This window comes from Microcoleus sp. SVA1B4 (assembly GCF_036700545.1).
Lineage (GTDB): Bacteria > Cyanobacteriota > Cyanobacteriia > Cyanobacteriales > Microcoleaceae > Microcoleus.
The window spans coordinates 115,343-230,685 of the sequence record NZ_JAUBPB010000001.1 but is presented as its reverse complement, the minus strand read 5'-3'; the positions used below and the strand labels follow the sequence as shown (position 1 = coordinate 230,685).

The following is a 115,343-nucleotide window of genomic DNA, read 5'->3' as shown; positions in this document are numbered from 1 at the left end:
CAGTATAAAATACAGTATTCTTAAAAATTTTCGTAAATTCCCTCAAAACAGGCTGCCAGTAAGCTCCCAGTTCCACTTCCGGGACAAGCCAAGCAATGCGGAGTTCATTTCTATCAACCATCCTATTCACCTTGAGTTTTGTTTTTAGTCAATCCCAGTTTACTCAACACTGAAAGCCAAACTAACCTGCGATAAGGTAGCAGCCAATAAATTGGCCACAACCAGCCACCATGCCGCTGAGTAAATACTTTCCACTCTTGAGCCGGTTGCAGGGTAGTATCTTTGAATGATAAACCTTTCGGTTTGCTCATTTTATCCAATCCTTCACTTAAATTATCAGCAGCCGTTTTGATCACTTGGGGGTTGAGAGAACAAGTGCCTAAATAGCCAGGAGAAATCCAAACTGTACATCCTTTCTGTCTGGCTCGTAAACCATAATCCCAATCGCCAATATAATGGACAAAAGCCGGATCGAGGTTGCCGACCTTTTGCACAACACTGCGGGGAATTAATACGCAGTTGCCGTGCATAGTATCGCACATCTGAGGCTCTTTTGTTGGTTCGAGGATACCATATCGGAAGGGGTGCAAAGGGTTATTTCGCACCACACCTCCGTATGTTGTTTGACCCGTTTCGGGGTCGCAGGTAGAACCGCCAATGATGGCTTTTGTTTCTCCTTTTTCTGATAATTTTTGAGTTGTTTCTAGCAATACACTTACGGTGTCTCGATAAATAAGAGTGTCATCATTTAACCATAGGTAGTAGTCGGGATCATCTTTCATTGCTTCGGTAAAAGCCCCACGCATTCCCCCGTTCCAAAATAAGTTACCATCGCCGGAAAAAATATTGACTTGAGGATAGATTTGACGAACTGCCTCGCTGGTGCCATCGGTACTGGCGTCATCGACTAGATAGGCTAAAATATCAACATCGGCTGGAAGTGCCTGCTTAAAAAGAGCATCTAAGCAAGCTAATGTTTTCTCTTTGCGGTTGAAGCAAGTTAAAAGGGCGGCGATTTTAGTACGGTTCATTATTCCCAATTTTGCTGCTTTTAACGATAGGTAAGGCTAAAAGTAACAGTGTTTTATTTTACCACTCGCTCGGCGGTTGCAACCGTCGCTACAAAAATGAAAGTATGGCTTACGCAGTCGCTCCCCCCCCCTTTTCACAATGGGGCTTTAAGAGTTCCCCACTTGGGCAACGGGGTGGGGGTATCAAGGTTTTAGAGTTTAAGAGCGTCAGTCCTAGAAGTCTGTCTGGGTAAACTATTGCTGTATTATAGTTGACCCGCGAACTTTTTGGTGATAAATTGGAATTTAGAACTTAAGTTAACAAGCGAAGCCTGCAAACTTCCTAGCACATTCATAATATTGATGAGTTGTACTAAGCAAAAATATTTATACTCGTAGGAGTTGAACAGTTTAAATGCCACATTATCATACAAAAAGTCCCATTGTTTTTGTGGTTTTCAATCGAGTGGATACTACTGAAAAAGTCTTCGAGGCTATTCGACAAGTTAAACCCCCTAAGCTGTTAGTAATTGCTGACGGCCCTCGTGCCAACAAACCTGGAGAAGATGAAAAGTGCGCCGCTGTACGTGCAATTATCGATCGGGTCGATTGGGACTGTGAAGTTCTGAAAAATTATTCAGAGATTAATTTAGGTTGCAGGGATCGCATTTCTAGCGGTTTCGACTGGGTATTTAATACCGTAGAAGAAGCAATTATACTCGAAGATGACTGTTTGCCACACCCGAACTTCTTCCCTTTTTGTGAACAGTTATTAGAGCATTATCGAGATGACAAACGGATTATGTCAATCGCTGGCGTAAATTTACAATTTGGTAGAAAAAGAACAGAAGACAGTTACTATTTTTCCCGTTTTAGTAACTGTTGGGGATGGGCGACTTGGCGCAGAGCATGGCAATACTATGATGTTGACATGAAGTTATGGCCTCAACTTCGGGAAGCAGGTTTTCTCGAAAATTTATTAGCTAATCCTCAATCTGTAAAAGTTTGGGATAGTGCTTTTCAGGTTTCCTATGATGGAACTGTCAACAATTGGTTTTTTAGATGGCTTTTTACTTGTTGGGTTCAAAATGGACTTGCTATTATTCCAGAAAACAATTTAATTTCTAATATTGGATTTGGCAGTCAAGCCACCCATACTTCAGGAGAAGATAGTATATACAGTAATATGCCAACGGAAGCAATGACCTTTCCTTTAAAGCATCCCAACCACGCGATCCGAAATTTTGTAGCGGATCAATTCACTCAAGATACATTTTATGATTATCATCCCCCATTAATCAGGCGCATCAAGAAAAAATTAAATAAGCTATGTGGGAACACAATATTTAACCTTCACTAAGTAATTAGTAACCATGTCTAAAATCTCAACATTTCTCAGTTCTATACTCAAAAATCCAATCACTGAATATCTGCGATTTTTAGTCAATTGGTGGAAAAACAAGTTTAAATATAATAATTTTTATCAAGACTATATGGCTTTGGTTACAAATTCAACTATCAGTCACAATGTTAGTGTGTCTAGTCGTGTAGCCATAGAAGGTTCTGTCATTGGTTCTTACACTTATGTGCGCGATAATACGCGAATTTTCAATGGTGTTGTCGGCAATTTTTGTTCGATAGGGCCAAACTGCATCATTCGCTTAGGCGTACATCCTGTGGGAAATTTTGTTTCAAGCCATCCGATATTTTATTCGCCAAAGATGCTAGTAGGGACAACCTTTGTAGACCAAAAATATTTTGAGGAAGAGGAAAAAACTGTCCATATCGGCAATGATGTTTGGATTGGCTCAAATGTTATTGTTGTAGATGGTGTAACTATTGGTGATGGAGCCATTATCGCAGCCGGAGCCGTTGTCACAAAAGATGTGCCACCTTATGCTATATATGGAGGAATTCCGGCCAAACTTATTCGCTATAGGTTTGATGAACAAAAGATTGATTTTCTGCTGAAGTTTAAGTGGTGGGACAATGATGAAAAATGGTTGAGAAAAAATGTCAAAGATTTTCACAACATTGACAAATTTATCCATATTTATAACACGGAAAATAGTTGAAGGCTAGCGGATTCGGTAGTAGGTCTAATTAGCCCGATGTTATATAACATCAGCAGTCATCTGGGATTTAAACTTAGACCAATTCAGAACCATCACAGCCGCTATGAATGCCAGTGTATCATTGCTAGTCTGATACGGTAAAAATCTATAGCGAAAACTAGCCATTCTCGGGTCACGTTCTTGGTATAAAATATCTTGGGCAAAGTTCCCCCAACGCTCATCTATCAAATCAATTGTCATACCAGCATGAGCCGAAGGTAGCAACATATTAGAGCCGTGAAGACCAATTACTAAGCGGCTTTGTGAATAAATACCGCATATTTCCTTTTCAACTTTTTCATTAAAACTATCCACTCTGTAATCTTCAATCCATTCTGGAAACTTAGTTTTTGTCCCCAAACCAGCTACTGCAAATTTTGCTTCTGGTACTTGCAACCTGATCTTCTCAAATAACTGCTGAATTTTTAAATTTTGCAATGGCAGTGACATTGCTTTTTGATCTATTTTTCTAAGCACTCGAAACAGCAAACGGTTAACTAATAAACGATCTTCGCGCCAAATAAAAGTAATTTTTATTTCTTTGTTCTCAAAGTTATGTTTTGGAACTCTAGTAAAGCGCGTGATGTCGAACTGACTGGGATGAGAATGAGCTTCGCTGACATAAATTTCATCAAAGCGTTTAGTTTCTTCTTCAACAAACTCGGCGAAGCTGGGATAGTAATTCTGACCATTTTTTAAAGAAATAGGTACGGTCCAGACTTCTGCAACTTCATCAGGAACCATCCACCTTAAAAACTTAGGAACTATCACAACTAACCCGTAGTCCGAGTTGCATTCTAAGTGCCTTTGTGCATTGAGCAACTTGAGCAGGGAATGACCATAAAGATGATCGATACAGTTTAAGATAATTACCCGATTGCAGGGTTTAAAAATTTCTTTTACAATCTCAAGTTTTTCCGGTTGAGGATTTTGGAGTGAATTAAGTAATGGTTGGCCTAACCATTCCTTCTTGTAAGCCTCGGCTGCAAAAATTTCTCCTTTTATTAAATTAACTTGGATGTAGTTTTTCACTCCATGACCTACTCTCAAATCGTCGATTATCTCGCTGCCGCATCCCTCGCACTTAGAGTCTAGAACAATGTGGATACCGTGCCACAGAACATTTTTGGGATTAAGTTCTGTTCCACAATAGGGGCAATTCGATCGCTGTTCGATTTTAGGTTTAATTTGAATCACTTTACTAATCCTCGGATTCTACAAGCTGCCTTGTATAAGTTAAGCGAACGCCAGATAAAATTTGCGAAGGGGCGCAATTCCTTAATCAAGAAATTGACTAATATAATCACGTAAAAATAAGTTATCAGAGTAGCTGCCGTTGCTCCAAAAGCTCCATACTTAGGAATCAGCAAAAAGTTCAACCCTACATTTAAAATAGATCCGACTACAGTCAAGTAAAGACCGTAGCGCAACTGACCTTCTATGTTCAAATATGTACTCCGTGCTACTCCAAAGTTACTGCCAAATTGCGCCCAAACATAGATTGACAGTACCGCTGCTGACTTCGCATAGTTTTCACCGTAAAGCAGATGCACTATCCAGGGAGAAAGTAATGATATCGGTATCGCCACTCCCAACCATAAAAATATCATAATATCCGAGTAAATTTGAAATTTATTTAGATATTCTTCATAATTTGTCTTTCTCAAATTCGCTAATTTGGGAAAAATAGAGCTGGATATGATCATCGGCAAGAAATCGCAGATTTCCGAAATTTTAACAGCGGCAGCATAATAGCCCAGTTGAGCATTTTGATTCATCGCACCGAGCATTATCTGATCGGTTTTCGAGTAAAGATAAATTGCCAATCCCGACAAAATTATAGGCCAACTCTCCGATAGCAGTTCCTTACACTTTTCCCAACTGAAGTGCCAATCCTTAATTTTATTCCCCGTAAGCTGATAAAAATATACATAAGCGATTCCTACCAATGCGACCTCTGTCAATCTAACCCAGGCGAAGGCAAGCAGGGGGGCTTTAATTGTTACTAACCCAATTCTGACAGCAGCAACTAAAAAACATACTGAATTTTTAGCCAACACTGTATATTTTGACTGGATTTGGGACTGAAACCAAAAATTGATAGCCTCAAAAGCATTAAAGATAGTTCCGGCTGCGATGATACCTACCAGCCACCGAGTCAGAGTGTCGTTGGGTTTGAGTAGCGCAATCACGGTGACAGTTAACAACAAAGTGATGCAGCCACCAGTAAATTGCAGTCCGAAGGCAGTTCCCAGGGTCTCATTTTTGCATTCTGGGTCGCGAGCGATATTCCTCACTACCAGAGTACCCAACCCCATCGTTGCCACCGAACTAAACAGCGACACAAAGGCGATCGCGTAGTTGAGCAATCCAAATTGTGTCGGACCAAGATAGCGAGCCACCCAAAGACCGACAAACAGACCTAGACCCATCTGCAAGATTTGGTCAGTGAACAGCCAAGCTATGTTGCTGAGTACCTGGCGCAGATTAGGGCCGAGCCTTTTACTGACCGCAGTTAACTTATCTAGCATCAGAATATTTTAAATCTTTACAAAACACAAACGCAGTTCTGGCAGGGTCGGCAATCTCGCAAAATTAGACTGGTTGGTCCTATAACAACATATCACAACTTGAGGGAGCATCTCAATGAAAGCAGCCCACCTAGAAATTGGAGTTTGGAGGCAGGAGGCACGAGGCAGGAGGCAGGAGGAAAGAGGAAGAAGGAAGGAGCCAGAAGAAGTGTTTTTACAAATATGAGATGCTCCCCAAATTGACCCACGATCCGCCCAATGCTTACTTCAATGGACAGTGCGAGCTAAAGAACGCCTTTGAGGGCTACTGGTGCTACTGTTAGAACTATTGTTAGCATTATCTATCGCCAGTCGAACCGTCAACATTGCGTAACTCAGCCAAGGATTTGCTATCTCTATAATATAACTTTCTGTGATGTTGCTTATAATAATAGACACTAGAAAACAAATCGGTATTCCCGCTTCTTCCAGGGTGCTACGACTCAAATACCGAACTGCGTAAGCTAAATTGAGCAGCAAGGAAGTCATCATTAAGATTAATCCGGGCCAACCGAAGGCTAACAAGATACCGATCGCGCCATTGTGAGGATTTTTCGGTTGAAATCCATTAGGAGTATAAATAAAATAAGCCGGAGTACCCGATCCTAACTTATCTTGTTGAAAAAATCCATCGTATCCGTAGCCAAACCAGGGGCGCTGATTTACCGCAGCAATTAACTGCGGCCAGAATTCTGTCCGCCCAGTTAGAGTCAAGTCTTTGCCTAAGCCACCTACAATAATATCCTCTAGGTTGTCTACTACAAAAACAGTCATAATTATGCTGACGACCAGGAAACATATAATCGCAGTAAAGGCCCACTGAAAACTTAATTTTTGTAGAAAGTTTAGTGACGAGACTGCAATTATTAATAGGATTGTAATCACTAGAGCCGCGCTCGATTTATTAGCCCTTACTAGGTAAAATGAAAAGAACATCATTCCCAAAGCAATCCAGCGATCTTTCTGAGTTTTAGCTCCTTGAAAATAATGCAAATACCAAAATGCCGTACAGAGAGCTAAGACTCCCCCCAAAGAATTTTTAGATTGGGTCAAGCCAACAAAATCGCCTGCTCCAGGGGGTTTAATTACAAAACTTGCCAAACCGATTGCCGTGTATCCCCACCGCCAGAAACGAGATAAATCCTCCCATTTATATTGGGCTGCAATGTAAAACCCGAAAGCAGTAAATCCTGAGAAAGCTAGGCTTGCTCTTAGCGTTTCTTCAGGAACTAGAGACCATAATGTAGACAGTAAGGGAAGTAATATATAAAGTAAAAAGAAAGGATTCATTATCAATATTTTGGCAATAATATCTATGAAATTGCTCATAAAAATTTTAATTCTTGAAATCAAAATTAATACTACCCAGGGGTAAAAAAAATAAGGTATTAGTTTTAATATCCCCCCTTCTGGATCTTTCAAGTTAACAAAATGCAAGTAATTAAAAGGAGGTTGTATCAAAAAGGGAGAGATAAAAATATAAAGACCAGCAAAGCTTTTTTCTAAAGCCAAACCGATTTTTTTATAGCTGGCAAATTGAAATAATAGTATAGTTGCCATCCCGACTATAGCAAGTAGCATCAAAGTCAATGAAGAACTACCTAAAATCAGCTCTCTCAGCATATTGGGTAGAGACACTGGTTGATTCATAATTGCTTTCCTTTATCACCAACAATATCAAATTATATAGATATAAAATATAGCCGTCAACCCGCAACCACGCTAACACAGAAATTAGGCATAAAGCAAAAATACAGCATCGTTTTTTCGGTGATCGCTTAAAATAATGAGCTTTTTGCCCAGCACTAAAAAGGCTACACTTATATAAATCATAGTCAATAAAATTAGGTGGTGTATGGTTAACACCCATTTTCCAAGACAGATAGCCCCGTCGGTTGTGGGTGTTGTCTTGTTTGCTTCCAGTGTCCTCGCTGATGCCAGGATCACCCCGGCACAACTTCCCATCCCGCTAGGCGCAGACCAAGCCCAGAATGTTGCGCCCGTTAGGCGATCGCCCGAAAGCTACAAACTCGGCGGTGGCGATCGCATCCAAGTAGAAATACTCGAAGTACCCGAACTTAGCCGTGGCTACGAAGTCCTTTCCGACGGTTCAGTCAACCTGCCCCTGATCGGCTTGGTCTCCATCCGCGGTCGCACCTTAGTAGAAGCCACCAACATCATCCGCAACGCCTACCGCCGCGTCCTCAAAGACCCCATAGTCACAGTCAGCCTCGTCGCCGCCCGCCCCCTCAACGTCGGCGTCATCGGAGAAGTCACCAGGCCCGGAAACTTCACCATTACCCTAACTCCTGGCCCGGGAGCCGCGCCGAGTGTCCAGTACCCCACTGTCACCCAAGCGATCAGACTCGCAGAAGGCGTCACGGGTGTGGCCGACATCCGCAACATCCGCGTCCGCCGTCCCCAACGAGACGGCCCCGATCAAGTGCTCAATGTCAACCTGTGGAAATTCTTGGAGGAAGGAGACATCTCTCAAGACATCATTTTGCAAGACAGAGACACAATCGTGATTCCCACAGTCGCCAACTTCAACCAAGCAGAAGCTCGTCAATTTGCGACGGCAAACTTTTCGCCACCCCCAGAAAAACCTCGATCGATCTCCATCGTTGGTCAAGTCACCCGCCCCGGGGCTTACGTCGTGATCGGTGGCAATACCACCAACGACCTCAGCCGCGAAGGTTTCCCCACCGTCATCCGGGCCATTCAGCTAGCTGGTGGCATCACATCGGATGCCGACATCCGGCAAATCCAAGTGCGGCGCGTCACCAGAAGAGGTGAACAAATTATCCCAGTCAACCTGTGGCAGTTCCTAGAGTCCGGGGACGGCGCCCAAGATACCATCCTCCAGGAGGGAGACACGATCATTGTGCCCAAAGCCACGATCGTTAACCCAGCAGAAGCTGGCGTACTCGCTAGCACTAACTTTGCCCCCGTCGGCATTAACGTTTTTGTAGTAGGAGAACTCAGAACATCCCTCGATCCCTTGAGGCTCCCAGCTAATGCCACACTGAATCAAGCTTTAGTTTCCAGAGGATTTTTTGGCTACGAGAATACCAGAGCTAGAAGGGATAAAGTTGAGCTAGTCCGCCTCAATAACGACGGTACAGCTACTAAACGGACGATCGAAGTCAATTTAACTCAAGGAATTAACGAAGAAACCAATCCTCAACTTCGCAACAACGACATGATTATCGTATCTCGCAGGGGTCTCGTCAATTTTGTCGATCGCATGAACGCTGTAATCGGACCTGTCGGGCCTGCGACGGGAGTGTTAAATTTTATAAACGTTATCCGATTTTTATTCAGGTAAGAAGGCGGCGGGTGAGGTGGATAATTCCTGGCAAAGGCTAGAATAAACTAAACAATAAGATTACCCAGCCGCGACCTGGCCGCTTCAAAAATATCAACCTCAAAAATATCAACCTCAAAAATACCCAGGCTGAATATGGATAGCAGACAAGATTACCAACCCTTCACACCCAAATCGAATGGCAAACTGCCGGAGTTATCTGCTCAGAACTACAGAGATCACTTTGTTGAGGAGAGAGAAGAAGAAAAGCTAGACTTGTCCTGGCTCTTAGGCGTCGTGCGCCGTCGCTTCCCGGTCATGGCAGCCGCCACCATTGCTTTGAGCGCCCTGGCAGGAACAGCGATCGTCGCCACTTCTAAAAGCATAACGATCGAGTATGAAGGCTCCTTTTCCCTGTTAGTAGAACCCGCCACTGCTGAAGGTTTGCTGTCCAAACAATTAAACAACACCCAAGCTGCCGACTTAGCAAGAATTAATATAGAAGGAATTAGCTTAGTAGACTACGAAACCCAAATTAGGATTTTGCGTAGCCCCAAATTGATGCAGCCCGTGCTTGAGGAATTGCGAGCGTGGTATCCCAAAATGACCTATACGGAACTGATCTCAAAAATGTCCATCAACCGCATCAGCTACACGAAAGATGGCAAACAGCAAGGCACAAAAATTTTACAAGTTCGCTACAAAGATGCAGACAGAAAAAAAATTAACAACGTATTGGACAAAATTTCTAAAGCTTATCTAGACTACAGCTTGCAGCAACGGCTGATGGGCATTAATCAAGGTATTAAATTTATAGATACGGAGCTTCCCAAGCTCCGAGAAAGAGTAGAAGTTCTGCAATTGCAAGTCCAAAGACTGCGGCAGCAGAGCAACTTATTTGAACCTCAGATAGAGGGAAAATCTTTGTCTGAACAAGTTCAAAGCATTCGCGGCAAGCAAGTAGAAATCAGAGTTCAGCTAAAAGGGATGCGAAACCTCTACCAAAGCTATGAAAAACTACTCAAGGAAAATAATCCCCAGGGGCTGCTGATTACCCAAGGACAAGCTTACGGCGGACTCTTAGGTCAAATTCAGAGAATAGACTCGGAATTGTCAATGAAATTAGCTCAGTACAGAGAAGACAGTTTGCCAGTTTTAGCGCTGCGAAAAAGTCGGGAAGAACTTATTTTAACCGCCACTCAACAAGCAAAAGAAGTGGTGATGGGAAATTTAGAGACCCAAATCAAAGAAATTGAAGCGCGCGATCGTGAAATGACCGCTGTGCAAAATGCTCTCAACCAAAAAATTAGAAACTTTTCAGTTACAACCCGACAATACGACAATTTACAGCGAGAACTGCAAGTAGTTACTAAGAGTTTGTCGGACTTCTTGGCAAAACGAGAAGCCTTGCGAATTGATGCGGCTCAGGAGCAAATACCCTGGGTGCTGATAAATCCTCCGGAAATTCCGCGAGACAAATTCGGCAACCCTATAACAGCTACCGTCAAACAAACCAGAAAACAGTTAGCGCTGGCAGTAATTTTAAGCAGTCTGCTGGGCATAGCCGTCGGCTTGCTCGTAGAGGTACTAAATACTGTGTTCCACACTCCAGAATCACTCAGAATGGCCACAAGATTGCCAATACTCGGGGTGATTCCGTTTACCAAGAAAGTCAAGCGCAGACCGCCAGCCAGACAGAGAAAACTAACATCGGCTCGATCGAACTCGAAAGTGGAAGTAGTCGAACAGGTCGAAGCTAGACCTACTGGTTCGATGAGCGGGGCACCAAGTATTTTGAGCGACTTGGACTATCAATTTTTAGAAGCATTTCGATCCCTATACACGAACATTCACTTGCTGAGTGCAGGCACGGCAATTCGATCGCTCTTAGTCGGCTCAGCCGTAACCGGAGACGGGAAATCTACAGTAGCTTTGCACCTAGCAGCCACAGCAGCAGCCGTAGGACAGCGAGTATTGTTAGTAGATGCAGATTTGCGTTGCCCCCAACTGCACACTAAGTTAGGACTGTCGAACGTGCGTGGCCTGGGCGATGCCATCTCCACAGATATCAGCCTCAACGACGCGATTCAACGAGCCCCGAACCAAGAAAATTTGTTTGTACTCACCGCAGGCCAAATTCCCCCCGATCCGATCAAGCTTCTTTCTTCCAAAAAAATGCAGTATCTGATGGAGCAATTTCAAGCATTTTTTGACTTAGTAATTTATGACACCCCGCCACTAGCAGGCTTGGCAGACACCCACTTGATCGCAGCTCACACAGACGCTACGATTATGGTCGTCCAAATTGGGCAAACGGACCGAGCGCAAGTTCGCAAAGTTTTAGAAGAATTAAAAATTTCTGGAGCTTCCGTCTTGGGAATCGTTGCTAATGGCTGCAAAAACACCGGTCACAGCTACCGCCAACGCCCGGTCGTTTTAGACACGCTCTACGACCAAAAACTATCGGCTTTAGGTACGAAAAATCCTAATTAGACAAATGTTGATGCAGGGAGCATCTCATATTTGGAAAAAAACTTCTTCTAGCTCCTTCCTTCTTCTTCTTTCCTTCTTCCTCTTTCCTTCTTCCTCTTTCCTCCTGCCTTCTGCCTCAAAACTCCAATTTCTAGCGGAGGGCTGCTTTCATTGAGATGCTCCCGTTGATGCACGCGGCCGAGCGCCGCCGTCCTCAACGGGAAACGCACAACCAAGCTATACCCTGATTTTTTGATAATAGTACCATTTGAGAAAGAAAATGATAGACTAACGGACATAGCCTCGTGTGTCAACCGAGATTGCGCGGATCTTTAAATTTTGCCGTAATTACTCAGAAAATGATTGAGAAATCAGCAAAAGTGGGTAAACTACATTTAGCAGATCGCAATCTCAATCAGGAAAAGACACCTTTGAAGGTGAACGTTAGTGTAAACGTTAATGAGAACGTTTCAACCCAGAAACTTGGTAGGGATTATTCTATGAGTACAGTTATGGTTGTTGATGATAGCGTCACTCTGCGGGAGATGATCGCCGACTTGCTCAAAGGTAGAGGACTCAACGTCACGGTAGCGAGTGATGGCGTAGAAGCTCTAGAGCAAATCAAGGCTAACCGCCCAGATTTAGTCGTTCTGGATATCGTGATGCCCCGGATGAACGGCTACGAAGTCTGTCGCAGGCTCAAAAGCGACCCTAAAACCCAAAATTTGCCTGTCGTAATGTGTTCGAGCAAAAGCGAAGAGTTCGATCGCTATTGGGGAATGAAACAAGGAGCCGACGCTTACATCGCCAAGCCATTTCACCCTCAAGAATTGGTCGGGACTATTAAGCAACTGCTGCGAGGTTGAGGTGGAGGAGTAGGGACAGGAAAAAAATTGTCTTGAGCGCTGATTATTTCTGCTCCCGCAGCCTCTCTAAACTACTCGATTGACAATAGTCCAAACATCCCCGTCCGATCGCACGTAGGGAACAGAAATACTCTTAAAACCAGTAATAAAAGGCTTGTAATAAACTTGCCAGTAGCTGGGACTAATTTGGTCGGCGATGGCTTTGAGTCCCTTCACTTCCGCCGCCAGTTCCGCCGCCAGTTCATTAATCCGTTCCGCGTGTCCCTGAGCTAGTAATCTTCCTTCTTCAACTTGCTCCTCCATCGGAGTGATTCTTTGCAACTTTACCGACTGCTGTTGTTTCTGACTCAGTTGAGCAGACAGAGCCGCGATCGCGTCATCTATACCCTTGACTTCTGCCGACACTTGTGCTGTTTCCCTGGCGTGACGCCGATAAGCATCGGCGATCGCTTGGGGCGAATTACCCGTTGGGACAACATCGGCAATACTAAGCTGCTGGCGTTCCAGGCGCAATTCCTCAATTTTAGAGTAAATTGCTTCTATATCTGTCTGAAGTTTGTCCACCTAATTATTACCGCGTGGTTGTTTGATATTTTAGCATATTAACACAAACCAATGACCTAATCGCCCTATAAATAGCATACAGCACTTCTGGATGTTATGAGGTACAGTAGCAGCAATTAGTAAACCAGTTTTTAAGATGTTTCGGATTAATTAAGTCAAGAGCCACAGAAATTATGGTGTCAACCATTTTAGTGGTGGTTGGTGACAAATGGATCGAGAAAGATTTGAGTTGCGACCACCATAATTCAATTGGATTAAAATCAGGAGAGTATGGGGAAAAACACAAGATAGAAGCACCCACCGCTTCAATCATAGGCTTAATTGAATCTACTTTATGCGCGGGTAAATTATCAATTCACGTCTACTGCTCCCGACCACAATTGTGGCACTAAACATTGCTCAATAAATACCTCAAATGCTTTGCCATCCATTGAGTTATCCATTGTCATGAGTGCCACTACTCGCTTCAAACTAATTGCACCAATTACTGTGACTTTTTTCCCTCGGTAAAAAGGTTTAACCGCATAGACTCTCGTTCCTCGTTGTGAACGTGCATGACTTCTGGTTAAACAAGCGTAATACTCCAGTCTCATCTAAAAAGACTAGATTTTTTGGGTCGATATGCTTGAGTTTTTACCAATAATCTAACCTTAACTTCATGACTCTTTCAGTGCCGGCTTGGCTACCGATCACTGTTTTTTTTTACGATTCTTCTGGGCAAATAACTCACACAATTCTAGTAAGGTTGCATCGGGATGTGCTGCCACTATTTCTCTCAAAGAAGCTGTGGAATTATTCAAATGACTATATCTCGGTTTCCCACTCTCGTTTCGGCTGTAAATTCCCCTCGATTTTTTGTTGCTTGACCAGTTTTTGAACTAAGCTTTTACTGACGGAAAATATCGCTGCTGTTTTTCTGATCGACAGCTTCTGATCTTGATGGGCTGCTACTATTTTTGGAAAGCAAATTTACTAAATATGCTTTCATTGGTGTATTTTTTAATCTATTCTTATTGTACCTCATAACACCCGGAAGTGCTGTAAGAGTGACCGCCCTTGGCGCCGAGGGGATCGAGCTTAACTGAACCGTATGGCGCTATATAGCAATCCTAAATGATTCGTGTAATTCTTGTAGGGGCAAACCCCCTGTGGTTGCCCCGATGCAGGCTGGGGTAGGCACGGGGAGTAGGGGTAGCACTACCCCTACATATTTTTACAAATGATGCGAGGATTGCTATATTCGAGAAATTATTTATGGAAAAAAGAGAGCATTGCGTTACTGGGAAATCACAACAGATATAGATACCATTTCCGAAAACTCAACCTGGTATATGATGACACAAATTCCGGGAGTCTTAGCTAAAGAAGTTGGGAATTTGTATGGAAATACGACTTGGATTGAATATGGTTTTCGACAAAGTAAGAGTGAATTAGGGTGGGCGGATTTCCGAGTCACCCAATATTCACAGATTGAAAAATGGTGGGAAATCGTTTGTAGTGCTTACGTGATGATCGGCCTCTATACTAGGTCTAATAGAGCCGTTAACTCCCAGACTCCATCACCCAGCTCTTTATCCGCAAAAAACTTCTCACTTCTCCACCGCTTTGAGCAACATCAAGACGCTTGATGAAAAAAAAAGTTGGAAGAGGCATCTAAACAATTTGAGATTAATATTACAAGCTTTAATTAGCTTTAACTTGATACAACAGTGGCTAAAAATTTTTCCGATTCCACAATTATCTACAGGCTGGGCTCGATTAAGAGCGTTAATGAATTTTTACCCAAATCCCTTCTCTTACTTAATAAATGAGAGTGAATTCTTATTTTCTTCTGCCGCTTAGTGACAGAAGAGAGGTATCTTGCCTACGGCATCTAGTTTAACGTTGTAAGCCCGGTTAAGCATGGCGATCGAGCCGTCGTGGCCGAGCACGGTATAAGAGGAGAAGTGAACATTGTTGCCGATGCGGACGTAGGCGGGATCTCCAAAGACCGTATTGAGCCAGATGCTGCAATTTTCGCCTAGCGCTTACAAGTTGCCATGGCGGGGGAGAAATTCTGTGTATTCTTGGGCACAGGCGTTACAGAATTGGATGTAAAGGCCACGGAACTTGCCGTAACGCATCGCAAGATGGCGGATAATTTTTTGCAATATAGATCTAAGCATTTTCCTGGTTTTTGGTAGATTGAAGAATCTTGGCAGGAATACCTACTGCTGTTTTGCCTGCGGGAATATCTGATAAAACTACAGCATTAGCACCGATATTTACGTCGTCTCCCAAGTTTACTTTTCCGAGGATTTTTGCACCAGCGCCGACGTTAACCCGATCGCCCAATTGAGGGGATTCCAGCGGCTTGTCCAAATAGCGGTTTCCCAACGTTACACCTTGGCGGATAATGCAGTCGTCGCCGATCGTACAATATCCGTGAATAATAATAGCGTTTTGATGTTCAATCACCACGCGACGACCGAGCTTCACAGTGTAAGGCAAGTCTATCCCGTAACTATTGCGGACTTTTCGGTAGAGTGCTCGATAAATAATGCTCAAAGGAGCTCGCAGTAATTTCGGTTCTACCTGCATTCTCCAGACGCCAAAACGCTGCACTGCTACGGCGCGAAATCCCGGTTTTGTCCAATCTCGACCATGAGCAATCCAGTCTTCTTTAATTTGCTGCCACAGTCCCAGGCCGGGGTCTTCTACTTGATTTTCAGTGGTGATTAAGTTTTGCTCAGTTACCATAAGCTCTAATTCACATTATTTATTGTTTACTCTATTGCTAGATGCCGACGATATTAATGGGTCTATCAGGTTTGTGAGGAAGGAGCAATCCGGTTTTATTGATCGAGAATACTAATTCCTCAGCTGCATCATAAAATATTTTGCTTGCCTAGGCTAACCTGGTTTAGTTGGCTTTGACCCATTTACCAACTCCCTTTAAAAGTTTTTGGATTTTTCAATCTTACCCCCCTTAAAAAATACACTATTTAATACAAAATCTCTCAGCAATTGTGGTGGATCGCCATCGGGTTTGCCTTGAAGTACGCGACGCACCCTCCAGGCTGCAAAACCCGAAGCCCAGGATACATCAGTTAATGCTGTGTAAACCAAGCCGTAGTTTTTGATAAAGTACCTACGCCGGGAATCAAACCAATAGGTAGGCAGCCGCTTGGCGGGCTTTTTGGTGTCAGTGACGCCTGAGCTTTGGCCGACTAAGTGCACAACGCGACTTTCAGGTACGTACCAGCAACTCCAGCCAGCTTTGTTCGCTTGCAGACAAAAGTCCATTTCTTCGCAGTACATGAAATAAGCTTCATCCATCAAGCCAATCTTTTCAAATACTTCGCGACGGACGATCATGCTGGCTCCAGCTACCCAATCAGTTTGACAGGTTTCTTGGGAAATCGGAGGCGCTGCGGCCCAGTTGGCTAATAACTTGGATATAAAGCCTGTCCGCCAACCAAAATCGAGTTCTGTCAAGATGTTGTGAAACCGAAAAGCTGACTCCTGGGGCGTGCCGTCGGGGTCTTCCAAGCGGCTGCCGGCGATGCCGGCTTCGGGATGAGTGTCCATGAAATCGACGAGGGCTTTTAAGGCACCTGGGCGAACTATGGTGTCTGGGTTAAGCAGCAGGAAGTAAGGGGGGGGATTGGTGGATTGGAGGGCGGGACGGATCAGGGCGTTGTTGCCGAAAGCAAATCCGCCGTTGCGCTCTAGGGGAACGAAGGATGCCCATTCATTCCAGCCTTCTGAGGCGATCGCACTACTAATTTCTTCGACAGAGCGATCGCCTGAAGCATTGTCGCCAACTACAACTCGCATACCGGGCAGCGATTGAACTTCGCTAACTAGAGAGCGCAAGCAGTCAATTGTCAAACTAGAGGTTCGGTAGTTAACAATGACAACCAGCAGTGGATAGGGGTGATTGGACTCGCTGGCCTTCGACATAAGTACCGTTGTTTGTTTAACAACTTTTTAGCTCAAGTTGTACCCATCTGGCAAGCTGGAGCGATCGCCCGGAGTACAGGTATCGCTTAAGTAGATGAGTCGGAAAATACACAAGTAGTCAAAAGCGAGGGTAACTCCGTGAAACGAAGCAATCCCAAAGCTTCTGACAGCTTTACATTCCTTTACACAGCCAGGTTTATTTGCGCCTACCTACTTACTTTTTTCATTGCTCCAACATACTTAACAAAAGCTGCCACCGCTGCCGGTGCATTTCTTCGTGAGTCAGGCTGCGAGCCTGTTTCAGACCTGCCATGCCCATATTTTGAAGTAGGTTCAAGTTTTCTCCCGACTGTTTGAGCAAGTTTGCTAAATCAACTGGGTCATTGCAATTACCGATCAAGCCTGTGATGCCGTTTTCGATGCAGTCGCGGAGTCCGGCAGTGTTGTTTGCCAGTACCGATACAGCCTGGGAATAAGCATCGTATACTATTCTGGGCTGTTCGTCTGAGGTGCTGGGAACCACAACAGCATGATATTGTTGCAGCCGGCTGAAGAATTCTCTCCCGTAAGGAATAGTTCCCAAAAGTTCGATCTGTACGGATTTTTGCATTGCCTTGCTGGCTGCTTGGCAGTTGCTTAACAGTTCGCCTTCACCTAGTATGTCCAGCTTGACGGCAATGTTTTCCTCGTCCAAGATTTTCATTGCTTCTAGGAGAACTAACAGACCTTTCTGTGGATGCAATCTGCCCGCAAATAGAATTTTTAGTTGTTTGGGCGAGGCTGACAGTTTTTCCTGCCATATTTTAGTCGCCTCTGCTTCCGAAATAATATTTTCTTCATCTATCCACGAAGCGTGAATTATGTGACTTTTTTTGTGTGGTTTTTTTAATAAACTTTGCTGATATTCTCCCTGTGTAAAGATTGTCAAGTCGGCGCTGTTGATGCACCAGCGATTCAATGTTTCGTATATGTAAGCTTGAATTTTGGCTTTAATGCTGGCAGGGGTTCCCGGCTGCAGCCGCCACGGTGCGGACTCGACTATGAGCAGGTATGGTTTCCGCTGTATCAGGACTATGGGCGTCACTAACCATGCCATCGGAATCGGCCAGCCTGCTACGCCGCTATGTACGATATCTGAAGATGCGATCGCGCCCCAAAGCTGGGCAACCGTTGCCGGCAGCAGAAATATTCCTTTGGCCAAGCTATTTGGGGAGGGAAGGTCAATAAATTTAGCATCAGCAAATGATGTTTCCGAATCCACCTCTATGGTATTTTCGGGGAGGGTTTCTCGCACGCACGGAGATGCTAGCGTGAAGTTTTTCAAATACTTAAAGTGTTGAGTTAGGTCTTTAGCCCACATTAAATCGAGATACCTGCAGCCTTTGGAGTCGCGGAAGGATGGGATGTTGAGGACTAGCAGGTAGTGCTTGTCTATGGGCATCAAAGTCGGTTCTTTGGCCCCATCTTCTGTGATATTTAACGAGTTGGAGTCCATAAAATACACTAGGATTGAATGCGATATATCTATTTTAATGCCACTTTAGCCTGTTTTTAGTATTAATTGACACCCTAAACACGCAATCATATCGCCAAAGAATACTGAAGTCCATATTAAATCTCCCCAATCTGGGTCAATATTCCGCACAGTTTTTGGAACTATACTACAAGCCTTACAGGGCAAGCAGCATAAAAAAGTCGAATTAAATGCCGCGTCAGGGGTAAAGATGACTTTGATTTCATTATTTACGCTAGCCTCAAAGTCAAGTAAGAATAAGCCATTGGGCAATAGAAAAAGTGTCCGGACTCTTGCTGGATCAAAGTCGATACTGCCTGTAGGCTTGACTGGCAGCTCGGTGCAGCAGCGAATGTCGGTAAACTAACCCCTTAGCGTCATCGGAATAGCCCCCGCCAATCACGCAGGCAACGGGATAGCCGCCGGCCAAACACGCCATCAAAACTTGCATTTCCCGGCGAAATAAGCCCGTATCAGTTAAAGCTAATTTTCCCAGTTTGTCACCGTGATGAGGGTCTACTCCAGCATCGTATAAAACTAAGTCGGGCTTGACATTTGAAAGCAAATCTGGTAAGAATTTATCCAAGGTTTGTAAATATTCGTCGTCCTCCATACCCACAGGCAAAGGTACATCTAAATCGCCCTTTTGTTTAGTGCCGGGAAAATTGACTTCGCAGTGCATCGAGAAAGTAAAAACACTGCTGTCATCTTGAAATATTACGGCGGTTCCGTCTCCTTGGTGGACATCTAAATCGACAATTAAAACTTTGCGAACTAAACCATTTTTTTGCAAGACGCGAGAGGCGATCGCCAAATCATTAAAAATACAAAAACCAGACCCAAAAGCAGGGAAGGCGTGATGAGTTCCGCCCGCAGTATTGCAAGCCAAACCGTAGTCTAAAGCGAGCTTTGCAGTTAGTACAGTTCCTGCAACCGCAGTGCAAGTGCGATTAGCAAGGGCGCGACTCCAAGGCAGACCAATTCGCCGAGTCGCTTTGTTATCCAGCGTCCCGTTGCAGTAAGCTTGAACATAGGAGTGGTCGTGGACTAATTCAATCCATTCTTGAGGGGGAAGTTCGGGAGCGTGAAATTGCGATTTATCTGCTACCCCGTCCGCGAGCAGCATCTGGTAAAGCATCCGAAACTTTGCCATCGGGAAGCGGTGATCCGGTGGCAGGGGTGCAACGTAATCTTCGTGGTAAATAATTGGTAAGTCCATTAAAATTATTGTATAACGAATGAATCTCCAATTGAGCGCCTGCAATCTCAAATTTAAATTCGCTGGAGAACTTGTATATGCAACAACTAAAAACAGTCTGGCAGTCCGGCAGCACCGACCCCGAAAATGCTGACAATCTCGATAATATCAGTCAGTGGTGGGGAAACCTGAACGGGAAAGAAATTAGCTGGGTAGAGCGACTGATTCCGCAAATCGGCGGTTTGAGCGAAATTCACTGGCACCCCCAGCGTTTTGACGAAACATTTGTGATAGTCAATCCCGAAATTCGGGAGGAAACTCTCTATTGGTACAAACCAGATTCTCCTGTCCAACGTAACAACACTGTTGACAAATTAGAACTTGACAACTTGCAACAGCAATTGTACATCTATCCTCAGTTGGAAGCGGAACTGGTAATTCGCGTAGGAATTCCCGAAGTTAAATATCAAACACTTGAATTAAACAATCCCGAAATAGCCTTAGCCGAAGATAATCTGCTGCTGCTGTGGGAATCCGATCAAGAACTAGAAATTAAAATTTACTTGAGCAATGAAAATATTGCTAAACTTAAGGAATTGCTAGCCTAGAAAAGACCGAGAAAATATTTTATAGGGTAAGCTTTGGGTGCGGGGTGGATTGCTATTATATACTCTTAGTTACCTATAAATATCTTAAGACTCAGGAGTCGGTGGGTCAAAACCGAGGTTTTTCACAGCCATACTTTGTTGCAGCGACAAGAGTCAAAAACGGTTTCTTCACCTCGTGGTATGTCCATGTGTGTATCTGTGCTAAAACCCTTTGAACGTGCGAGCAAAATGTCCAGAAAGTTGTGTTATCCTCCGGGCAATTTTAATGCTAAACTCCAGCAAGAAACTGTCCTGGGCGAATCAACCGGGTTGTACGAAAATACTTTGTCGCAGCCATTGAACAAAGTTAAGAAACCCGGTTGCTTTGGTCTGGAGTGCCTAAGCGATGATTGTTTTTCAGCCAAGTTAATTTGTACAGCAAATCAGGCGATTTCTTTTGACAACAAAATGTAGTTAAGTACGGTTATTTTGAGTGAAGAATTAAGAGAAGCAACCAAGAAATTGAAAAAACATAAGGTGCGTTAGTTGATGGCTAATATCTAAAGTTAATCCTCTATTTGCTGAGTGTAAAAATGTTTAATAAATAATGATGAGCGGAAGAAATCGCTAAATATATTAAATCATCAATCTGCTGCTAGAAATAAAAAAATCACAATGACCAGACAAAAAATGATATTTGACAAAGAAAGTATTCACATTTTAATTATTGACGATCAGCCCCACAACCTGCGGTTTATATCAAATATATTGACGAAAGAAGGGTATAAAGTTCAGCGGGCGATTTCGGGAGAAATGGCGGTCAATGCTAATTTAGCAGTTCTCCCAGACTTGATTTTGCTAGATATTGCTATGCCCAAAATGAACGGATATGAAGTCTGTGCTAGACTGAAATCCAACGAAAAAACTAAGGAAATTCCGGTTATTTTTTTGAGTGTTTTTGAGGAGACTTTTCACAAAGTCAAAGCTTTTGAAGTCGGCGGTGTTGACTACATTACTAAGCCTTTTCAAGTGGAAGAAGTTTTAGTGAGGATCGAAAGTCAATTGACTATACAACAGCTATCAAAACAATTAAAACAGCAGAATGCCCAACTGCAACAAGAGGTAGAATTTCGCAAGCGAACAGAACAATCACTCCGGGAAAGCAAAGCGCGGTTGCAAAAATTGGCGGTCAATATACCGGGAGTTCTTTATCAATTTATCAAGAAACCAGAGGGAAATTTTAAGTTTGAATATATTAGTTATGCTTGTCGGGAGATTTACGAATTAGAGAGTGAGGAAATATTAAAATGTCCCGACTTTTGCTTCGATCAAAATCATCCAGATGACCACGAATATCTGGTAAAACAAATTGCTACTAGCGCCCAAACTTTAGAACCTTTTGCCTGTGAATGGCGGATTGTTACGCCGTCGGGTAAACTCAAATGGCTCCAATCTAATTCTCGACCAGAAATGCGCGATAATGGCGATATTGTTTGGTATGGCGTACTTTTTGATATCAGCGAGCGCAAGCACGCAGAAATAGAAATGGCTGGAGCTAAAGCTGCTTTAGAACGGCAAGTTCAGCGAGAATTGCTGATTGCAAAAATAACTCAAGAAATTCGCTCAAGCTTGCAGCCAGAACAAATATTTCAAATAGCTGCCACTCAAGTCGGTCTGGCATTCTGCGTCAATCGCTGTTTGATTCATACTTACGTTACTACCCCCCAAGTCGATATTCCTCTGGCTGCAGAGTATCTCGAACCCGATTGCGAATCTATTCGGAACGTACCTGTTCCAATTTGGGGCAATCCTCACGTCATACAAATGATGATACAAGATCTGGCGATCGCCTCCAACAATGTTTATTCAGACCCTCTTTTGCAAGCTGTTCAACCGATTTGCCAGAAGGTTGGGTTAAAATCGATGCTGGCAATTCGCACTTCCTACCAAGGCCGGGCAAACGGTGCTATCTGTTTGCACCAGTGCGATCGCTACCGGGAATGGACTTCAGAGGAAATCGACTTATTAGAAGCTGTGGCTGCTCAAGTAGGGCTCGCTATCGCTCAAGCTAAACTGATCGAACGAGAAAAAAACCGAATTCAGCAGCTCGATCGACAAAATAAAGTGCTGCAAGCAGAAATTCGCACCCGTGTCCGCGCCGAGCAAGCTCTGCAAGAATCTGAAGCAGAATTGCGGGCGATTTTTGCCGCCATGACTGACACAGTTTTAGTGAGAAATGCAGAAGGGCGCTGTATCAAAATCGCCCCGACAGCATCAACGAATTTGGTGAAACCTCCCAGCGAAATGATTGACAAAACCGCCCACGAAGTCTTGCCGAAACCTATAGCAGATTTAGTATTAGATGCCATCCAACAAGCTCTAAAAACGAAGCAAACTATCAATGTTGAATATAGCTTTAAAGTCGGAGAGCGCGACGTTTGCCTCGATGCTAAAGTTTCTCCGCTGACTCCAGATTCAGTGATTATTGTGGCGCGAGATATTAGCGTTCGTAAACAAACAGAATCCGCACTCAGAGAAAGCCAGCACTTCATTCAAGCAATCGCCGATTCCAATCCCAACCTGTTGTACGTTTACGATGTAATTGAACAGCGGAATGTTTATGCCAATCGACAAATTTCGACGATGCTCGGATATACCGCCCAAGAAATACAAGATATGGGTACAGCAATGATGCCAATTCTGCTCAACTCCGACGATTTGCCAAATTTTTTTGATAGCGTACAAAAAGTTGATCAAGCCAAAGACGGTGATGTCGTTGAATGTCAATACCGAATGAAACACAAAAACGGTGAATGGCGGTGGATGCACAGTTGGGATACAGTATTTCTCAGAACAGCCGATGGTAAACCCAAACAAATTCTCGGCACTGCTAATGACATCACAGACCGCAAATTAGCCGAAGAAAAACTGCTAGCATCCCAACAAAGAATCTCATTTTTATTGCAGCAAACGCCGATCGCCATTATCGAGTTAAACCTCAATTTTGAAATTATTACTTGGAATCCCGCAGCCGTTGCTATTTTTGGCTACAGTGAGCAAGAAGCGATTGGTCGAGTTGCCTCCGATTTGATCGTACCTGAAAGCTATCAACCGCAATTATCTGAGATTTCCAATCACGACTTGAACGCCAAATCCAGCGGGACTACTGAAAATCTGACTAAAGACGGCAGAATTATCATCTGCGAGTGGTATAATACTCAGCTAATTGACGATAACGGTACAGCGATCGGCATTGCTTTAATGGCTGTAGATATTACCGAACGCAAGCAAGCAGAAACCGAACTGCAAGAAAGTGCTTTACGACAAAGAGCGATCGCCCGCATCATTGAAAGAATGCGGCAGACTTTAGATATCCGAGAAATTTTTCACGCCACAACCCGAGAATTGCGCCAAACCATGAAGTGCGATCGAGTCGCTATTTACCGTTTCAATCCAGACTGGAGTGGCGAATTTGTAGCCGAATCCCTTGATCGCAAGTGGGTTTCTTTCATCCAAGCACAGGATACAGATTCTAACCTTACTGAAGGCGCTTTAGACAGCGAACTTTGCCTAGTCCAAAAATTAGATAGTATCTCACCAGAAGTCCACGATACCTATTTGCAACAAACCAAAGGCGGAGCATACAGCCGAGGTAAAACTTACCTTTGTGTCCCAGATATTTACAAGCAAGGTTTCGATAATTGTTACATCCAGTTGCTAGAAAAATTTCAAGCTAAATCATACATTATTGTACCAATTTTTTCTGGAAAAAAGCTCTGGGGATTACTAGCATCCTATCAAAATTCTGCCCCCCGCCAGTGGAGTGAAGCTGAAATCAACGTTGCAGTTGATGTAGGTACTCAGCTAGGAGTAGCATTACAGCAAGCGGAACTGCTTGCCCGCACTCAAAGGCAGTCCATGGAGCTGATTAAATCCAAAGAAAACGCCGAAGTTGCCAACCGCGCCAAAAGCCAATTTCTAGCTTCCATGAGCCACGAACTTCGCACGCCTCTCAACGCCATTCTCGGTTTTTCCCAAGTCATGGCCCGCAACAGTTCTATCACGGAAGAACAAAAAGAATACATAGAAATTATTAACCGCAGCGGCGAACATTTGCTAGAACTCATCAATGATGTTTTGTCAATGTCCAAAATAGAAGCAGGTCAAATTACTATCAATCCTAGCCGCTTTAATCTCTACGACTTTCTCAACAGTCTCAAAGAAATGCTGCAACTAAAAGCCAACTCAAAAGGCTTGTATCTAATTTTTGAAAATTCCCATAATTTGCCGCAGTACATTCAAACAGACGAAGCTAAATTGCGGCAAGTTTTAATTAACCTACTCGGCAATGCAATTAAATTTACTCAACACGGAACCGTTACTTTGCGCGTCAGTAGCCACGCTGAAAAAGACGTCATAGAAGAAAACAAATCCCAATTGTATTTTGAAATTGCCGACACGGGACCCGGCATTTCTCCCTCGGAACTTTCCACATTATTCAAGCCCTTTGTACAAACCGAAACTGGTCGGAAATCCATGCAGGGAACTGGTCTGGGATTGCCGATTAGCCAACAATTTGTCCGCATTATGGGAGGTGATATTGCTGTTGAAAGTCAACTCGGCCAAGGCACAATTTTTAGCTTTAATATCTGGGTTAACTTAGTGACAGAAAGTGATGAGCAAGAAAAACCACCGATTAAACAAGTTATTGGTTTAGAAGCAGGACAAGACATTTATCGGATATTAATAGTTGAAGATGTAACGGAAAATCGCCAACTGCTGCTTAAGCTGCTGGTTCCCCTGGGATTTGAAGTCCGGGAAGCAACTAACGGTCAAGAAGCAATTGCTTTGCATTCAACTTGGAAGCCGCACTTGATATTAATGGATATGCTGATGCCCGTGATAGATGGGTATGAAGCGACAAGAGAGATTAAGAAAACTCTCGAAGGTAAAGAAACAATAATTATTGCCTTGACAGCCAGTGCTTTTGATGAGCAGCGACAAATAATTTTGTCTGCTGGTTGTAACGATTTGATATGTAAACCGTTTCGGGAAGAGGTACTCTTTGAAAAGATAGCGCATCATCTCAACCTGCGTTATATTTATGAAAAAGAGAACTTATCTACTTCTTTTTCTACACCGACGCTGCTTAAAAGTTTGACCACCGAGGATTTGAGTGTAATGCCCACAGACTGGGTGGTCGAGTTGCACCGAGCAGCACTTTGTGTTGACGACAACCGCATCCTCGATCTGATCAAGGAAATTCCCGAAACTGAGGCAAATCTCGCTAACGCTTTAACAGATTTAGTCGATAATTTTCGGATAGATATCATTATCGATTTAACTCAATTATATTATGATGAACGACCATCCATTATCAGCGACTCGTAAAGACATTCTGATCGTTGACGATATGCCGGATAATTTGCGACTTTTATCCACTATGCTGACATCTTACGGGTATCATGTCAGGAAGGCTATTAACGGACACTTGGCTTTGCAAGGGGCACAAATATCTCCTCCCGATCTAATTTTACTAGATATTAATATGCCACAAATGAACGGGTATGAAGTTTGTGAGCAGTTAAAGTTAAGCGAAAAAACTCAAGATATTCCGGTAATTTTTATTAGTGCGCTAGATGACGTGCTGGAAAAAGTTAAAGCTTTTCAAGTAGGAGGAGTGGATTATATTACTAAACCGTTTCAAGTAGAAGAAGTCTTAGCCCGCGTCCAAAACCAACTTTCTCTTCGTTCGCTGCAATGCAAACTGCAACTGCAAGCTAGGGAACTGCACGATCGCAATTCTAGATTGCAGGAAGAAATCGCAGAACGGCAGCGGGCTGAAGAATCAATCCGGTTTTTGCTGGAAACGACGCGGGCGATCGGCGAAGCTGTAGACTTTCACTCAGCTTTAGAAGTAATTTTGCACCAAGTGGGCGAAACAATCGGATGGGATGTAGGAGAAGCTTGGATTCCCAATGCAGAAGCAACTGTGCTGCAATCTGCCAGGGGCTGGTATGCCAGCAACGCGAGGATGGATGCGTTCCGCAAGCAAAGCGAACAACTGACATTTGCCATGAATATAGGCCTGCCGGGACGAGTTTGGGCATCCAAGCAACCGGAATGGGTAGAAGATATTTCCAGGGGCTACCCGCATTTTTTCCGAAGTCAAATAGCACTAGAACTCGGATTCAAAGCGGGTTTTGGTGTGCCGATTTTGGTAGGCGATGAAGTATTGGCAGTGCTAGTTTTCTTTAAAATTTCGTCGGAAGGGAAAGACGCACAATTTATAGACGTTTTCAATGCGGTAGGCACTCAATTAGGTTCTTTGATTCAGCGGAAACAAGCAGAAGAATTGCTACGTATTGCCCAAGAAAAATATCACAGCATTGTAGAAAATGCGATGGAAGGCATTTTTCAAAGCACGCCTTCAGGAGGCTATCTCAGCGCTAATCCAGCTTTGGCAAAATTGTACGGTTACGACTCGCCAGAAGAACTGATGTCCGAGATTAACAATATTGCTCAGCAACTGTATGTTGACCCAGAACGCCGCCGCGAATTTGTGGCTGCTATGGATGCTGAAAATGCCGTTTCGGGGTTTGAATCTATGGTATGTCGCAAAGACGGGCGCCGGATTTGGGTGTCAGAAAATGTTCGGGCTGTTCGAGATGCAAAAGGTGAGCTGATCTACTATGAGGGTACTGTTTCTGACGTTACAGAGCGCAAGTTAGCCCAAGAAGAGCTCAAAATTCAACAAGAACAAAGCGAGAAGTTGCTGTTAAATATTTTACCCAAACCAATCGCAGAACGCTTGAAGGCAGAGCAAAGTACGATCGCCGACAGTTTTGCCCAAGTAAGTGTTTTATTTGCTGATATTGTTGGCTTTACTGAGTTGTCTGCTAGAATGTCTCCCACCGAGTTGGTAAAGCGCTTGAACGTAATTTTTTCGCACTTCGACCAGTTAGCTGAAAAGTACGGTGTGGAGAAAATTAAGACTATTGGCGATGCTTACATGGTAGTCGGGGGATTGCCTACGCCGAGACAGGATCATGCCGAGGCGATCGCCCAAATGGCCCTGGGAATGCAGGAAAAAATAGCAAAGTTGTGCGCCGAGACAGGGGAAAAACTGGCAATTCGCGTTGGCATCAATTCCGGGCCGGTGGTTGCGGGAGTGATTGGTGTGAGCAAGTTTACTTATGATTTGTGGGGAGATACGGTGAATGTAGCGGCGAGGATGGAAGCTACGGGTTTTGCCGGCAGAATTCAAGTTACTGATGTTACTTATGAGCTTTTGAAAGATAAGTATTTGTTTGAGAGGCGAGGCGTAATTCCGGTAAAAGGTAAGGGGAATATGATGACTTATTGGTTGCTACAAAAAAAGTAAAAATTGGGAATTGGGAATGGGGCATGGGGCATGGGCCAAACAGAGCATTGGGCATGGGGCATTGGCCAAACAGGGCATTGGGCATTACAACAAATAAGCAATAACCAATAACCAATAACCAATAACCAATAATTCATGACTACTGACTACTGACTACTGACTACTGACTACTGACTACTGCTATGATGAAAGTAGTTAACGAAACTTTACATAATAGCCGTGACTGCACAACAATTAGTATCTGCAACAAGTTTTGAAAAGCTAATTTGGACTTGGAAAGGTCACAAAATCCAATATACCGTCCAAGGAACTGGCCGCCCTCTGATCTTGATTCACGGATTTGGGGCTTCGATCGGACATTGGCGGCAAAATATCCCCGTACTCGCAGCCGGCGGCTATCGCGTATTTGCTTTGGACTTGCTGGGATTCGGTGCTTCCGCCAAACCAGCCCTAGATTACACTCTGGAATTGTGGGAAGAATTGCTGACTGATTTCTGGGCGGATATGGTACTAGAACCGGCGGTATTTGTCGGGAATTCGATCGGCGCTTTGCTGAGTTTGATGGTAGTCGCCAACCATCCAGAAATATCAGCCGGCGGTGTCTTAATCAACTGTGCCGGCGGGCTCAACCACCGACCGGACGAACTGAATTTCCCGCTGCGAGTAGTGATGGGGACTTTTACTAAATTAGTTCGATCGCCCCTGATCGGCCCCTTTGTCTTCAACAACATCCGCCAAAAACACCGCATCCGCAACACCCTGCGCCAAGTCTACGGGAACCGCGAAGCCATCACTGACGAACTCGTAGAACTCCTGCACGCCCCCTCCTGCGATCCCGGAGCTCAACAAGTGTTTGCATCGATTCTCACAGCCCCTCCAGGCCCTCAACCGTCAGAATTGCTGCCCAAAGTCGATCGTCCGTTATTGGTACTTTGGGGCGCAGACGACCCCTGGACGCCAATCGCCGGCAGCCAAATTTATCAACAATTGGCCGCCAACGATAAACCAGTGAAATTTGTTTCCATTCCCAACACAGGTCACTGTCCCCACGACGAGCGGCCGAGTGAAGTCAACGCTCTGATTTTGGACTGGCTGCTGGAATTGAAGTAAAATTTTTCTGCTCAAGGTAATGCTTGGGCGATCGAGTCAAACCCTTGCATTGCAAGAGTTTTGCCTCACTCCACCGCACCGACACCCCCGCAGCAGCCGACTCAAAAAACAATTTTTGGAAAAAGTATTGACACAATTTACTGAGTCAGCTATATTGATGGACGTGTGAGGAGCGAACCAGAAGAAGCACCGAGACGAAACACGGCCAGTCGTCGGTGCTTTTTCTGTTGCAAGGCATTTTTAAGAGTTTTAAATTATCTATAATTCACATCCAGAAGATCGGTAAGCCCGCCCCGCTTTCTTCAATTCTTCTTTCGCGTTCTTAGCGTCTTCGCGGTTCGTTAAATAAATATTCGATGTTGCAAAAAAAGTAATTGACTCCACTTGATCGGGAAAAATCCGAAAAAGTGGATCTTTTTAGATCATCAAAATTTGATTGCATAGAACTCAAAACTAGACAGTTATATAATAAAAAATTGTCGCTGGGTCGGGGCGGGTTGATCTAGATTTTTTCCAGATGTCGCTAAACCCACCCCTGCGGTATTGGTGCTGCAAATATCAACGATCGCCCAAAACAAATTGTTCGATCGCAGCCACCACCCCATCTTCCTCCACATCCGGCGCCACCCAATCAGCAGCAGCCTTCACGCCATCAGGAGCATTGCCCATCGCCACGCCCACACCCGCGTAGGCAATCATTTCCACATCATTAAAATTGTCGCCGATCGCCATCACGTTCGCCGCCTGTAAACCCAAAAGTTCCTCCGCTAAATACTGCACCGCATCTCCCTTATTCGCCGAAGGATGCGTAGCTTCAAAAAAAGTAGCAACCGATTGAGTCAAATAAAGCTCCGCAGGCGTGTAGCGCTGCCGCATACTGCTGAGCAAGCCGTCGAGTACCCCCGGATTCTCGCACAATGCCAAAACTTTCGTCGGTTCCCCGGGAATATCTCGCCGCAAATCTTTAATCACCATTGGTTCAATGCCTGATCGTTCGGCATAAATTCGGGTAGCTGCGGTAATTTCCGGCACGTAAAGTTGGTCGTCAATGTAGAAATGGATCGAAAGCAGCGGTCGCAAATGCGGTTCTTCAAAATAATCTAACAGTTGCAGAGCAGTTTGTTTCGACAGCGGCAAGTGCCGCAGCCGTTTTTGAGTAGCGTGATCTTGAATCCATGCGCCCTGGTAGCAAATCAGTGGCAATGTTGAGCCGATGTCGCGGTGAAAACGCAAAGCTGATCGGTACATCCTGCCCGTAGCGACGGCTACTTTCACTCCCCGCGACTCGGCCGCCAAAATTGCCTGCTTGACTGGTTCTCGGATGGTATTTGACATACCTGCGATCGTGCCGTCTATATCCACTACCAGCAATTGAATGTCTGCGGTGCCAAAAGCGCGATCGGTCGCATTAGCTGGATTTGAGGCAGTTATATTCTGCATGATTTTTTTAGATTTTAGCTGTTGATTTGCACGCACCCGTTTATTTTGGCACTGGTGGGATAGCAAAGTGCAATTTCGGATTTTTTGAAGACTAAAATATAGATAACTAAATAAGCGACCAAAAAAGTATCTAGGAGGACTCTTTAGGGATGGATTTAGCTAAGCTATATCATAGTAGCCAGTTTACTGCCGTAAAAACCGCACTCGACCGACGCTGTGTATTTTCACTTACTTAATAATACTTGTGACCAAAAAGAATGCAACTCTAAGCCCGCGAGCCAAACTATTATATTATCAATCATTCCCAATCTAAAATCTAAAATCTAAAATCTAAAATTGTCTAACCGCATCTTTGAAATTACCCCTAACTATCATGATTTCTATTCCGGGATACCGCATTGACGGAGAACTTTATACAAACTCTCACACAGTTATTTATCGAGGGATGCAGCTTGAGGAACAAAAACCCGTTATCCTCAAAACTCTCACGCCGCTATACCCTACCCCAGCCCAAATATCCCAACTGCTGCACGAATCCGAAATTCTTAAAAATTTGAGTTTGCCCGGAATAGTCAAGCTTTACAAAATAGAAACATACAATCACTTTCCGGTTTTAGTTTTAGAAGATTTTGGTGGGATTTCCCTAAAAGAGTTTCTCAGCAACAACCAGCTAGAGTTACCACAATTTCTGCATATTGGCATCAAATTAGCAGAAACTCTTGGGCAACTCCACGAACACCACATCATCCATAAGGATATTAAACCCAGCAATATTATTGTCAATATCGAGACAGGAGATGTAAAGATTGCTGATTTTGCGATCGCCTCCATGCTACCGGGCGAAAACCCCGCCCCCAGCCATCCCCATTTACTCGAAGGCACTCTCGCCTATATGTCTCCTGAACAAACGGGGCGCATGAATCGGGCGATCGACTACCGCACCGATTTTTATTCTTTAGGCGTCACCTTTTATGAAATGCTTTGTGGTGAATTGCCTTTTCAGGCGATCGATCCCATGGAATTAGTACACTGCCATATTGCTAAAACGCCAGTTTCTCCTTGGGAAAACAGAAATAAAAAAGTAGAAAGCAAAAGCATCGAAGGCAGAATCAATCAAGTAGGAACCAAGGAGATTCCTCAAGTCGTTTCCGATATCGTCATAAAACTCTTAGCAAAAACAGCCGAAGACAGGTATCAAAGTGCTTTCGGACTTTTGTACGACTTGGAAAATTGTCTCGATCAACTGCAAACTATAGGCGAAATTTCCCACATAACCCTCGGCGAGCAAGATCAGTCAAGTCACCTGCAAATTTCCCAAAAATTTTACGGGCGAGAAGCAGAAGTTAATCTGCTTCTCAGTATCTTCCAGCGTATGAGGCGGGGCAATACAGAAATCGTGCTAATTTCCGGTTCTGCAGGTGTGGGCAAATCCTCGTTAGTATATGAAGTTTACAAGCCGAGTCGGCGGGAAAATGGGTATTTTATTGACAGCAAATTTGAGCAATTTAAACGAGATATTCCTTACGCTTTTTTGCTCCAAGCTTTTCAAGATTTGTTGCGCCAAATATTCACACAAAATGCTGCAGAAATCCATGTTTGGAAAGAAAAAATTTTAAAAGCACTGGGTGGCAACTGCCAAGTAATTATTGAAGCTATTCCTGAAGTAGAACTGATTGTCGGGCCGCAGCCCTCCGTCCCCGATTTAGGAGCCAATGAATCTCAAAATCGCTTTAATTTAGTATTTCAAAACTTCATCCGCGTCTTTGCTCAAAAAGAACACCCCCTAGTAATTTTCCTGGACGATTTGCAGTGGATCGATTCAGCATCTCTCAAGTTAATAGAACTGCTAGCAACTGACATGGGGACTCAATATTTATTAATAATTGGAGCTTATAGAGAGCAGGAAGTAGATGCAAATCATCCCCTAATCATTACCGCCGAAGCAATTAAAAAAGCAGGCGGCACTGTGAGTGCGATCGCCCTTTCGCCTTTAGATATAAGCAGCGTCAACCAATTTGTTGCCCATACTTTGAACTGCGCCCCAGAAAAATCCCTAAGTTTAGCACAATTGCTTTGGCGAAAAACCGCTGGCAATCCCTTCTTTTTAACTCAATTAATAAAATTTATTTACTCAAAAAGCTTGATTCAATTTCAAATTTTACCCTCGAATAATGTGGTCGAGCTAGCTGAACCTAACCTATCGGGCTTAGCGCAACCAATCTCAGAGCAAATTGTGAAAAAATGCCATGTCACAGGCGAGTGGCAGTGGGATATCGAACAAATACAAGAAATGGGAATAACTGACAATGTTGTAGAATTAATGATAGATAACATTCAGAAACTTTCAGAGAATACCCAGGAACTGCTTAAATTAGCCGCTTGTATCGGGAACAAATTTGATTTGAAAACTCTCTCGACAATCGCCGAACAACCTCTGGCTTCCGCAGCAACAGACCTCGGTGAGGCACTTCAGTCCGGTCTGATTTTGCTCGTGAATAACGCCTACAAAATTCCGATCGCACTAGCAGCAAGCACAGAAGTAACAGACACAATATCTAGAGACTTTACCGATAAATTTTCCCTGCCAGTAGCTGATGTTTCGAGCGCCACGTACAAATTTTTGCATGAGAGAGTGCAGCAAGCAGCTTATGCTTTAATATCCGATTATCAAAAACAAGAAATTCATCTCAAGATAGGCAACTTTTTACTTCAAAATGCACCGCCAGAGCAATTAGAAGAGCATATTTTTGATACCGTAAACCAACTAAATTCTGCCAAAGGAATCATCAGCAGTCAATTAGAACAATTTCAATTATGCCAATTAAATTTAATTGCAGGCCGCAAAGCAAAAGCAAGTGCCGCTTACCAACTTGCCCTCAAATATTTAACCGCAGGTATTGAACTGCTGCCCCCCGAAAGTTGGCAAACTGACTACGACTTAACTCTGGCACTCTACGAGTCAGCAGCAGAAGCTGCTTACCTGAATACCGACTTTGAACCCATGGAAAAATGGGCGATAATTGTCCTGCAACACGCAACAAATGAACTAGACAAAATCAAAGTGTTTGAAATCAGAATCATAGCTTGTGCGATGCAAACAAAACTCCAAGAATCGGTAAAAATTGGTCGGGAAGCACTAAAAATGTTAGGAATTAACTTTCCTGAATCGCCGATTCCCCTCCACATTCAGCAAGCACTTGCTAAAACAGCAGCTTATTTAAAATACAAAAAAATAGAAGATTTAATAGACTTACCGATTATGACAAATCCGCACAAATTAGCCACTATGCGTGTGCTTTCCAGTATGTTTTCAGCTACATTTATAGTTGAACCTGTCCTGCTGCCGCTCATTGTGTGCGAGCAAGTTAATTTATCTATTAATTACGGAAACTCTACTTTTTCTGCCTTTGGTTATGCTAATTACGGAGCAATTTTAAAAGGAATAGTTAGAGATATTGAATCGGGCGATCGCTTTGGTCAATTAGCTTTAAATTTGAGCGATAGATTAAATGTGTTAGAATTCAAAAGCAAAACGCTTAATTTAGTAGCATTCATTTTGATGAACGGCAAGCATCACGTTAAAGACTCTTTGCCGCTATTAGAAGACGCCTATCAAAGCGCGTTAGAAAATGGGGATTTAGAATGTGTCGGATATTCAGCCGTAAATATTTGTCAGTCTTTGTATTTCCTCGGTCAAGAATTGCCACAACTGGAACGAAGAATAGTAAGTTACAACCATTTGCTGTTTCAACTCAAGCAAGAAACTGTATTAACTTGGAATCAAATATATCTGCAAACTATTTTGCAATTGATGGGAAAATCGGAAAGTACACACCTGGTATTAGGTGAAGCATACAGCGAAGAAAAGTTGTTGTCGCTACTGTTAAAAGCTAACGATCGCGTGGGATTACAGCACTTTTATTTGCAGAAATTAATAATATCCTATTTATTTGGAGATACCGCTACAGCCCTAGAAAATTCAGCGCTAGCCGAAGTATATTTAGACGGAGTTGCAGGCTTTATTAATGTTTCTGAATATCAGTTTTACGATTCTCTAGCCCGCCTAGCCGCCTATCCATCTGCAACAGAGGGGGAACAAGAAGAGCATATTTTTTACGCTGTCAGTAACCGAAAAAAACTGCAACAGAAAGCGCTTTATGCACCCATGAATCTTCAGCACAAATGCGACTTACTTACGGCAGAAAAAGCGCGTGTTTTGGGCAATATTGTGAGAGCAATGGAATATTACGATCGCGCAATTGAAGGAGCCCAAGAAAACGGATACATACAAGTACAAGCACTAGCAGCAGAATTGGCAGGAGCATTTTATCTATCCATAGGAAGAGAAAAAAATTCTAAAACTTACTTAACAGAAGCGCGTTATTGCTATCAACGCTGGGGAGCAACAGCCAAAGCAGCGCATTTAGAATCCAAATACTCGCACTTGCTAACTTCAAGCTCGATTTCAACTAATATTGAAACTCACAAATCTACCAGTAGCGCTTCCACTACGAACGACGCTGCAGGCGTGCTAGACTTGACCACAGCAGTTAAAGCATCGCAAACCTTAGCGGGCGAAATAGTTCTAGACAAACTGCTGGCAAAAATGATGAAAATTGTTATTGAAAATGCCGGAGGGCAAAGAGGCTTTTTAATACTAGAAAAAGAGGGTCAATGGGTGATTGAAGCATCAGGATCTGTAGATGTCGATCGCGTTGCTGTCATGCAATCAATTCCGATAGATTTTGTAGCCGACGATCGAGAAGTAACTTTGCTGGCAGTTGCAGTTGTCAATTACGTTGCCCGCACCCAGGAAAGTATAGTTTTAAACGATGCCAGCCGCGAAGGACAATTTACTCGCACACCCTATATAATGGCAGTTCAACCTAAATCAATTCTTTGCACTCCGTTAATTAATCAAGGCCAACTCACTGGCATTCTATATTTAGAAAACAATCTGACTACAGGCGCTTTTACACAAGACAGGTTAGAAATATTAAAACTGCTGTCTTCTCAAATTTCTATCTCCATCGAAAATGCCCAACTTTACGCCAACTTGCACCAATTCAATCAAAATCTCGAAAATTTAGTACAGCAGCGTACCTCCGAACTCTCCCAAACTTTAGAAGACTTAAAATCGGCTCAAAATAAACTGGTAGAATCGGAAAAAATGGCTGCCCTCGGAGGGTTGGTTGCAGGTGTTGCCCACGAAATCAATACTCCCATCGGCATCGGCATCACCGCCGCCTCCCTGCTTGCTGAAAAAGCCACAAAGTTTTTTGAGGTTTACAGTAACGGCCAAATAAAACGTTCCGAGTTAGAAAAGTTTCTGGATACCGCCGTGCAAAGCAGTAATATGATCTTATCTAACCTCACGCGGGCAGCCGACTTGATTCACAGTTTTAAAGAAGTAGCTGTGGATCAGTCGAGCGAGTTAAAACGCACGTTTAATGTTAAAAACTATCTAGAGGAAATTTTGACATCCTTAAGTGCCAAACTCAAAAGAACTAAGCACAAAATAGAGATTAAGTGTGATGAAAATATTGTTGTGGACAGTTACCCCGGCGTAGTGTGTCAAATTGTGACAAATCTGGTGTTGAATTCGCTAATTCACGCCTACGATGGAGAAGACGCAGGAATTCTGGCTTTTGATTTCAAACTAGAGGGCGATCGGCTAATATTTGAATATGCCGATAACGGCAAAGGAATTGACCCAGAAAATCTCAGTAAAATTTTTGAACCGTTTTTTACCACCAAAAGAGGTCAGGGAGGCACGGGATTGGGACTGCACATTATTTATAACCTTGTTACTCAAAAACTAAAAGGCACAATTAGCTGTAGAAGTCAAGTAAATAAAGGCACAAGATTTATCATTGAATTTCCCGCTAAAATGAGCAGTTAGTTATTATACGGCCCACATGGATATAAGTTTTATATAGGAGAACGATATATGTCAGAAGCTAGTAAAAACCTGTTGGCTGCAGGCGATGACGAATTAATCGCGGCGAGCGACGATGAATTAATATTTGCCGAGGAAGACGAGGCGGAAGAAAAACCGCTAGAAGAAAGTTGGAAAATCTTAATTGTAGATGATGAAATAGAAATTCATAATATTACTAAACTAGCCTTAAACGATTTTAAATTTGAAGGTAAAAGTATAACATTTATCAGCGCTTACTCAGGAAAAGAAGCTAAAGAAATAATTCAAAATAACTATGACATAGCATTGATTTTACTCGATGTAGTTATGGAAACAGAAGAAGCAGGCTTGGAAGTAGTTAAATACATCCGCGATATTTTAAATAATCAAATTGTGCGGATTATTTTACGCACTGGACAGCCCGGACAAGTGCCAGAAGATGTAGTAATTGTCAGCTACGATATCAATGATTATAAAACCAAAACAGAACTTACTAACAAAAAATTATTTACCACAGTAGTCACCGCACTGAGAGCATTTAGATCGCTCAATCAAATCGAATCCAGCAAAAGCGAACTCGAAAAAATAGCCGCCGCCTCAGCCCGTTTTGTACCCCGTGAATTTTTGAAGTTTCTCAAAAGAGAAAGCATCGTTGATGCCAGACTAGGAGACTCTGTACAAGCAGAAATGACGATTATGTTTGCCGACATTCGATCATTTACAAGTCTGTCAGAAAGTATGTCTCCGCGAGAAAACTTTGAATTTCTTAACTCTTACTTAAGCCGAGTTGGCCCAGTTATCCGCGAGTACAACGGTTTTATAGATAAATATATTGGTGACGGGATTATGGCTTTGTTTCCTAACAGGGCTGAAGATGCTGTGCAAGCAGCAATTGAGATGCAGCATCAAGTAAAAATTTATAATAGACACAGGCAAAACAGTGGCTATCAACCTATTTCGATAGGGATTGGTTTGCATACGGGGACTTTAATGTTAGGTACGATTGGCGAAGCGGAACGAATGGAAAGTACGGTGATTTCTGATGCAGTTAATTTAGCTTCCCGCGTGGAAGGATTGACAAAGCTTTATGGAGTTGCTATTGTAGCTAGCGTCCAAACCCTTTGCCGGATAGACGATCCTCAACATTACAAGTGCCGGTTTCTCGATCGCGTTCAAGTAAAAGGAAAACAAACACCTGTTGCGGTATTTGAAATTTACGATGGCGACTCGCCGACAATGATCGAACTAAAAGCACAAACTCAAACTTATTTTGAACAGGGAATTTTTTTTCACTACCAGCAGCAATTCGCGCAAGCAAGGCAAATGTTTCTGCGCGTTTTGCAAATCAACAAGTATGATAAGGCAGCATCTTTTTACGCTGAACGCTGCGATATGTTGATGAAGAATGCAGTCATAATGACTCTGGAAGGAATAGAGATATAGGTAGTGGGGAATTGGGCATGGGGCATGGGGCATGGGGCATGGGGCATAGGGCATTGGCCAAACAGGGCATTGGGAATTGGGCCGAAAAGAATTAGGAAATGGGCATCAGCTAAGATACTTAACAGTGAACAGTGAACAGTGAACGGTGAACAGTGAACAAATAACTTAATTTATGCGCTTCAAATCCCTTGATGTTTTTCGCGGAATTGCGATCGCCTCGATGATTCTAGTCAACCACCCCGGTAGTTGGAAACAGGTGTATCCACCGCTAGAGCACGCAGAATGGCACGGCTGCACCCCGACAGATTTAGTATTTCCGTTTTTCTTGTTCATCGTTGGCTGCGCGATGTCTTTCTCGCTGTCTAAATATCTTCAAAATTATCCAAAAACCGGAATAGAAACCTCAAAAATTACACAAACAAAGGAAAAATCCGAATCCGCCAAAAACCCTCTTCCTTCTTCCTTCTTCCTTCTTCCTTCTTCAAATATTTACTGGCGAATTGCGCGTCGCGTCGCGATTCTATTTATATTAGGATTGCTGCTAAATACATCTTCGATCGCCCTTGACGTACTTCTCAACAGCGCCCCAGTGGAAAACTTCGGTAAAATCCGCATCATGGGAGTATTGCAGCGCATCGGCTTAGCTTATTTCATCAGTGCGATCGCCATTCTCAACCTTTCCCCCCGCAATCAAAAACTGCTCGCGGTTGCCGTGCTTTTGGGCTATTGGGCTGCATTAACCGTATTTGCTGTAGGGGGGTACACTGCCGGCGAACTCACGCCAGAAGGAAATTTAGGAGGATATGTCGATCGGCTAATTCTCGGTAGCCAACACCTCTACAAAGGCGGCCCCTTCGATCCCGAAGGATTGTTGAGTACCTTACCAGCAAGCGTTACAGTCCTGATCGGCTACTTTACCGGAGAATGGCTGCGCGTACAGCCCATCAAAACGCGCACCAGTATCAACTTAGCAATCTGCGGCTTCTGTTGCGTGGTAATCGGCCACTTGTGGGGATTTTCCTTACCCATCAACAAACAACTTTGGACAAGTTCTTATGTAGTTTTTACCACAGGTTGGGCGTTGCTATTGCTAGCTGCTTGCTACGAAACAATAGAAGTGCGGGATTGGAAATGGGGGAGGTTATTTGAAATCATGGGATTGAATGCTATTTTCCTATTTGTCGCCTCCGGTATTGTCGCCCGAATTCTGTTAAAAACTCATATCGGTACTGGTGAAAATGCTCCAACAACTTACAGTTGGATTTATGAAAACTGGTTTGTGCCGTGGGCGGGGCCACTGAATGGTTCCCTAGCATTTGCCGTGACTGCGGTATTATTTTGGTGGTTGATTTTGTATGGAATGTATCGCCGAGGTTGGGCGATTAAAATTTGAATTGTGGGTTGTTAAACAAGCGCGTTTGCTGGTAAGTTGTGAGCAAGGGGCTTGACAATCAAAAGCTGTTTTTAGTATAATGTATATATATTTTTTTACGGTGTTTGACGTGGATATTCTAATTGAGTCAACAAGGGAATTTGAGAAAGATATTGCGCTGCTAAATGAAGATGAGAAAGCCGCAGTAATTCAAAAAATTAATTATTGTGCCAGCCTTTTTCCTACTCAAAAATCAAATGTGTATCGCAAGCTGCGTCGTCTCCCGCTATCGTCAGACCTGAATGGTTACGAGTCTTCGCTTTATACGCTACGAATTTCTCAAAAACTAAGAGTGGTTTTGGCGGTTGACGAAGACCCAATTTTTGGGCAAGCTATTTTTACTCTTTTTCGAGCAATTCAACACGACGAACTCGATCGAGCGTATAAGGGTGTAGCAGAGTCTTTGTATCAAGACCTACTTCAGCGCGATCGAGAAACTGCCTAGATATAATCAGCTTAAGTTATGGCGCAAAACCTTATTCTCTGTGATGAATATGGCATTATTTACGAAGCTATGAAAATTTTGCCAGATGACGAGCTAAAGATTAGTTTTCTGGAAGCTTTAGCAGAACTTGAAGACCAGGAATGTCACAGGACGAGACAATTTCCCAAAACGAGACTGCATAAAGTTAAGGGTGTGAAGCAGGCAGTTTATCGTGCTGATATTGATAAAGTCTCAGGCTGGCGCATCCACGTTCAGTACGTCAACGGACAGATTCATCTCAAGGATATTATTGAAGGGCAAAGACACGACAATGTAATTGAGGTGATTAAATCAAAGAAATCCCGCTACCAGTAATCCTAGCAAAGATATAATCTATAAAAATCCAGTGGGGATTTAGCGATGGAAACTAACAGGCTATTCGAGCCAAGTGATACCTGGAGTGAAGAAGATTGTCTTGATGTCACAACCTTTTCTTTGCAATTGGCAGCTACTATCGTTCATAGCGACCCCGAAATTTTAGGGGGAACTCCTGTCTGTATCGCTACTCGCGTCCCGGTGAAAATTCTCCTTGATTGTCTCGAAGAAAGTGATTCGCCCTGCGGAGTTCCTCGACCATTTCCCTAGTGTCAGCCGCGATCGAGCGATGGAAGTTCTGGCAATGATACGATCGCCACATAACAACGTTAATTGATGTCCGCTTCCTCAACCTCGATCGCCCTTGGATCGGATTTCCGATCGCACCCCCCGCCACAACTTCCACAAATTACCGCCCCAACCCCGCCCAGCTAAAGGATTTTGCCGATTTCTCGATCCCCCGCCACCGATCGCTAACTATAACTGAGCCCTAGTCGCTAAAATTAAAAAAAGATACGTAATAGGCAGGCAGGCGTCAATGATCCCAACAGTTATAGAACAATCCGGTCGCGGCGAACGCGCCTTTGACATTTACTCGCGACTCCTGCGCGATCGCATCGTCTTCTTGGGCCAACAGGTTGACTCAGACTTGGCTAACCTGATCGTTGCCCAATTGCTATTTTTAGACGCCGAAGACCCGGAGAAAGATATTTACCTCTATATCAACTCCCCAGGGGGTTCGGTAACAGCAGGTATGGGCATTTTTGACACGATGAACCACATCCGGCCCGACATTTGCACTATTTGTCTCGGTTTGGCCGCCAGCATGGGCGCTTTTCTGTTGAGTGCCGGCGCTAAAGGCAAGCGGATGAGTTTGCCTCACTCCCGGATTATGATCCACCAACCTCTAGGCGGAGCTCAAGGACAAGCAACCGATATTGAAATTCAGGCAAAAGAAATTTTGTACCACAAACGCCGCCTGAACGAACATCTTGCCAACCATACCGGTCAGCCGCTTTCCCGCATTGAAGAAGATACCGAACGGGATTTCTTCATGTCGGCTGAAGAAGCAAAGGACTACGGATTAGTCGATCAAGTGATCGATCGCCGTCCTTCCGCCAGCCGCCCGATCGCCGCTGTCGTCTAAATGAAAAGTTAAAAATCAAAAATGAGGAAATATTCTTCATTTTTGATTTTTAATTTTTAACAGTCATATAGCAATCCTTGCAGGAGTCGCAAATTTTTTACCCCACCCCAACCCTCCCCTTACCAAGGGGAGGGAGTAAGAAATTCACAAATGATGCGAGGATTGCTCTATAGCAGTTTTCTGTTAATTGAAGTACAGATGCTGGGGCGGAGGACACGGCACAGTGTCCCGTGTTCCTACTGTATTTCATACAATTGAAAACTGCTATATGTAGCTTTTTCTAAAAAAACATCACACCTAGAAACCCTACATAATTACTAGGGCAAAGATTCGAGATATTGCAGGAAGTCGAGCAATTCTACTTGATTTAAGAAATGGCGCGCTTCTTTGCCATAACCTTGTTTGAGATAATCTTTTCCTTGGTTGGCAGTCCAGCCCAGCCGCTGGATTTCCTCAGTGGTTCTGCTATAGATTTCTAGATATTCTAGGAAATCTACTAACTCTTCGCTAGAAAGCTCTCTCTGCGACGACTTGCCGTAATTGTGTTCCAGACACTGGGTTTCCTGTGGTTTTTTCCATCGCAGGCGTTTGAGGATGGCGTCTATTTGGGCGATCGTATCAGAATTATCCTCGATCGCATCGCTGGGAATTCCCACCGCGATCGGTTGCAATTCCCTGACTTCGGCCGCACCCTGTAGCAGTTCACTTTGGCTAGAAGTAGGCACATCCAGTTCCTGAAGTGGTTCGCCGTAGCTAGAAGAAAGCCAAGCGTCCGAGTCTAACTGCTTTGGTACAAATCCAGTAGCCTCGACGCGATCGACCGTTGGCGGCAGCGGTGCCGGTACAGGTGCGATCGGCTCTTCATTTAATTTCGCTTCAGTCTTGACAAAATTGCTTTGATGTGATTCAGGCAATTTGTCAGCAACAGGCATTTCTAGAACCGGAAGAGGAACACTTGTGGGCCCAACAGGAACCGGAACAGCAGGAGGAGGAGGAGGGGGAACAGCAGCAACCGGGGGAACAGCAGGAGGAGGGGGAGGGGGAACAGCAGCAACCGAAGCAACCGGAGCAACCGGAGCAACCGGAGGCGGCTCAACACTCGCGATCGCACGATCGGGCGCAGCAGATCCAAGAACAGCGATCGCTCGCAACCGGGCGCGGTCTTCAGCATCCTCAACAGACTCAGCAGCCGACATAGCCGTAGCCAGAGTTTTGCCGTCAACCTGAACCAGACAGCGAACAACAAACTTACCGTGATGAACAGTCAGCAACTCACAAATTAACTGTCCAGCGGGATAAAGGGCGCGAAATTCAGCAAACATAATTTTTTGACCCCGAAACCAGAGGGGGCTTATGACTTAAGTGTAGTACAGCCCTGAGAAAACAATTTTCTGAAAGCACCTATTCAACATACAATAAATTAAAGGTGAGTCATCCGCGCAACCTTACACGCCACTAAACCCCATCCCACATCCGGCAGTTTAAGCTAACAAGCACCGGGCGTCATTTCTACCTATAGGAGATGACACAGCAACTAAGCAAAAGTAGTAAAAGTCTCCGGTTTGCGTACCTGCACTTTCTACAGCACAGATTGCTCCCGACCCGCTCGTTGCACCTCCGTCCGCAAGGACTGATCGCGTGCAAAAAAACAGGGGCATCGCAGCAGCGAGCTACTAGCAATTTTGCCTTAAAGATCCGGTAAATTCTTTGCTAAAGCAAGAAGCAAGAGGCACTTCAAAAGGAAGAAGGAACAAGGCAGAAGGAACAAGGCAGAAGGAAGAAATGCAAATTTTATCCCTCTCCATCCCTCCATCTGCTCATCCTCGACTCAAGCCGTCGCTTTCAGTATCGAGCCATCTTTTAAGAACCGACAGGGGCTTTCTAATTTGCGAAGTGCTCGGCGCTGCTGACCTAAAAGCAAACAAACCAACGCTAAAAAATTGTATTGGGGAATAGCGTGCGGGACAGTTGTCTGCACCGTCAGCAGTCAGTTCAAGACAGACAGCAGACAATTAGCACGAAGCCGGTGTCGGGAGAGAATCTCAAAAAAAACTCGCGCTGAAACAAGGTGGCTGTGCTCGCGTCTCCACCTATCAACCCGCGCATTTGTTGGGAAGCAGGCACTGCGAGGGCCCGAGGGGGTGCGGCTGATTTCGCCAAAATTAGACTAATTGCTGGAAACAAGAGGATCGATCGCTACATGGAATTTTCTATCGCTGCACTGCTGGCAAATTTTACAGAAGACAAATTAGTGGCCCCTAAAGCATTGGAGAAAAAACTCGACTGCAACGACGCCACCAGTCAACTCAAACTTCAAATCGCATTAGAAGCTCTAGAGAAAATTGGCATATTAGTCAAAGACAAAGGCCGCTATCGCCGAGTAGCTGAAGACGACGTAGTAGAAGCAAAACTGCGCTGTTCGAGCAAAGGATTTTGCTTTGCAATTCAAGACGCCGAAGGCTCAGAAGACGTTTATGTGCGGGAAAGTCACCTCTCGACAGCTTGGAATGGCGATCGAGTCTTAGTCAAAATCATCAAAGAAGGTAGCCGCCGCCGATCGCCCGAAGGCGAAGTCATGCTCATCCTCGAACGCGCCAACCCCTCGGTACTGGCGCGAGTCAAGCAAACCGCCACCCCCACCGGCCGCGTCAGCTACAGAGCAATCCCCCTGGACGATCGCCTGTTGTTTGAACTAGACTTGCTCGCAAATGGCACAAATCTCCAAGAGGCGATCGACCACCTAGTACACGTCGAAGTCAAACGCTACCCCCTCGGCACCCATCGCCCCGTCGGCAAAGTAGTACAGGTACTAGGTTCCGACGCCGAAGCCGCTGACGACCTCGACATCGTATGCTGCAAACACGACTTGCCGCGATCGTTCCCCGCCGCCGTCATCAAAGCAGCGGAAAATTTGCCCAGCAAAGTCAAAAAAACCGACATCAAAAAACGCCTAGATTTGCGTAACATTCTGACTGTTAGCTTCAGCAAAAACGAACCGGGAACAACCAACAGCGAAAACGATGCCCCCCACGTTGAGGAGGAAAATCTCTCCGAGGGAGGAGGCGAAAACGAGTTTGATCCGACAGCATTCCTCTCCGATCCGCCAGTGGAACGCGCTTTGTCGATCGAAACCCTGAAGCCCGGCCGCTGGCAAATAGGAATCCACATCAGCGACGCCGCCGAGTACGTGCAGCCAGAAACCCCGATCGACCGCGAAGCCCGCAAGCGAGGCACCGCAGCCCATTTGGGAGAAAAAATCATCGCCGTACTGCCAGAAATCCTCAACGAGCGCTGCTCTCTGCAGCCCGACACCGAACGGCTGGCCTTCAGCATACTGCTGACCCTAGACGAATCAGGAGAACTCCTAGAATACGAAATTCAAGCCAGCGTCATTCAAATTGACTACCACCTCACCTACGAGCAAGCTCAAGCAATTCTCGAACCAAGCAATGCCGAAGAGCACCCTTTATCCTCCGCCCTCCGTCCTTTCCTAGATCAAATCGGGGCCGCCTCACAGGCAGCCAGACAGACAAGGCTCAAGCGAGGAGCTTTTGAACTAAATTTGCCCGATGCTAACTCTCACTTCGACGACGAAGGCGAATTAGGAGCTTTTGCAGTGGCTCCCCCCGTCCAGTCGGCTGTCTCCGAGTTGGTGGTACTCGCCAACCAAGCTGTCGCCACCCACCTGCAAGCCTTGGGAGTCCCAGCAATTTACCGCGTCCAGCCGATGCCAGACCCGGCAGACATTCAAGAGTTCATCAAACTCTCGAACAACCTCGGAGGCGAACTGTATCTCGAAACCGAAGAAGAAGTTTTGCCCTTGGACTTTCAGCGATTTACCCAGCAGTTTGCCGGCCTGAAGTCCGAAAGAGTTCTCACCTACCTGCTAGAAGACACCATGAAACCCGCTGTTTACAGCACAACTCCCAAGCCACACTTCGGTTTGGGGCTGTCAGAGGGTTACACGCGCTGCACTTCGCCGCTTTCCCGCTACGCCGATTTGCTGGTGCTGCGGGTGTTGCAAGCGGTGTTCGAGCAAGGCCGCAGCAGCCGCACAACACGGGCTAAGGAAAAAGTAGACTTGCACCATTCCTCCTGTCACGGTCAAATTACTTGGAATGTTCTCCCGCCAGATTTGCACCACGAATTTGAGACGGAGTTTGCATCGGTAGTAGTACACCTAACGGAACGCGAAAGGGTTGCTGAAGACGCTGAAAGCGATTTGCAGGGATTGAAGAAAACTGGATTGATGAAAGAGCGCACCGGTCAAACTTTCCAGGGTTTGATTACAGGCGTGCAGTCTTACGGTTTCTTTGTGGAAATTGAGGTGCGGCCACCGGAGAGCGACATTTTGCGTGTTGAGGGATTGGTGCACGTTTCTTCGCTGAAGGATGACTGGTACGAATATCGATCGCGCCAGCAAACTCTGGTGGGTCGCAAAAACCGCAATCAGTATCGTTTGGGCGATCGGGTAGAAGTTCAAGTCAAGAGCGTTGACTACTACCGCCAGCAAATTGATTTAGTTGCAGTTGGTGGCGGCAGTCAAGCTTTTGATGATGATGAATAATCAGTTGACAGTTGACAGTTGACACTTGACGGTTGACAGTTTTTATTTTGTAGGTTGGGTTGAGCGATAGCGAAACCCAACTATACTTAGACAATCTGCGTAAGATCGATCGGCTCTCAAATTTGGATAGATGGATTGTTGTATTGACAGAGTGTGGTATGCTTAAACGTTAGTTATAAAAACTTCATCAACAGCAAAACGTGTCCCCAATATACATACTTGGGGCTGGGCCTGCCGGTCTAGCTGCCGCTTATACGCTAACACAGCAAGGTCTAACAGTTGTTGTAGTTGAGCGAGAATCGCAAGTTGGCGGACTCGCTAAAAGCATCGAGTACCAAGGATTTATTCTCGACCTCGGCCCCCACCGTTTTTACACTAAAATTCCCCCCGTCCTCAAACTCTGGAATGAAGTTTTGGGCACCGAACAAGTCACAGTCAGTCGCCTCACCCGCATTTACTATAACGGCAAATACTTTAGCTATCCCCTCAAAGCCTTAGAAGTTTTATTTGCTCTCGGTATAGTTGAAAATATACGCATCTTTTTTTCTTATTTAGTAGCAAAACTGTTACCCAACCGCCACCCTAAAAATTTTGCAGAATGGGTTGAAGCTAAATTTGGCAAGCGTTTATCTGAGATATTTTTTGAAGGTTATACAGAAAAACTTTGGGGGATTCCCTGCACTGAAATTAGTGCTGAATGGGCCGCCCAGCGGATTAAAGGACTTTCCCTGCTCAAAGCACTTCGCACCGCTTTTTTTGGTAGTGATGGCAAAGTTAAAAGCCTAATCGATCAATTTCAATTTCCCCGTTTAGGCTCCGGGCAATTATACGACAAAATCAGCGACTATCTACTGGAAAAAAATCAGGCAATTCTCCTGAATACAGAAGTAGTGCGGGTGCACGAGAACAACAGCCGCGTCACTCAACTCACTCTGAGAAATCGCCACACCGGAGTAGAGTCAACGGTTGGCTGTAGTGCAGTGATTTCCTCAGTGCCGCTGAATACATTAGTAGAACAAATAATCTCCCCCCCCCGCGTAAGCAAATCTTATCATTGGCGCGATCGCTCAAGTTTCGCAACACAATTCTCGTTTATCTAATAGTTGAAGGCAGCCAGTTATTCCCTGACAACTGGCTTTATATCAATGAACCGAGTGTCAGCGTCGGGAGGGTGACTAATTTTGCTAATTGGTCGCCGAATATGCTGCCGAACCAGCACCAAACGCCTTTATGCTGCGAATATTGGTGCAACTTCGACGAACCGATGTGGCAGCAGCCGGAAGCAGAGCTTTTGAGTTTGGCCGAACAAGAATTGAGAAAAATTAAGCTGCTTCGCGATGAGAAGATTGCGGGAGGTTTTGTAGTTCGCTTGCCGCGTACTTACCCAATTTATGCAGGGGATTACAAGTACATTTTATCAGAAATTCAAACTTATATCAAGCAATTTGAGAATTTGCAAGTTGTGGGTCGTTACGGTGCTTTTAAGTATAACAACCAAGACCACAGTTTGTTGATGGGGATTTTAGCTGCCCAGAATGTGTTGAACCGAGGGAAACATGATCTTTGGGAGGTAAATTCTGACAGTGAGTATGTGGAGGAAGCGAGTGTTGATGCTGCGACTACTGCCGCTAGGCGAGCTGGTGTTGGGAGGCGAAAAAAACTCATACATTTTTTGCACCAACGGATATCAAAGAAGACATTTTAGCGGGTAAGTTTAATATCAAATATGCAGTATTAACCCAGTTATTTTTGCTTAAAATGAGGATTAAATAGATGAAAAACACAAAAATATCTGGCTTTGATTTTACAATCAGGGGAGTGCTAACCATAGCTTTTTTGCTAAGGTGCTTATTGACTATTGTGATTCTTGCTATTAACAATATCTCAGCAGCTTACACTCCAGACACGGATTCATACCTGGTAACAGCCAGAAAGTTAATAGAGTCAGGTCAATTTGTATATAGCGTACAGCCGGAAATCTTCCGCACTCCTGGCTATCCACTATTATTGATACCAGGAATTTTATTAGATCAGCAAGAAATTGTGGCAATCTTCATTCAAATAATGCTGAGCTGCTTCACGATATTTCTAATATATAAAATTGCATTGGCTATTTGGGGTGAAAGCAAAATTGCAACTTTTTGTGCCTTGCTGTATGCAGTTGAACCAGTATCTATCCTATGGCTGACGCTGCTGATGCCTGAAACTCTGTTTACGGCATTAATCACCTTGTTCATTTATCTACTGATAAAATACTTTACTGAAAAGTCGTGGAAACAGTTACTCTATGCAGCAATTACTCTGGCGGCCTCTATATATGTCAGACCTATAGGGTATTATTGACCTTTTCTTATCGCTGCTATATTATTGATAGGTAGCTTGACAAAGATTCAAAAAAATAAAATTGTGATAATTCATGCTTGCGTTTTTTTTCTAGTTGCGATGGGTAGCGTTTGTATTTGGCAAGTCAGGAACTATGTAAAAACTGGATATTCGGGATTTGCGGCTGTTTCTGATTACAATCTATATTGCTATAACGGGGCATCTGTAATTGCCAAACAAAAAAATATAGCATTTGAAGAGATGTATGAACAGCTTGGATGTAATAATCCCGCAAAGTATTTAAATTTTCATCCCGAACAGCAAGAATGGAGTCAGAGCCAAATTTACCGTTACATGGGGAAAGAAGGAAAGAAAATGATTATGAGTCACACTTGGGATGCCTCAATTGTTCATTTAGAAGGAACTATTAGAACCTTGATTGAAACACCCGCAAAGCTGTACCTAAAACGATTCACTAGGCAACGTAATCCGGCTCTAAGCCTTTCCTCTCAAATTCCTAAGTTTTTAACGGGTCAAGCAAGCTGGAAAGCAATATTTAGTAATTTTCACCTGTCGCCTCTACTCTTTTTTACTGACTTAAGCTTGTTATTAATATCAGGAGCCTATCTGCTAGGTGTTACCGCAGCATTACTATCCAGTAATTGCCTCAAAAATAGAGCAATGATAACGCTTGTTAGCATAGCCGCATACTTCCTTGCCGTATCCGGGGGCGTTGCAGGTGGCTATAGGTTTCGCCTTCCCATTATGCCAATAATCTGTCTGCTGGCAGGATATGGCTTGTGGCTGATTGTAGATAAAATAAAGCCAAAAAATATTCAGGAGTAAGGCGACATTGGTAATTTTACTGCTTTCGGGCCCGAAGAATTAGTATTATTGAACCGCGAAGACGCGAAGGACGCGAAGGAAGAAAAGAGAAGGAAGAAGGAAGAAGGAAGAGGTAGATAAGTAATATCGAGTCGGCAATGTTGGGGTAATTCGATCGCGGTATAATTAGTGAGCTTATTGCTGGATAATTGCCCATGACTAATTCTGTTTCAGTCCCCGCCCAACCTCTAATTGTAGGAGTTACAGGAGCATCGGGACTGATTTATGCGGTGCGAACTTTGAAATATTTGTTGGAAGCCGATCGCGCGATCGAACTGGTCGCTTCCAAGTCTACTTACATGGTTTGGCAAAGCGAACAGAACACCCGAATGCCCGCAGAACCGACGCTACAAGAGGAATTCTGGCGGGAACAAGCAGGAGTACCCACAATGGGTAAACTTCGGTGTCATCCCTGGCAAGATGTCGGTGCTAATATTGCTAGTGGCTCCTTTCGCACCCAAGGGATGATGATTATTCCCTGTAGCATGAGTACGCTAGGCAAGTTGGCGGCTGGCTTGAGCTCGGATTTGCTCGAAAGAGCGGCAGACGTTCAGCTCAAGGAAGGGCGAAAATTGGTACTCGTGCCTCGCGAAACGCCTTTTAGCTTGATTCACCTGCGGAATTTGACTACCTTGGCGGAAGCTGGAGCTAGAATTGTACCAGCGATTCCTGCTTGGTATCACAATCCGCAAACTATTGAAGATTTGGTAGACTTTGTGGTGGCTCGCGCTTTAGACCAGTTGGGAATTGATTGCGTTCCTCTCAAACGCTGGAAGGAAGAGGAGTAATAATTAGTCATTAGTCATTAGTCATTAGTTATTAGTTATTAATGATTTACAAATTACAAATTAAATTTTGATATGCGACCTGTATTTTTGCTAGTAATTGTGGTAGGGCTGACTATTTTTGCCCTGCAAAATGTGGAGCCGGCATTATCGCTGGTATTTTTGGGAGTTCGATCGCCTGCTGTGCCCTTATCTATCTGGATTTTGCTGAGCATGGCGGTGGGAGCTCTCACATCTTTATTGATTTCTGGTTTGCTCGCTTTTTCAAATTATCTATCTCTAACGGCAGACCGCGCCGGCAGATCCAGTCGCAGCCGTCCCGATACTTTCCCAGAGGACATGAGAACGCCTTACACGCCACCTCCCCCTCCTAGAAAACAGGGAATTGACCCGGATCTGAATAGGGAAAATAGCCAAACTCAAGCTCCTGGTTCCTACCGAACTGAGTACGGCACCCCGGCTGGTTACAGAGCCGGGACTTTCCTGCAAGAAACTCCGAACCCGGATGGGGCGAAGGATTATGCTCAACCGGGGAGTTATGCAGCGGAAGACGATGAGGATGATTGGGTCTCAGATGGCTCAAAATCGCGTTCTCAAGGGGGCGATGATGATTGGGGGGACGATCGCGATTTTCCCGATCGACCGCAGGTAAATGATGTTCCAGCGGCAAATCCGAGGGCTTACGAAGCTCAGCAGGAACCGAAAAGCAAGTCTTGGGCTGGCTCAGTATACTCTTACGGCTATCGAGATCCAAACCAGTCTGGGGTGGGGCAAACAGAGTCTGTATACGATGCAGAGTATCGGGTGATCGTTCCCCCCCAAGAGGCGATACCTAAACCCGCTGATGAAACACCAATAAATCCTATGGCAGAAGCAGATGAGGATTGGGGATTGGATGAGGGTGATGAGTTTGATGACGATGATGGCCTCAGTGGCAGATCGATTAACCTGAAAAAATAGAAAAATATCGGAGGATTTGGCAGTGGATGGGTTGAGGGGAGTAAATATTTATCTTGTCGGGATGATGGGTGCGGGAAAAACAACGGTGGGGCGGATTTTGGCAAAAAAATTAAAATACCGTTTTTTTGATACTGATGAACTAATTGTTCGAGTTGCTAATCAGTCAATTGCTGAGATTTTCGATCGAGAAGGGGAAGAGGCTTTTCGGGAACTAGAAAGTAAAGTGCTTGGGGAGTTGTCTGCGTATCAAAATTCGGTCGTGGCTACGGGCGGCGGCATTGTGACGCGATCGATGAATTGGGGTTACTTGCACTACGGTATAGTGGTTTGGCTGGATGTGCCTGTAGATCAATTGTACGATCGACTGCGTTCGGACACCGCTCGACCCCTACTGCAGGAGGGCGAGATCAAATCTAAGCTGCAAAGCCTTTTGAAAGAGCGAGAGCGTTTCTACACTCAAGCAGATGTCCGAGTCTGTGCTGGTGTGGGCGAAAGGCCTGAAGCAGTGGCGACTAGGGCGATCGAGGAAATCCAAAAAGTTATCAAACCAGAAACCGGGCCTGATCTCAATTGATACATTCAGAAACCGAGTTTCTAAGAAAATAACAGGTTTCTGAGGACTTTTGGTATTAGTTCCCAAAAATAATGCAACCCTACGCAAGCTCCAAACCACCACATTTATCAGTCATTCCCCAAATCTAAAATCTAAAATCTAAAATCTAAAATGGTATGAGGATGTGGCGATGCGGAGATTTTATACAAGAATTAATGGCAGACTCATCTGATTCGTTAAAACCGGCTATTGAGTTTTCCCTAAAAATAAAAGGGCCCCACCGCTGAAGGGCTGTAGGGCGCAAGGACAGTTAAACGCTAACTTGATTGTCGGGAAATTTAGCATCAATGCTACCCTGCTATGTGACGATTTTACGATCGTCCATTCACTCATCAACTCTCCCGTATCAAAAAATGTAACCCAGCACCGATCGAATTGAACCTGTCCTATTCTAAAAACAATACCTCATGCATTCTGACTAGCAGCTCCCAAAAGCTGCTTTTTTATTGGGATAAGTTTTTGGCTGCGGGACTTGCGGGTTCTTGGCAATAACATTTTGAGCAACAGTCGCTACAGTTCAATACTGCCCTAGGGGTTTTCATTTCGACTCCAGCTTGGTCGGTAATTGGTAGTTGGGAATTGGGTATTAGTAACGGGCAACGGGGAATCGGCAATTGAGAAGCTTTACCTCACGAGGCTGGAAAACTGCTATGATTACGGCGCGGAACGAAGAATTAATCCAGGGGTGGGGGATTGAAAAAAAATAAGCTGTATTTATTGATGGGCGATCTGATAGTTTTCGGCTAAATATCCGTTGCGAGTTATAGAATTTGGTTGGATGAATTTCCCGTTCCTCATTAAGAGAATACGAGCCTGCCTGTTTTTAACCAAAACTCGATCGCTCCGCCCAACCCCACACCAGTTAAAGAAATGGTAGCTAATACGGCAAAAGCCCGCCAATTTTTCCAACCCGATATTTGAATATCGAGTCTTGCCAAAGCTCCGGCTGAAATCAAGACTAAACAAGTAGCAAAAAGGTGTAACCAAGCAATAACTACGACGGCCACAAAAGCTCCTAAAGTTATAGAAATAAAAGCACCCAAATCACTCGAAAACAACCCCATAATTAAGGCTTTTGTGTTTCTGAGCGGGAACGACAATGCGGCAGCAAACACTAGAATTGAAGCTATGGCTAGAAACCAAGTCAGGTGCGGGGGAACATCAAACTCAGATAATTTCCAGCCAAAAGTGAAATAAGTAACAAAAAGTAGAGTTAGGGAAACCCAAGAGTTTTTTTTCATCCAATGGCACAATTAGGAGAACCAGGCAAAAAAAAAGATGATGCTCCCGATGAGTTTGTACAGGGCCTAGAGGTTAGTAGAAATAGCTTGCACCGGACAGGTAGGGATGCACTGCTCGCAAACGATACACCGCGATCGAGCAAAATTTAGTTTAAAGCTTTCTGGGTCAAGGGTCAAGGCTTCTGTCGGGCAAACCCCCGTACACAAACCGCAGTCAACGCAGATATCTTCGTCTATAAGTATTTCCCGACTGGCTAGGGAAACGCCGATGTTTTGCGATCGCATCCAGTCGATCGCCGCTTCTAGTTGGTCGATGTCCCCTGATAACTCTAGCACCAGTTTGCCCACTTGATTCGGAGCCACCTGAGCGCGGATAATGTTGGCTGCCACATTAAAATCCTTTGCCAGTCGATAGGTGACAGGCATTTGGATCGATCGTTGGGGAAACGTCAGTGTTACCCGTTTTTTCACCCTGCAAGTCCTCGGTAATTTACAAACAATCTTTGTTATCTTCTGTTTTAGCGCACTTAATCTAATTACTGCCCTTAGCACAAATTTTTATGAAATGGGTCTGATTATCTCAAAATGTGGTATAATCTGAATCTATTATTTAAAATAAAAACATAGAAATCCAAGCGCAATTTATTTTATGACCCAGAATTCGCCCAAGTCAACGGTCGCCCCCGTCGCCAAAAATCCCGAAACAAAAGTCGCCACGCGCCTCAGAAACTTATTGATCGTGTTAACAGCGATCGCCCTTTCAATATCCATCTTCTTCGGGCTGCAAACCCAAACGCCGTCAAGCAGTCTCACCGACATGGCAAAAGCTTCAACGCCATTAGAAACAGCTTTGGTAAATGGCAAACCGACACTCATGGAATTTTATGCTAATTGGTGCGGTAGCTGTCAGGCAATGGCTAAAGATCTGAGCGAAATCAAACAGAAATACGCCGAACCGATGAATTTTGTGATGCTGAATGTAGACAATGACAAATGGCTGCCAGAAATCACAAAATATCGAGTAGATGGCATTCCGCACTTTGTCTATTTGAACGATAAAGGCAGCGCCGTTGCTGAAACGATGGGCGAAATGCCGCGCAGTATTATGGAAGCTAACTTAGAAGCTTTAATTGCAGGAAAACCTCTGCCACACGCCCAAGCAGGCGGTCAAGTTTCTAATTTTACTCCCCCCACAGGGCCTGTGAAAACAAGTAGCTCCGACCCCCGCGCCCACGGCTCTCAAGTACAGTAAATGAAGGAAGAGAGAAAAGGGAAGAAGACTTTAGGAACAGGCAAGATGCCGATTCCACAACAAATAAACTTTCTTGTGGAACAGGCATCTTGCCTGTTCCTGATTACGGATGTAACGGATGTCAGGAAGAAGGAAGAAGGAAGAAGGAAGAAAGAAGAGGGAGAAGGGAAGAAGACTTTAGGAACAGGCAAGATGCCTATTCCACAACAAATAAACTTTCTTGTGGAACAGGCATCTTGCCTGTTCCTGATTGCGATAACTTACAGAGATTCAAAAGCCCCTTGCAATTTCTGGCAATCTGCATTGTGGGCGATCGACTACCTCTAAAGAAATATTCACAAAAACTTTTGGGAATATTTATTAAGATTTATTATACTCCTCGTAAGGTGCGTCAGTAGATATTCTCTCACCGCCTAGAAAAATTCAAGACTGACGCACCCTACTAGAATTAGTCTGAATGACGGGGCCGACTCTTCAATCTAAAATCTAAAATCTAAAATCTAAAATCGAATGACTCCTGACAAAACCGGATTCAGTATTAGCGCGACCGCGATTCGTCGCCACATCGGCACCCTCATGCTGACACTTGCTATCATAATCGTGGGCCTTTTCTACATCACCCAACTGCCCGTTGACTTGCTACCATCCATCACCTATCCCCGCATCGGCGTGCGCTTGAACGCCCCAGGCGTATCCCCAGAAGTAGCAATAGACGAAGTTACCCGCCCCCTCGAACAAGGACTTTCCGCCACTGAAGGCGTCATGCAAGTTTTCTCCCGCACTCGCGAAGGACAAGTCAGCGTCGATTTATTCTTCAGACCGGGGGGAAACATCGACCAGGCCCTCAACGACGCCACCGCCGCTGTCAACCGCATCCGCAACCGACTTCCCGACACAGTTGAATCGCCCACTCTATTCAAAGTTGACCCTTCCCAGCAGCCGATTTACGAATTTGCCCTCACTTCCGACTCCCTGCAAGGAGTAGATTTGCGCGTATTTGCTGACGAAGAATTATCCAGAGAACTAAACGTAATTCCTGGAATCGCAGCAATTGACGTGGCCGGCGGCGTGCAAGAAGAAATTCAAGTAAATATTGACTTAAATCGCTTGCAATCTTTAGGTGTCAGTATTTCTGACGTTTTATCAGCGCTCGAATCCCGGAACCTGGACACTTCTGGCGGGCGGCTGCGGCAAGAAGCTGCAGAACCTTTAACCCGCACCGTCGGGCGATTTCAGAACGCGAAAGAAATTCAGGCAATTTCTTTTCAAGCATCGGGTTCCAATCCGCCAAAACGAGTTTTTTTGCGCGATTTTGCTCAGGTAATTGACGGTACAGAAGAAGAGCGAGTTAAAGTATTTCTCAATCAGAAATCAGCCGTAAAAATTAGCATTCAAAAGCAGCCAGACGCGAATACAATTTCAGTTGTAGATGGAATCAAAAAGCGGCTAGAAGAATTAAAAACATCCGGGGCAATTCCCGAAGGTACGACTATCGTTACTACTTTTGATGAGTCTAAATTCATCCGCGATTCAATTAGTAACGTCGTATTTTCTGGTTTAACCGGGGCTGTTTTAGCGGGGGCATCTGTATTGTTGTTCCTCGCTTCACTTCGCCAAACTTTGATTATTGTCCTGGCAATTCCCCTCGCAACTTTAATGGCGATTATCCTGATGGGAGTTTTTGGCCTATCTCTGAACGTTTTCAGTTTGGGTGGTTTGGCGCTGGGTGTGGGAATTGTGGTCGATAACTCGATCGTCATGCTGGAGAATATTGTCGAAGGAACCAGCAATAAAAACAGTGCAAACGGTCAGCGCTTAAGTAACAAGCAGTTGATTCAGCAAGCAGAAAAAAGCAGCCAAGAATTAGAATCAGCTTTATTTGCTTCCACCATCACTAACTTAGTTGCCGTACTGCCATTTTTGCTCATCGGCGGCTTAGTTTCCTTACTTTTCAACGAATTAATTCTCACCATCACCTTTTCTGTCGCCGCCTCTCTGATTGTCGGATTGACAGTTGTACCGATGATGGCTTCTCGACTGCTAGCGCTGCGGGTATCCAGCGGTTTGAGCAACTTTTGGCCGCTGCGCGCATTCGATCGAGCTTTTACCAATGCTACCGCCGGCTACGGGAAATTTTTATCGGGAGTAGTGCGGTGGCGGTTGATTATCCTCGCAGTAGCGATTATTGGATTGGGTGGCGGCAGTTGGCTGATGGCTGGTCAAATTCCCCAGGAAATATTGCCCAGAATTAATACCGGTCAAGCGAGATTGTTTGCTTTGTTTCCTGCAGGCACAAATTTGGCAACCAACCAAAAAATCATGGCAGAAGCTGATAAAATTATCCTCAGCCAACCAGAAACTCAATACACTTTGACGACGGTGGGCGGGCTGTTATTCGGCAACAATACGGTTGAGAATTTGCTGCGCGGCGGCTGCAACATTACGCTGAAACCGGGCACCAATACATTGGATTTTGTGCAGCGAGTTACGCAAGAATTGAATAAAATTGATTTGCCAAAAAACACTCGTTTGCGCCTGATTCCAGAAAATGTGCGGGGTTTGGTTTTAACTAATTCGCCAGTGCGGGGCGCTGAAGTTGATGTCCTGCTTCAGGGCGAAAACGAACAAATATTGCAGCAAACTGGCCGCGAGATATTGGCAACTTTGGATCAAAAGGTAAAATTAGCTCGTTTTCGCCCGGATGGAGACCCGCAGCAAACGGAAGTGCAGATTCGCCCCAACTGGGAACAAGCGGAAATCTACGGCTTGAATGCGAGACAAATTGGAGAGGCGATTCAGACAGCAATTCAAGGTTCTGTTCCCACGCAATTGCAGCGGGGAAACCGTTTGGTTGATGTGCGGGTACAGTTCGATCGCGATTCTGTCCAATCGATTTCGGAACTAAAATTTATTCCTTTAACTGCTAGGGATAACAGCATTATCCGCTTGAGCGATGTGGCGAATATTGAACTGGGAAAAGCGCCGGGGGAAATTCAAAGGCTTAACCAGCGCCAAGTTTTCTTGATTGCGGGGAATATTAATAAGGGCGCGAGTTTGGGCGATGCTTTGAAACAAGTGGATGCAGTTTTGTCAGAAATAAAATTGCCGCAAGGAGTGCGAGTCATACCGAGTTCGGCGGCGGAAACCAACCGGGAATTGCAAAGTTCGCTGATTGTTTTGGGTTCTTTGGCGGCGTTTTTGGTATTTGTGGTAATGGCGGTGCAGTACAATTCGCTTGTCGATCCGCTGGTGATTATGTTAACGGTGCCCCTGGCTTTGGCTGGGGGGATTTTCGGGTTGTATGCGACTAAAACTCCGATCGGCGCAACGGTGATTGTGGGGGCGATTTTGCTGGTGGGAATTGTGGTAAATAATGCGATTATTATGGTGGAGTTGGCGAACCAAATTGGGGAAGACGAAAAGGTCGATCGCGCCACAGCAATTCTCAGGGCCGCACCTCAGCGCTTGCGGCCGATTTTGATGACAACTATTACGACAGTTTTGGGTTTATTTCCCCTAGCCTTGGGCATTGGAGACGGTTCGGAATTCTTGCAACCGCTGGGTGTGGTGGTGTTTTCCGGTTTGTCGCTGGCGACTTTGCTGACCCTGTTTATTATTCCGTGTTTTTACATTTTGCTGCACGACTTATTTGGGATTTTTGCAGCGAAAAAGAAACCGCAGGCGGTTGCTATTCCTGTGCAGAAGGCGGGGAGTAAGACTCCGAATTTGTAAAATCTAGTGTCAGCTTTTTACGCACTTCGACGCAATCCGGCAGGGGTTTAAACCCCTGCCTCATAGCGAAAGTCGGTTCAAAACCGACTGTAGATTTTGAGGGAACATACGATCGATTTTAGTCCTCTTTCAGAGGACTTTTGCTATGAGACAGGGAATTCATTCCCTGTCGGACTGTCGGATTTACCAACAATACTGGTACTGCATTTGATGTTAAGTTGACGCGCCGATAATTAGTCGGTAAGGTGCGTCAGTAAACAGTCTCTGACTCCCCAAAGCAATTCCAGACTGACGCACCCTACGATAAATGCTGCAAGATTTCAGTTAAAATAGAGCTTATTTACGCTGAAATATCTTTATGCTAATTTTACCAAAACATGAAAAACAAATTGACTGGTCGTTCTCATATATAAATCAACACACTGATTCCGAGTGGACGATTGCGACAAGTTGCGATCGCAAAAAAGTCACTTTAGTCGATCGTAACTTCTCCCCACAATACGAATACCAGCTTCCCGACGACGCAATTAGGTGTTTAGCCATCAGTCCCAAAGGCGATCTACTGGCAGCAATTATGGCCAATGGCAATCATTTAGCAATTATGACAGCAGAAAACCAGCTAGTTTTTGAACAACAGCTACCTAACCCTCCTGTTAAGTATTATAACGAGAATGGATTTCAGGATTGCTGGTTTGATGCAGACGGCTTGCGTTTTTGGTGCATGAAATTAATTGAAGCTCAAGAAGTCGAAATTCAAATTCGCGATACCAATTCATGGCAAATCCAGCGAAAACTTTTGCTCAAAGACCCTTTTGGATGGAGTTCCTTCTCGTTTCACCCGCACCCGGAAAATCAAATTTTAGCTCTTTGGGCTGCTGCCGGTCAGGACGGACAGCAAGTCTACTGGCTTTATGATGATGGTATCAAAATTCATGCCGTAGAGGTTGCGTGTTTGGCGGACACAAGTCCTCCAGTATTTCACCCCGCAGGTAGCGAATTTTTGGTACTAGATGATTCTGAGAGAGAACTCAGTCGGTTCAGTTTTCCTGACTGCAATCTCCTCGGTCAATGCAAATGGCCTTGGCCTGATTCGGATGATGGTTTTGGGTATTGTATATGTTACCTATCAGACAATCGCATTCTGATTAATACTAATGAAGGGATAATGTATCAAATCGATCTTGAAAAAATGGAGATATCAGATGAACTGATTTTAAGCGGTCATGAACCCCGTCCTTCTGAAGAACTTTACCCTAATCTCAAGGATGTTGAAGAAGGGCTTTGCAGCGACTTGGACTGTTTTTATCGATTTGATTCAGATAGGATTCTTTCCGTTCACTCACAACTGCCGAGTCAAGAACTTAACTCTAAACAGAAGACATTAGTTATATTCGGGGGAAAAGAGCTGTTTGGTTCGCTGGCGAAGGTACAAGAATCGGCACCCTACAGTAAATTATTCATTCAATCTTTAGGCATTTCTTAAGGATTTTCAATTTTTAAGAACAGGCAAGATGCCTGTTCCACAAAGAAAGAATCAGTTTTATTGTAGGGTGGGCATCCTGCCCGCCCCTAACGCGACTGATATCAAATCCGGTGGCATCGGAATTAACATTACCCACAATCAGGACACGGCAGTGCCGTTTCTCTACAATTAATCGGGCGATAGTTAAATCTCTGAGGTCGTGCTGATGATTATTTTGGAGTAGGGAAACGGCATTGCCGTGTCCTCCGTTGCCTATCATCTCGCTCATGAAAGCGGAATTGATATGACGCACCCTACGAGAATTAGTCTGTCAGGTGTATTTGACATCATAAATTGTTTATGTTACAATATGTACTACACGAAAATTAGCAAAACAAACTTAAACAAAAATGCCCTACGAAAAATTAGACATATCAGCCCCAAAACCAGTATTATCTTGGGCAAATCACGCCCTAGGCGAAAAAGAAACCAAGATGACCGCAAACGTAGCATCTTTGCCCTTTGTATTCAAACACGTCGCACTAATGCCCGACGTACATTTAGGAAAAGGTGCTTTAGTCGGTTCCGTAATTGCCACAAAAGAAGCGATTATTCCGGCTGCTGTGGGCGTGGATATTGGCTGCGGGATGGCTGCCATTAAAATGCCATTCAAAGCCAACAAACTAGAAGGCAAACTCAAACAAATTCGCCTCGATATCGAAGCGGCGATTCCTGTGGGATTTTCAGAAAATAAAGAAGTAGAAACAACTGTCACCAACTGGCAAGGATGGGGGGAGTTTAAGGAACTTCATCAAGGTGTGCAGCACCAAGACAATAAAGCCTTAAAACAAATGGGTTCCCTCGGCGGCGGTAATCATTTTATTGAGGTTTGCGTTGATACTGAAAACTTTGTTTGGCTGATGCTGCATTCCGGTTCTCGCGGCATTGGGAATTTGCTAGCACAGCAGCATATCGAGACGGCTAAAGATTTAGCTAAACTGGCAGAAATTAATCTGGCTGACAAAGATTTGGCTTATTTTGTAGCGGGTACGCGGGAGTTTGCCGCTTACTGGCACGATTTGCAGTGGGCGCAAGATTATGCTCGTTTTAATCGCGATGTAATGATGAATCGGTTTAAGCGAATTGTGGAAAAGCACGTGGCGGGCGGCAAATCTGTTAAGCCGTTATTAGAGGTGAATTGCCACCACAATTACGCGGAAAAAGAGGTGCATTTTGGCGAAGATGTGTATGTTACTCGCAAGGGTGCTGTACGCGCGGATGTAGAGGATTACGGGATTATTCCGGGTTCGATGGGGGCGAAATCTTTCATTGTTAAAGGGAAGGGTAATGCGGAAAGTTACTGTAGTTGCAGTCACGGTGCGGGGCGGTTGATGTCTCGAACTCAAGCTAAAAATGTATTCACTCTCGATGATTTGGTGCGGCAGACTGAGGGGGTTGAGTGCCGGAAAGATGAGCAATTTTTAGATGAAATTCCGGGGGCTTACAAGTCCATTGATGAGGTGATGAGTCAGCAGTCGGATTTGGTGGAAGTTGTGGCGACTTTGAAGCAGGTTGTTTGTGTCAAGGGGTGACAGAAACTGGTTTATTCTTTTATATGTTGTACCATTCTCAATTAGCCTTTTATGAACAGGCAAGATGCCTGTTCCACAAAGAGTAGATTTTCTTGTGGGGAGTAGGGGTTGGGCTTCTAGCCCGCCCAAAAAAGGATTATTGAGAATGGTGCAATATCTCATATCATGTCCGATCGATTAACCCTAATATCCCGGTCGGGCGGGTTTTTGAGATTGTCAATTATTGGCAGGTATTGTTGGTGAACCCGCCCCTACAAAAATCGCGGTCGATCGACCGGAAATGATATCAGTTTATTTGTACTTCACTTAGCTAAAAATTGCTTTATGGGAAGAGGGGGGAAATTGAGCTTAACTCGATTTCCCCCCTCTTTACAAACGCTTTGTTTTCTGAAGCTTTTTCTCTAACACACCATCTGTCTCGACTCAATTTCTAGCAAGCGCAGCAGTGTTTCATCGCCCTTGGCTTTGGCTGCTTGCTTTCTACGATCGAGAATATTGCAAAGATTCGCCTGGTGGACTTGCGCCACTTCCACAACTGTTGGGTAATAATCCACCCTCGCTGAGGCGCTAGCTGCTGCGACATTCCGATCGCCAGCTTGAGCATCTCGCTTTTTGGTATGGTTTGTGCCGCCGTATTTTCTGGGGTTGGGAATGTGTCTCGGATACCGATAGTTCCAGTTTTGACCCCGGTATTTGCCCGCGACTTCCCCTTCGATCATATCGACTGTCGGAATGTCGTACTCGTAGTTTGAACCGCGATAAGTGAGTTTCATATTTTTTGATCCTTATATTTATCGAGATAAAAAGGGCAATCAGGTCAGCGTTGGTTTTCTTCGCTAAAACATTTTTAGTTTCTGTATTCAATTATACTGTTTTTTTAGATAAATCGCTTTTTTTTACAAAAATTAATATTTTGAGGGGGAGACGGCAAGAAAAAACCCGCCGCAGCGGGTTTAATCGAGTTTTTGACTGCTTCGAGCAGCACCCGGAGCGAAACTACTTCGGTTCCGAATAACTAGCCGACTGTCACCTGATCGGTTTGCACGTTTGTGGCACCTTCTTCAGCAGAGGCGATCGCCACCAACTTGTCGAGAATTTCCTGACTGGGAACTTGACCTTTGAGAACAACCGTGCCGCTGAGCTGAGCCACATAAACAGTCTCGATATCAGCAACTTCTGAATCGCTGTCAAAAGCTAAAGCCACCCGCTTAGCGAGGCCGCTTTCGTCAAAATTTCCGTCTGGGCCGACTTTAGCAGGAGCGATGGATTGCGCTTGTGCTGCTTGCTGTACTACTTGTGCCATCGGTTCAGCCTGGGGTGCAGGCTTTTCGAGTCCGAACAGTCTTTTAAACCAACCCATAGTATTTGAGTCTCCTGAAAATACACTTTTTACACAATAGCTCTAGAAGTCCAAAAGACTCGTAATTGTTGCAAAACTCAGCGAAATTTATCAAAATGTTTTCCGGCAGACTTTCACGATCTCAAATCTCCTCTGATATCCAGATGTTTATTTGGCTATTTTATGTATGGGAGGCTACGCCTTGGATTGCAGGCCAGTAGTCGAAATAGTTCCCACTTTTACCTTGAAAAAACTGCACAGCGTGCCGGAATACATTCCCGGTTTGTTTAATTACTGGGGACATCTCGTGCGAGTCATCGAACTGTGATCACTGATACAGGGGACGCTAAACCCGCGCTTAATTGGGGGTAGCCCTGCATATACGCTGTCAATCTAATTCTTAACTTTTTAGATAATATTGTTCTGCTTCCGACCAATTGAGTTTAAGCAACGAATCATCTCCCCAGGTTAGTTTGAGACTCGGCTTAATTGCTGTCACGCCCAAAGCGCTAATAATCTGCGCTGCTACAGCTTTCGCCAATAGCGGTGGTACAGAATTTCCGACTTGGCGAAAACCGTGCCATTTTGTGACATGAAATCTAAACCAGTCAGGATAGGAATGCAGTCGCGCAGCTTCTCTGACTGTAATGCACCGAGGCGTGATCGGGTGAATCGGTCTCGGCGAAGTATAAGCCCCCCTCGCCCTGTCGGTTCCCGCCCTGAGAGTGTTGCAAACTCCGTCGGGGTGAAGCTTGTAAAAACGGCTGATCGGCTCTTTTTCGCCGTGTTTGGCGGCATGAAACCTTTCCATACATTCCTGAGAATGTTTAGTTCGCAAACTGCAAGAGAGGATTTGTCGATCGTACTCGCGATCGTAGGAATAATCATCATCCAAAGCATCAATTCCGCGCATTATAGTCGCATAACTGCTGCACTTTCCGTACTCCGCCCTGACCCAATCTCGGTGTAGCAACTCGCTGTACTGTTCCACTTCCGGCAAATCTCCAATCGCATCCCAAACTGTCGGGACAGCAGGCAAATTAATTTTTTTATAGCGTTTAGGAATTTTAATTTTCGGCAGTATCGTAGTTTGCTGAGGGTATTTTGGCAGCTCATAATCTTTTTTACACCCAATCAGAAATAATCGTTTGCGAGCTTGCGGCACTCCATAGTTAACAGCATTGAGAACTTGATAATTTTCTTCAACTTTATAGCCACATTTCATAAAAGAGCTAATTAAAACATTCAGGAGTTCTTTATGTTCTCCTGATGCAATTCCCGGCACATTTTCCATTACGAAAAACTTGGGTTTTAGCTCCAAAACTAAGCGCTGAAAGTGAAAAATGAGAGAATTTCGTGGGTCGTCCACCTCGCGCTTGCCCATCATGGAGAATCCTTGACAGGGCGAACCGCTGATTACTACGTCTATCTCGCGCCGCCCGATCGCCGATTTTTTCCGAATTTCTGAACCCGTAAGCTGTGTGACATCTTTGCACAGAATAGAACACAGCGGGAAATTAAACTCGTGTGTGGCGCAGTGAATAGGGTCAATTTCGACTGATGCAAGTACATCAAAACCTGCTTGTTCAAAGCCCAGAGTCATGCCGCCCGCGCCTGCAAATAAATCAACAGCGATCGGTCGCTTTTTCCGATTGCTTGGCATAACATTTCAATAACAAAGTTGCTTTAATAGAAATTAAGGAAATCAACCGCGTTTCTGGTAATAAATCGTAGGTTTGTCCACGAGCCAGCCACAAAATAACCGGGTTTATACATAACTTTTAAATACAAAAAATGCTTTAATAAGCTGTATTTAATTTAACATTTTTCATTATTTCCGCAGCCGCCCGATCGCACACACCCACATCTCCGAGACTTTCCCGCATTTCCCGATAACCTGCCAAAGTTTGCTGGCGTCGATCGGCATTTTGCAGCAATTCCAATGCGTGATGCACTATATTTTCCGCAGTCGCCTCGTCTTGCAGCAACTCCGGGACGATCGGCTTCATTTGCACCAAATTGGGCGGAGACATAAAAGGAATCGAAAATTTCAGCACGTGGCGAGCAATAACCGCCGTAATCGGACTGACGCGGTAGGCGACAACTTGCGGAACGTCGAGCAAAGCTAGCTCCAGATTAACAGTACCAGATTTAGCGATCGCCAGATCGGCAGCAGCCAAGATTTCCAGAGTTTGATTTTCTAACAGAGTAGCCCGCAAACCGTAATTCTCGATCGCCTGTTCGATTTTGCTGCGGAAAGCTTGGTTAGCCAGCGGAATCCAAAAATGAACTTCCGGCAATTTAGCTTGAATAATTTGAGCTGCCTCAAATATAACCGGCATCAGGTACTTCAGTTCTTGGTGTCTGGAAGCGGGAATTAGGGCGATCGACACCTGTTCCGGCCCAATTCCCAAAGTTTTGCGGGCAACTTCCCGGCTGGGCGCAGATTGCATTCTATCCACCAAAGGATGACCAACCCAACTCACTTCGGCTCCTTTTTCTCGATAATAACAAGCTTCCTCTGGGAAAATTGCCAAAAGTTGGTCGCAAATACTGACAATCAGATCAGTATTGCGAGGAGAAATCGACCAAACCCATTCTTGAGGTGCGATGTACCAAACCACGGGCAAATCAGGCAAACAGCGGCGGATATAGCTGCCAATACCGAGATTAGGAGTCAAATAATCAATCAATACAACAGCATCCGGGCGGAAGTTTTTGAGATATTGTTTAGCTTTTTGCTGAACTTTGATTGTGGGCCAAATGTACGGCACTGATTCTATAAGGCCCATAGAACCAATGCCCAAAGTATCGCCTAAAATAGTAGCACCCGCTTCCGCCATCCGAGGGCCGCCCAATCCGGTTATTTCTAACTCCAAACCAGCGGCGACAGCGTAACGTTTTAAGGCTGCAACTAACAAAGATCCTTGCAAATCGCCCGAAACCTCACCAGTGCTGATAAAAATTTTCATATTTTGAATTTATACAGGTGAGATGTTTGCTAATAACTCGGTAACAGCATCATATTGATCGGGCATATTAGCACAGCGTAGCAGTAATTCTAAGTCCAGATCGGGAAGGAATGTACTCCGGGAAATCTGCTCATAATTTTCACCTGTTAAGTAATAGAGAGATAACTGACTATTTTGCCAAAACCAGACTTCCCGAACACCCAATCTTTTGTAGAATTCTAGAGTATTTATCCCGCCACTGGTAATTACCACTTCAATAGCAATATCTGGGACTATTTTTTGGGTTCCTATATCATAGGAATCATCCGGCTCTTTTCTACCGCCTAATTCTCTGTTACCCAGAGTCGGGCCGCCCTTGCCGTAAAATCTAATCCCATTTGCTCTCATATATGCCTCTAGCAGCATACAGAGAGTTTTCTTGATTATTTCGTGTTCGGGCGAGACAGTCATAATTTGCAGTATTTTATCGAGATAGAAAAATTTCACACCTCTGACATCTTTAAAAGCTGCTTCTATCGCTTCAAATTGCTCCCAACTAACATCTGAGAACCTGATGCAGCCATCTTGTTCTGTTTCAGGGGATGTAGATTTGACTGAAGTATATACATTCATAGGGCAACAGTCGCTTAGTTCATAGGTTTATTCTACCTCATTCACTTTTTGCCAGGAATCAAACCGCGCCGCCCTTTGGTTATAGACTGCTGCACAAATCTCTGCAGGTGCTGCAAGTGGGGGTTTTCTGGCAACAAATCCAACTGTTCCAAAGCTCGATCGAGAGTGTAGCCAGAACGGTATAGAATACGAAAAGTTTTCTTCAAAAGTAGCAAATCTTCTTGGGTAAAACCGGCGCGTTCGAGGCCTATTTTGTTGATTGCTCGCACTCTCGAAGGATTTCCCTCGACTAGCATATAAGGAGGCACATCTCGATCGATCCTGCTCAAGCCGCCCACCATAGACAAACGGCCGATTTGGACAAACTGATGAACCCCCAAAACACCGCTCAAGCGGGCTTGAGACTCGATTTTAACGTGTCCGGCTAAGGCTACAGCATTGGCGATAATTACTCGATCGGCGATCGCGCAATTGTGTCCCACATGAACATAAGCCATCAATAGATTATGATTGCCAATTGTCGTGCTTTCCCCCGCTCCAGTAGCGCGGTTAATTGTCACGTATTCCCGAATGAGATTGTTGTCGCCAATTTTCACCCTAGTTAGAGAACCCTCATATTTCAAATCTTGAGGTTCCAAACCAATCGCCGCACCGGGGAAAATTTGATTGCGAGCGCCTATTTCTGTTAGCCCGTCGATAATTGCATGAGCGCCAATCTTAGTCTCCGGCCCGATTTTCACTCTTTCCCCAATTACAGCATAAGCTCCCACTTCTACAGTCGGGTGAAGTTCAGCGCGGGGATGAATCACAGCAGTTGGGTGAATCAAAGTAAGCATTTTTTATTAGTCAGTTTTCAGTTTTCAGTTTTCAGTTTTCATACAAAATCAAGCTTAAATACCCCGTTTATTTCTTAGTCCGCGGCGGACTTCGTTTGTGTAGTAGCGATTGCAATCGCCGAATCATCAAGGAGTAACAAACCAGGATTTAGTATCAGTAGTCAATTGTCAATTGTCAATTGTCAGTGGTTATCAGGAATATAGAGAAATCCCCAAATAACACATAACCAATCACCAATCACCAATCACCAATCACCAATCACCAACTTAATCTACCATCGAAAACGTCAATTCTCCTTCACAAACTTTTTGTCCGTCTACTTCAGCCAGAGCCTGCATTTTTGCGAAGCGGCGGCGTTTTACCCACAGCAATTCTACAGTCATCAGCAACTGATCGCCCGGTACAACCTGACGACGGAACTTGACTTGATCAATTCCGGTAAACATCCACAATCCTTGCTTGATGTCGGGCAACTGAGCCAGAACAATACCGCCAACTTGAGCCATCGCTTCGACAATTAATACTCCAGGCATAATCGGCCGTCCGGGGAAATGCCCTTGAAAATGCGGTTCGTTAAAAGTCACATTTTTAATTCCTACAGCCTTCTCGGACGGCACGTAATCAACAATTTTGTCAACCAGCGCAAAAGGATAGCGATGAGGCAATAATTTCTGAACTTCTTCGAGAGTAAAAGTAGATTTAACCGCTGGAGAATCTTCACCGTTTTTGGTGGGGACGGATTCAGAATTAGCAGTATTGAGGGTGTTAACTTCAGTCAGCGTAGACATTTCTTGAAGACTTTTGAGTGTGGTATTGCAGAAGGCAGAAGGCAAAAGGAAGATGTAATCTTAACAGAAGATCACCTGTTTTTTCCTAACTTTTATCTAGGGTAGCTAGAGCTTGGGAGTTCAGGGCTTGGGCGAGTTGGACGTGCAAGTTGTGACTGGCTTTGTAAGCCAAGTAGTGAGCTTTTGGCCAAGTTCCGAGCAGACTGAGGTCGCCTACTAAGTCTAGGATTTTATGGCGCACTGGTTCGTTGGCAAATCTCAAGGGCGGGTTGAGCCAGCCGGATCGATCGCAAACTAGGGCGTTTTCTAGGGTACCACCTTTGATCAAACCAGCTTGTCGCAATTGGTCAACTTGGCGAGCAAGTCCAAAAGTGCGGGCTGGGGCGATCGCCGTCGCAAAACTTTCTGCCTCTGGCGACCAACTGTACCATTGATTGCCGATCGCCTGTTCCTCAAAATCAATTCCGTAACTAAATCGAGTTTCGGCTGAGGGTAAAGCTGCTGCAAAAGCATCCCCGTGACGCACCCAAATTGGCTCACTAACGACAAAGGAGGAAGTGGGGTATTGCTTAGATTCTTGAGGAACTAAGCCGGTATGGGCGATCGCCTCTACCCAAACCTGAGCCGAACCGTCCAGCAGCGGCACTTCCGGCCCATCAACCTCAATTCGAGCATTATCCGCTCCCATCCCCGCCAAAGCGGCTAATAGATGCTCTACAGTGCGAATTTGAGCATCCATACCTGCCAGTTCCGTTGAAAGTGCAGTCTGGCAAACCGCCTCAATTTTTGCAGGAATTATCGGAGCACCAGGCAAGTCAATTCTGACAAAATAGCGACCTTCCCCAACCTCCGCAGGCAAAACTCGGACGCGAGTTTGTTCGCCGCTGTGCAAACCGATTCCCGACAGTTCAAATTCAGATTTTAAGGTACGTTCAATAGTCATTAGTTAGTAGTCAGTAGTCATTAGTTAGTAGTCAGTAGTTAGTAGTCAACTGTCAACTGTCAACTGCCAACTGCCAACTGTCAACAGCCAACTGCCAACTGCCAACTGCCAACTGTCAACTTAGAATCGCTCACCAATTCCAAAGTGAATTTGATTGTCGCCAGTGTCGTTGATACCGTAATCGATCCGGATCGGCCCTAAAGGAGATTGAACCCGCACGCCGATGCCGTAACCGTAACCGCTACCGGGCTTTTCGCGGATACCTGCCGGGTCGCCTGGGACATCTTTGCCCGTGCCCAAGTCAGTGCCAGCATCCAAGAATAGTGCTCCGCCGATAAACGAAATAATCGGGAAACGGTACTCAACGCTGGCCTCTAGGAAGCTGCGGCCGGCTCCCATGTCGCCTTCGTCGTATCCGCGCACCGAGTTGGCGCCGCCCAAGGCAAAGGCTTCGTAGGGAGGCAAATCTCCGAATACGGTGCCGCCCCTAAAACTAAATGCCAGCGTTTGAGGGCCGGGGGTAAAGTTAGTGTACTTGACTGGTAGGTACAAGCTGTAGCTGGCCCGCAGGCGGTTTAAGAGGATGCTGCCGGAACCTACAGGAATCGATTGTTCCATGCCAAATCTGAGCAGGGAACCGCTAGTGGGGCGGAGGGGGTCGTTGCGCCGATCGCGCACAGCACCTGCTTGCAAAGTTGTCAAGTCATCCGAACCCGAATCGCTAAAACTCAACAGGTTGCCGAGTTCGTCCTCGGACTCGCGCCGGCCTTTGCGATCGGTAATTGAGACTCGCTGGTACTGCAAGCCGACTGAAGCTGTCCACTCAGAATCGGCAAAAGGATTCCGATCCAGGGGACGGGTGAAATTGATGCCGGCACCGGTGCGGACGACGCGGGGTCGATCGTCGTTGGGCAATCTGACTTCCCGTTCGCCACCGTCAAAAATCACGCTGATCGATCGTCTTCTAAACGCATTAATCGTATAAGAAGTCCGGTAAGGATCGCCTGCAATCCAGGGGTCGGTAAAACTCAGGTCAAACAGCGTTTGGCGTTCCCCGATTTGTATTTCAGCCCCCAATTTCTGGTTCCTACCTCTCAAGTTTTGCTGCTGGTAACTCAGCGTACCGAACAAACCCGTCGCGGAACTCAAACCCGCACCAGCCGCCAGAGAACCGGTATTTTTCTCAATGACGTTGACAATTACTCTTGCCTTGCGGGGGTCAGTCGTTCCCGGTTCCAAAGCAAGTCGCACGTCTTCAAAAATTCCCAAACCAAACACCCGTCTCAAATCCCTTTCCGCCTTGGTGCGGTTAAAGATGTCTCCGGGCTTGAGTTCTACTTCGCGGGTGATGACAAACTGACGGGTGTTGCCTCCGATCAGCTGACCCGTGGCATCTGTTGCCTCTCCCTCCTTGTTCAGGAAGCGGACATCAACGGATTCGATCTGGCCTTCTGCCACTACCAGGGTGACAGTGCCGTCGTCTGCTACTTGCGGGGCATCAGTGATTTGGCCTAAAACATAGCCGTTCTCTTGATACCACGCATTAATTTTTTTCACTCCCTCTTCAAAGCGGCGGAGGTTGAGAATTTTGCCGTATTGATCGCGGAAGCTTTCGTCAATTACGCTTTGGGGCAGCACTTGCTGACCGGTGATTGTCACTCCCTGCAGCACCGGATTTGGCTGCACAATAAAAGTCACCCGGACGCCCAACGGGGTGTCTTCCGGTACTGCCCGCACGTTTCTAAAAAAGCCCGTGGCAAAAATGGCGTTGATGTCTTGTTGCAGTTGGCTGCGGTTGGTTGTGCGTCCCGGTTGGGTGCTGATGACTCGGTAAATTTCGGTTTCCAAGTCTTCCGTCGCGCCGGTGACTGTAACTTCTGCTACTAGCACTTGCGGTTCTGCCGCCCCGGCGGGTGCAGGGGTTTGTCTCGGCTGCGGTGCCCGGCCAGGGGGCAATGGAGGAACGGTGTTAGCCGGCGGTCTCGTCGGGGCCGGTATTGTCGGAACTTGGGCGTTTTGAGCGATCGCCCCTGATTCCTCTGGTTTCCCTAGCTCTGCTGCGATCCAGGCGGGCGTTACCGCCGCTTCCGATGGGGGGAGCGAGCTTTCCTGTTGCGCCTCTGGCAGGGCGTTTTGGCTGCTAGAGGCGGGGGAAGGGTTGGATGCTAGCTCGGGTTTGAGTTCAAGGATCGGAGGTGAAACCGGGGAGGGCGGGTCTGTGACTTGGTTTGGGGGTTCGCGGTCGTTCCCTCCTCTGGCAGGGGCCTCCGCTATTTTTAGGGCTTCCCCTTTGCTGGTTTTAGCAGCTTTGCGGTTTTGAGGAGGGTTTGGGGTTAATTCTGGAAGGGGGCGATCGGGTAATTCGATCGACGGGGCGGGCCCGGCGGCAGCCAAAGCTTCCTCTGCTGATTCAGAGTAGGATGTTTGGCCACTTGCCGAATTTGATAACCCGAATGTTGCTGAGGCAGTAAAAACTGCCACCAATACAGCAGATAAACGCATTTTTGTTCACTTTTTTGGGCAATCCACACACCACATTAGTCATTAGTCATTAGTCATTAGTCATTAGTTATTTAAGTCGGTGGAATTTCGCGCTGACCGCTAATTGATGACTGTTGACCGCTGATTGCTGACATCGAAAGCAGAAGGGTAACAAACTGTGCAATTCTAGCGCATTACCAAGGCCTCTAGACTTTCTGAGCGAGAACGCGTTGGAGAACTTGCTGGTAAGCGGTTTCTACCGATCCTAAGTCGCGGCGGAATCGGTCTTTGTCCATAACACGGGCGTCGGGGTCTGCTTCTGCGTTGTCCCAGAGGCGGCAGGTGTCGGGACTGATTTCGTCGGCGAGGATCAGATTTTGATGTTGGTCGATACCGAATTCTAGTTTGAAGTCTACCAGGGTGATGCCGCACTGGCTGAAAAATTCTTTGAGTATTTCGTTAATTTCGCGGGCGGCGATTTCTAGTTGGTCTACTTGTTCGGGGGTGGCTAGCTGCATTAGCAGCAGCCTGTCGCGGGTCAGCAGCGGGTCTCCCAAATCGTCGTTTTTGTAATAAAACTCGACCAGCGGCGGATTGACAATTGTGCCGAGGGCGAGTCCGGTTTGCTTGCAAAGACTGCCGGCGGCAATGTTTCTGACTACGACTTCCAAGGGCAAAATTTGGACGCGACAGACTCGCATTTCGTTGGGGGCCGGCGTGTCGATGAAGTGGGTGGGAATGCCTTTGGCTTCTAGCATCCGAAACAGGTGGGCGGATACGGCGCAGTTGATTTCGCCTTTGCCGGCAATGCTGCCGCGTTTCTGGGCGTTAAAGGCTGTGGCGTCGTCTTTGAAGTGGGTCAGCAAAATTTCGCTGTCTTCGGTGGAGTAGAGGATTTTGGCTTTGCCTTCGTAGAGTTTGCGATCGGCTGACATGGCGATTAATAATAATGTAGATGAGTTTTAGATTTTACCGTAGCTCGATCGGGTGTTATTGGCGAGTTTTTGGATCTCCGCTGCACCGCTCATCCTCTGACAAGCGAATTTCAAAGGTGGTACCCGCCACGTGATTTATCCGTGGAATCCATCCCAAATCTCAAATCTAAAATCCTCAAGCCCCCGCATTTATCCGTCGGGTCAATCCAAAATCTCAAATCTCAAATCCAAAATCGAATGACGGGCAAGTACGCCTGCAGGTAGATACTGTCATCGACCCCGGCATAAATGATTCTTGACAAAGGACAATAGATATTAAACCTGCTGGGTTCGCGATCCGTGCTGACAAAACCTCGCCAACGAGACGGGCGCTTAAAAAACATCTAGAAAATGGCTGATTTATGCAAGACAAAAAAATTCATATTCTCTTGGTAGAAGATGATGAGGTTGATGTGATGAACGTCCGGCGAGCTTTCAAAAAAAATAACATCGTCAACCCCCTCTACATTGCTGCCAATGGATTAGAAGCTCTAGCTATATTGCGTGGAGAAGGAAAAATAGATCCTCCCATGCCTCAAGCGCGCCGGTTGATTTTGCTGGACTTGAATATGCCGAGAATGAGCGGGATCGAGTTTTTGCAAGAATTGCGACTGGATGAATGTTTGAGGTCGATTCCGGTAATCGTCCTCACAACTTCTAATGAAGATAGAGATAAAGTAAAAGCTTATAATTTGAATGTAGCGGGCTATATTCTTAAACCTGTTACTTTTTCTAACTTTGTGGAAGTGATGGCTACCCTAAACAAATACTGGATGCTGAGTGAAATTCCCTAAAATAGGGAAATTTGAATAGAAAAATTTTCAAGGGGGCTTTATGATTTTTCAGCGATGCAGTTGTTTTAAGTCCTTTTTCTTGACAGCAGCTTTTTCGGACTAATCCACAATTCGGTTTTTATGGACAAAATTCTCACAATTCTGATAGTTGATGACGATGCAGTCGATCGAATGGCAATCAAACGATCGCTCAAGTCTGCTGGTGTTTCTGCAGAAGTTACTGAAGCAGAAGACTGCGCGGATGCGCTGGCACAACTCTCGGTTAGCAAAAATTCTATGCAGGCTACCGCAAAACTCTCCCAACAAAATAAATCTCAACCTTTAAGCGAGGTTGAGGAGACAGAAAAGGGGCTGCTATTAAATCAAATATTTGAGTGCAAATTTGACTGCGTATTCCTCGACTACGGATTGCCGGACGGAGACGGACTGAGTTTGGTAAAACATCTACGAGAAGCTGGACTGAAAGTTCCCTTAATTGTGCTCACAGGTCAAGGCGACGAACAAATTGCTGTGGAATTGATGAAGGCAGGAGCTTCTGATTATATTGCTAAAAATAAGCTTTCTCCCGATAGTTTGTCTCGCAGTTTGTCCAATGCGATGCGCGTTTACCGCGCCGAATTTCAGGCGTTTCATACCAGTCAAAAGCTTAAGGAAAGTGAGGAACGGTACAGGTTAGTTTTAGAGGGAGTGAACGACGGAATTTGGGATTGGGATTTAAGTAAAAATGAGGTTTATTGGAACGATCGCCTTTTGGAAATTATCGGTTTGTCGCGCAAGCAATTTGGCAGGACTATGGAAGCTCTATACAACCGCCTGCACCCCGATGACAAGGAGGGAATTGTCGCGGCGATCGCCGCTCACTTGGAACAAGAAATAGATTATAATGTAGAATTCCGGCTGCTACACTCGAACGGTGTTTACCGCTACTGCACTTCTCAGGGAAAAGCTCAGCGAAATTCCAAAGGAAAAGCGCTGCGAATGGCCGGCATGATTAGCGACATTACTGAGCGGAAACAGGCGGAATATGCTCTGGAAAGGGAACGGCAGCAACTGAGACAAATTATTAATTGCGTGCCAGTAGCAATGGCGATGTTCGATACGGAAATGCGCTATTTAGCTAACTCGCACAAATGGCTGACTCAATTTAATTTTGAGTGGCAGTCGCTGACTAATCTCAGTCATTACGAATTGTTTCCAGATACCCCGAATCGCTGGAAAGTAATGTATCAAGAAGTGCTCAGAGGTGAGGTCGTTTCTGTGAGCGAAGATGCTTGGGAACGAGCAGACGGCTCTGTTATCTACCTGCGCTGGGCCGCTCACCCTTGGTACAATCCAGACGGTAAAGTAGGGGGAATTGTGATGGTTGCCGACAAGATTAATGAGTTGGTGGAAGCGCGGGAAACTGCCTTAGAAGCTAGCCGGGTGAAGTCGCAATTCTTGGCGAACATGAGTCACGAAATTCGCACTCCGATGAATGGGGTTTTGGCAATGGCTCAATTGCTGCTGCGCGCTCCTCTGGAACAGAAACAGCGGGACTGTGCTCAGACGATTTACCGCAGTGCTGAACATTTGCTGAATGTTATTAACGATATCCTCGATTTCTCTAAGATTGAAGCGGGAGAAATGCGGCTGGAAAAGGCTAATTTTGATTTGAATAGTTGCGTTGAGTCGGTGATTGAAATTCTAGCGCATTTGGCAGAAGAAAAAGGTATTGAATTGAATATTTTAGTTGACAGCTCAGTGCCTAGAAAATTGGTGGGCGACGCGGGCAGATTGAAGCAAGTTTTGCTGAATTTGACGGGTAATGCCATAAAATTTACGGATAGCGGTCAAGTTCTAGTTCACGTAACTGTGAAACAGGGCAACCGACTGGCAGAGGGTAGACAAGAAGCAAGGTTGCTATTTTCGGTGCGGGATACTGGCATTGGAATTTCGGCCCAAGGGCAAACAAAGTTGTTCCAATCTTTTTCTCAGGTAGATGATTCTCCTACTAGGCCTTACGGCGGGACGGGTTTAGGTTTGGCTATTTGTAAGCAGTTAGTGGAGATGATGGGAGGGGACATTGGAGTTCGCAGTTTGCTAGGCAGTGGTGCTACTTTTTGGTTTACTGTACCTTTGGAAAAACAGTTGCCAGTTGAGCCTCACGATCCCGAACTTGCGGGCAAGAAGTTATTAGTAATCTCTGGAAGTGCTTTGAGGAGGGCAGCAGTGCGATCGCTCGCTCAAAGTTGGGGTGCGCGCTGCGACGAGGCAGAAAGTGCTGCTGAGGCTTGGAGTTGGTTGAAAAATACCCAGGGCGGGATTTCTCAGAATTCGGGAGAGGGGGGAAAAAGCTGGGATGTGGTGCTGGTGGACTTGCAAATGCCGGAGTTGGATGCGGAGGAATTTGCTAGGAAAGTGCGATCGACCTCGACAGTTTGCTCGTTAATCGCCATGACTGCTTTGCGAGAACAGCCGAAGGCTGAATCGCTTTGCAGTCGAGGTTTTAACGGATATTTGATCGAGCCGGTGCGGCCAAGTCGCCTGCTTGAGGCAATGCTTGCGCCGGTGAAGGGAAGGGGAGATTTTGGAAGAGTGGAGGCTGCTAATACTGGCAAGTTGCCACCAGTTAATACTCATCAATATGTTACTCCCAATTCGCTGTCATCGCTGAGAATTTTGGTGGCGGAAGATCACCCGATCAATCAACAAGTTCTTGTCGAACAGTTGGCAGTTTTAGGCTATCAGGCTGACTGCGTGGTCAACGGTCAAGAAGCGCTGGATTTGCTGGCTAAAAAAAGCTATGATTTAGTGCTGATGGACTGTCAAATGCCGGTACTTGACGGTTACAAAGCGGCGCAAAAGTTGAGGGAAATCGAAGGAAGCGATCGGCATACTTTTGTGATGGCTTTAACTGCTCATGCTATGCCGGGGGAACGAGAAAAGTGTCTGGCGGCGGGGATGGACGATTATCTCAGCAAACCTGTAGATTTAGATGCTTTGGCGGCGGCCCTGAAAAAGTATGAAGCCCTCAATGTTCAGGGTGACAATAAGTATGGAGTTAAAAGTATAAATTCGGAAAATAAATCTCAATTAGCAACAAATTATACAGAAGTTGTGGAAAAAGCGCAGGTTGTGGCTGGGCCGACACCAAGGGCGATCGCACTTCAAACTTGGGAACATAGAGACTACGACGGACTGTTCGACAAGAGCAGATTGGAGCAACTCGGACGAGTTAATATTAAATTGCCAGAGCGACTCTTGCAAGCTTTTGTGGCAGGCGCCCAAGCTGATGTAGCTGCTGCCAAAAGAGCCGTAGAAGCTAAAGATTGGCAAGCTGTGGAATATCAAGCCCACCGTCTCAAGGGAACTTCGGCTAATGTGGGAGTTGCTCAGATGTCGGATTTGGCCGCACAATTGGAGCATCAAGCGCGAAGCTTTCAATCTGAACCAAAAGGGGTGGAATTGTCAAATAGTGAGAGGATTGAGAACCTATTAGTAAGTTTGTCCAGTCATTTAGCCCGGGTGCAAGAATTTGTGGAAAATCGAATGTTTAGTTAGTCGGTTAGTCGCTATTGATCGATATTAGTCGGCGCTTGAAATCGCGCCTAAACAAACGAAGTCCGCCTACGCGGACTAAGAAATAAATTCTTTGTTTCTTTGTTTCTTTGTTTCTTTCTTCACTCTGTGTTCTCTGCGTTCTCTGCGGTTAATTTAAAAAAAATAATTAATTTAGCTATGAATTACGATACCAGTACAAACACTATTTCAAATAGCAATTCCTTAGAAAACGAGGAAAAACTGCTAACGCCTTTGATGGTTTTTGCTCGCGAAGTTTTATTGTATGAAAAAGAGGGTATTTCTGAGCAATATTCTGTAAATGCTGTGCCTTACCCGCTCGATGAAATCAATAATTTTTCTGTGGACAATCTAGTAGCAAAAGTGGCTCGCTGCTGTCGGGAAAGCAAGGTGGGAAAAAAATTACCTACGGCTTTTTACGTTCACGTTTCAGCTTTGCAGAGACTCAACCCTGTCCTCGGAATCTACGAAAATTGTGCCAGACGCACTCTCGAAAATATTGATGAAGCAACTTTAGTTAAATTTTTGCTTCATCAACCTAAAATATCTTATCTTTTTTACCCTGATTTCGATACAAATGCTCATCCTGATTTGCAAACCAGCATCCAGATTAATCTAGCAACAGGGGAAGTTAAATATTTTGACTACAGTAACTGCGAAAATCCCCCGGTTTTGCACCGCAAGGAAACTTTTGTAGCTGGGGATTATCCCAATTACGAAAAGTTTGCGAGGCTGACTCGCTGCGAGGAAAAGTGGGGGCTGCTGGACAATACTAGCGTTATCGGCACTCGCGAGGGTTGGCTCAAATATTTGGGATATTGCGGTGTAGAAATCCAAGATCATACTGTTGTCGAGCGTTTGAAAGAGGAGAATAGTGAGCTATCAATTCCTAAAATCGAGCGACATAAAGCTGCAATGGTACGCAATTCGCTTTCTAAACCCCTGCGTCTGGTTTTAGAAGCTGATTTAGTGAGGGACGGGGCGACTTTTTTTGATTACGGTTGCGGTTACGGCGGGGATGTTAAATATATTGCACAAGAGGGTTATGCTATTTCTGGTTGGGACCCATACTATCAGCCGGATACTCCGCGAATTTGTGCTGATATTGTGAATATTGGTTATGTGATTAATGTGATTGAATCTTTGGCGGAACGCCGAGAAGCTTTGCTGAATGCTTGGGAATTAACTAAGAGTTTATTAGTTGTAGCGGCTCAAGTTTTGATTGATGATAGCGATCGAGGCCAAATTGCTTACGGGGATGGGGTGATTACTTCTCGGAATACCTTTCAGAAGTATTACGAACAAGAAGAGTTAAAGGTTTATATTGACCAAGTTTTGAATGTTGATGCAATTCCTGTGGCTTTGGGAATCTATTTTGTGTTTCGGGATGCAGCGGAGGGTGAAAGTTTTCGTGCTTCTCGGTTTCGATCGCACTTATCGACTCCCAGAGTGCGATCGCAAGTTAAGCGGTTTGAGGATTATGCGGAAATGTTGGCTCCTTTGATGGCTTTTGTGAGCGATCGGGGCCGGCTTCCGGTTAAAGGCGAACTAGCGGAAGAATCGGCGATTAAGGAGGAATTTCACAGTTTTAATCGCGCTTGGAGGGTGATTTTGCAAGCAACGGATGCGGATGATTGGGAGAAAATCGCCGACAAGCGCCGCCAAGATTTGCTGGTGTATCTGGCTCTCAACGGTTTGGGCGATCGACCTTCAATCCGCCGACTCCCGGCTCAAATCCGCAATGATATCAAAGGTTTGTTTGACAATTATCAAAAAGCTTGCACTTTAGCAGATTTAATGCTATATAGTCTGAGCAAACCTGATATTGTTGCGGATTGCTGCGAAGATAGTGCGATCGGCTACAAACAGCCCGGTACTCTTTCAGTTCACGTCTCTGCATTAGAAGAACTAGATCCTTTGCTCAGGCTCTACGAAGGCTGCGCCAACCGCACAATAGGCAGACTTGACGGCGCGACAATTATCAAATTTTACGCTCGCAGACCTCAGATTTCCTATTTATTTTATCCCGATTTTGACACTAACCCGCATCCAGCCCTTCACACTTCTATGCACATAGATTTGCGCGATCTTTCTGTGAGCTATCAAGACTATTCTGACGTGTATAATCCACCAATTTTAGTGAGAAAAGAAGCTTTTGTTACTGCTAGTTATCCGCATTATGACAAGTTTGCGAAACTCACCCGCCAAGAAGAAAAGTTAGGTATTCTCGATCGTGGCGTAGTTAAGAAACATCGGGAATGGATGAAGTGTTTGGAGGAAAATTGCGTTAAAATTAAGGATCATAAGTTGTTTTGGCGATCGAATGCTGACCCCGAAAAGTTGAAAATGCTGCAAAAAGCTGCGTCGGATCGTCAGCAGAAAAAGATTGAGGTTAATGCAGGAAAGAGTGAACAAACCGCAGAGGACACAGAGAGCACAGAGGATGGGAAAGAAGAGGGAGAGGGATAGTTATGGAAGCAGATTATGATTTTAGGGGGACTTAAACAATTTTTAAGCCCAAACCAATATAATTATAGTTAAGGCAACGATTGAGGAAAAGTGGTAATCATGGTAGTCCGTCAACCCCGCTATAGCAAAGAAGAGTTTGCTCAACGTGGCGATCGCATTTACCAAACTCAAATACGCTCACAAATCGAATCGGGTAATCAAGGCAAAATTGTAGCGCTCGACATTGAAACTGGAGACTTGGAAGTTGATGCGAGTGAAATAGCTGCTTGCGATCGCCTTGAATCTCGTCACCCAAATGCTCAAATCTGGATTGTTCGCGTTGGGTATCGTCACGTTCGCCGATTCGGTGGACGAACCAAGATATCTGTATGATCGCAGGAATCGTTAATGCTGATTTTGAACCGATTATCTCGCTTTCAATATGTGACTCTGATGGGAAAGTTTACACACATGAGGCGATCGTAGACACGGGCTTTAATGGTTGGCTTTCATTACCTTCCGACAAAGAATTAGGCTTCTTGCTACAATGTTTCGATACAGTTCAAGTCAGGTACGAGATGTCCCTAATGAGCGCCCCAGCAAAATTCCAAGCAACCTCTCCTCCTTTCCGTTGGGATGAAGCGGGAGGTATCCGTATAGGTTCGAGTCGAGTCACCCTAGATAGCATACTTGCTTCATACCACAATGGCTCCACTCCCGAAGAAATCGCTATTCAGTATTCAGTTGTTCGCTTAGAAGACATATACAGTACCATTGCTTACTATCTAAACCATCGTCAGGAAATTGACAGTTATTTGGAACAGCGCAGCCAACAATCTCAGCAACTGAGACAAGAACTTTCTCGACAACACAACTTAGTTGATCTGAGACAACGTTTGCTTACTCGTTATCAGTCAAAAGGGGAGTCGATACCAAGTGCGCCTTCTAACTGATGAAAATTTTAATGGAGCCATATTGCGTGGGCTGGTGAGACGTTTGCCTGAATTAGATATTGTTCGTGTCCAAGATGTAGGGCTGATTCACACTGACGATCCAGATATTTTAGAATGGGCCGCTAATGAAGGACGCATCTTACTTACCCATGATGTGGCCACTATTACGATGTATGCCTACGAGCGAGTCAATCAAGGACTACCTATGCTGGGAGTTATTGAGGTTATTGCAACAGCACCCATTGGTAAGATCATTGATGATTTAGAACTATTTATTTGTTGCAGTCAGCCTGATGAATATGAAGGTCGAATTCTTTTCATCCCTTTCCCTATACTGTGATTTGGCTAGATAGTCGGTGGAATCTACTGTATGTGGTTCACATTGAGCGTGAAGAAAATGTCATTCGGATTATTTCAGCACGTAAAGCAACTCGTCAGGAGAGGGCAGAGTATGAAGGTTGAAGCATTAAAACAGCGATTAAACCGCAACCGTCCAATGACTAGCGTGACGATTCGTATGCCCGAAGATGTTGTGGAAGATCTAAAGAAAGTTGCACCATTGTTGGGTTTTTCGGGTTATCAGCCATTAATTCGTGCTTATATCGGTCAAGGTTTGCGCGTTGATTTAGAACGATTTGAGAGCGAGACAGTAACAGCCTTAGTAGCAAGTTTGAAGCGTCGAGGTGTCAGCGATGCAGTGATTGATGAGGCATTAAACGAAGTCCTTCGTGCTGAGCCCTTTTAATTGTGTCTAGCCAGCAGCATCTCATATCCAACCCGTTGACATCGGAATTATTCATCTCTCTCTTCTGCAGACTCTGCGCCCTCTGCGCCCTCTGCGGTTAAATCATTCCGGTACAATCGGAATTGATACCATTACAAAAGTCACTGTCTCATACACGCAGACGCAACCATCCTACTTTTGACAAAGCAGTTCGCCTTGGACAAGAATGGCGTAAGTCTGCTGAATAGCTTAATACCTGCACGCGGGAAAAAAATCCGGTTTCTGCGTGAATATCTCAAGGGATTATCCACGATTTTTCCTAGAAACCGGGTTTTTTAGGTTGATAGTGCGTAAGTCTTGTTAAGCAAACTTAATCTTCAAATAATCATCCTCCATCTTCGCCCCCGAAGGTTGCAGCGCCGCTAAAGCTTGCGGCAACACCAAATTACGGCGGTGATTCCCAATCCGAACATTCAACTCATCTCCCGTTTTGGTCAACTGGATCTGATCCTTAGCAATTCCGGGCAAATACAGTTCAAGACTATATTGATTGTTTTCCTGCACGATCTTAATCGTATTTTCTTTGTAATAAACTTGACTTGGGTCTTCGTCTTTGTAAAGCGTTTCTTTCAACCGTTCCAAAGCTGGCAAACCGCACATTTCTTCGGAATAAAGTGGCACCTCCTTAACTGGCAGCGGCATGAAATCTGAGTGAATTTCCTGACGGTACTGTTCCTGGCTTTCTTTCCACCGTTTAAAAAATGGGTCAGTTACTTCTGCGGGAATAATCCGGTTAGCTACTACTAAATCGGTAGCTACATTGTACAAACTCAAATAGGCATGAGCGCGCAGAGACTCTTTAATTACCATTTTTTCAGGATTGGTAACTAACCTTACCGAAGTGACAGTATTGTCAGTTAAAACCTTTTCCAAAGCTTCGATTTGTTCGTAAAATTCGTAAGGTGCATCCATCACCTCTTTGTCTGGTAAAGAAAAACCTGCAATTGGTCTAAAAATAGGTTCAACTAAAGGTCTAAGGGCGGCTGATATGCCTTGCAGCGGCTTGTAAAATTTTCTCATGTACCAGCCGCCAACTTCGGGCAAACTTAGCAGTCTCAATGCTGTGCCAGTCGGAGCAGAATCGATAATTAAAACATCAAATTCGCCTTCGTCGTAATGCCGCTTCATTCGCACTAAACCGAAGATTTCATCCATTCCTGGCAAGATGGCTAATTCTTCAGCTTGCACCCCTTCGAGTCCCTGCGCTCGCAAGACTTGACTAATGTAGCGCTTAACTGCTCCCCAATTGCCTTCTAATTCCCTGAGAGCGTCTAATTCGGCTCCCCACAAATTCGGTTTCACCAGCCGCGAATCGTGTCCGAGTTCCATGTCAAAGCTGTCGGCTAAGGAGTGAGCGGGATCTGTGCTCAGCACTAGGGTTTTGTATCCCAATTCGGCACATCGCAGCCCAGTAGCAGCGGCTACGGAGGTTTTGCCGACGCCGCCTTTTCCAGTCATTAATATTAAGCGCATTGATTGTTTAGCTCGCCTGAAAGTAGTTTACTCCTATATTGTAACGTTATGTAAAGAAAATTAATTTTGTGGGGGAATTAATTTGGGCGACAAGCAGCCGCCGGACATACCACATTTCCCGTGATACACGAAATTGCTGCCATGTCAATATCAGTTAAAATTACTTATCTCAGCTATCAATTGCAACAAATAAAAATCCATCAGCGTTCATCTGCGTTTATCTGCTAACATCTGCGGTTAAAAAAGGGCATCTCGCTCTGGAAACACTATTTTTTATTGCTAAAAAACCTAATAAAAATTCTCAAACATTAGTTTTCACAGGAGATACAAGCTGTTTGAGCACATCCAACCGCGAACAGTCCCAGTAATCGATGTGAGAAACAATTAAACCGTCGCTGTTGAGTTTCAGTTCGCTCCTACCGGCGATCGCCATTTTAGGTTTCCAAGGTAACGGTGCGATCCAGCTCAGAGTCCAGCGAGTGTCTATAGTATCTCCAGACTGCGAAATCCCGTGCAAATCGAGATTTACATCCTGAAAAAAAGTCCCCATAAACCCGATCATTTTGCGGTAGCGATCGACTCCTGTAAATCGATTCACCGGATCTTCAAAATAAACATCTTTTGCATAGATGCTGTAAGTCTGATTATCGGGAAATCTTTGATAATCGTCTTTGAGAATTTCAATAATGTCCATTTCGAGCGATCGTTATTCTTCTATTATTAGAATATAATTTTAACACAATAGATTAAAAATCCGCAATTTTCGTCCAAATTGTGATATTATATCGGGTTATTTCCTGCCTTGCCAACTTTCAACTTAACATCACAACTATGATTGACCTCTACACTTTTACCACCCCGAACGGTCGCAAAGTCTCGATCATGCTCGAAGAAATAGGTTTACCCTACAACGTGCACGTCATCGACATCACAAAAAACGACCAATTTAGCCCAGAGTTCATCGCCATCAACCCCAACAGCAAAATTCCGGCGATAGTCGATCGAGATAACGCCATCACCGTCTTCGAGTCCGGCGCTATTCTGATCTATCTTGCCGAAAAAAGCGGCAGATTTCTGCCCACCGACAAACACAAATACTTTCAAGTTATGGAATGGCTGATGTTTCAAATGGCCAGCGTCGGCCCGATGTTTGGTCAGCTAAACCACTTCAAACGCTTTGCACCCGAACAAATTCCCTATGCGATTGGGCGCTACGAAAAAGAAACCTTGCGCCTCTACGGAGTATTAGACACTCAACTAGCAAAATATGAATACATCTGCGGCGACTATTCGATCGCCGACATTGCTACCTATCCCTGGGTTGCTATTTATGAATTTCAAGGATTAACCCTCGACAACCACCCCCACCTCAAACGTTGGGTAGAAACTTTGCAGAAGCGTCCCGCCGTTGAGCGCGGAATGGCTGTTCCATCATTATAAACCGCACATCTAAATTGTATTTTCGGGAGGGCGGGACACCCCACAAGCAAGTTTACTTTTGTGGAACGGGCTTCTAGCCCGTTCTTAATAAACAGCGGGCGGGCTAGAAGCCCAACCCGTACTCCCCACAAAGCAAGTTTACTAATTGTGGAACGGGCTTCTAGCCCGTTCAAAAAAAGCGCTAGAAGCCCGCCCCACAAGCAAATTGACTAATTGTGGAACGGGCTTCTAGCCCGTTCAAAAAAAGCCCTCAAACTCAATCCGCGAAATGCTTAATAATCGCCTCAGCAAACTCCGAACACTTCAACTCAGGCACCGGCGGCTCCATCAACCTCGCCAAATCATAAGTAACTTCACCGTTAGAAATTGCCGCTCCCAAACCCTTCTTAATCAAGTCTGCTGCTTCCTGCCATCCCATGTATTCTAACATCATCACCCCGGACAAAATCAGGGAACCGGGATTGACTTTATCCAAACCAGCGTGTTTCGGTGCAGTGCCGTGAGTCGCCTCAAAAACTGCACATTCATCACCAATATTCGCACCAGGGCCCATACCCAATCCACCCACAATTGCGGCGGCCGCATCGGATAAATAATCCCCATTCAGATTCATTGTCGCCAAAATCGAATACTCGGCCGGTCGAGTTTGAATTTGTTGGAAAATACTGTCAGCAATTCGGTCGTTGACCATAATTTTTTCTTTCCACTTGCCGCTACCGTGACTGTCCCAAATTGCAAACAGAACGTCGGCTACTTCTTGACGAATTTTGGCTTGTTTTTCTGGGGTCAAAGCATCGTATCCTGGGTCTATTTGGCGAGCATTATCTTCTAAGCTAATGTCGGGATTTTTTTCTTTGTTGCCCAGAATCCAAGACTCTCTTTCAGTTACGCACTGTTGGCGAAATTCGGTGGTTGCTAATTCATAACCCCAATCTCGGAAAGCTCCTTCAGTATATTTCATGATGTTGCCTTTGTGCACCAAGGTCACTTGCTGCTTATCTTTCGGCAACCGTAAAGCGTGGGTAATGGCGCGCCGTACTAAACGCTGAGAACCTGTTTTGCTAATGGGTTTAATTCCGATTCCCGAATCGAGGCGAATTTGTTTTTTGCCATGTTCTGGTGTTGCCGGAATCAACTCATTATTGAGGAATTCAATCAATTTTTTGCCGATTTCGCTGCCTTTTGCCCATTCAATTCCGAGGTAAATATCTTCTGTATTTTCCCGGTAAATAATTACATCTAGGAGTTCAGGAGTTTTGTGTAGCGATGGGGTTCCAGCATAATATTTGCAGGGCCGCACGCAGGCGTAAAGGTCAAAGATTTGCCGCAAAGCTACGTTTAGCGATCGAATTCCGCCACCTACGGGCGTTGTCAGCGGCCCTTTGATGGCGACTCCGTATTCTTTGATGGCGTCTAAGGAATCCTGGGGCAGATATTGGTAAGTACCGTAGACATCGCAAGCTTCGTCGCCTACATAGATTTTAAACCAGTTGATTTTTCGATCGCCACCGTAAGCCTTTTCTACCGCAGCATCCATGACTTTCTGGGATGCAGGCCACAAGTCAACGCCCGTACCGTCGCCGCGAATGAAGGGAATAATTGGGTCATTGGGGACGATCGGCAAACCGTCTTTGAAAGTAATTTTAGAACCTGTTGTCGGGGCTACAATCTTTTCGTACATATTTTAACAGCGCGGATAGGAATGTTCCCTATTTTGCCACGATTATCTGCCTAAACCTCCACCAATCCTAAATATTTGTATAAATTTAAGTTGGATTTTTGGGCGATCTGCTGCCCGTCACTGTGACTTTTGGGCGATCGCCCATTTAAAAGTTAATTTAAAAAAGTAGCCAACATAGCAGAATTTTCTATCAAATTTCCCTCTCTATCTTTCAGCGCTACGGTTGAGAGGATGCTGGAAACAAGTCAGTGGATTTTAGATTTTACATTTTAGATTTTTAGATTTACTCCCCAGATTAATCGGGGAGGTTGAACCTTAGTCTAAAATTTTGGGTTGATAACGCACGACTTCTGTCGGAAAGTTGTATGCGTTTTGGCGTGGGGTCAAAATGGTGATTGTAGCCGCCGATGAACGCAAATAAAGGCAGATTATTTTCACAAATTTTGCATTTATTTGCGATATTTTTCCTTCTGCATATTCTTCTTCACAACCCACAAAATACACCAAATGACAATAATCACCACAACTATTTTGGAAACCGGGGCCAGATATTCCTCTACAAGTGTATAATTTTGCCCTAATTTATATCCGGTAAAAGTCAGGAAACTTACCCATAAAAGAGTACCTCCTGTTGAGTAGATTAAAAAAGGAATTAAAGGCATATTATTGATGCCAGCGGGCAGGGAAATTAGGGTGCGAACTCCGGGTACTAGGCGACACAAAAACACAGCTTTGTTGCCGTGTCTGTTAAACCATCTATTTGCTTTGTCAATATCGGCGCCCGATACTGTGATCCACTTGCCGTATTTGTCGGCTAAATTCCTCAAGCGTTCTTCGCTCAATAATTTACCGGCATAGTACCAGGGAAGCGCCCCCAGAACTGTACCGATTACTCCTGCTGCGATCGCCGGTGAAAACTCCATTCTGTTCTGGAATACCGTGAACCCTGCCAGCGGCATAATCAATTCTGAGGGTATGGGGGGGAAAAGATTTTCTAAAAACATCAACAGTCCTATTCCGAAATAGCCCATAGACTGCATTGTGTTAGTTATCCATTCAACCATTTTGATTCCCTAATTTGGTAAGAAGAAGTCATTAGTCATTGCTCGTTCCTAGGCTCTGCCTGGGAACATATATCGAGAGGCTCTGCCTCGACTCCCCATGAGGGAGGCAGAGCCTTGCTGCATTCATTCCCAGGCTGATCCTGGGAACGAGAATACTATGATTAAGTACCCGAAGTCCAAGAGTTTGTGTACTCAATTTGTTCGGCAGTCAAGGTATCAATGTGAATACCCATTGCTTCCAATTTGAGACGGGCAATTTCTTTGTCAACTTCCACGGGAATTGAGTGAATACCAGGCTCTAGTTTGCCTTTGTTCGTAACTAGATATTCGCAGGCTAAAGCTTGGTTAGCAAAGCTCATATCCATCACGGCGCTGGGGTGTCCTTCGGCTGCTGCCAAGTTGATCAAACGACCTTCGCCCAACACAATAATCGACTTGCCATTATTGAGGTGATATTCTTGAGTGAAAGACCGGACTGTTTTCACGTCGGTGCTTTTTGCGCCGAGGGATTTGAGGTCAATTTCAATGTCGAAGTGACCGGAATTGCAAACAATTGCGCCGTCTTTCATTGTCTCGAAATGTTCGGCACGAATGACGTGTTTGTTGCCGGTAACGGTAATGAATATATCTCCGACTGTTGCTGCTTCGTCCATCGGCATGACGCGGAAACCGTCCATCACTGCTTCGATCGCCCGAATCGGATCGATTTCGGTGACAATTACGTTAGCACCCATACCACGGGCGCGCAGTGCTGTGCCTTTGCCGCACCAACCGTAACCTGCAACCACAATATTTTTACCGGCTAACAAAATATTGGTAGCGCGGATAATGCCGTCTAGGGTAGATTGACCGGTACCGTAGCGGTTGTCGAAGAAGTGCTTGGTGTCGGCGTCGTTGACGTTCATTGCGGGGAAAGTCAGCACGCCGTCTTTCAACATGGCCCGCAGGCGCACGATGCCTGTGGTAGTTTCTTCGGTAGTTCCGATTAAGTCGGAAATTTGGTTCGGGCGGTGCTGGATCAGGGCCGCTACCACGTCGCTGCCGTCGTCGATGATAATATTGGGGCGATGGTCTAGGGCTGTGTAGACGTGACGTTCGTAGGTAGCCGCGTCTTCTCCTTTGAGGGCGAAGACGGAAATGCCGTAGTCTTCAACTAAGCAAGCCGCTACGTCATCTTGAGTGCTCAAGGGGTTGCTGGCGATCAGTACGGCGTCGCCACCGCCGAGTTTGATGGCGATTGCCAAATGAGCGGTTTCTGTGGTTACGTGGCAGCAAGCAGCCAAGCGAATGCCAGCAAAAGGCTTTTCTTTAGCGAAGCGTTCTTGAATTTGCCGCAAAACGGGCATTTCCCGGCCGGCCCACTCGATACGTTGCTTTCCCAAGGGGGCGAGGGACAAGTCTTTGACTTCGTGTTTAATCTTGACGGATGTAGCAACCATGTATGTTATTTCTCAGAAATCATCAAACTTTGTTAGTTTTAACAGATTAACCCATCGGCGGGCAAGTGCTGTGATTTTACTCGATCGGGGTCGGCGCTGCTAATCTTAAATTTTGATTAGGTTTTAATGATTAGCGAACGAGTAGATGGAGTCACCCGCACCGTGAGAGTCAAACATTCTTGTCGGGCGATCGAGCTCAATCTTTTGTGTTAGCGTGGCCTTCTTTAATTTTTTGACAATCAAGCATCCAGGATACAAGCCCCCGAATTTATCCTTGGGGTCAAGGCTTCAATCGAAAATCGAAAATCGAAAATCGATTGACACTCTCACTTGGGCGGCTGTCAGTTTGAGCGCCTGCGTGGCGTTCCCAGCTTGGCAGCCTGCAGATATCATCAGTTGGTTAGGACTTGGTTCCGTAGGGATTAGTTTCCCGTTCCCAGACATCTTCAAATACTTTTTAGCGGAAATATTGTTGCTGTGGCACGAACCGTTTCAATTGGGCGATCGGATAATTGTGGAAGGCTTTGAAGGTACGGTTGAAAAGATTTTGCTGCGTTCAACTCAAGTTATTAGCGATCGGGGAGAGCGAGTTATCGTGCCGAAGGCGATCGTATTTGCCAATTCAGTGCGGGTAAGCTAATCCGCATTTAAATTGCATAGTCAAATAAATCTTTACTGGTGTGGGGAGTAGGGGTTGGGCAGGAGATCGCGCCCTCAATATACAATTTAAATGCACAACAGCTTACTAATAGGCCTGCCCCGCAGGCGAACTAACTTGCCTTTAAATGTAGCCTATGATGTTGATACTTCAGGCTTTAGCGATGGTTCTTTGGATCTTATTGTCCGCTATTGGACGCTGCGCGAACCAGCATAGGTGCGACGGACAAACACCAGGGCTGTAGTGGCGATTAAAGTAGCGTGCATCCGGGCGGACATTAACATTCCTCAATCGGTACTGGTGACTTTGTACGATCGAACAGTTTACCCTGAGTGAGTTTTTAATTTTGATTTGGGAGAGGGAGATAGTGGGAGAGTGGGAGAGTGGGAGAGTTGGAAAAATCCTCTTGCTTCACGCTTGACTTCTTCCCTCAACACCCATCCGTTAAATCCGTTAAATCCCGTATTCTGGGCGTTTCCGAACTTCCCTCCGATCTCAAATCCGCCCTTGGAAAGTCGGGCGTAAAATCGAGCCAACATCCAACACTCAACCATCATTAAGTTTGGCGAGCCGCCCGTCAACAGCCAACAGTCAACAGTCAACTATTCCCGAGGAGTCCAACCACAATTGATATGACTTCTCCCTTCTGACATTTCAAATCAAGCAAAAGGCGAGCCGATTTCTCATTAGCGCGCCTCCTAATTGAATTTTATTTTGTAACACGTAAAAGAGGAGATTGTTCCGGTTGACAAAATCATGAAGTCGTCTTGCTAGCGCGACGGCGGCGGGCTGCAACCAAACCACCCAAACCGAGAGCCAAACCAGTCATTGTCATTGGTTCGGGAACTGCTTCTGCGCTGACTGTGAAATCTTGGAAGTCTGCGTCATTGCCGTTACCGCCATCGTCGAAGGAGATTAGTGTGCCTCCATTGAACAGAGAACCTATTCCGTTTGTGAATTTTCCGGCAGCTCCGAATCTGTTCGTTTCTTCTGTGTTGAGTGCGTCCCACAGTTGCGATTGCGCGCCAAACACTGCTTGCTGGTTGCCCGTATTCAAGGCTGAGGTCGAGTAGACAGTGCCACCCCAGCCGCTGTTGAGTCCCAAAGTATAAATTTGATTGGCCAGGAATGTGAATACTGTCGAGCCAGAACCCAAGACTGTATTGCCCAGAGTTCCTTTCCATTCGTTACTCGAGCCGTTGTCTGAGGATTTAGTTTCCGAAAACAGGGTGCTAACTAGAGTGCCCGCCGAGTTGTTCACACTGTAGATGCCCAAAGAGGAAGTATATCCACCGTGAGATTCTTTGAAGTTAAACTTGACGCTGGTATCTTGGCTGAATGTGATGCCGTTGGTGCCAAAGGAGAAGGCTTGAGCTGGAGCTCCGGCGCCAAACAGAGCTGTGGCGGCGGCGGTAGCTGTTAGGGCGGATAAGAGTTTGGTATTCATAAACCTGTTCCTTTTGTGCGATCGTCTTAATAATTTCATTATGCGATACTTTGTTTGTTTTTGGCGCACTTTAGGTAAAGTTTGACATATTCTTTATCAAGCCTTTACATATCCTTCATAAATTCTCTCTATCACATCTGCGGGCGGGGGATCGAGCCCTAATAATACCCACTAAATAATTATAAATATTGTGGTCTGAAACCTTGCAGTCGCGGGCAGGGGAGCGCGGATGAACTTAAGTGATTTGGATCGGGCTTATGGCTACTTTTTTTTATAGTCTCAAGTCTAAATCCTCAATAGCAAACACTTAAGTATAAATACGGTAATATTCGTGGGTACTGACAGTTCCAGAAGTTTTCTATTAACCTTAAACTGGGAATATTTGTTTTTTGGGGCTTATGTATGGGAGTTAAAGTAGTTTATCTATCAGGTAAATTACGTACAAAATGCGATCGTGTGGTCTACGTATTTTGGTTGAATTAAATAGAACCCCTGGTGTGAGATATCCCCAAGATGGGATCGAGAAGATGCAATTTCCGCAGATTGAAGCGGTAAAAGACCGGATTGCCCCTCAACAAAGATTGTATAGAGAAGCTGTGGCCCCGTCTTTGCTCCCGATCGCCCGCATCAAAACAGACCGCTGTAGCGTTCCTCTGCCCAAGGTTCGCCCCGCCGATGGTAGCCGTTGCGTTCCCAAAAACCGAGTTCTTCGGTTTCTGTAAACTCCAGGCCGTTAATCCATTTGGCGCTTTTCCAAGCGTACAGGTGGGGAACTACGAGCCGCATTGGGCCGCCGTGGTCTGCGGATAGAGGTTCGCCGAAGACGGTGTGGGCGAAAAAGTTTTCTTCTCTCAGGAAGTCGGCGATCGCAATGTTAGTCGTGTAGCCGCCGTAGCAGTGTTCCAGGACGTGCATAGCTTTCGGATCGACTTCTATATAGTTCATAAAATCTGTGACTTTGACTCCCGTCCACTGCACGTCGAGTTTTGACCACCGGGTGACGCAGTGAAAATCCGCAGTAAAGTTACTTTGGGGCATGGCCTGGAAGTCTGACCAACTGAAGGTTTTTGGTTGTGCCAATCCCCAGACTTTAAATTCCCAACTCTCAATGCTGACGGAGGGTGTATCGCCGTAGGTCAGCACAGGAAAGCCGTTGGCGAGGTATTGACCCGGGGGGACGCGATCGATGTTTTCTGATTCTGGCTTGCGAAAAAATTTGCCCAGCATGGATTCACGCTCTACAGTAACTGACTGCAATCCTGAGTATAACTTGCATAGAGGGGCGCATCGCAATTCTTCTCAAGGTAGAAAGCTTTCTGGACTTCTATAGAAAGAAAAATCCCTAAATCCTGCCTGATGCCAACCTACTTCTGCCTTCTGAGAGAGACCAAGCTAAAAATTATAAAATTTATCACCCCAGCGGATGAATTTCCTAACCTTAAATTTTATCGTAATTAATGGCGCATTTCCGAATCTTTGATGTATTGTTACAATATGCTCAGATGCCATATGTAAAAAAATTGATGGGGTAAAAATCATGATCGCAAGTTGCTTAATTCCGTTGACGATCTGCTTGATTGCTTGGTGGGTGACAGCCGGGACTGACAACAGAACGCTAGACGGAATTCCGGCTCCCATAGCTGCAATTATTGGAATTTGTTCGTTAATTTGGTTGGTGGCGGCGTGTCCTTGGCCTGTTGAACTTGCTCTAGTATTGGCGGTACTGGTTTTGGGCAAAGCTTATTTGCAAAAAATCTTGAAAGTCGGCTGAATTTTTAGGGCTAGCGCTCCTAGGGTTTGCGGGAGCGCGACGATCGAGTGCTGCTACCTTGTTAAAATTTTTTGCAATGTGTCTGGCTAAGTTATCAAAGGGGGTCGCAAAGGCGGAAAAAACCCTAGAATTGGTGAAATTCAATTTACATATTTTAGTTAAAAATTAGAACATAAAGATGGACAGGAAAACCCGGTTTATCTAAAATAAACCGGGTTTGTGAGGGTCTGAAATTGTCACACATCCAGCAATAATTGCTTAGGAGTGAGACACTCGGAACACAAGACACTGGGTTTCTGAGTCGAGGACTGTTGCTGTATGTGCGTAAAATGTCGAGCTGTTAAATTGGCAAGCGATTAATATCTTTGTTAGAACCAATTACTACCATCACCTCGCCTTTTCTCAAGCGTTCGCTTGGCTGCGGATTGATCTCGAACTTGTCGCCACGACCGACTGCTAGCAAATTCAAACCATACCTGCGCCGGAGTTCCAATTCGGAGATGGTTTTGCCATCAAACTTTTCAGGAACTAGCAACTCAACGATGCTGTGAGCTGGGTCGAGGTCAAAGCGTTCTAAAATGCTGGGTTTTGTAAGAAGGCGGGCCAAAGAGCAGCCCATTTCTCGTTCGGGAAAAACTACATGATCTGCGCCGACTTTTTTCAACAGTTTTAAGTGAGTTTCCGAAGAAGCTTTGGCTATTACGTGAGCTACCCCGCCTTCCTTAAGATTTAAGGTTGTGGTAATGCTTTCTCCTAGATAATTGCCGATCGCAACAATTACTGTTTCAAATTCAAATATACCGGCTTCCGCAAGAGCGCTAGGCTCAGTAGAATCTAACTGCAAAACGTGAGCAGCAATGCGATCGTTCAAAGCTTGAGTTACTTTTTTTTCATCGGTGTCAATTCCCAGGACTTCGTAACCCAAACCGTGTAGAGTAGAACACACAGCTTTGCCGAAGCGTCCCAAACCAATAACTGCAAACTGCTTGTTGTCGGCGCGCAAAGTGCGAAAAAAATTTAAAGATGACAGGTTCACTGAATATCCAGCGCTGAGCGTCTTGCTGTTTAAATGTTAGCAGAGACAGCGCCGCCTCCTTTTGATTTTTGGGTAAGTAGTAAAAGTTGATTTGGGTTGTCACCCATTGTTTAGATTATCAGCAACGAGGCAGGATTTTTTATCCGACTAACAAACTTTCCTCAGCATACTTAAAAGGTCTGGGTTTGGGGTCGCCGAGTGCAGCACTCATCAGCATCAGCACGCCAACACGACCTATGTACATTGTAGCAATCAAAACCAGCTTACCGATCGCTGAAATCTTGGCTGTAATCCCTGTGGAAAGGCCGACCGTAGCAAAAGCTGAAACTGCTTCAAATAGCACTTCGATAAATTTTAGTTCGGGATTGGTCAGCTCAATTAAGATTGCAGATGTGAACGCGACCAACATGGAACCGAAGACTACACTAATAGTTTTTAGAATCATTGCTGGCGGGATTTGACGCTGATAGCACTCCACATCTTCCTGACCTTCGAGAACTGCTGTGGTACAGCAAAACAATATTCTAAAAGTTGTGGTTTTGATTCCGCCGCCGGTGCTGCCAGGACTGGCGCCGATAAACATCAGCGCGACAGTCAGAAATAGCGAGGCTTCGCTCATTTTGCCAATGTCAATTGTATTGAATCCCGCCGTGCGGGAAGTAACAGATTGAAACCAAGCTGCCATCACCTTTTGAGGAAAATTTAGAGAGCCGAAAGTTTCTGGGTTGTCGTATTCCAGCACAAAAAAGGCTAGCGTTCCTAAAATCAAAAGGACAGCAGTTGTAGTGGTAACGACTTTGAAATTTAGGGAATAAACTGTGCAGATAGGGCTTTTGTTGAAGCGATCGCGCAGCCACAGGTACAATTCCATAATGACTTGATAGCCGATTCCCCCAAATATGATTAAACTGCAGACTGTGAAGTTAACCATAGGCGAATTGATGTAGCCGATCAAATTATCTGAATAGATGCTAAAACCGGCGTTGTTAAAGGCATTAATGCTGTGAAATACCGCCAACCACAGACCGTCTTTAAATCCGTACTGGGGGACGAAAACCGTCATCAGCAAAAACACTCCTGTTAATTGAAACAAAACGGTTGTTGCTAGAATTGACTGCACGAGTTGCACTACGCCGGCTAGCCCGGATTTGTCGAGAGATTGTTGCAGGGCAATTTTTTCTTTCAAGCCAAAGCGGCGGCCCAATAACAGCAGCAAGATAGTCGTGGCTGTCATGTAGCCCAATGCTCCTATTTCCACCAGTAAAAGTAGGCACAGTTGCCCCCAAAAAGAGTAATATTTTCCGATATCCACCACCGACAATCCCGTGACGCAGACAGCGGAAGTAGAGGTAAACAGTGCTGTTATTGGATCGCTCCAAGTTCCATCAATTGTGGAAAAGGGCATCATTAGTAATAGAGCACCTACGGTGATGACGGCGAGAAAGCCCAAGCAAATGGTTCGCGAGACAGTCATTCGATTTTAGATTTTAGATTTTAGATTTTAGATTTGAGAGGGAACCCACAAATCGATTTTAGATTTTAGATTTGAGAGGGAACCCACAAATCGATTTTAGATTTGAGGTTTTAGAGGGAACCCACAAATAGAGCGTCGGGCTTGAAATCAGGACATCTCTATCTGGCGAAGGCCGGAGACCGATCGAACTCAATCGCCAATTTCTATGACAACAGCGGGAAAATAACGGTAGAATTCCTTTAATAACTTGCGATCCGGCGATGACATCAACACTTTACCAGCAAATTCAGCAACTTTACGACGCTTCTAGCGGTTTGTGGGAGCAGGTGTGGGGCGAACATATGCACCACGGTTACTACGGCCCGGATGGCAATTTGAAAAAAGAGCGCCGACAGGCTCAGATAGATTTGATAGAAGAACTGCTGGCTTGGGCTGGAGTCCCGTCAGAGAAGGCACTGGGTGAATCTTACCGCATTCTCGATGTCGGTTGCGGGATCGGCGGCAGCACACTGTATTTGACGGAAAAGTTTAGTTCGATCGCTCAAAATAATTTAAAGTTGGATGGCGAGGTCGATCGAGATTTTAGCCGATCGCCCGAACTCAACAAAACGGGCGCTAGCGTTACAGCTACCGGGATTACTCTGAGTCCGGTACAGGCCAACAGAGCGACCGAACGCGCTAAAATTGCTGGGCTTGAAAGCAATGTGAATTTTTTGGTGGCAGATGCTTTGAATATGCCTTTTCCTGATGAGTCATTCGACTTGGTTTGGTCGCTCGAAAGTGGCGAACATATGCCAGACAAAATTAAGTTTTTGCAGGAATGCTGCCGCGTACTCAAGCCGGGAGGAACTTTGATTTTGGCAACTTGGTGTCACCGCCCGGTGGGAGAAACGGCGGGTGAATTAACTGATAAAGAGAGAAAGGAATTGGCAGAAATTTACCGGGTTTATGCTTTGCCTTATGTGATTTCTTTGCCGGAATATGAGGAAATTGTCCGCAGTTTGCCTTTGACAAGTATTCGCACGGCTGATTGGTCAAAAGCTGTTGCTCCTTTTTGGGATGTGGTGATCGATTCTGCTTTGACTCCGAGCGCGATTTGGGGTTTGCTAACTAGCGGTTGGACGACTATTCAAGCAGCACTGGCTCTCGGATTGATGAGCCGTGGATATCAGAGCGGGTTGATTCGTTTTGGAATGATTTGTGCTGTAAAATAACAGGCACATATCAGAGAAATTTTGAGTCTTGAGTTGATGAGTAAGGTGCGTATTACGCACCCTACAGAATATTATTTGTTTGGCGTGGGTGTGAGATTTATGGGCAATGATTCGATTGGCAAGTCTTGGAGTGATAAAAATGGCTCGGCTCCGCAAAGCTGGGTGAGGGCATTTTGGGAGTTTTCTCGGCCGCACACAATTGTGGGTACTAGCTTGAGTGTATTGGCTTTGTACGCGATCGCCCAAAGCACGAGGCTGTTTGTGAATCCTGTACTTTTGCCCCTAGCTTTTGCCTGGTTAGCTTGCATTTGCGGCAATATTTATATTGTGGGATTGAACCAGTTAGAAGATGTTGAAATTGATAAAATTAATAAGCCGTATTTGCCGATCGCCTCTGGAGCGTTTTCTCGGAAAACCGGGGAATTAATTGTAATTGCAACGGGAATTATAGCAATTTTGACTGCTGTTTTACAAGGCCCGTTTTTGCTGGCTACTGTTGGTGTTAGTTTGGCGATCGGGACTGCTTATTCTCTGCCCCCAATTCGGCTGAAACGGTTTCCTTTTTGGGCGGCGCTGTGCATTTTTACGGTGCGGGGCGCGATCGTAAATTTAGGGTTATTTTTGCACTTTAATTGGGTGTTGGGTTTGGGGATGGCGAAAAGCGCTTTTTCTGGCTGGAGTTTGGAGAGTTTGTCTTTTGAGATTCCTGCGGAAGTTTGGGTGCTGACGGTTTTTGTTGTGGTGTTTACATTTGCGATCGCCATTTTTAAAGATATCCCCGACATGGAAGGGGACAAGCAATATAATATTACTACGTTTACGATTGAGCTGGGCAAGCCTGCCGTCTTTAATTTATCTCGCTGGGTGTTGACGGTTTGTTATTTGGGCGCGACTTTGGCGGGAGCGATCGTATTGTCTAATGTTAATTTAGTGTTTCTAGCAGTTTCTCATTTGGCGGCTTTGGGTTTGATGTGGTTTTGGAGCACGAAAGTTGATTTGGACGATAAAATAGAAATTGCTGCATTTTATCAGTTTATCTGGAAGTTGTTTTTCTTAGAATATCTGATTTTTCCCGCAGCTTGTTTGTTGGGGTAGAAGTTCGGCAACGGATTCTGTAACGGATGTAACGGATGTAACGGATGTAACGGATGTCACTCCGATGGAAGGGGGAAGAAGCAAGAAGGAAGTCGGAAGTTCGGCAACGGATTATGTAACGGATGTAAAGGATAGAAGGAAGAAGGAAGAAGGAAGAAGGAAGAAGGAAGGGGGAAGGGGGAAGAAGGAAGGAAGAGTTAACAAATTAGAACTATTTGGCAATTACCAGTTAGCGAACTCCCAAACAACAAAGACAACTATGGCTTCTCAAAAAAAATTGCGGAAATCTGCCTGTACACTGGGTGCCGAAGACTCTTTGAAATTAGCTTGGGAACATCACCAAGCGGGCCGTTTGTTAGAAGCTGAGAATTTGTATCGGCAAATAATAGAAGTGCAGCCGGAATCAGCAAACGTGCTGTGTTTGTTGGGAATAGCGGCGAGACAGCAGGGAAAAATTGCAGAGGCGATCGACTTTTACGAACGGGCGATCGCCCAAAACCCCGATTTTGTAGAAGCACATTTAAATAAAGCTAATGTTTTGCTGGATGTAGGGGAATATCAAAGGGCGATCGCCAGTTACGAACAAGTCATCAAAATCCAGCCAAATTCCGCACTCGCTTACAATAATTTGGGCTGGTCAAAACAGCAATTAGGCGAAATAGATGCGGCTATTTTATATTACCAAACAGCTCTGCGAATTGACCCCACTTTGCACGAAACAGCGCACAATTTAGGACATATATTTAAACAGAAGAATTACTTAAATGAGGCAATTGCCTGTTACCAGCACGCTTTAAAAATCAATCCAAATTTGACATATTCCCTGATGGGTTTGGGAACAGTTTGGCAGCAGCAAGGTAAATTAGCAGAAGCTCTCAACTGCTACCAGCAAGCGGTAAAACTAGACCCCAACAATCCCGAAGCTCACAACAATGTAGGAGCATTTTTTCACGAACAAGGCAATGCAAAAGCAGCAATATCCCACTACCGACAAGCCCTAAATTTAAAGCCAGATTTCGTGGAGGCTATTAATAATCTCGGACACGCTTTGGTCGATTTAGGAGAATTTCAAGAAGCTTTTTCTTGTCACAGTCGAGCCTTGGAATTGCAGCCAGAAAACGCGATCGCCCACCTGGAATTCGCCTTAACTTTGCTATTGTTCGGAGATTTTCAGCGCGGTTTTGCTGAATATGAGTGGCGGTGGCGCACTCCGCAACTACAACCGAGGCAATTTAAACAGCCGGTTTGGGATGGTTCGGATTTGCAGGGAAAAACTATTTTACTGCACGTCGAGCAAGGCTTTGGCGATTCGATTCAGTTTATTCGCTACGCGCCGATTCTTCGGAGCCGAGGGGCTAAAGTTATGGTGGCTTGCTATCCAGAACTGATGCGGTTGTTTGCGACAGTTGCCGGCATTGAATATTTATCAGTTAGTTTTGAGGGTTTGCCAGAATTTGACGTTCACGTGCCGCTGATGAGTTTGCCGCGAATTGTGGGGACAACTCTGGAAACAATACCAGCAAATGTTCCTTATTTATATCCGCCTGCTGAGTGCAAATTTGCGCTTTCTTCTGATGCCAAGTTGAAGGTAGGGATTGTTTGGGCGGGAAGTCCGAAGCGCCGGAAAGACAATCAGCGTTCTTGCAGCTTGAGCGATTTTATTCGATTTTTGGATGTTCCGGGAATTGCTTTTTATAGTTTACAAAAAAACTTGTCCGAGAGCGATCGCACTTTGTTACACCAACACTTAGTGCCGGATTTAACTCCGCATTTGAACGACTTTGCTGATACCGCTTCGGCTATATCTCAACTGGATTTAGTCATTAGTGTCGATACGGCTGTGGCGCACTTAGCTGGTGCTTTAGGAAAACCGGTTTGGGTGCTGCTTTCTTTTGCTCCTGACTGGCGTTGGCTGCTGGATCGTGAAGACAATCCTTGGTATCCAACTGCGAGGCTTTTTCGCCAAAGTCAGCCGGAAAGTTGGCAAGAATTGTTTGAGGAAGTACAGGCGGCTTTGAGTTTATTTGCGATCGCCAATACTGCTAGTAATTCCGAGGATTCTGCCAAAGATTCGCTTGACTTCGTTTCACTCGCAATGACTGCTAATGATAAGCCTGACCTCGATTCGGTGGCTCTCAAAATGACAGATGCAAGCGTAGTTCAAGAGAGTCAACAAATATTTCTAATTGCGAGTGAAGGGTTAGCAGAAGCCTCCGCAGTTAAGCAATCGCAGGGAATTGAGACATCGGTTGCGATCGGAACGGCTGGCGATAACCCGGTTGTTTTAGAGGATTTATTGCGGCAAGCAGAACATTTAATGGAAACAGGAGATCGGGAAGAGGCGATCGCCCTTTACGAACAGATTATATCGCTTGCGCCAAATTGCGTTCAAGCGCGGATTAATTTTGGTTTTCTCAAGCAAGAAAAGGGCGAATTAGAAGCCGCTATCCCGCACTACCGAGAAGCTTTAGCCATCGCTCCAAATATTCCTCAAACAGCTTACAACTTGGCAAAGATTTTTGAGGAACAAGGTCAAGTGTCCGAGGCGATCGCACATTACGAGCAAGCTCTTGTAGCTCAACCGGATTTCGTACCTGCACTGATTAATTTAGCCGTGGCGCTGCAAGAAAAAGGCGAACTTTTCAGGGCGATCGATCTGTACCGGCGAGCGCTGGAAATTAATCCGCATAGCTGGGAAGCTTACAACAATCTGGCAACAGTTTTGCAAGAACAGGGCAATTTAGAAGATGCGCTGGAGTATTATCACAAAGCTCTAGAATTGCTGCCGGATTTTGTGGAAGCTATCAACAATTTAGGCAGGACATTTCTGGAAAAAGGTGCGGTAGAAGATGCGATATCCTGCTACAGACGAGCGATTCATTTAAATCCAAATCATGCTAGCGCTCACCTGAATTTATCCTTGGCTTTGCTGTTGGTGGGAGATTTGGAAAATGGTCTCGCTGAATACGAGTGGCGCTGGCAAATTAAAGAATTTCACACTGGTCATTCCTGTTTTTTGACGGGGCCGGATAATAGTGTTTCGGCAAGAGAATACCGGCCTCTATGGGACGGTTCTGATTTGCTGGGAAAGACTATTTTGCTGCACGCCGAACAAGGTTTAGGTGATTCGCTTCAGTTTATTCGCTACGCTGCGATCGTCAAAAATAAAGGCGGTAGGGTTATTGTGGGCTGTTACCCGCAATTGCACCGTTTATTTGCAACGGTTGAGGGCATTGATTTGCTAATAGTTAAAGGGGAGCCACTGCCGGAATTTGACGTGCAAGCGCCGATGTTGAGTTTGCCCTATATTCTTGGTACCAATCTGGAAACAATCCCGGCAAATACTGCTTATTTATCTCCGCCAGCGGGTGCTGAATTTGGACTTTTGCCCGATCGCAATTTGAAAGTTGGGATTGTCTGGGCGGGCAATCCAAAACACCGCAAAAACAAGCAGCGTTCTTGCAGTTTAAGCCAGTTTATGCCGCTTTTGGACGTTTCGGGGGTAAGTTTTTACAGCTTGCAGAAAGAGGTTTCTGAGGCCGATCGCGCGCTGTTGAATCAAACGTCGATCGTAGATTTGAGCCCGCATTTTGGCGATTTGGCCGATACTGCTGCTGCGATCGCCAAACTGGATTTAGTCATTAGCGTCGATACCGCTGTCGCCCATTTGGCGGGGGCTTTGGGCAAACCAGTGTGGATTTTGCTGGCGTTTTCGCCGGATTGGCGGTGGCTGTTGCAGCGCGAAGATAGTCCTTGGTATCCGACGGCGCGGCTGTTTCGCCAGCATCAGCGGGGCGACTGGGAGGACGTTTTCGATCGGGTGGCGGAAGCTCTAGGCGCGGTTGCTGCTGCATTTGTCCCGTCGGATGGGGCGGATGCAGAGTTTCGGTTGGGCGTGGATTTGCAGCAGCAAGCCGATTTGGGCGGTGCGATCGCTTGTTATGAGCGAGCGATCGCGATCGATCCTAATTACGCAGCCGCGCACAGCAATTTAGGCGTTGTTAAACAGCATACCGGCAGGGTAACAGAGGCGATCGCGCACTACCGACAAGCCCTCTTCATCGACGGTAATTTGGCGGAAACTGCGAGCAATTTGGGCAGCGCCCTCGCGGAAGCGGGGGAGACTGAAGATGCGATCGCACAATACGAGCGGGCGCTTTCTTTGAACCCGAATTGCGCGGAAGCGCTGATTAATTTGGGCCTGTTGCGGGAAGAGCAAGGGGATGTGGCGGAGGCTATAAGCTGCTACGAGCAAGCGATTCAAGTCAATCCTAATTGCGCGGCGGCTTATTTGAATTTGGGAATTGCTTTGGAGGCACAAGGGGAGGATGCGATCGCGAATTACGAACGGGCGATCGCAAATTACGAACGGGCGCTCGCGCTCGCTCCCAATGATGTGGAGGCTTTGCAGCATTTAGCATACGCCTCGATCCGACAGGGCAAAATTTCCGATGCGATCGCATACTACGATCGAGCTCTGGCGCTGCAACCGGATTGGGCAGAAACTGATCTCGCTTATCTGAGTTCACTGTCTAGCCCCGATAAGTTGGATGAGGATTTAGCTGTTTGCCAGCAAGCGATTCAGGCATCGCCAGCCAGTGCACAGGCTCACGGCAATCTGGGAATTGTCCTGCACAAACAGGGCAAAATTGAAGATGCGATCGCCTGCTATCAGCAAGCTTTGAGGCTGAAACCCGACTTTCCACAAGCTTTGAACAATCTCGGCAAAGCTTTTGAGGAAGCGGGAAATATGGCAGAGGCGATCGATTGTTACCGTCGGGCGATCGTACTCAAACCCGGTTATATCAATCCCCTCACCAGTTTGGGAAGTGCTTTGCACGATCGCGGACAATTTGCGGATGCTCTCACCTACTACAGCCAAGCAGTTAAATTTAATGTCGCTAGCCCCGAATCTCACCTAAATTTAGGTTTAGCTTTGCTGCTGGCAGGAGATTTTCAGCGCGGTTTTTGCGAGTACGAATGGCGACTCCTAGTTAAAGAAAAACAGTTCCGGCGCCACAACTTTATTCAGCCGGTTTGGGATGGTAAAGATTTGGAGGGAAAAACTATTTTGCTTTGCCCGGAACAGGGTTTAGGCGATGCAATTCAGTTTATCCGCTATGCAGATTTAGTCAAACAAAAAGGCGGTAGGGTAATTGTTTGGTGTTTGCCGCACTTGCAGCGCTTGTTTGCAGAAGTTTCGGGAATCGATGCGTTAATAGTTAATCCAGAGGATGCGCCGGATTTTCAAGTGCGCGCGCAGCTCATGAGTTTGCCTCATCTTCTGGGAACAACTTTAGAAACTATACCCGCCAAAGTTCCTTATTTAGCTCCGCCGCCCGGTTGGGAATTTACTCTCAATCCAACTACTAATTTGAAAGTGGGAATTGTATGGTCAGGAAATCCTAAAAATTCCCAAAATAAGGTGCGATCGTTACCGCTAAATTTCTTGACCAAACTGTTAGATATTCCCGGAGTAGATTTTTACAGCTTGCAAAAGGAAATAACAGCAGACGATCGCGCTTTGTTAGAGCAAATAGCCGTAACAGATTTAAGCTCTTATTTGCACGACTTGGCGGATACTGCGGCGGCAATCTCGGCTCTGGATTTAGTGATTTCTGTAGATACTTGTGTGGCGCACTTGGCTGGTGCTTTGGGCAAACCCGTGTGGATTTTGCTGTGTTTTGTGCCGGATTGGCGGTGGATGTTGCAACGCGAAGATAGTCCTTGGTATCCCACGGCGCGGCTGTTTCGCCAGTCTACAGCGGGAGATTGGGAAGGAGTTTTAGAACAAGCTGCTTTGGCGCTGAGAGAAAGAATTGTCCAGCATAAACCAGCTATACCGCCCAGAGAAAGTCTAACCAATATTGAATTATATCAAAGACAGTTTAATCAGGGAAATATTCTCAAGGCGCAAGGAAGATTTGCCGAGGCGATCGCTTATTTTAAAAATGCTTTATTTTTGCAGCCCAATTCGATAGAGACCGCCACTAATTTGGCAGTGACGCTGCACCAAATAGGCAATTTAGCCGAAGCTGCCGCCTATTATCAGCGCGCGAGCGAGATTGATCCCAACTGCGCTCAATCCCACAATAACTTGGGTATTTTGCTGCAAGAGCAAGGCAATATAATGGCTGCTATATCTTGCTTTCAAAAGGCGATCGCCCTGAATCCGGTTTACGTCAAAGCTCTCAACAATCTCGGCGCGATACTCCAGCAGCAGGGCGAGTTGCCAAGTGCGATCGCGTGTTTTCATCAAGCACTTTCTGTCAATTCCAATTACGTGCCAGCTCTAGTAAATTTGGGTGCGGCGATGCAAACACAATCTCAGCTAGACGAGGCTCAACGGCTTTACGAGCGGGCAATTGAAGCAGAACCTAACAATCCTGCAGGACACTATCACCTGGGAACGTTACGCTTGGGGGCGGGAAAAATAGAACAGGCAATTTCTAGCTTGGAACGAGCCATATCTTTGAACCATAATTATCTAGAAGCTCTTACTAATTTAGGCAGTGCTGTTGAACAATTAGGAGACGTAAATCGAGCAATTTGGTGTTACAGTAAAGCTCTCGAACTTGATGCAAATTGTGTTAAAAGTCACTTCAATTTAAGCTTAGTTTTGCTGTTAACTGGGGACTTGCCGCGCGGTTTAGCAGAATACGAGTGGCGCTGGCAAACAGAACAAGCGAAAAAATTGCCACGGTTGAATTTTGACCAACCAGTTTGGGACGGTTCAGATTTGAACGGACAAACTATTTTGCTCCGATCCGAACAAGGTTTGGGCGATGCGATTCAATTTGTGCGATACGCAGCCATTGTGCAGCGAAAAGGCGGCAGAGTAATCCTTTCTTGCTATCAAGAACTGAAGCGTTTATTTAAGCAGATTCCTGGCATCGAACAAGTGGCGGTTCGGATGGATGAATTGCCCGATTTCCAAGTGCAAGCACCGCTGATGAGTTTGCCTCATATTCTGGGAACAAATTTAGAAAATATACCGGCAAATGTTCCTTATTTAGCTGCGCCGCCGAATTGGCAATTTTCTCTAAATTCCGATCGCAATTTCAAAGTTGGGATTGCGTGGGCGGGAAGTGCGGAACATTTGAAAGATTTTCAGCGATCGAGCGATTTAAGCTATTTCCTGCAATTGTTAGATATTGCAGGTGTAAGTTTTTACAGTCTTCAGAAAGACTTATCGCCTGAAAATCGTAGTTTGTTAACTCAAATTCCCGTGATAGATTTGAGCGACAATTTGAACGATTTTGCCGATACTGCGGCGGTGATATCGCAACTAGATTTAGTAATTTGCGTGGATACTGCGATCGCGCACTTAGCCGGTGCTTTGGGTAAACCCGTATGGATTTTGCTGTGTTTTATGCCGGATTGGCGGTGGATGTTGGAACGCGAAGATAGCCCTTGGTATCCGACAGCGCGGCTGTTTCGGCAGCAAACACCGGGCGATTGGGAGGAAGTATTCGATCGCGTAAAAACAGCCTTGCTAGAGAGCATAAAAACAGCCTTGCTAGAGAGGGCGGGCACGGGGGCACCGCCCCTACAATCTACTCGTTTCCAGGCTGTGCCTGGTAACGGAGATACCGAAGCTTCGCCTCGATTTGCCTTATCGCCGCCACAGGTACAATTTTACATAGCAAATGCCTTAGAAAAACAAGGTAAAAAAGCAGAGGCAGCCGCTCGTTATGAACAAGTAATTGCCGCCTCACCCAGCCACGCAGAAGCCCACAGTTGTTTAGGTTATCTCAAACAGGAAAACGGGCAAATAATCGAGGCAATTTCGCATTACAAACAAGCGCTAGAAACCAATCCCAATCTGAGCGAAACAAACTTATATTTGGGTTCCGCCCTCGAAGAACAAGGAAAAGTCGCAGAGGCGATCGACTTCTACAATAAAGCAATTCAACTACGTCCCAACTCGCCAAATTGGCGCTTGAGACTAGCCTTAGCTTTGCTCTTAACTGGAAATTTTGAGCGTGGTTTTGCGGAGTACGAATCGCGCTGGCAAACTCAACAATTGGATCCGCGCTCTTTTGAGAAACCACTTTGGGACGGCTCTGATTTGCAGGGAAAAACAATTTTATTGCACCCTGAACAAGGTTTTGGTGATACGATACAATTTATCCGCTACGCGGCTTTAGTTAAGCAAAAAGGCGGCAAAGTTATTGTGGCTTGTCATGTCTTGCTGAAGCGTTTATTTGAAGGAGTTGCAGGAGTCGATCGAGTAGGAGTCAAGCCGAGCGATTTGATTGATTTTCAAGTGCAAGCCCCGCTGCTAAGTTTGCCCCGAATTCTGGGAACGACTTTGGAAAATATACCGGCGAATATTCCTTATTTAGCTCCGCCACAGGATTTTAAATTTTCCCTAGAGCCGAACAATAAACTAAAAGTAGGTATTGTGTGGGCGGGCGGCCCGCTGCACCGCAACAATCATCAGCGATCGTGTAAATTGAGCGATTTTCTGAAATTTGTAGATGTTCCGGGAGTGAGTTTTTACAGTCTTCAGAAAGATTTGTCAGCGGGCGATATTACTTTATTAAATCAACACCAAATTGAAGATTTGAGCGAACATTGCGTCGATTTTGCCGACACAGCAGCAATTATTTCGCAACTCGATTTAGTAATTTGTGTAGATACTTCTGTCGCGCATTTGGCTGGTGCTTTGGGCAAACCAGTCTGGATTTTGCTGTCTTTTGTGCCCGATTGGCGCTGGATGCTGGAACGCGAAGATAGCCCTTGGTATCCCACTGTGCGTCTGTTTAGGCAACAAAAAGCCGGTGATTGGGATGGAGTGTGCGATCGTATAAAAGCAGCCTTGCTAGAGAGGGCGGGCACGGGGGCACCGCCCCTACAATCTACTCGTTACCAAGCTCTGCCTGGTAACGCATATTCAGAGGCTCCGCCTCGGCTTCAACCCCCAGAAACTCCCCCACAAATTACCGGAATGGGCGTCAGTTGGCCGATCAGCATCACCAGCGGTTGGGGAATTTACGCCCTGAATTTAACACTACAACTGCTGCAAAATTCAGCCTGGGAAGTTGCACTTTTAACACCGCCATCAATCACCTCAGAATCGATGAATCCGCTGCATAAATCGCTGTTGTTACCTGTCATTGAAAAGCACAAAACTTTTCAGGAATTAGTAGCAACCAATTCCGACAAACAAATCAGTTGTAATTTTCCCGTACTTTACGCTTTGGGGAATAATTTAGCATCCTCTGGAGTTGACAATCAAATTACCAGCGCTTGTCAAATAGGAGTCATATTTTTTGAAGACACGCGAATCACAGCAGAAGCACTAGAAACAGCCAAAAAATATAGCGTGATTGTCGCCGGTTCCAACTGGAATGCCGATGTTTTGAGAAGCTGCGGCTTGACTAATGTGGCGATGGTACATCAAGGAATTGACCCAACAATTTTCCATCCTGCACCCAAATCTAATCTATTTGGCGATCGCTTCGTCATCTTCTCCGGCGGCAAACTGGAATATCGCAAAGGTCAAGATATTGTAATTGCCGCTTTCAAACGATTTCGCGCCAAACATCCAGAGGCTTTGTTACTAACAACATGGCACAACTTCTGGCCTCAGTATATGCTAGGAATCGAACAAACTGGAAACGTTGCGGGACTTCCCAATATCAACCGGGACGGAAGTTTAGGAATTTCTCAATGGTTAGTGGCTAACGGTTTGCCAGTTGACTCTTTTATCGACATAGGCTTAATTCCCAATCACCTCACCGGACAAATTTTGCGAGAAGCCGACTGCGCTGTTTTTACCAATCGCTGTGAAGGTGGCACTAATTTAGTCGCGATGGAAAGTATGGCCTGCGGAATTCCGACTATTTTATCAGCAAATACTGGTCATTTAGACTTGATTTACAGCAACATTTGCTATCCTTTATGGAGTCAAGGACGAGTTAAACTAACTGCTCCTTTTTCCGGTGTAGAAGGTTGGGGAGAGTCTGAGGTTGCAGAAGTTGTCGAGGCTTTGGAACAAGTTTATACTAATCGGGAACAAGCTAAAAGTCGCGGTTTAGCTGCGGCAAATTTTATGCTGGATTGGACTTGGGAAAAACAGGTTAAGCGTTTTTTGGATGTGATTGCCGATATGTAGATAACACTAAAGTCCTGACTACAAACTTTCGGCAAATTTTTCGTAGTAAAGACTTTAGTCCTTATAAAAAAGATTAATTTGCGATTGATTCCAATAGTTTGTTAGCACTTTTTACACTTTCAATATCGTATAGTTCTGGATTGTAAGAAACAATTTGTGCGACCAATTTGTGATGATATTGTTGAGCAGTTGCATTCCTAGAACCATGAACGCTACGATAATTAAGAACTATTTCTCTCGTTCCCAAAAAAGGAATGCTATGTTTGTGACAATTAACCCAAAATTCCCAATCCTCATAACCTTCTTTCATCTCTGCTTTGTAACCGTTGACCAAATCCCAAACTGATTTGTGATACAATGAAGACGTGCAAATCATATTAGATTGTTTGATATTTTTTGGTGAATATAAATCATAACTGGGTATTGTGTGATTTTCATTGCCACCAAAAAGTTGATAAGAACCAAATGCTATGCAAGGTAATTGGGATTTTAGACATATTTCTAAAAGACAAAGCAAGGCATTTGGAGCTAAAATATCATCGGCATCTAAGGGCATTATGTATTGACCTTTTGCTGCCGATATGCCAGTATTTCTAGCCATTGATATCCCTTGATTTGCTTGTTCTATTAGCCTAATTTGATGCTGGGGATTTGCTGCAATCGCATTTTTTGCTACTGTACTGGTAGTATCTAAGCTGCCGTCATTGACAATAATAATTTCCCAATTTTTGTAAGTTTGGTTAATCACGCTAGTTACTGCTTCCAGCAAAAAATGAGATTGATTGTAGCAGGGAATAATCACAGATACCAAAGGTCGATCTGCCAATTGTGGCGAGGCTGAAACTTGTTTGACACTTTCTGAGTGTAAATTATGTGCCGAATTGCTAGCAGTTTGCAAGCTGTAAAAATAAATCTTGGGATGGACGATGGCTAATTGATTCTGATCGGTATTTTGATATTCATTTACTAACCTCGGATATCCCGACAAGTATTCTTGTTTAACAAAAATCAAGATATTCTGAGCGTACCAAGGCTCTACTTTGTCATTGTTCCATATTTTTTTTCTCAAGCAGTCAATAACTGCATAGCCGTTTTTCTGAAAGTAATAAACCCAATATTGTGGCCACTGTTCGTTAACGTGTTCGACGCCTCCTTGAAATGGTATCGCAGCAGAAAACAGAATCACCGGTGCTAGTTGAGTGAGAGAATTAACAAAGGTTTCGGCACAGGTAGCCGGCAAATGTTCGGCAACTTCCAGAGAAATTGCTAAGTCAAACTTTCTGTTTATTTGCAGCGGTTGCTTTAAATCGGCGGATTGGAACTGATTTAAAGGAATTTGTAAAATAGTGCGATCGACATAATCGCCATCTATTCCCAAACAATCCGCAATTCCCAACTTGTGGAACGCAGCTAACCAACTTCCCGTACCGCATCCCACATCCACCACACTTTTAGGTAAAATTGGTTGCAGCAAGTCTAACAGCAGGGGAATAATTTCTCTAGCAGAACTGCGAGTTCCTTCTCCGATTAATTGGTAAAAATCTCTTGTATAAGATGACTGTTGGTTTTGATTTGTTTGGCTTAATTTTTGAGAATTAATTGCCTCTAAACTGCTAATATTGTAACCGTGCAAATGTGCTGGCAACTGCCAGTAAATATTGGGATCGGGTTGATGTTTTACTGGCTCGACATTGCCCCGCCAAGCAGCCCCCATAATTTGCATTGTTTGATAAATTACCGTTTGCCATCCCCTTTGTTTCAAATAATCTAAACCTTGAGCCACATCGGGAGCGGTTAAATCGTGAAATAAAATTATTGCATCTTCCTCGGCCAATTTTTCACAAACAATTGCGTCATTTAACGGCCCCGGTTCTCCGTGTTCTCCGTCAATAAAAATTAACGACCATTTGCGGTTGAATTGAGCGGAAAATTCTTCTACTCTTTGAGGGCTATAGCCGGGTATTAGCTCGACTGATGTTTGAACACCCGACGCATTTAGAGCACCTTGAATTGAGTCGATTACGCTTTGTCTAATGTCCTCTCTTTCTAACAGCGGATCTACTACATCTAACTCAACTCCTGCGAGGGCTAAGTGACAGGCAGACCACCCTAGCCAGCAGCCTATTTCTAAGGCCTTTTTACCTTTAAATTGTAGGGCTGTATTGTAAAGAATATGTGCTTCGTCGCGATTCAAAAATCCGATGAATGGATAGCGCTTGTCTGCATACCAATTATGCGGAATTTCCCGGCGCAAGTAAGGCCAGTTACTTGCATTTGGATCGGCAATAATCATATTGGGGAAATAGGAGTCAGGTATAATTATTTGGAACCCTGGGGAAACATAATCGCCTGGTTGTAATAAATTATTTTTGCTTAGTTCAGGTTGTTGGTAAGTCATTTTTAGTTCTTGAAATATTGGTATTGCTGCCTGTTTTTTAGGTTGATAACGGACACTAATTTCCAGTATATCGCCGTCAGTTGCCATCAATTGTACTCGGTCAAACTGCTGGCGGCCAGCTAAATGCAAAATGCCGATCGCCTCCTGTGGCAAATACGGCTCCACAAAACAGCCTCGCTGCTTGTCCCAAACCGGAAAACCGTTGAATATCCAATTGCACCAAGCTGGGAGCATTTCAGTCATATTGAACAATTCGCCACCGTAAACAGCGAGGTTGAGGGCAAATTGATCTGTCATGACACAGCCGGACTTCTGCAATCCTTGATGGAGTTTTTCCGCCCATATTTCCCAGTGCAAAGCATCTTTTCGTAGGGCAAAAACTCCGGCATTTAATATCGGATAACTGTAGAATTTCTTAGCAATTTCTTCCCCAAAGTTAGCTTCATATTGTTGATAAACCCACGGCCAAAACTGAGGCAGTTGCCCGTACTGCTGCAAGCTCGCCCTGTGAACTTCGGGAACAATGGCAAGTCCCCGGCGCGATGCTCCTTCAACCAACAAATTAATTGCTCTCCAGTCTTGCACCCAAGCATCCGCATCTATCCAAAGGTATATATCAAAATAGGGAAAGTATTTTCGCAAACAAGGTCTAACTAATAATCCTTTTAAATGTTCGGCAGCTTCATTTCTGCCCGGAAAGTCAAAGTCCCAATCGGGCTTTTGAATGATATTAACTTGTGTTTTTAACCACTGCAACTGTTCGGGAGTGCAGCCGAGATCGAAAAAGCCGATCGCCACATTTTCACCCTCGGGTTTTTCCCGCACCGATAAAATAGTGCCTCGCACCAATTCAAAGTAATTTGCATCGGCGGCCGTAATGATGATAATCTGCATAAAATTAAATATAACTGAGATATTGCACGATTCTCAAGAAGCTTTTTATGGGCGGGTTCTTCGGGCCACGCCACAAGAAAATTCACTCTTTGTGGAACGGGCATCTTGCCCGTTCTTGAGAATGGTGAAATATTTGAGATATAACCAACTACTCTGAGATAAAGTATACCACGGAGGAGGACTTATGAAAAACCCAAAAGGGAAAGTTTATCTAGTCGGTGCGGGGCCCGGAGATTGTAACTTGATGACAGTGCGATCGCACAAACTGCTATCCCAAGCCGAAGTCTTAATCTACGACGCTCTAATCGACATCCCGCAACTCGAATTAATCCCAGCAACTTGTCGAAAAATCGAAGTCGGAAAACGCGGCGGCAAACCTTCCACCCAGCAGCAAGAAATTAACCGCTTGCTGGTAGAACATTGCAAGTTAGGCAAACAAGTCGTGCGTCTAAAAAGCGGCGATCCGTTTATTTTTGGTCGCTCCAGTTCCGAAATTCAAGCATTAAAAACAGCGGGCTGCGAGTTTGAAGTAATACCCGGAATATCCTCCGCCTTAGCCGCACCTTTACTAGCAGGAATTCCCCTCACAGATCCGGTAATGAGTCGCTGTTTTGCAGTGATGAGCGCCCATGAACCTGATGCTTTGGAATGGGAAGCATTAGTGCAGATAGAAACTTTGGTAATATTGATGGGAGGGCGAAATCTGAGCGAGATCGTCTGGCAATTGCAAAAGCACGGACGATCGCCCGAAACTCCGATCGCCATTATCCGAGATTGCGGCCGCCCCGAACAGCAAATTTGGCTGGGAAATCTCTCCAACATTGTACAGCAAACAGCCGGTCAATCTCTATCGCCTTGCGTGATCGTAATTGGGGAAGTAGTCCGATTGCGCGAATATTTAATCCAGCCAGAAAGCACAAATATGATCGATACACCAGTCACCATTAATAACAGCAAATTGCCGCTAGCAGGAAAAACCATTTTAGTCACGCGATCGGTTTCTCAGTCGGCTGAATTTAGCGATCGACTCCAGCAACAAGGAGCCCGCGTGATCGAAATGCCCGCCTTGGTAATTGCGCCCCCTTCGAGTTGGGAACCATTAGACAGTGCGATCGCACAATTGTCAAGCTTTCACTGGTTAATTCTCACTTCCCACAACGCTGTAGACTGCTTTTTTCAACGATTACAAGCAAAAGGCAAAGACGCCCGGAGTTTGTTTGGTATTAAAATCGCAGTTGTCGGGAAAAAAACCGCAGAAAGTTTGCGATCGCACTCTCTACAACCCGACTTTATTCCCCCCAACTTTGTCGCCGATTCCCTAGTCGATAACTTCCCCTGGCATGGCGGACACGGGGGCACCGCCCCTACAAACTGCAAAATCCTATTTCCGAGAGTAGAAAGCGGCGGCAGAGAAGTTTTAGTTAAAGAATTCACCGCCAAAGGAGCGCAAGTAATAGAAGTGCCAGCTTACCAATCTTGCTGTCCCGAAACTATCGATACGATCGCCCTATCCGCACTCCAAAATCAAGCCGTAAATATCATAACCTTTGCCAGTTCCAAAACTGTGCATAACTTTTGCAATCTCCTCAAAAAAAGCCCAGACTTATCCCTGTCTAAGGATTGGTTAGAAAGCGTTTGCATCGCATCCATCGGCCCTGAAACTTCCAAAAGCTGTCAGAAATTATTGGGTAAGTTAGATGTGGAAGCCACAGAATATACCTTAGACGGATTGACTGAGGCGATCGTCCAATGGGCACAAGCGAGGTTGTAAAATAGTTGTACTATCATTAGGAGGAAAGAAACATGACCGCAAAAGACCAACTTCTTCAAGAACTAGACCAAGTACCAGAACCCGTGCTGCTGAAAGTGCTTGAATTTGTCCGTTCCTTAAAGACTGAAGAAGAACAACAAAAACTAGAAGCCAAAGCATGGCAGGCATATCTAAATTCCGAACACGAAAGAAAGGAGGTTTACCGTCGCCTTGCCAACTCCTAATTTTGTCAGCAAAAGTATGGTTTTAAGTATCCACGCCAGACAGATAGAGAGGTTTGGCGGCACTCCCGGCGTTAGAGATGAAGGTTTGTTAGAGTCGGCTTTGGCTCAACCGCAAGCAACTTTTGGCGGTCAATTTTTGCATTCAACGATTAGCGAACAAGCTGCCGCCTATCTCTATCACATAGCGATGAATCATCCCTTTATTGACGGCAATAAACGATCGGCTTTTGCAGTGACAGATACCTTTTTGCGTTTGAATGGTGGCGCTTTGAATTTGACCGACGATGAAGTATATGATTTAGTCATGCGAGTCGCGCGGGGAACGATGACTAAGGAAGAACTAACCACCGAGTTTGAGTCATGTATTGTTGAGGTTTAATAAGTAAGTTTGGCAGTGCGCTACATTGAGATTAAGTAAGATGCGCCGATAAGCGCCCTACAGTGAAATAGCGAATCGCGGAACAAAAAAGCGAGTAAAGTTATCACTAAAGAACAAAGCCGAGATCCCTTGCGTCAAGCCAGTAATAAAACTAAACAGAAAATAGCACAAACCGCCGATCGCCCTTCCTCCACCAAATCCCGCTACCCAACTACAAATTAGCAATAGCCATGAATATAAATTTTTCTCGTTACGACACCTTAACCACCCTGCTAGCAGGAACTACCGCAGCCTTAACCATAGTCATCAGCCAAAGTGCGATCGCCAAAACCCCCCAAGAAGTCGCCAGCATTGCCGGGCCGCTGACAGTACAAATTAACAGTGCTCTCGGAGACGGTTCTGGGGTAATTATTGCCAAAACAGGCAAAACTTACACAGTTTTAACAGTCAACCACGTCGTAGAAAAAGCAGACGTGAAATACACCGTTCGCACGTCTAAAGGAAAAAACTATCAAGCAACTGCAGTCACCCGTTTGCAAACCACTGAAACTGACCCGGATTTAGCCGTAGTCAAATTTGAAAGCCCCGAAGAATATCCAGTCGCGACGATCGCCGATTCCGATCAAGCCGTCATCGGCACTCAAATCTTCGTTTACGGCTATCCCGCTACAGGCGGACTTTTCGGCGCCGAACGAGAACCCGAACTCTCTCCCGGACTCGTTACCAGCCGCCCCAGCAACCGCCCGGAAGGTTACACTTTGCGGTATCAGGCCGTAACTTGGAGTGGCATGAGTGGCGGCCCAGTTTTTGACTCCGAAGGCCGAGTCATCGGTTTACACGGACAAGGGGAATTCGGTTTTGCCCAAACCAGTTCCGGCGAAGTCGCCCCGATTAAAACCGGATTTAATGCAGCAGTTCCGATCAATACATTTATCGCGAAGCTAGTGGCGGCGGGAATAAACAAATCCGAGTTGAAAGTAGACAATACTCCCGCAACGATCGGCCCGGTATCCACCGCCAATCCCCAAGACGCCCAAGCCTATTATTTTCGAGGACTTTCGCTGTTAGATCAAGGAGATGCTTGGGAGGCGATCGCGGATTTCAACAGAGCACTCGCTTTCAAGCCCAAATATACCCCTGAATTGTATTTTAATATCGGTAATGCCCGCACTTTCATCACCGCCGGCTTAGCCCAACTCGAACCCACACGCGGTTCCAATGCTATTCAAGCATACACCCTGGCGATCGAAGCCAATCCCGGTTTTGCCGACGCTTACTACAACCGAGCTTTAGCTTACCTGGACAACAAAGACCAACCGAAAGCAATTGCCGACTTCCAAAAAGCAGCAGAACTTTACAAGCAAGGCGGCAGAACCAGCGCCTATCAAGACGCGCTCAACAGAATCAAGCAATTGCAGTAGAATGAGAAGTTAATAATTAAGAATTAAAAATGACTAATCCCATTTTTAATTCTTAATGTAGTTCATAAAAACAGCAGGTAAATAACCATGACTGCTATCACCTTAAATCTCAATTCCCTCATAAAACTAACTTCAGAACAGTTTTATCAACTGTGCGAAGAAAACCCTGAGTTGAAACTCGAACGCAACGCCAACGGAGAATTAATTCTCATGCCGCCAACCGGAGGAGAAACAGGAAAAAGCAACTCAAAACTTAACTTACAGGTAGGAATTTGGAACGATCGAACTGAACTCGGAGAAGTGTTTGATTCCTCCACAGGATTTACTCTGCCCAATGGCGCCGATCGATCTCCCGATGCTTCTTGGGTAGAAAAATCTCGCTGGTCAGCTTTGACGCCCGAACAAAGAGAAAAATTCATCCCGCTTTGTCCCGATTTTGTCATTGAATTAGTCTCGCCCAGCGACAGTTTGAAAAAAAGTCAGGAAAAAATGCAAGAATATATGGAAAATGGCTGCCGTTTGGGTTGGCTAATTAACCGCAAAAAACGGGAAGTTGAAATTTATCGCCCCGGTCAAGATGTGGAAGTTTTACAATCTCCTCTCACCCTTTCTGGGGAAAATGTTTTGCCGGGATTTGTTCTCAATTTGCAAAAAATTTGGAATTAGCAGAATTTAATTTTGACTTATATCATCTTCGGTAAAATAACCTTTACCATTTCTTAGGGAGGAATGCCAGTCCGAGCGAGTTGGATTAGGACTCTCAGTCCTCATTACAAACTAATTTTGTTATAATATTTCGAGGGAACATAATATTAGCTGGAAATTGATAAAAATGTAATTACTCATAAAATTAACTGGCTCGAATTATGGTTCAAAAAATTCAAGCTAAAAATGTCACATTAGAAGAATTAAAAACAGTTCTTGACCTTCAACTTGTCACAGACGACCAATTTTTCAGAGAATGGCAAGATGAGTTACCAGAAATTACCGACTTTCAAAAACGACAACTAGATCAGATTAAAGCGGGTTACTTCAACTTGTTGGAATACCCGCCGATGCTGGAAAAAACCATTAGTTTGTCGATCGTCTCTCCGCTGTTATTTGCAGGCGAGTTTTATCTGCATCCTTTCTACATTAAACCAGAAAAATCCGTCGAAATTTCCGAAGAAGATGAAGGCGTTATTATCAAAGGTAGCCTCGATACTTTAGTTTTCAAAGAGCAGTTGTGGCTGATGGTAATAGAATCGAAGCGAGTTTCGTTTTCGATCGAAGCGGGATTGGCGCAAATTTTAGCTTATATGCTGGCAAATCCCAACCCGGACAAACCTAGTTACGGCATGATTGCTACAGGCGGCAGTTTCATCTTTGTTAAATTAGTTAACGGAGAATCACCTCGATATAGCACATCTAAGGGGTATCTCACCCGGAACCCCGGCAACGAACTTTATGACGTGCTCCGCATCCTCAAACGGCTGACTCAATTAGTGATTAGTCAGTAGTTATTGGCAATTGGGAATTGGCCCGCGCAGGGAATTAGGCATTAATCTTCCTTCTTCCCTCTTCCTTCTTCCTTCTTCCTTCTTCCTTCTGTCTTCAGAATTACCACGGCGAACCGATCATGGTAAAAGCGGCCCAATAATAAGGATGCGACAAATTTCGATCGCCCCTGGCGGCCAACTCCGACGGCAAAGGCAGAGCTTGATTGTTGCCCGATCGTACCAAATAACCATCTTGCAACCGCACTTCACCCCGCAACATCGCCAACTGCGCTTGCCGCAAAGCCTCCGCCTTAATCGGCGCTGTACGCAACTGCTGGTAAAACTCAGTCATCAGCCCCAAAGTACCGACATCGCTGACATACCACAAACTCGCCAAAGCCGATTTTACCCCAGCGTGCACCGCCAACCCCGCAAACCCCAACTCAGCTTGTTCGTCTCCCACCGCCGTAGTACACGCACTCAAAACCAATAACTCCACCTGCGGGTTAGATAACTTCAACTGATCCAACTGATTCAACCGCAACTTAGTATCCCAAAACTGAATGTAAGAATTTTGGGCCCCCCCAGGTTGAAAATCGCCGTGAGTAGCTAAATGAATAATTTTGTATTGCGATTGATTGCGCTTCTGCTTCAAATTTGCCAAAGTAAAAGCTTCATTAAGAAAAGACGAACCCGGCCAAATCTTGCCCACAATGGTCGATATTTCCAGCGGCACCGCAGGCAAAGGATTTTGATCGTATTTGGCAGGAAAATTCGACGCACCCATCGCTAACACTTCAGAACCCTTAACATCGGCATAGCGAGTATCAGTTAAACTCAAACTCGGAATCAGCCCCAAACTGTACTTTTCTACCAAAAACTGCTTGCCGTCGTAAAGAGCAGCCAAAGGCAAAGTTCGCAAACCGACATCCATCGAAAACACCAAAGTGTCAATCTTGTTAGCCTCCAATTCCGGTTGCAGCGGTGCAATTAACCACTGGTAAAGTTCCTCGGCAGGTTGCTTGTAATCAACAGCATTCAATCTCCTGGGACTTCTGATAGCATTAGTAAATTCTTTAGCAACTTTGAGCACTGTCTCGCGGCTTGCCGGCACACTTTTAAAAACATTTTTGCCGTCTGGCAACAAC

The 115,343-nt window shown here is 45.2% G+C and carries 91 protein-coding genes (2 of these 91 running past the window's edge); 51 read left to right on the top strand and 40 right to left on the bottom strand.

Annotation, left to right across the window (positions count from 1 at the left end):
* Together QT987_RS00915 and QT987_RS00910 are read right to left on the bottom strand one after the other, a co-directional pair.
* On the bottom strand, positions 1 to 121 hold the beginning of the coding sequence (locus tag QT987_RS00915; protein WP_333236476.1) for a glycosyltransferase family 4 protein. The gene continues 1,040 nt to the left of window position 1, outside the view; the window shows 121 of its 1,161 coding nt (coding positions 1–121); the start codon lies at positions 119 to 121; its stop codon lies beyond the left edge, outside the window.
* A gap of 1 nt (position 122) precedes the next feature.
* A complete protein-coding gene (locus tag QT987_RS00910) occupies positions 123 to 1,031 on the bottom strand; it encodes a glycosyltransferase family 2 protein (RefSeq protein WP_333057261.1) in 909 nt (302 codons plus the stop codon).
* A 394-nt stretch (positions 1,032 to 1,425) separates the two neighbouring features.
* Here QT987_RS00910 and QT987_RS00905 point away from each other — a divergent pair, with 394 nt between their 5' ends.
* Together QT987_RS00905 and QT987_RS00900 are read left to right on the top strand one after the other, a co-directional pair.
* Positions 1,426 to 2,370 (top strand): glycosyltransferase family 2 protein, encoded by a 945-nt coding sequence (locus QT987_RS00905; protein WP_333236473.1) that lies wholly within the window; start codon positions 1,426 to 1,428, stop codon positions 2,368 to 2,370.
* A 13-nt stretch (positions 2,371 to 2,383) separates the two neighbouring features.
* Entirely contained in the window at positions 2,384 to 3,085 is a 702-nt protein-coding gene (locus QT987_RS00900; protein ID WP_333233840.1) for a CatB-related O-acetyltransferase, read from the top strand.
* 39 nt (positions 3,086 to 3,124) lie between these two features.
* Here QT987_RS00900 and QT987_RS00895 read toward each other — a convergent pair whose 3' ends face one another.
* The 3 genes from QT987_RS00895 to QT987_RS00885 form a co-directional block, all read right to left on the bottom strand.
* Entirely contained in the window at positions 3,125 to 4,321 is a 1,197-nt protein-coding gene (locus QT987_RS00895; RefSeq protein WP_333236471.1) for a hypothetical protein, read from the bottom strand.
* On the bottom strand, positions 4,318 to 5,655 hold the full coding sequence (locus QT987_RS00890) for a flippase (RefSeq protein ID WP_333236469.1): 1,338 nt from the start codon (positions 5,653 to 5,655) through the stop codon (positions 4,318 to 4,320). Before QT987_RS00890 ends, QT987_RS00895 begins: the two co-directional genes overlap by 4 nt.
* A 267-nt stretch (positions 5,656 to 5,922) precedes the next feature.
* On the bottom strand, positions 5,923 to 7,344 hold the full coding sequence (locus tag QT987_RS00885) for an O-antigen ligase family protein (RefSeq protein ID WP_333236467.1): 1,422 nt from the start codon (positions 7,342 to 7,344) through the stop codon (positions 5,923 to 5,925).
* Positions 7,345 to 7,549: 205 nt separating this feature from the next.
* Here QT987_RS00885 and QT987_RS00880 point away from each other — a divergent pair, with 205 nt between their 5' ends.
* The 3 genes from QT987_RS00880 (at position 7,550) to QT987_RS00870 (ending at position 12,339) form a co-directional block, all read left to right on the top strand.
* Entirely contained in the window at positions 7,550 to 9,022 is a 1,473-nt protein-coding gene (locus QT987_RS00880; RefSeq protein WP_333236465.1) for a polysaccharide biosynthesis/export family protein, read from the top strand.
* 135 nt (positions 9,023 to 9,157) lie between these two features.
* On the top strand, positions 9,158 to 11,494 hold the full coding sequence (locus QT987_RS00875; RefSeq protein ID WP_333236463.1) for a polysaccharide biosynthesis tyrosine autokinase: 2,337 nt from the start codon (positions 9,158 to 9,160) through the stop codon (positions 11,492 to 11,494).
* A 479-nt stretch (positions 11,495 to 11,973) separates the two neighbouring features.
* Entirely contained in the window at positions 11,974 to 12,339 is a 366-nt protein-coding gene (locus QT987_RS00870) for a response regulator transcription factor (RefSeq protein ID WP_039886668.1), read from the top strand.
* 66 nt (positions 12,340 to 12,405) lie between these two features.
* Here the strand turns inward: QT987_RS00870 and QT987_RS00865 are convergent, their stop codons facing one another.
* The 3 genes from QT987_RS00865 to QT987_RS00860 all read right to left on the bottom strand — a co-directional run bounded on the left by QT987_RS00865 (position 12,406) and on the right by QT987_RS00860 (position 13,496).
* A complete protein-coding gene (locus tag QT987_RS00865) occupies positions 12,406 to 12,903 on the bottom strand; it encodes a hypothetical protein (RefSeq protein WP_333236461.1) in 498 nt (165 codons plus the stop codon).
* 94 nt (positions 12,904 to 12,997) lie between these two features.
* Positions 12,998 to 13,258, bottom strand: a complete 261-nt coding sequence (locus QT987_RS29820; RefSeq protein WP_445299368.1) for a transposase — start codon at positions 13,256 to 13,258, stop codon at positions 12,998 to 13,000.
* Entirely contained in the window at positions 13,254 to 13,496 is a 243-nt protein-coding gene (locus QT987_RS00860; RefSeq protein ID WP_333236459.1) for a transposase, read from the bottom strand. Before QT987_RS00860 ends, QT987_RS29820 begins: the two co-directional genes overlap by 5 nt.
* 678 nt (positions 13,497 to 14,174) lie before the next feature.
* Here QT987_RS00860 and QT987_RS00855 point away from each other — a divergent pair.
* A complete protein-coding gene (locus QT987_RS00855; RefSeq protein WP_333236457.1) occupies positions 14,175 to 14,531 on the top strand; it encodes a hypothetical protein in 357 nt (118 codons plus the stop codon).
* 529 nt (positions 14,532 to 15,060) lie between these two features.
* On the opposite strand, the gene QT987_RS00850 is transcribed toward QT987_RS00855, so the two are convergent.
* From QT987_RS00850 to QT987_RS00835, 4 genes are all read right to left on the bottom strand, one after another.
* Positions 15,061 to 15,642 carry a serine acetyltransferase gene (locus QT987_RS00850; protein ID WP_333236455.1) on the bottom strand — a complete coding sequence of 194 codons (582 nt, stop codon included), beginning with the start codon at positions 15,640 to 15,642 and terminating at the stop codon, positions 15,061 to 15,063.
* Between the two features lie 195 nt (positions 15,643 to 15,837).
* On the bottom strand, positions 15,838 to 16,848 hold the full coding sequence (locus QT987_RS00845) for a glycosyltransferase family 2 protein (RefSeq protein ID WP_333057909.1): 1,011 nt from the start codon (positions 16,846 to 16,848) through the stop codon (positions 15,838 to 15,840).
* Between the two features lie 223 nt (positions 16,849 to 17,071).
* A complete protein-coding gene (locus QT987_RS00840; RefSeq protein WP_333236453.1) occupies positions 17,072 to 18,343 on the bottom strand; it encodes a glycosyltransferase in 1,272 nt (423 codons plus the stop codon).
* A gap of 319 nt (positions 18,344 to 18,662) precedes the next feature.
* On the bottom strand, positions 18,663 to 19,580 hold the full coding sequence (locus tag QT987_RS00835; RefSeq protein ID WP_333236451.1) for a histone deacetylase: 918 nt from the start codon (positions 19,578 to 19,580) through the stop codon (positions 18,663 to 18,665).
* Between the two features lie 77 nt (positions 19,581 to 19,657).
* Between QT987_RS00835 and QT987_RS00830 the strand changes: the two genes are divergently transcribed.
* The 4 genes from QT987_RS00830 (at position 19,658) to QT987_RS00815 (ending at position 28,640) form a co-directional block, all read left to right on the top strand.
* Complete coding sequence (locus QT987_RS00830) at positions 19,658 to 20,167, top strand: hypothetical protein (protein ID WP_333236449.1); 510 nt, start codon at positions 19,658 to 19,660, stop codon at positions 20,165 to 20,167.
* A gap of 654 nt (positions 20,168 to 20,821) precedes the next feature.
* A complete protein-coding gene (locus QT987_RS00825; RefSeq protein WP_333236447.1) occupies positions 20,822 to 25,537 on the top strand; it encodes a response regulator in 4,716 nt (1,571 codons plus the stop codon).
* Positions 25,503 to 27,530, top strand: a complete 2,028-nt coding sequence (locus tag QT987_RS00820) for an adenylate/guanylate cyclase domain-containing protein (RefSeq protein WP_333236445.1) — start codon at positions 25,503 to 25,505, stop codon at positions 27,528 to 27,530. Before QT987_RS00825 ends, QT987_RS00820 begins: the two co-directional genes overlap by 35 nt.
* A gap of 219 nt (positions 27,531 to 27,749) precedes the next feature.
* Positions 27,750 to 28,640, top strand: coding sequence for an alpha/beta fold hydrolase (locus QT987_RS00815; RefSeq protein ID WP_333236443.1), 891 nt, complete (start codon positions 27,750 to 27,752; stop codon positions 28,638 to 28,640).
* Positions 28,641 to 29,198: 558 nt separating this feature from the next.
* Here QT987_RS00815 and QT987_RS00810 read toward each other — a convergent pair.
* A complete protein-coding gene (locus QT987_RS00810) occupies positions 29,199 to 30,080 on the bottom strand; it encodes a Cof-type HAD-IIB family hydrolase (protein ID WP_333236441.1) in 882 nt (293 codons plus the stop codon).
* Positions 30,081 to 30,453: 373 nt separating this feature from the next.
* On the opposite strand from QT987_RS00810, the gene QT987_RS00805 reads away from it, so the two are divergent.
* The 6 genes from QT987_RS00805 (at position 30,454) to QT987_RS29815 (ending at position 39,944) form a co-directional block, all read left to right on the top strand.
* Positions 30,454 to 35,982: an ATP-binding sensor histidine kinase gene (locus QT987_RS00805; RefSeq protein WP_333236440.1), complete on the top strand. Its 5,529-nt coding sequence runs from the start codon at positions 30,454 to 30,456 to the stop codon at positions 35,980 to 35,982.
* A 48-nt stretch (positions 35,983 to 36,030) separates the two neighbouring features.
* Complete coding sequence (locus QT987_RS00800) at positions 36,031 to 37,443, top strand: adenylate/guanylate cyclase domain-containing protein (protein WP_333236438.1); 1,413 nt, start codon at positions 36,031 to 36,033, stop codon at positions 37,441 to 37,443.
* A 172-nt stretch (positions 37,444 to 37,615) separates the two neighbouring features.
* On the top strand, positions 37,616 to 38,836 hold the full coding sequence (locus tag QT987_RS00795; RefSeq protein ID WP_333236436.1) for a heparan-alpha-glucosaminide N-acetyltransferase domain-containing protein: 1,221 nt from the start codon (positions 37,616 to 37,618) through the stop codon (positions 38,834 to 38,836).
* A 79-nt stretch (positions 38,837 to 38,915) separates the two neighbouring features.
* Positions 38,916 to 39,320 (top strand): hypothetical protein, encoded by a 405-nt coding sequence (locus QT987_RS00790; RefSeq protein WP_333236434.1) that lies wholly within the window; start codon positions 38,916 to 38,918, stop codon positions 39,318 to 39,320.
* Between the two features lie 18 nt (positions 39,321 to 39,338).
* Positions 39,339 to 39,674, top strand: coding sequence for a hypothetical protein (locus QT987_RS00785; protein ID WP_333057897.1), 336 nt, complete (start codon positions 39,339 to 39,341; stop codon positions 39,672 to 39,674).
* Between the two features lie 45 nt (positions 39,675 to 39,719).
* Positions 39,720 to 39,944 carry a DUF433 domain-containing protein gene (locus tag QT987_RS29815; protein WP_445299631.1) on the top strand — a complete coding sequence of 75 codons (225 nt, stop codon included), beginning with the start codon at positions 39,720 to 39,722 and terminating at the stop codon, positions 39,942 to 39,944.
* Here QT987_RS29815 and QT987_RS00780 read toward each other — a convergent pair.
* Positions 39,862 to 40,080: a hypothetical protein gene (locus QT987_RS00780; RefSeq protein ID WP_333236432.1), complete on the bottom strand. Its 219-nt coding sequence runs from the start codon at positions 40,078 to 40,080 to the stop codon at positions 39,862 to 39,864. The genes QT987_RS29815 and QT987_RS00780 overlap by 83 nt on opposite strands.
* Positions 40,081 to 40,212: 132 nt before the next feature.
* Between QT987_RS00780 and clpP the strand changes: the two genes are divergently transcribed.
* Positions 40,213 to 40,821, top strand: a complete 609-nt coding sequence (gene clpP / locus QT987_RS00775; protein WP_006635758.1) for an ATP-dependent Clp endopeptidase proteolytic subunit ClpP — start codon at positions 40,213 to 40,215, stop codon at positions 40,819 to 40,821.
* A 317-nt stretch (positions 40,822 to 41,138) separates the two neighbouring features.
* Here clpP and QT987_RS00770 read toward each other — a convergent pair whose 3' ends face one another.
* On the bottom strand, positions 41,139 to 42,143 hold the full coding sequence (locus QT987_RS00770) for a hypothetical protein (RefSeq protein WP_333236430.1): 1,005 nt from the start codon (positions 42,141 to 42,143) through the stop codon (positions 41,139 to 41,141).
* An 878-nt stretch (positions 42,144 to 43,021) separates the two neighbouring features.
* Between QT987_RS00770 and QT987_RS00765 the strand changes: the two genes are divergently transcribed.
* From QT987_RS00765 to QT987_RS00730, 8 genes are all read left to right on the top strand, one after another.
* The gene (locus tag QT987_RS00765) at positions 43,022 to 45,388 is read left to right on the top strand and encodes a ribonuclease R family protein (protein ID WP_333236428.1); all 2,367 of its coding nucleotides are present in this window, start codon (positions 43,022 to 43,024) and stop codon (positions 45,386 to 45,388) included.
* Between the two features lie 200 nt (positions 45,389 to 45,588).
* A complete protein-coding gene (locus QT987_RS00760; protein ID WP_333236426.1) occupies positions 45,589 to 46,488 on the top strand; it encodes an FAD-dependent oxidoreductase in 900 nt (299 codons plus the stop codon).
* Positions 46,443 to 47,093, top strand: coding sequence for a hypothetical protein (locus tag QT987_RS00755; RefSeq protein WP_333236424.1), 651 nt, complete (start codon positions 46,443 to 46,445; stop codon positions 47,091 to 47,093). Before QT987_RS00760 ends, QT987_RS00755 begins: the two co-directional genes overlap by 46 nt.
* Before the next feature lie 68 nt (positions 47,094 to 47,161).
* Complete coding sequence (locus QT987_RS00750) at positions 47,162 to 47,731, top strand: glycosyltransferase family 39 protein (RefSeq protein ID WP_333236422.1); 570 nt, start codon at positions 47,162 to 47,164, stop codon at positions 47,729 to 47,731.
* Between the two features lie 36 nt (positions 47,732 to 47,767).
* Positions 47,768 to 48,556, top strand: a complete 789-nt coding sequence (locus QT987_RS00745; protein ID WP_333236420.1) for a hypothetical protein — start codon at positions 47,768 to 47,770, stop codon at positions 48,554 to 48,556.
* Positions 48,557 to 48,750: 194 nt separating this feature from the next.
* Positions 48,751 to 49,383, top strand: coding sequence for a flavin prenyltransferase UbiX (locus QT987_RS00740; RefSeq protein ID WP_333236419.1), 633 nt, complete (start codon positions 48,751 to 48,753; stop codon positions 49,381 to 49,383).
* 72 nt (positions 49,384 to 49,455) lie between these two features.
* Positions 49,456 to 50,340, top strand: coding sequence for a LapA family protein (locus QT987_RS00735; RefSeq protein WP_333236417.1), 885 nt, complete (start codon positions 49,456 to 49,458; stop codon positions 50,338 to 50,340).
* Between the two features lie 22 nt (positions 50,341 to 50,362).
* The gene (locus QT987_RS00730; RefSeq protein WP_333236415.1) at positions 50,363 to 50,914 is read left to right on the top strand and encodes a shikimate kinase; all 552 of its coding nucleotides are present in this window, start codon (positions 50,363 to 50,365) and stop codon (positions 50,912 to 50,914) included.
* Positions 50,915 to 51,750: 836 nt separating this feature from the next.
* Here QT987_RS00730 and QT987_RS00725 read toward each other — a convergent pair.
* Positions 51,751 to 52,194: a hypothetical protein gene (locus QT987_RS00725; protein WP_333236413.1), complete on the bottom strand. Its 444-nt coding sequence runs from the start codon at positions 52,192 to 52,194 to the stop codon at positions 51,751 to 51,753.
* Between the two features lie 66 nt (positions 52,195 to 52,260).
* Positions 52,261 to 52,665 (bottom strand): NIL domain-containing protein, encoded by a 405-nt coding sequence (locus QT987_RS00720; RefSeq protein ID WP_333236412.1) that lies wholly within the window; start codon positions 52,663 to 52,665, stop codon positions 52,261 to 52,263.
* A gap of 178 nt (positions 52,666 to 52,843) precedes the next feature.
* Between QT987_RS00720 and QT987_RS00715 the strand changes: the two genes are divergently transcribed.
* From QT987_RS00715 to QT987_RS00700, 4 genes are all read left to right on the top strand, one after another.
* On the top strand, positions 52,844 to 53,446 hold the full coding sequence (locus QT987_RS00715) for a thioredoxin family protein (protein WP_333058562.1): 603 nt from the start codon (positions 52,844 to 52,846) through the stop codon (positions 53,444 to 53,446).
* Positions 53,447 to 53,773, top strand: coding sequence for a hypothetical protein (locus QT987_RS00710; RefSeq protein ID WP_333236410.1), 327 nt, complete (start codon positions 53,447 to 53,449; stop codon positions 53,771 to 53,773).
* A 183-nt stretch (positions 53,774 to 53,956) separates the two neighbouring features.
* Complete coding sequence (locus tag QT987_RS00705; protein ID WP_333236408.1) at positions 53,957 to 57,178, top strand: efflux RND transporter permease subunit; 3,222 nt, start codon at positions 53,957 to 53,959, stop codon at positions 57,176 to 57,178.
* Positions 57,179 to 57,536: 358 nt separating this feature from the next.
* Positions 57,537 to 58,661 carry a hypothetical protein gene (locus QT987_RS00700; RefSeq protein WP_333236405.1) on the top strand — a complete coding sequence of 375 codons (1,125 nt, stop codon included), beginning with the start codon at positions 57,537 to 57,539 and terminating at the stop codon, positions 58,659 to 58,661.
* Between the two features lie 13 nt (positions 58,662 to 58,674).
* Here the strand turns inward: QT987_RS00700 and QT987_RS00695 are convergent, their stop codons facing one another.
* Positions 58,675 to 58,929: a hypothetical protein gene (locus tag QT987_RS00695; RefSeq protein ID WP_333236403.1), complete on the bottom strand. Its 255-nt coding sequence runs from the start codon at positions 58,927 to 58,929 to the stop codon at positions 58,675 to 58,677.
* 121 nt (positions 58,930 to 59,050) lie between these two features.
* Between QT987_RS00695 and QT987_RS00690 the strand changes: the two genes are divergently transcribed.
* Positions 59,051 to 60,232, top strand: coding sequence for an RtcB family protein (locus tag QT987_RS00690; RefSeq protein ID WP_333236401.1), 1,182 nt, complete (start codon positions 59,051 to 59,053; stop codon positions 60,230 to 60,232).
* Positions 60,233 to 60,633: 401 nt separating this feature from the next.
* On the opposite strand, the gene QT987_RS00685 is transcribed toward QT987_RS00690, so the two are convergent.
* Both QT987_RS00685 and QT987_RS00680 read right to left on the bottom strand, forming a co-directional pair.
* Entirely contained in the window at positions 60,634 to 61,005 is a 372-nt protein-coding gene (locus tag QT987_RS00685; RefSeq protein WP_333236399.1) for a DUF4278 domain-containing protein, read from the bottom strand.
* Positions 61,006 to 61,247: 242 nt separating this feature from the next.
* A complete protein-coding gene (locus QT987_RS00680) occupies positions 61,248 to 61,592 on the bottom strand; it encodes a BON domain-containing protein (protein ID WP_333236397.1) in 345 nt (114 codons plus the stop codon).
* A gap of 151 nt (positions 61,593 to 61,743) precedes the next feature.
* Between QT987_RS00680 and QT987_RS00675 the strand changes: the two genes are divergently transcribed.
* Positions 61,744 to 61,899 carry a hypothetical protein gene (locus tag QT987_RS00675; protein ID WP_333236395.1) on the top strand — a complete coding sequence of 52 codons (156 nt, stop codon included), beginning with the start codon at positions 61,744 to 61,746 and terminating at the stop codon, positions 61,897 to 61,899.
* A gap of 72 nt (positions 61,900 to 61,971) precedes the next feature.
* Here QT987_RS00675 and QT987_RS00670 read toward each other — a convergent pair whose 3' ends face one another.
* The 8 genes from QT987_RS00670 to purC form a co-directional block, all read right to left on the bottom strand.
* On the bottom strand, positions 61,972 to 63,234 hold the full coding sequence (locus QT987_RS00670; RefSeq protein ID WP_333236393.1) for a DNA cytosine methyltransferase: 1,263 nt from the start codon (positions 63,232 to 63,234) through the stop codon (positions 61,972 to 61,974).
* A 136-nt stretch (positions 63,235 to 63,370) separates the two neighbouring features.
* The gene (gene lpxB / locus QT987_RS00665) at positions 63,371 to 64,543 is read right to left on the bottom strand and encodes a lipid-A-disaccharide synthase (RefSeq protein WP_333236392.1); all 1,173 of its coding nucleotides are present in this window, start codon (positions 64,541 to 64,543) and stop codon (positions 63,371 to 63,373) included.
* A 9-nt stretch (positions 64,544 to 64,552) separates the two neighbouring features.
* Positions 64,553 to 65,155: a Uma2 family endonuclease gene (locus tag QT987_RS00660; RefSeq protein ID WP_333236389.1), complete on the bottom strand. Its 603-nt coding sequence runs from the start codon at positions 65,153 to 65,155 to the stop codon at positions 64,553 to 64,555.
* Positions 65,156 to 65,196: 41 nt separating this feature from the next.
* On the bottom strand, positions 65,197 to 65,991 hold the full coding sequence (lpxA, locus tag QT987_RS00655; protein WP_333236387.1) for an acyl-ACP--UDP-N-acetylglucosamine O-acyltransferase: 795 nt from the start codon (positions 65,989 to 65,991) through the stop codon (positions 65,197 to 65,199).
* A gap of 267 nt (positions 65,992 to 66,258) precedes the next feature.
* The gene (fabZ, locus tag QT987_RS00650; RefSeq protein ID WP_333041219.1) at positions 66,259 to 66,780 is read right to left on the bottom strand and encodes a 3-hydroxyacyl-ACP dehydratase FabZ; all 522 of its coding nucleotides are present in this window, start codon (positions 66,778 to 66,780) and stop codon (positions 66,259 to 66,261) included.
* An 85-nt stretch (positions 66,781 to 66,865) separates the two neighbouring features.
* The gene (lpxC, locus tag QT987_RS00645; protein WP_333236384.1) at positions 66,866 to 67,723 is read right to left on the bottom strand and encodes a UDP-3-O-acyl-N-acetylglucosamine deacetylase; all 858 of its coding nucleotides are present in this window, start codon (positions 67,721 to 67,723) and stop codon (positions 66,866 to 66,868) included.
* Between the two features lie 120 nt (positions 67,724 to 67,843).
* Entirely contained in the window at positions 67,844 to 70,225 is a 2,382-nt protein-coding gene (locus tag QT987_RS00640) for a BamA/TamA family outer membrane protein (protein ID WP_333236381.1), read from the bottom strand.
* A 185-nt stretch (positions 70,226 to 70,410) separates the two neighbouring features.
* The gene (gene purC, locus QT987_RS00635) at positions 70,411 to 71,139 is read right to left on the bottom strand and encodes a phosphoribosylaminoimidazolesuccinocarboxamide synthase (RefSeq protein WP_333232148.1); all 729 of its coding nucleotides are present in this window, start codon (positions 71,137 to 71,139) and stop codon (positions 70,411 to 70,413) included.
* A 401-nt stretch (positions 71,140 to 71,540) separates the two neighbouring features.
* Between purC and QT987_RS00630 the strand changes: the two genes are divergently transcribed.
* The 8 genes from QT987_RS00630 to QT987_RS00600 all read left to right on the top strand — a co-directional run bounded on the left by QT987_RS00630 (position 71,541) and on the right by QT987_RS00600 (position 79,676).
* Positions 71,541 to 71,972, top strand: a complete 432-nt coding sequence (locus tag QT987_RS00630) for a response regulator (RefSeq protein ID WP_333236379.1) — start codon at positions 71,541 to 71,543, stop codon at positions 71,970 to 71,972.
* 120 nt (positions 71,973 to 72,092) lie between these two features.
* The gene (locus QT987_RS00625) at positions 72,093 to 75,512 is read left to right on the top strand and encodes a response regulator (RefSeq protein ID WP_333236377.1); all 3,420 of its coding nucleotides are present in this window, start codon (positions 72,093 to 72,095) and stop codon (positions 75,510 to 75,512) included.
* 177 nt (positions 75,513 to 75,689) lie between these two features.
* Entirely contained in the window at positions 75,690 to 77,999 is a 2,310-nt protein-coding gene (locus QT987_RS00620; RefSeq protein ID WP_333236375.1) for a DNA phosphorothioation-associated putative methyltransferase, read from the top strand.
* A 99-nt stretch (positions 78,000 to 78,098) separates the two neighbouring features.
* Positions 78,099 to 78,371 carry a hypothetical protein gene (locus QT987_RS00615; RefSeq protein WP_333236373.1) on the top strand — a complete coding sequence of 91 codons (273 nt, stop codon included), beginning with the start codon at positions 78,099 to 78,101 and terminating at the stop codon, positions 78,369 to 78,371.
* Entirely contained in the window at positions 78,368 to 78,931 is a 564-nt protein-coding gene (locus tag QT987_RS00610) for a DUF433 domain-containing protein (protein WP_333236370.1), read from the top strand. The genes QT987_RS00615 and QT987_RS00610 overlap by 4 nt, the downstream gene beginning before the upstream one ends.
* Positions 78,915 to 79,271: a DUF5615 family PIN-like protein gene (locus QT987_RS00605; RefSeq protein ID WP_333236367.1), complete on the top strand. Its 357-nt coding sequence runs from the start codon at positions 78,915 to 78,917 to the stop codon at positions 79,269 to 79,271. The genes QT987_RS00610 and QT987_RS00605 overlap by 17 nt, the downstream gene beginning before the upstream one ends.
* Positions 79,268 to 79,393, top strand: coding sequence for a BrnT family toxin (locus QT987_RS29810; RefSeq protein ID WP_445251377.1), 126 nt, complete (start codon positions 79,268 to 79,270; stop codon positions 79,391 to 79,393). Before QT987_RS00605 ends, QT987_RS29810 begins: the two co-directional genes overlap by 4 nt.
* Entirely contained in the window at positions 79,383 to 79,676 is a 294-nt protein-coding gene (locus QT987_RS00600) for a hypothetical protein (RefSeq protein WP_333236366.1), read from the top strand. The genes QT987_RS29810 and QT987_RS00600 overlap by 11 nt, the downstream gene beginning before the upstream one ends.
* A gap of 339 nt (positions 79,677 to 80,015) precedes the next feature.
* On the opposite strand, the gene QT987_RS00595 is transcribed toward QT987_RS00600, so the two are convergent.
* Together QT987_RS00595 and QT987_RS00590 are read right to left on the bottom strand one after the other, a co-directional pair.
* Complete coding sequence (locus QT987_RS00595; RefSeq protein ID WP_333236364.1) at positions 80,016 to 81,188, bottom strand: TRC40/GET3/ArsA family transport-energizing ATPase; 1,173 nt, start codon at positions 81,186 to 81,188, stop codon at positions 80,016 to 80,018.
* Between the two features lie 301 nt (positions 81,189 to 81,489).
* Positions 81,490 to 81,882, bottom strand: coding sequence for a DUF2358 domain-containing protein (locus tag QT987_RS00590; protein WP_333236362.1), 393 nt, complete (start codon positions 81,880 to 81,882; stop codon positions 81,490 to 81,492).
* Positions 81,883 to 82,019: 137 nt separating this feature from the next.
* Here QT987_RS00590 and QT987_RS00585 point away from each other — a divergent pair, with 137 nt between their 5' ends.
* Positions 82,020 to 82,628, top strand: coding sequence for a glutathione S-transferase N-terminal domain-containing protein (locus QT987_RS00585; RefSeq protein WP_333236360.1), 609 nt, complete (start codon positions 82,020 to 82,022; stop codon positions 82,626 to 82,628).
* 256 nt (positions 82,629 to 82,884) lie between these two features.
* Here QT987_RS00585 and QT987_RS00580 read toward each other — a convergent pair whose 3' ends face one another.
* From QT987_RS00580 to ahcY, 3 genes are all read right to left on the bottom strand, one after another.
* A complete protein-coding gene (locus QT987_RS00580) occupies positions 82,885 to 84,309 on the bottom strand; it encodes an NADP-dependent isocitrate dehydrogenase (RefSeq protein ID WP_333236358.1) in 1,425 nt (474 codons plus the stop codon).
* 449 nt (positions 84,310 to 84,758) lie between these two features.
* Positions 84,759 to 85,373: a DedA family protein gene (locus QT987_RS00575; RefSeq protein WP_333053186.1), complete on the bottom strand. Its 615-nt coding sequence runs from the start codon at positions 85,371 to 85,373 to the stop codon at positions 84,759 to 84,761.
* Between the two features lie 161 nt (positions 85,374 to 85,534).
* Positions 85,535 to 86,812, bottom strand: coding sequence for an adenosylhomocysteinase (gene ahcY, locus QT987_RS00570; RefSeq protein WP_333047387.1), 1,278 nt, complete (start codon positions 86,810 to 86,812; stop codon positions 85,535 to 85,537).
* A 232-nt stretch (positions 86,813 to 87,044) separates the two neighbouring features.
* Here ahcY and QT987_RS00565 point away from each other — a divergent pair, with 232 nt between their 5' ends.
* The gene (locus QT987_RS00565) at positions 87,045 to 87,452 is read left to right on the top strand and encodes a mechanosensitive ion channel domain-containing protein (RefSeq protein WP_333236356.1); all 408 of its coding nucleotides are present in this window, start codon (positions 87,045 to 87,047) and stop codon (positions 87,450 to 87,452) included.
* Positions 87,453 to 87,793: 341 nt separating this feature from the next.
* On the opposite strand, the gene QT987_RS00560 is transcribed toward QT987_RS00565, so the two are convergent.
* From QT987_RS00560 to QT987_RS00550, 3 genes are all read right to left on the bottom strand, one after another.
* Complete coding sequence (locus tag QT987_RS00560; RefSeq protein ID WP_333236353.1) at positions 87,794 to 88,072, bottom strand: hypothetical protein; 279 nt, start codon at positions 88,070 to 88,072, stop codon at positions 87,794 to 87,796.
* Between the two features lie 152 nt (positions 88,073 to 88,224).
* A complete protein-coding gene (locus tag QT987_RS00555) occupies positions 88,225 to 88,917 on the bottom strand; it encodes a PEP-CTERM sorting domain-containing protein (protein WP_333236350.1) in 693 nt (230 codons plus the stop codon).
* A gap of 627 nt (positions 88,918 to 89,544) precedes the next feature.
* On the bottom strand, positions 89,545 to 90,144 hold the full coding sequence (locus QT987_RS00550) for a sulfite oxidase-like oxidoreductase (RefSeq protein WP_333236523.1): 600 nt from the start codon (positions 90,142 to 90,144) through the stop codon (positions 89,545 to 89,547).
* Between the two features lie 310 nt (positions 90,145 to 90,454).
* Between QT987_RS00550 and QT987_RS00545 the strand changes: the two genes are divergently transcribed.
* Positions 90,455 to 90,688 (top strand): hypothetical protein, encoded by a 234-nt coding sequence (locus QT987_RS00545; RefSeq protein WP_333053190.1) that lies wholly within the window; start codon positions 90,455 to 90,457, stop codon positions 90,686 to 90,688.
* Positions 90,689 to 91,028: 340 nt separating this feature from the next.
* Here QT987_RS00545 and QT987_RS00540 read toward each other — a convergent pair whose 3' ends face one another.
* Both QT987_RS00540 and QT987_RS00535 read right to left on the bottom strand, forming a co-directional pair.
* Positions 91,029 to 91,724, bottom strand: coding sequence for a TrkA family potassium uptake protein (locus QT987_RS00540; protein ID WP_333053191.1), 696 nt, complete (start codon positions 91,722 to 91,724; stop codon positions 91,029 to 91,031).
* A gap of 139 nt (positions 91,725 to 91,863) precedes the next feature.
* The gene (locus QT987_RS00535; protein WP_333236348.1) at positions 91,864 to 93,198 is read right to left on the bottom strand and encodes a TrkH family potassium uptake protein; all 1,335 of its coding nucleotides are present in this window, start codon (positions 93,196 to 93,198) and stop codon (positions 91,864 to 91,866) included.
* 260 nt (positions 93,199 to 93,458) lie between these two features.
* On the opposite strand from QT987_RS00535, the gene QT987_RS00530 reads away from it, so the two are divergent.
* The 3 genes from QT987_RS00530 (at position 93,459) to QT987_RS00520 (ending at position 105,630) form a co-directional block, all read left to right on the top strand.
* Positions 93,459 to 94,412, top strand: a complete 954-nt coding sequence (locus QT987_RS00530) for a methyltransferase domain-containing protein (RefSeq protein WP_333236346.1) — start codon at positions 93,459 to 93,461, stop codon at positions 94,410 to 94,412.
* A 36-nt stretch (positions 94,413 to 94,448) separates the two neighbouring features.
* Entirely contained in the window at positions 94,449 to 95,507 is a 1,059-nt protein-coding gene (locus tag QT987_RS00525; RefSeq protein ID WP_333236344.1) for a homogentisate phytyltransferase, read from the top strand.
* Positions 95,508 to 95,571: 64 nt separating this feature from the next.
* On the top strand, positions 95,572 to 105,630 hold the full coding sequence (locus QT987_RS00520; RefSeq protein ID WP_333236342.1) for a tetratricopeptide repeat protein: 10,059 nt from the start codon (positions 95,572 to 95,574) through the stop codon (positions 105,628 to 105,630).
* Positions 105,631 to 105,703: 73 nt separating this feature from the next.
* Here the strand turns inward: QT987_RS00520 and QT987_RS00515 are convergent, their stop codons facing one another.
* Positions 105,704 to 108,922, bottom strand: coding sequence for a glycosyltransferase (locus tag QT987_RS00515; RefSeq protein WP_333236340.1), 3,219 nt, complete (start codon positions 108,920 to 108,922; stop codon positions 105,704 to 105,706).
* Between the two features lie 184 nt (positions 108,923 to 109,106).
* Here QT987_RS00515 and cobA point away from each other — a divergent pair, with 184 nt between their 5' ends.
* The 6 genes from cobA (at position 109,107) to QT987_RS00485 (ending at position 114,216) form a co-directional block, all read left to right on the top strand.
* Complete coding sequence (cobA, locus tag QT987_RS00510) at positions 109,107 to 110,693, top strand: uroporphyrinogen-III C-methyltransferase (RefSeq protein ID WP_333236338.1); 1,587 nt, start codon at positions 109,107 to 109,109, stop codon at positions 110,691 to 110,693.
* A gap of 32 nt (positions 110,694 to 110,725) precedes the next feature.
* Entirely contained in the window at positions 110,726 to 110,917 is a 192-nt protein-coding gene (locus QT987_RS00505; protein ID WP_333053201.1) for a DUF2281 domain-containing protein, read from the top strand.
* Positions 110,918 to 110,933: 16 nt separating this feature from the next.
* Positions 110,934 to 111,296 carry a type II toxin-antitoxin system death-on-curing family toxin gene (locus QT987_RS00500; protein ID WP_333236335.1) on the top strand — a complete coding sequence of 121 codons (363 nt, stop codon included), beginning with the start codon at positions 110,934 to 110,936 and terminating at the stop codon, positions 111,294 to 111,296.
* A gap of 230 nt (positions 111,297 to 111,526) precedes the next feature.
* Positions 111,527 to 112,717 carry a tetratricopeptide repeat-containing serine protease family protein gene (locus QT987_RS00495; RefSeq protein WP_333236334.1) on the top strand — a complete coding sequence of 397 codons (1,191 nt, stop codon included), beginning with the start codon at positions 111,527 to 111,529 and terminating at the stop codon, positions 112,715 to 112,717.
* An 87-nt stretch (positions 112,718 to 112,804) separates the two neighbouring features.
* Positions 112,805 to 113,383, top strand: coding sequence for a Uma2 family endonuclease (locus tag QT987_RS00490; protein WP_333236332.1), 579 nt, complete (start codon positions 112,805 to 112,807; stop codon positions 113,381 to 113,383).
* 200 nt (positions 113,384 to 113,583) lie between these two features.
* A complete protein-coding gene (locus tag QT987_RS00485) occupies positions 113,584 to 114,216 on the top strand; it encodes a restriction endonuclease subunit R (protein WP_333236330.1) in 633 nt (210 codons plus the stop codon).
* Positions 114,217 to 114,316: 100 nt separating this feature from the next.
* Here QT987_RS00485 and QT987_RS00480 read toward each other — a convergent pair whose 3' ends face one another.
* Positions 114,317 to 115,343, bottom strand: partial view of a CHAT domain-containing protein gene (locus QT987_RS00480; RefSeq protein ID WP_333236328.1) — the 3' end only. 4,121 nt of this gene lie beyond the right edge of the window; 1,027 of the gene's 5,148 nt are visible here — the last part of the coding sequence; its start codon lies off the right edge, out of view; its stop codon occupies positions 114,317 to 114,319.

What these genes read in the sequence shown, in the direction of transcription:
- QT987_RS00910 (WP_333057261.1), bottom strand. Translation starts at nt 1,031, where the DNA reads ATGAACCGTACTAAAATCGCCGCCCTTTTAACTTGCTTCAACCGCAAA.
- QT987_RS00905 (WP_333236473.1), top strand. Translation starts at nt 1,426, where the DNA reads ATGCCACATTATCATACAAAAAGTCCCATTGTTTTTGTGGTTTTCAAT.
- QT987_RS00900 (WP_333233840.1), top strand. Translation starts at nt 2,384, where the DNA reads ATGTCTAAAATCTCAACATTTCTCAGTTCTATACTCAAAAATCCAATC.
- QT987_RS00890 (WP_333236469.1), bottom strand. Translation starts at nt 5,655, where the DNA reads ATGCTAGATAAGTTAACTGCGGTCAGTAAAAGGCTCGGCCCTAATCTG.
- QT987_RS00885 (WP_333236467.1), bottom strand. Translation starts at nt 7,344, where the DNA reads ATGAATCAACCAGTGTCTCTACCCAATATGCTGAGAGAGCTGATTTTA.
- QT987_RS00880 (WP_333236465.1), top strand. Translation starts at nt 7,550, where the DNA reads ATGGTTAACACCCATTTTCCAAGACAGATAGCCCCGTCGGTTGTGGGT.
- QT987_RS00875 (WP_333236463.1), top strand. Translation starts at nt 9,158, where the DNA reads ATGGATAGCAGACAAGATTACCAACCCTTCACACCCAAATCGAATGGC.
- QT987_RS00870 (WP_039886668.1), top strand. Translation starts at nt 11,974, where the DNA reads ATGAGTACAGTTATGGTTGTTGATGATAGCGTCACTCTGCGGGAGATG.
- QT987_RS00860 (WP_333236459.1), bottom strand. Translation starts at nt 13,496, where the DNA reads ATGAGACTGGAGTATTACGCTTGTTTAACCAGAAGTCATGCACGTTCA.
- QT987_RS00850 (WP_333236455.1), bottom strand. Translation starts at nt 15,642, where the DNA reads ATGGTAACTGAGCAAAACTTAATCACCACTGAAAATCAAGTAGAAGAC.
- QT987_RS00845 (WP_333057909.1), bottom strand. Translation starts at nt 16,848, where the DNA reads ATGTCGAAGGCCAGCGAGTCCAATCACCCCTATCCACTGCTGGTTGTC.
- QT987_RS00840 (WP_333236453.1), bottom strand. Translation starts at nt 18,343, where the DNA reads ATGGACTCCAACTCGTTAAATATCACAGAAGATGGGGCCAAAGAACCG.
- QT987_RS00835 (WP_333236451.1), bottom strand. Translation starts at nt 19,580, where the DNA reads ATGGACTTACCAATTATTTACCACGAAGATTACGTTGCACCCCTGCCA.
- QT987_RS00830 (WP_333236449.1), top strand. Translation starts at nt 19,658, where the DNA reads ATGCAACAACTAAAAACAGTCTGGCAGTCCGGCAGCACCGACCCCGAA.
- QT987_RS00825 (WP_333236447.1), top strand. Translation starts at nt 20,822, where the DNA reads ATGACCAGACAAAAAATGATATTTGACAAAGAAAGTATTCACATTTTA.
- QT987_RS00820 (WP_333236445.1), top strand. Translation starts at nt 25,503, where the DNA reads ATGATGAACGACCATCCATTATCAGCGACTCGTAAAGACATTCTGATC.
- QT987_RS00810 (WP_333236441.1), bottom strand. Translation starts at nt 30,080, where the DNA reads ATGCAGAATATAACTGCCTCAAATCCAGCTAATGCGACCGATCGCGCT.
- QT987_RS00805 (WP_333236440.1), top strand. Translation starts at nt 30,454, where the DNA reads ATGATTTCTATTCCGGGATACCGCATTGACGGAGAACTTTATACAAAC.
- QT987_RS00800 (WP_333236438.1), top strand. Translation starts at nt 36,031, where the DNA reads ATGTCAGAAGCTAGTAAAAACCTGTTGGCTGCAGGCGATGACGAATTA.
- QT987_RS00795 (WP_333236436.1), top strand. Translation starts at nt 37,616, where the DNA reads ATGCGCTTCAAATCCCTTGATGTTTTTCGCGGAATTGCGATCGCCTCG.
- QT987_RS00790 (WP_333236434.1), top strand. Translation starts at nt 38,916, where the DNA reads ATGTATATATATTTTTTTACGGTGTTTGACGTGGATATTCTAATTGAG.
- QT987_RS00785 (WP_333057897.1), top strand. Translation starts at nt 39,339, where the DNA reads ATGGCGCAAAACCTTATTCTCTGTGATGAATATGGCATTATTTACGAA.
- QT987_RS29815 (WP_445299631.1), top strand. Translation starts at nt 39,720, where the DNA reads ATGGAAACTAACAGGCTATTCGAGCCAAGTGATACCTGGAGTGAAGAA.
- clpP (WP_006635758.1), top strand. Translation starts at nt 40,213, where the DNA reads ATGATCCCAACAGTTATAGAACAATCCGGTCGCGGCGAACGCGCCTTT.
- QT987_RS00770 (WP_333236430.1), bottom strand. Translation starts at nt 42,143, where the DNA reads ATGTTTGCTGAATTTCGCGCCCTTTATCCCGCTGGACAGTTAATTTGT.
- QT987_RS00765 (WP_333236428.1), top strand. Translation starts at nt 43,022, where the DNA reads ATGGAATTTTCTATCGCTGCACTGCTGGCAAATTTTACAGAAGACAAA.
- QT987_RS00750 (WP_333236422.1), top strand. Translation starts at nt 47,162, where the DNA reads ATGAAAAACACAAAAATATCTGGCTTTGATTTTACAATCAGGGGAGTG.
- QT987_RS00740 (WP_333236419.1), top strand. Translation starts at nt 48,751, where the DNA reads ATGACTAATTCTGTTTCAGTCCCCGCCCAACCTCTAATTGTAGGAGTT.
- QT987_RS00735 (WP_333236417.1), top strand. Translation starts at nt 49,456, where the DNA reads ATGCGACCTGTATTTTTGCTAGTAATTGTGGTAGGGCTGACTATTTTT.
- QT987_RS00725 (WP_333236413.1), bottom strand. Translation starts at nt 52,194, where the DNA reads ATGAAAAAAAACTCTTGGGTTTCCCTAACTCTACTTTTTGTTACTTAT.
- QT987_RS00715 (WP_333058562.1), top strand. Translation starts at nt 52,844, where the DNA reads ATGACCCAGAATTCGCCCAAGTCAACGGTCGCCCCCGTCGCCAAAAAT.
- QT987_RS00710 (WP_333236410.1), top strand. Translation starts at nt 53,447, where the DNA reads ATGAAGGAAGAGAGAAAAGGGAAGAAGACTTTAGGAACAGGCAAGATG.
- QT987_RS00705 (WP_333236408.1), top strand. Translation starts at nt 53,957, where the DNA reads ATGACTCCTGACAAAACCGGATTCAGTATTAGCGCGACCGCGATTCGT.
- QT987_RS00700 (WP_333236405.1), top strand. Translation starts at nt 57,537, where the DNA reads ATGCTAATTTTACCAAAACATGAAAAACAAATTGACTGGTCGTTCTCA.
- QT987_RS00695 (WP_333236403.1), bottom strand. Translation starts at nt 58,929, where the DNA reads ATGAGCGAGATGATAGGCAACGGAGGACACGGCAATGCCGTTTCCCTA.
- QT987_RS00690 (WP_333236401.1), top strand. Translation starts at nt 59,051, where the DNA reads ATGCCCTACGAAAAATTAGACATATCAGCCCCAAAACCAGTATTATCT.
- QT987_RS00685 (WP_333236399.1), bottom strand. Translation starts at nt 61,005, where the DNA reads ATGAAACTCACTTATCGCGGTTCAAACTACGAGTACGACATTCCGACA.
- QT987_RS00680 (WP_333236397.1), bottom strand. Translation starts at nt 61,592, where the DNA reads ATGGGTTGGTTTAAAAGACTGTTCGGACTCGAAAAGCCTGCACCCCAG.
- QT987_RS00670 (WP_333236393.1), bottom strand. Translation starts at nt 63,234, where the DNA reads ATGCCAAGCAATCGGAAAAAGCGACCGATCGCTGTTGATTTATTTGCA.
- lpxB (WP_333236392.1), bottom strand. Translation starts at nt 64,543, where the DNA reads ATGAAAATTTTTATCAGCACTGGTGAGGTTTCGGGCGATTTGCAAGGA.
- QT987_RS00660 (WP_333236389.1), bottom strand. Translation starts at nt 65,155, where the DNA reads ATGAATGTATATACTTCAGTCAAATCTACATCCCCTGAAACAGAACAA.
- lpxA (WP_333236387.1), bottom strand. Translation starts at nt 65,991, where the DNA reads ATGCTTACTTTGATTCACCCAACTGCTGTGATTCATCCCCGCGCTGAA.
- fabZ (WP_333041219.1), bottom strand. Translation starts at nt 66,780, where the DNA reads ATGTCTACGCTGACTGAAGTTAACACCCTCAATACTGCTAATTCTGAA.
- lpxC (WP_333236384.1), bottom strand. Translation starts at nt 67,723, where the DNA reads ATGACTATTGAACGTACCTTAAAATCTGAATTTGAACTGTCGGGAATC.
- QT987_RS00640 (WP_333236381.1), bottom strand. Translation starts at nt 70,225, where the DNA reads ATGCGTTTATCTGCTGTATTGGTGGCAGTTTTTACTGCCTCAGCAACA.
- purC (WP_333232148.1), bottom strand. Translation starts at nt 71,139, where the DNA reads ATGTCAGCCGATCGCAAACTCTACGAAGGCAAAGCCAAAATCCTCTAC.
- QT987_RS00630 (WP_333236379.1), top strand. Translation starts at nt 71,541, where the DNA reads ATGCAAGACAAAAAAATTCATATTCTCTTGGTAGAAGATGATGAGGTT.
- QT987_RS00625 (WP_333236377.1), top strand. Translation starts at nt 72,093, where the DNA reads ATGGACAAAATTCTCACAATTCTGATAGTTGATGACGATGCAGTCGAT.
- QT987_RS00620 (WP_333236375.1), top strand. Translation starts at nt 75,690, where the DNA reads ATGAATTACGATACCAGTACAAACACTATTTCAAATAGCAATTCCTTA.
- QT987_RS00615 (WP_333236373.1), top strand. Translation starts at nt 78,099, where the DNA reads ATGGTAGTCCGTCAACCCCGCTATAGCAAAGAAGAGTTTGCTCAACGT.
- QT987_RS00610 (WP_333236370.1), top strand. Translation starts at nt 78,368, where the DNA reads ATGATCGCAGGAATCGTTAATGCTGATTTTGAACCGATTATCTCGCTT.
- QT987_RS00600 (WP_333236366.1), top strand. Translation starts at nt 79,383, where the DNA reads ATGAAGGTTGAAGCATTAAAACAGCGATTAAACCGCAACCGTCCAATG.
- QT987_RS00595 (WP_333236364.1), bottom strand. Translation starts at nt 81,188, where the DNA reads ATGCGCTTAATATTAATGACTGGAAAAGGCGGCGTCGGCAAAACCTCC.
- QT987_RS00590 (WP_333236362.1), bottom strand. Translation starts at nt 81,882, where the DNA reads ATGGACATTATTGAAATTCTCAAAGACGATTATCAAAGATTTCCCGAT.
- QT987_RS00585 (WP_333236360.1), top strand. Translation starts at nt 82,020, where the DNA reads ATGATTGACCTCTACACTTTTACCACCCCGAACGGTCGCAAAGTCTCG.
- QT987_RS00580 (WP_333236358.1), bottom strand. Translation starts at nt 84,309, where the DNA reads ATGTACGAAAAGATTGTAGCCCCGACAACAGGTTCTAAAATTACTTTC.
- QT987_RS00575 (WP_333053186.1), bottom strand. Translation starts at nt 85,373, where the DNA reads ATGGTTGAATGGATAACTAACACAATGCAGTCTATGGGCTATTTCGGA.
- ahcY (WP_333047387.1), bottom strand. Translation starts at nt 86,812, where the DNA reads ATGGTTGCTACATCCGTCAAGATTAAACACGAAGTCAAAGACTTGTCC.
- QT987_RS00555 (WP_333236350.1), bottom strand. Translation starts at nt 88,917, where the DNA reads ATGAATACCAAACTCTTATCCGCCCTAACAGCTACCGCCGCCGCCACA.
- QT987_RS00550 (WP_333236523.1), bottom strand. Translation starts at nt 90,144, where the DNA reads ATGCTGGGCAAATTTTTTCGCAAGCCAGAATCAGAAAACATCGATCGC.
- QT987_RS00545 (WP_333053190.1), top strand. Translation starts at nt 90,455, where the DNA reads ATGATCGCAAGTTGCTTAATTCCGTTGACGATCTGCTTGATTGCTTGG.
- QT987_RS00535 (WP_333236348.1), bottom strand. Translation starts at nt 93,198, where the DNA reads ATGACTGTCTCGCGAACCATTTGCTTGGGCTTTCTCGCCGTCATCACC.
- QT987_RS00530 (WP_333236346.1), top strand. Translation starts at nt 93,459, where the DNA reads ATGACATCAACACTTTACCAGCAAATTCAGCAACTTTACGACGCTTCT.
- QT987_RS00525 (WP_333236344.1), top strand. Translation starts at nt 94,449, where the DNA reads ATGAGTAAGGTGCGTATTACGCACCCTACAGAATATTATTTGTTTGGC.
- QT987_RS00520 (WP_333236342.1), top strand. Translation starts at nt 95,572, where the DNA reads ATGGAAGGGGGAAGAAGCAAGAAGGAAGTCGGAAGTTCGGCAACGGAT.
- QT987_RS00515 (WP_333236340.1), bottom strand. Translation starts at nt 108,922, where the DNA reads ATGCAGATTATCATCATTACGGCCGCCGATGCAAATTACTTTGAATTG.
- cobA (WP_333236338.1), top strand. Translation starts at nt 109,107, where the DNA reads ATGAAAAACCCAAAAGGGAAAGTTTATCTAGTCGGTGCGGGGCCCGGA.
- QT987_RS00505 (WP_333053201.1), top strand. Translation starts at nt 110,726, where the DNA reads ATGACCGCAAAAGACCAACTTCTTCAAGAACTAGACCAAGTACCAGAA.
- QT987_RS00500 (WP_333236335.1), top strand. Translation starts at nt 110,934, where the DNA reads ATGGTTTTAAGTATCCACGCCAGACAGATAGAGAGGTTTGGCGGCACT.
- QT987_RS00495 (WP_333236334.1), top strand. Translation starts at nt 111,527, where the DNA reads ATGAATATAAATTTTTCTCGTTACGACACCTTAACCACCCTGCTAGCA.
- QT987_RS00490 (WP_333236332.1), top strand. Translation starts at nt 112,805, where the DNA reads ATGACTGCTATCACCTTAAATCTCAATTCCCTCATAAAACTAACTTCA.
- QT987_RS00485 (WP_333236330.1), top strand. Translation starts at nt 113,584, where the DNA reads ATGGTTCAAAAAATTCAAGCTAAAAATGTCACATTAGAAGAATTAAAA.